Annotated in this window: 100 protein-coding genes and 2 pseudogenes (1 of these 102 cut by a window edge); 60 read left to right on the top strand and 42 right to left on the bottom strand. The window is 60.6% G+C overall.

What is annotated here, in order from left to right; translation table 11 throughout:
* From CAURI_RS03605 to CAURI_RS03565, 9 genes are all read right to left on the bottom strand, one after another.
* Positions 1-7, bottom strand: partial view of a hypothetical protein gene (locus CAURI_RS03605; RefSeq protein WP_010189186.1) — the 5' portion only. 353 nt of this gene lie to the left of the window's left edge; 7 of the gene's 360 nt are visible here — the first part of the coding sequence; its start codon is at positions 5-7; the stop codon falls past the left edge of the window.
* Positions 8-140: 133 nt separating this feature from the next.
* Positions 141-2,693 carry a preprotein translocase subunit SecA gene (gene secA / locus CAURI_RS03600; protein ID WP_010189187.1) on the bottom strand — a complete coding sequence of 851 codons (2,553 nt, stop codon included), beginning with the start codon at positions 2,691-2,693 and terminating at the stop codon, positions 141-143.
* 272 nt (positions 2,694-2,965) lie between these two features.
* Positions 2,966-3,610 (bottom strand): ribosome hibernation-promoting factor, HPF/YfiA family, encoded by a 645-nt coding sequence (gene hpf, locus CAURI_RS03595; RefSeq protein WP_010189188.1) that lies wholly within the window; start codon positions 3,608-3,610, stop codon positions 2,966-2,968.
* 170 nt (positions 3,611-3,780) lie between these two features.
* The gene (locus CAURI_RS03590) at positions 3,781-4,230 is read right to left on the bottom strand and encodes a ComF family protein (protein ID WP_241760818.1); all 450 of its coding nucleotides are present in this window, start codon (positions 4,228-4,230) and stop codon (positions 3,781-3,783) included.
* 252 nt (positions 4,231-4,482) lie between these two features.
* Positions 4,483-6,192, bottom strand: coding sequence for an MtrAB system accessory lipoprotein LpqB (lpqB, locus tag CAURI_RS03585; protein ID WP_010189190.1), 1,710 nt, complete (start codon positions 6,190-6,192; stop codon positions 4,483-4,485).
* On the bottom strand, positions 6,189-7,862 hold the full coding sequence (gene mtrB, locus CAURI_RS03580; protein ID WP_029158934.1) for an MtrAB system histidine kinase MtrB: 1,674 nt from the start codon (positions 7,860-7,862) through the stop codon (positions 6,189-6,191). The genes lpqB and mtrB overlap by 4 nt, the downstream gene beginning before the upstream one ends.
* Positions 7,863-7,931: 69 nt before the next feature.
* Positions 7,932-8,618: an MtrAB system response regulator MtrA gene (gene mtrA / locus CAURI_RS03575; protein WP_010189192.1), complete on the bottom strand. Its 687-nt coding sequence runs from the start codon at positions 8,616-8,618 to the stop codon at positions 7,932-7,934.
* A gap of 1 nt (position 8,619) precedes the next feature.
* The gene (locus tag CAURI_RS03570) at positions 8,620-9,240 is read right to left on the bottom strand and encodes a dTMP kinase (RefSeq protein WP_010189194.1); all 621 of its coding nucleotides are present in this window, start codon (positions 9,238-9,240) and stop codon (positions 8,620-8,622) included.
* A gap of 44 nt (positions 9,241-9,284) precedes the next feature.
* Complete coding sequence (locus CAURI_RS03565) at positions 9,285-9,638, bottom strand: DUF4259 domain-containing protein (RefSeq protein WP_010189196.1); 354 nt, start codon at positions 9,636-9,638, stop codon at positions 9,285-9,287.
* A gap of 369 nt (positions 9,639-10,007) precedes the next feature.
* Here CAURI_RS03565 and CAURI_RS03560 point away from each other — a divergent pair, with 369 nt between their 5' ends.
* Positions 10,008-10,958, top strand: a complete 951-nt coding sequence (locus tag CAURI_RS03560) for a DNA-directed RNA polymerase II (RefSeq protein ID WP_010189198.1) — start codon at positions 10,008-10,010, stop codon at positions 10,956-10,958.
* Positions 10,959-11,035: 77 nt separating this feature from the next.
* Here CAURI_RS03560 and manA read toward each other — a convergent pair whose 3' ends face one another.
* Together manA and CAURI_RS03550 are read right to left on the bottom strand one after the other, a co-directional pair.
* Positions 11,036-12,265 carry a mannose-6-phosphate isomerase, class I gene (gene manA, locus CAURI_RS03555; RefSeq protein WP_010189199.1) on the bottom strand — a complete coding sequence of 410 codons (1,230 nt, stop codon included), beginning with the start codon at positions 12,263-12,265 and terminating at the stop codon, positions 11,036-11,038.
* A gap of 9 nt (positions 12,266-12,274) precedes the next feature.
* Positions 12,275-13,228 (bottom strand): hypothetical protein, encoded by a 954-nt coding sequence (locus CAURI_RS03550; protein ID WP_010189201.1) that lies wholly within the window; start codon positions 13,226-13,228, stop codon positions 12,275-12,277.
* A 29-nt stretch (positions 13,229-13,257) separates the two neighbouring features.
* Here CAURI_RS03550 and cobA point away from each other — a divergent pair, with 29 nt between their 5' ends.
* On the top strand, positions 13,258-13,986 hold the full coding sequence (gene cobA / locus CAURI_RS03545; RefSeq protein ID WP_010189203.1) for a uroporphyrinogen-III C-methyltransferase: 729 nt from the start codon (positions 13,258-13,260) through the stop codon (positions 13,984-13,986).
* Positions 13,987-13,995: 9 nt separating this feature from the next.
* Here the strand turns inward: cobA and CAURI_RS03540 are convergent, their stop codons facing one another.
* The 4 genes from CAURI_RS03540 to CAURI_RS03525 are packed head-to-tail and all read right to left on the bottom strand — an operon-like array spanning position 13,996 to position 17,609.
* A complete protein-coding gene (locus CAURI_RS03540) occupies positions 13,996-14,991 on the bottom strand; it encodes a sulfite exporter TauE/SafE family protein (protein ID WP_010189205.1) in 996 nt (331 codons plus the stop codon).
* Positions 14,984-15,676: a sirohydrochlorin chelatase gene (locus CAURI_RS03535; RefSeq protein ID WP_010189206.1), complete on the bottom strand. Its 693-nt coding sequence runs from the start codon at positions 15,674-15,676 to the stop codon at positions 14,984-14,986. Before CAURI_RS03535 ends, CAURI_RS03540 begins: the two co-directional genes overlap by 8 nt.
* 11 nt (positions 15,677-15,687) lie before the next feature.
* Positions 15,688-15,942, bottom strand: a complete 255-nt coding sequence (locus CAURI_RS03530) for a hypothetical protein (RefSeq protein WP_010189207.1) — start codon at positions 15,940-15,942, stop codon at positions 15,688-15,690.
* On the bottom strand, positions 15,939-17,609 hold the full coding sequence (locus CAURI_RS03525) for a nitrite/sulfite reductase (RefSeq protein ID WP_010189208.1): 1,671 nt from the start codon (positions 17,607-17,609) through the stop codon (positions 15,939-15,941). The genes CAURI_RS03530 and CAURI_RS03525 overlap by 4 nt, the downstream gene beginning before the upstream one ends.
* Positions 17,610-17,838: 229 nt before the next feature.
* Here CAURI_RS03525 and CAURI_RS03520 point away from each other — a divergent pair, with 229 nt between their 5' ends.
* Positions 17,839-19,191: an FAD-dependent oxidoreductase gene (locus tag CAURI_RS03520; protein WP_012714897.1), complete on the top strand. Its 1,353-nt coding sequence runs from the start codon at positions 17,839-17,841 to the stop codon at positions 19,189-19,191.
* A 197-nt stretch (positions 19,192-19,388) separates the two neighbouring features.
* Here CAURI_RS03520 and CAURI_RS03515 read toward each other — a convergent pair whose 3' ends face one another.
* Together CAURI_RS03515 and CAURI_RS03510 are read right to left on the bottom strand one after the other, a co-directional pair.
* Positions 19,389-20,756: a phosphomannomutase/phosphoglucomutase gene (locus CAURI_RS03515; protein ID WP_010189210.1), complete on the bottom strand. Its 1,368-nt coding sequence runs from the start codon at positions 20,754-20,756 to the stop codon at positions 19,389-19,391.
* 67 nt (positions 20,757-20,823) lie between these two features.
* Positions 20,824-21,267 carry a DUF3499 domain-containing protein gene (locus CAURI_RS03510; protein WP_012714896.1) on the bottom strand — a complete coding sequence of 148 codons (444 nt, stop codon included), beginning with the start codon at positions 21,265-21,267 and terminating at the stop codon, positions 20,824-20,826.
* 93 nt (positions 21,268-21,360) lie between these two features.
* Between CAURI_RS03510 and CAURI_RS03505 the strand changes: the two genes are divergently transcribed.
* Positions 21,361-21,831 carry a metallopeptidase family protein gene (locus tag CAURI_RS03505; RefSeq protein ID WP_010189212.1) on the top strand — a complete coding sequence of 157 codons (471 nt, stop codon included), beginning with the start codon at positions 21,361-21,363 and terminating at the stop codon, positions 21,829-21,831.
* Between the two features lie 83 nt (positions 21,832-21,914).
* Here CAURI_RS03505 and CAURI_RS03500 read toward each other — a convergent pair whose 3' ends face one another.
* The 3 genes from CAURI_RS03500 to CAURI_RS03490 all read right to left on the bottom strand — a co-directional run bounded on the left by CAURI_RS03500 (position 21,915) and on the right by CAURI_RS03490 (position 24,724).
* On the bottom strand, positions 21,915-22,163 hold the full coding sequence (locus tag CAURI_RS03500) for a WhiB family transcriptional regulator (RefSeq protein ID WP_005528147.1): 249 nt from the start codon (positions 22,161-22,163) through the stop codon (positions 21,915-21,917).
* A gap of 534 nt (positions 22,164-22,697) precedes the next feature.
* Positions 22,698-23,792, bottom strand: a complete 1,095-nt coding sequence (gene manB / locus CAURI_RS03495; protein WP_010189217.1) for a mannose-1-phosphate guanylyltransferase — start codon at positions 23,790-23,792, stop codon at positions 22,698-22,700.
* A gap of 56 nt (positions 23,793-23,848) precedes the next feature.
* Entirely contained in the window at positions 23,849-24,724 is an 876-nt protein-coding gene (locus CAURI_RS03490) for a glycosyltransferase family 2 protein (RefSeq protein ID WP_049754624.1), read from the bottom strand.
* A gap of 89 nt (positions 24,725-24,813) precedes the next feature.
* Between CAURI_RS03490 and CAURI_RS03485 the strand changes: the two genes are divergently transcribed.
* The 3 genes from CAURI_RS03485 (at position 24,814) to CAURI_RS03475 (ending at position 28,016) form a co-directional block, all read left to right on the top strand.
* Positions 24,814-26,466 (top strand): LCP family protein, encoded by a 1,653-nt coding sequence (locus CAURI_RS03485; RefSeq protein ID WP_029158937.1) that lies wholly within the window; start codon positions 24,814-24,816, stop codon positions 26,464-26,466.
* A gap of 92 nt (positions 26,467-26,558) precedes the next feature.
* Positions 26,559-27,269, top strand: a complete 711-nt coding sequence (locus CAURI_RS03480; RefSeq protein WP_010189222.1) for a TIGR03089 family protein — start codon at positions 26,559-26,561, stop codon at positions 27,267-27,269.
* 24 nt (positions 27,270-27,293) lie between these two features.
* The gene (locus tag CAURI_RS03475; protein ID WP_010189223.1) at positions 27,294-28,016 is read left to right on the top strand and encodes a sulfite exporter TauE/SafE family protein; all 723 of its coding nucleotides are present in this window, start codon (positions 27,294-27,296) and stop codon (positions 28,014-28,016) included.
* A gap of 88 nt (positions 28,017-28,104) precedes the next feature.
* Here CAURI_RS03475 and CAURI_RS03470 read toward each other — a convergent pair whose 3' ends face one another.
* Together CAURI_RS03470 and CAURI_RS03465 are read right to left on the bottom strand one after the other, a co-directional pair.
* Positions 28,105-29,022, bottom strand: a complete 918-nt coding sequence (locus tag CAURI_RS03470) for an endonuclease domain-containing protein (protein ID WP_157860604.1) — start codon at positions 29,020-29,022, stop codon at positions 28,105-28,107.
* Between the two features lie 195 nt (positions 29,023-29,217).
* Positions 29,218-30,099 (bottom strand): LysR family transcriptional regulator, encoded by an 882-nt coding sequence (locus CAURI_RS03465; RefSeq protein WP_162010153.1) that lies wholly within the window; start codon positions 30,097-30,099, stop codon positions 29,218-29,220.
* Between the two features lie 129 nt (positions 30,100-30,228).
* On the opposite strand from CAURI_RS03465, the gene CAURI_RS03460 reads away from it, so the two are divergent.
* The 5 genes from CAURI_RS03460 (at position 30,229) to CAURI_RS03440 (ending at position 36,587) form a co-directional block, all read left to right on the top strand.
* The gene (locus tag CAURI_RS03460; RefSeq protein ID WP_010189226.1) at positions 30,229-31,875 is read left to right on the top strand and encodes a thiamine pyrophosphate-dependent enzyme; all 1,647 of its coding nucleotides are present in this window, start codon (positions 30,229-30,231) and stop codon (positions 31,873-31,875) included.
* A gap of 12 nt (positions 31,876-31,887) precedes the next feature.
* Complete coding sequence (locus CAURI_RS03455) at positions 31,888-33,225, top strand: aromatic amino acid transport family protein (protein WP_010189227.1); 1,338 nt, start codon at positions 31,888-31,890, stop codon at positions 33,223-33,225.
* A 13-nt stretch (positions 33,226-33,238) separates the two neighbouring features.
* Positions 33,239-34,279, top strand: a complete 1,041-nt coding sequence (locus tag CAURI_RS03450; protein WP_010189228.1) for a histidinol-phosphate transaminase — start codon at positions 33,239-33,241, stop codon at positions 34,277-34,279.
* A 148-nt stretch (positions 34,280-34,427) separates the two neighbouring features.
* Entirely contained in the window at positions 34,428-35,804 is a 1,377-nt protein-coding gene (locus tag CAURI_RS03445; RefSeq protein ID WP_010189229.1) for an NAD-dependent succinate-semialdehyde dehydrogenase, read from the top strand.
* 9 nt (positions 35,805-35,813) lie between these two features.
* Positions 35,814-36,587: a nuclear transport factor 2 family protein gene (locus tag CAURI_RS03440; RefSeq protein ID WP_010189230.1), complete on the top strand. Its 774-nt coding sequence runs from the start codon at positions 35,814-35,816 to the stop codon at positions 36,585-36,587.
* Between the two features lie 211 nt (positions 36,588-36,798).
* On the opposite strand, the gene CAURI_RS03435 is transcribed toward CAURI_RS03440, so the two are convergent.
* Positions 36,799-38,028: an aromatic amino acid transport family protein gene (locus CAURI_RS03435; RefSeq protein ID WP_010189231.1), complete on the bottom strand. Its 1,230-nt coding sequence runs from the start codon at positions 38,026-38,028 to the stop codon at positions 36,799-36,801.
* 73 nt (positions 38,029-38,101) lie between these two features.
* On the bottom strand, positions 38,102-39,430 hold the full coding sequence (gene gabT, locus CAURI_RS03430) for a 4-aminobutyrate--2-oxoglutarate transaminase (protein ID WP_010189233.1): 1,329 nt from the start codon (positions 39,428-39,430) through the stop codon (positions 38,102-38,104).
* Positions 39,431-39,547: 117 nt separating this feature from the next.
* On the opposite strand from gabT (CAURI_RS03430), the gene CAURI_RS03425 reads away from it, so the two are divergent.
* Positions 39,548-40,993: a PucR family transcriptional regulator gene (locus CAURI_RS03425; RefSeq protein ID WP_010189235.1), complete on the top strand. Its 1,446-nt coding sequence runs from the start codon at positions 39,548-39,550 to the stop codon at positions 40,991-40,993.
* A gap of 15 nt (positions 40,994-41,008) precedes the next feature.
* On the opposite strand, the gene CAURI_RS03420 is transcribed toward CAURI_RS03425, so the two are convergent.
* Positions 41,009-42,421, bottom strand: coding sequence for a helix-turn-helix domain-containing protein (locus tag CAURI_RS03420; RefSeq protein WP_420805230.1), 1,413 nt, complete (start codon positions 42,419-42,421; stop codon positions 41,009-41,011).
* A gap of 225 nt (positions 42,422-42,646) precedes the next feature.
* Between CAURI_RS03420 and gabT (CAURI_RS03415) the strand changes: the two genes are divergently transcribed.
* The 4 genes from gabT (CAURI_RS03415) to CAURI_RS03400 all read left to right on the top strand — a co-directional run bounded on the left by gabT (CAURI_RS03415) (position 42,647) and on the right by CAURI_RS03400 (position 47,860).
* Entirely contained in the window at positions 42,647-43,972 is a 1,326-nt protein-coding gene (gabT, locus tag CAURI_RS03415) for a 4-aminobutyrate--2-oxoglutarate transaminase (protein WP_010189239.1), read from the top strand.
* Between the two features lie 36 nt (positions 43,973-44,008).
* Positions 44,009-45,457 (top strand): flavin-containing monooxygenase, encoded by a 1,449-nt coding sequence (locus CAURI_RS03410; protein WP_010189240.1) that lies wholly within the window; start codon positions 44,009-44,011, stop codon positions 45,455-45,457.
* Between the two features lie 13 nt (positions 45,458-45,470).
* The gene (locus CAURI_RS03405; protein ID WP_010189241.1) at positions 45,471-46,451 is read left to right on the top strand and encodes an alpha/beta hydrolase; all 981 of its coding nucleotides are present in this window, start codon (positions 45,471-45,473) and stop codon (positions 46,449-46,451) included.
* Positions 46,452-46,549: 98 nt separating this feature from the next.
* Positions 46,550-47,860 (top strand): YkvI family membrane protein, encoded by a 1,311-nt coding sequence (locus tag CAURI_RS03400; protein WP_010189242.1) that lies wholly within the window; start codon positions 46,550-46,552, stop codon positions 47,858-47,860.
* Positions 47,861-47,924: 64 nt separating this feature from the next.
* On the opposite strand, the gene CAURI_RS03395 is transcribed toward CAURI_RS03400, so the two are convergent.
* Positions 47,925-49,391 carry a helix-turn-helix domain-containing protein gene (locus CAURI_RS03395; RefSeq protein ID WP_010189243.1) on the bottom strand — a complete coding sequence of 489 codons (1,467 nt, stop codon included), beginning with the start codon at positions 49,389-49,391 and terminating at the stop codon, positions 47,925-47,927.
* Between the two features lie 191 nt (positions 49,392-49,582).
* Here CAURI_RS03395 and CAURI_RS03390 point away from each other — a divergent pair, with 191 nt between their 5' ends.
* The 5 genes from CAURI_RS03390 to CAURI_RS03370 all read left to right on the top strand — a co-directional run bounded on the left by CAURI_RS03390 (position 49,583) and on the right by CAURI_RS03370 (position 58,299).
* A complete protein-coding gene (locus CAURI_RS03390; protein WP_010189244.1) occupies positions 49,583-51,640 on the top strand; it encodes a hydantoinase/oxoprolinase family protein in 2,058 nt (685 codons plus the stop codon).
* Between the two features lie 37 nt (positions 51,641-51,677).
* Positions 51,678-53,693 (top strand): hydantoinase B/oxoprolinase family protein, encoded by a 2,016-nt coding sequence (locus CAURI_RS03385; protein ID WP_010189245.1) that lies wholly within the window; start codon positions 51,678-51,680, stop codon positions 53,691-53,693.
* Between the two features lie 34 nt (positions 53,694-53,727).
* Positions 53,728-55,446: a helix-turn-helix domain-containing protein gene (locus tag CAURI_RS03380; protein ID WP_010189247.1), complete on the top strand. Its 1,719-nt coding sequence runs from the start codon at positions 53,728-53,730 to the stop codon at positions 55,444-55,446.
* Positions 55,447-55,564: 118 nt separating this feature from the next.
* Positions 55,565-56,683 (top strand): alcohol dehydrogenase catalytic domain-containing protein, encoded by a 1,119-nt coding sequence (locus CAURI_RS03375; protein ID WP_010189248.1) that lies wholly within the window; start codon positions 55,565-55,567, stop codon positions 56,681-56,683.
* A gap of 101 nt (positions 56,684-56,784) precedes the next feature.
* Complete coding sequence (locus CAURI_RS03370) at positions 56,785-58,299, top strand: membrane protein (protein ID WP_010189250.1); 1,515 nt, start codon at positions 56,785-56,787, stop codon at positions 58,297-58,299.
* Here the strand turns inward: CAURI_RS03370 and CAURI_RS03365 are convergent.
* A complete protein-coding gene (locus CAURI_RS03365; protein WP_010189252.1) occupies positions 58,296-59,477 on the bottom strand; it encodes an acyl-CoA dehydrogenase family protein in 1,182 nt (393 codons plus the stop codon). The two genes, CAURI_RS03370 and CAURI_RS03365, sit on opposite strands and share 4 nt — an antisense overlap.
* Positions 59,478-59,564: 87 nt before the next feature.
* Between CAURI_RS03365 and CAURI_RS03360 the strand changes: the two genes are divergently transcribed.
* The 5 genes from CAURI_RS03360 to CAURI_RS03340 all read left to right on the top strand — a co-directional run bounded on the left by CAURI_RS03360 (position 59,565) and on the right by CAURI_RS03340 (position 62,943).
* Positions 59,565-59,975 carry an acyl-CoA thioesterase gene (locus CAURI_RS03360; RefSeq protein WP_010189254.1) on the top strand — a complete coding sequence of 137 codons (411 nt, stop codon included), beginning with the start codon at positions 59,565-59,567 and terminating at the stop codon, positions 59,973-59,975.
* 75 nt (positions 59,976-60,050) lie between these two features.
* Positions 60,051-61,022 carry an NAD(P)H-dependent flavin oxidoreductase gene (locus CAURI_RS03355; RefSeq protein WP_010189255.1) on the top strand — a complete coding sequence of 324 codons (972 nt, stop codon included), beginning with the start codon at positions 60,051-60,053 and terminating at the stop codon, positions 61,020-61,022.
* Positions 61,023-61,025: 3 nt separating this feature from the next.
* On the top strand, positions 61,026-61,838 hold the full coding sequence (locus tag CAURI_RS03350; protein WP_010189256.1) for an enoyl-CoA hydratase-related protein: 813 nt from the start codon (positions 61,026-61,028) through the stop codon (positions 61,836-61,838).
* Positions 61,839-62,060: 222 nt separating this feature from the next.
* Positions 62,061-62,441: an MmcQ/YjbR family DNA-binding protein gene (locus tag CAURI_RS03345; protein ID WP_029158939.1), complete on the top strand. Its 381-nt coding sequence runs from the start codon at positions 62,061-62,063 to the stop codon at positions 62,439-62,441.
* A 55-nt stretch (positions 62,442-62,496) separates the two neighbouring features.
* Positions 62,497-62,943 carry a MarR family winged helix-turn-helix transcriptional regulator gene (locus tag CAURI_RS03340; RefSeq protein ID WP_010189258.1) on the top strand — a complete coding sequence of 149 codons (447 nt, stop codon included), beginning with the start codon at positions 62,497-62,499 and terminating at the stop codon, positions 62,941-62,943.
* 21 nt (positions 62,944-62,964) lie between these two features.
* Here CAURI_RS03340 and CAURI_RS03335 read toward each other — a convergent pair whose 3' ends face one another.
* Together CAURI_RS03335 and CAURI_RS03330 are read right to left on the bottom strand one after the other, a co-directional pair.
* On the bottom strand, positions 62,965-64,200 hold the full coding sequence (locus CAURI_RS03335) for a M20 family metallo-hydrolase (protein ID WP_010189260.1): 1,236 nt from the start codon (positions 64,198-64,200) through the stop codon (positions 62,965-62,967).
* 9 nt (positions 64,201-64,209) lie between these two features.
* Positions 64,210-65,802, bottom strand: a complete 1,593-nt coding sequence (locus CAURI_RS03330) for an amidohydrolase (RefSeq protein ID WP_010189262.1) — start codon at positions 65,800-65,802, stop codon at positions 64,210-64,212.
* Positions 65,803-65,943: 141 nt separating this feature from the next.
* Here CAURI_RS03330 and CAURI_RS03325 point away from each other — a divergent pair, with 141 nt between their 5' ends.
* The 6 genes from CAURI_RS03325 to CAURI_RS03300 all read left to right on the top strand — a co-directional run bounded on the left by CAURI_RS03325 (position 65,944) and on the right by CAURI_RS03300 (position 73,622).
* A complete protein-coding gene (locus tag CAURI_RS03325; protein WP_010189264.1) occupies positions 65,944-67,083 on the top strand; it encodes a helix-turn-helix domain-containing protein in 1,140 nt (379 codons plus the stop codon).
* 138 nt (positions 67,084-67,221) lie between these two features.
* Positions 67,222-68,574 carry an MFS transporter gene (locus CAURI_RS03320; protein WP_010189265.1) on the top strand — a complete coding sequence of 451 codons (1,353 nt, stop codon included), beginning with the start codon at positions 67,222-67,224 and terminating at the stop codon, positions 68,572-68,574.
* The gene (locus tag CAURI_RS13970; RefSeq protein ID WP_338026531.1) at positions 68,519-69,007 is read left to right on the top strand and encodes a cation efflux transmembrane domain-containing protein; all 489 of its coding nucleotides are present in this window, start codon (positions 68,519-68,521) and stop codon (positions 69,005-69,007) included. The genes CAURI_RS03320 and CAURI_RS13970 overlap by 56 nt, the downstream gene beginning before the upstream one ends.
* Before the next feature lie 410 nt (positions 69,008-69,417).
* Complete coding sequence (locus CAURI_RS03310) at positions 69,418-70,800, top strand: hypothetical protein (protein ID WP_010189267.1); 1,383 nt, start codon at positions 69,418-69,420, stop codon at positions 70,798-70,800.
* Between the two features lie 284 nt (positions 70,801-71,084).
* Complete coding sequence (locus tag CAURI_RS03305; protein WP_236660842.1) at positions 71,085-72,143, top strand: alpha/beta hydrolase; 1,059 nt, start codon at positions 71,085-71,087, stop codon at positions 72,141-72,143.
* A 75-nt stretch (positions 72,144-72,218) separates the two neighbouring features.
* On the top strand, positions 72,219-73,622 hold the full coding sequence (locus CAURI_RS03300) for a GntP family permease (RefSeq protein WP_012714890.1): 1,404 nt from the start codon (positions 72,219-72,221) through the stop codon (positions 73,620-73,622).
* Here CAURI_RS03300 and CAURI_RS03295 read toward each other — a convergent pair whose 3' ends face one another.
* From CAURI_RS03295 to mmuM, 3 genes are all read right to left on the bottom strand, one after another.
* Positions 73,623-74,114 (bottom strand): gluconokinase, encoded by a 492-nt coding sequence (locus CAURI_RS03295; RefSeq protein ID WP_012714889.1) that lies wholly within the window; start codon positions 74,112-74,114, stop codon positions 73,623-73,625.
* Between the two features lie 75 nt (positions 74,115-74,189).
* A complete protein-coding gene (locus CAURI_RS03290; RefSeq protein ID WP_010189276.1) occupies positions 74,190-74,576 on the bottom strand; it encodes a hypothetical protein in 387 nt (128 codons plus the stop codon).
* Positions 74,577-74,629: 53 nt separating this feature from the next.
* Entirely contained in the window at positions 74,630-75,508 is an 879-nt protein-coding gene (gene mmuM, locus CAURI_RS03285; protein WP_012714888.1) for a homocysteine S-methyltransferase, read from the bottom strand.
* A gap of 277 nt (positions 75,509-75,785) precedes the next feature.
* On the opposite strand from mmuM, the gene CAURI_RS03280 reads away from it, so the two are divergent.
* The 4 genes from CAURI_RS03280 (at position 75,786) to CAURI_RS03265 (ending at position 79,767) form a co-directional block, all read left to right on the top strand.
* On the top strand, positions 75,786-76,982 hold the full coding sequence (locus tag CAURI_RS03280; protein ID WP_010189282.1) for a quaternary amine ABC transporter ATP-binding protein: 1,197 nt from the start codon (positions 75,786-75,788) through the stop codon (positions 76,980-76,982).
* A 3-nt stretch (positions 76,983-76,985) separates the two neighbouring features.
* Complete coding sequence (locus CAURI_RS03275; RefSeq protein WP_010189283.1) at positions 76,986-77,858, top strand: ABC transporter permease; 873 nt, start codon at positions 76,986-76,988, stop codon at positions 77,856-77,858.
* A gap of 66 nt (positions 77,859-77,924) precedes the next feature.
* The gene (locus CAURI_RS03270) at positions 77,925-78,803 is read left to right on the top strand and encodes a glycine betaine ABC transporter substrate-binding protein (RefSeq protein ID WP_010189284.1); all 879 of its coding nucleotides are present in this window, start codon (positions 77,925-77,927) and stop codon (positions 78,801-78,803) included.
* A 64-nt stretch (positions 78,804-78,867) separates the two neighbouring features.
* Positions 78,868-79,767: a glycine betaine ABC transporter substrate-binding protein gene (locus CAURI_RS03265; protein WP_010189285.1), complete on the top strand. Its 900-nt coding sequence runs from the start codon at positions 78,868-78,870 to the stop codon at positions 79,765-79,767.
* Positions 79,768-80,274: 507 nt separating this feature from the next.
* Here the strand turns inward: CAURI_RS03265 and CAURI_RS03260 are convergent.
* Positions 80,275-81,807, bottom strand: a complete 1,533-nt coding sequence (locus CAURI_RS03260) for a sodium:solute symporter family protein (RefSeq protein WP_010189286.1) — start codon at positions 81,805-81,807, stop codon at positions 80,275-80,277.
* Positions 81,808-82,047: 240 nt separating this feature from the next.
* Here CAURI_RS03260 and CAURI_RS03255 point away from each other — a divergent pair, with 240 nt between their 5' ends.
* Entirely contained in the window at positions 82,048-82,764 is a 717-nt protein-coding gene (locus CAURI_RS03255) for a FadR/GntR family transcriptional regulator (RefSeq protein ID WP_010189287.1), read from the top strand.
* A 9-nt stretch (positions 82,765-82,773) separates the two neighbouring features.
* On the opposite strand, the gene CAURI_RS03250 is transcribed toward CAURI_RS03255, so the two are convergent.
* The 3 genes from CAURI_RS03250 to CAURI_RS03240 are packed head-to-tail and all read right to left on the bottom strand — an operon-like array spanning position 82,774 to position 85,443.
* Positions 82,774-83,484 carry an N-acetylmannosamine-6-phosphate 2-epimerase gene (locus CAURI_RS03250; protein ID WP_012714887.1) on the bottom strand — a complete coding sequence of 237 codons (711 nt, stop codon included), beginning with the start codon at positions 83,482-83,484 and terminating at the stop codon, positions 82,774-82,776.
* A 41-nt stretch (positions 83,485-83,525) separates the two neighbouring features.
* Positions 83,526-84,467, bottom strand: coding sequence for an ROK family protein (locus CAURI_RS03245; protein ID WP_010189289.1), 942 nt, complete (start codon positions 84,465-84,467; stop codon positions 83,526-83,528).
* A gap of 31 nt (positions 84,468-84,498) precedes the next feature.
* The gene (locus tag CAURI_RS03240) at positions 84,499-85,443 is read right to left on the bottom strand and encodes a dihydrodipicolinate synthase family protein (RefSeq protein WP_010189290.1); all 945 of its coding nucleotides are present in this window, start codon (positions 85,441-85,443) and stop codon (positions 84,499-84,501) included.
* 274 nt (positions 85,444-85,717) lie between these two features.
* On the opposite strand from CAURI_RS03240, the gene CAURI_RS03235 reads away from it, so the two are divergent.
* Positions 85,718-87,580 (top strand): GmrSD restriction endonuclease domain-containing protein, encoded by a 1,863-nt coding sequence (locus CAURI_RS03235; RefSeq protein ID WP_010189292.1) that lies wholly within the window; start codon positions 85,718-85,720, stop codon positions 87,578-87,580.
* Positions 87,581-87,700: 120 nt separating this feature from the next.
* The gene (locus CAURI_RS03230; protein ID WP_010189294.1) at positions 87,701-88,207 is read left to right on the top strand and encodes a GNAT family N-acetyltransferase; all 507 of its coding nucleotides are present in this window, start codon (positions 87,701-87,703) and stop codon (positions 88,205-88,207) included.
* On the opposite strand, the gene CAURI_RS03225 is transcribed toward CAURI_RS03230, so the two are convergent.
* Positions 88,204-88,671 carry an ASCH domain-containing protein gene (locus CAURI_RS03225; protein WP_010189295.1) on the bottom strand — a complete coding sequence of 156 codons (468 nt, stop codon included), beginning with the start codon at positions 88,669-88,671 and terminating at the stop codon, positions 88,204-88,206. The two genes, CAURI_RS03230 and CAURI_RS03225, sit on opposite strands and share 4 nt — an antisense overlap.
* Positions 88,672-88,978: 307 nt before the next feature.
* On the opposite strand from CAURI_RS03225, the gene CAURI_RS14225 reads away from it, so the two are divergent.
* The 9 genes from CAURI_RS14225 (at position 88,979) to CAURI_RS03185 (ending at position 97,669) form a co-directional block, all read left to right on the top strand.
* Positions 88,979-89,335 (top strand): ATP-binding protein, encoded by a 357-nt coding sequence (locus CAURI_RS14225; protein ID WP_338026529.1) that lies wholly within the window; start codon positions 88,979-88,981, stop codon positions 89,333-89,335.
* Entirely contained in the window at positions 89,304-90,182 is an 879-nt protein-coding gene (locus CAURI_RS03220; RefSeq protein WP_338026528.1) for an ATP-binding protein, read from the top strand. Before CAURI_RS14225 ends, CAURI_RS03220 begins: the two co-directional genes overlap by 32 nt.
* A 410-nt stretch (positions 90,183-90,592) precedes the next feature.
* Positions 90,593-91,840, top strand: a complete 1,248-nt coding sequence (locus tag CAURI_RS03215; protein ID WP_010189296.1) for an arginine deiminase — start codon at positions 90,593-90,595, stop codon at positions 91,838-91,840.
* A gap of 10 nt (positions 91,841-91,850) precedes the next feature.
* A complete protein-coding gene (locus CAURI_RS03210) occupies positions 91,851-93,167 on the top strand; it encodes an amino acid permease (RefSeq protein WP_010189297.1) in 1,317 nt (438 codons plus the stop codon).
* A gap of 222 nt (positions 93,168-93,389) precedes the next feature.
* Positions 93,390-94,664, top strand: coding sequence for a hypothetical protein (locus tag CAURI_RS03205; protein ID WP_010189298.1), 1,275 nt, complete (start codon positions 93,390-93,392; stop codon positions 94,662-94,664).
* Between the two features lie 36 nt (positions 94,665-94,700).
* Complete coding sequence (locus tag CAURI_RS03200) at positions 94,701-95,273, top strand: hypothetical protein (protein WP_010189299.1); 573 nt, start codon at positions 94,701-94,703, stop codon at positions 95,271-95,273.
* 3 nt (positions 95,274-95,276) lie between these two features.
* Positions 95,277-95,858, top strand: coding sequence for a hypothetical protein (locus CAURI_RS03195; protein ID WP_010189300.1), 582 nt, complete (start codon positions 95,277-95,279; stop codon positions 95,856-95,858).
* 153 nt (positions 95,859-96,011) lie between these two features.
* On the top strand, positions 96,012-97,265 hold the full coding sequence (locus CAURI_RS03190; protein WP_012714885.1) for an ATP-binding protein: 1,254 nt from the start codon (positions 96,012-96,014) through the stop codon (positions 97,263-97,265).
* A gap of 56 nt (positions 97,266-97,321) precedes the next feature.
* On the top strand, positions 97,322-97,669 hold the full coding sequence (locus tag CAURI_RS03185) for a DUF2200 domain-containing protein (protein ID WP_010189303.1): 348 nt from the start codon (positions 97,322-97,324) through the stop codon (positions 97,667-97,669).
* Positions 97,670-97,704: 35 nt separating this feature from the next.
* Here the strand turns inward: CAURI_RS03185 and CAURI_RS03180 are convergent, their stop codons facing one another.
* Together CAURI_RS03180 and CAURI_RS03175 are read right to left on the bottom strand one after the other, a co-directional pair.
* Positions 97,705-97,935, bottom strand: a complete 231-nt coding sequence (locus tag CAURI_RS03180) for a hypothetical protein (protein ID WP_010189305.1) — start codon at positions 97,933-97,935, stop codon at positions 97,705-97,707.
* Between the two features lie 4 nt (positions 97,936-97,939).
* Entirely contained in the window at positions 97,940-98,614 is a 675-nt protein-coding gene (locus CAURI_RS03175; protein ID WP_157753261.1) for a nucleotidyltransferase family protein, read from the bottom strand.
* Positions 98,615-98,888: 274 nt separating this feature from the next.
* On the opposite strand from CAURI_RS03175, the pseudogene CAURI_RS14255 reads away from it, so the two are divergent.
* From CAURI_RS14255 to CAURI_RS03135, 9 genes and pseudogenes are all read left to right on the top strand, one after another.
* A pseudogene (locus tag CAURI_RS14255) lies at positions 98,889-99,602 on the top strand (DUF2891 family protein); the annotation flags it as partial.
* A complete protein-coding gene (locus CAURI_RS03170; RefSeq protein ID WP_338026542.1) occupies positions 99,484-100,005 on the top strand; it encodes a DUF2891 family protein in 522 nt (173 codons plus the stop codon). The pseudogene CAURI_RS14255 and the gene CAURI_RS03170, both read left to right, overlap by 119 nt.
* Positions 100,006-100,450: 445 nt before the next feature.
* Positions 100,451-101,077 carry a sortase family protein gene (locus CAURI_RS03165; RefSeq protein WP_010189309.1) on the top strand — a complete coding sequence of 209 codons (627 nt, stop codon included), beginning with the start codon at positions 100,451-100,453 and terminating at the stop codon, positions 101,075-101,077.
* A 287-nt stretch (positions 101,078-101,364) separates the two neighbouring features.
* Positions 101,365-102,126, top strand: coding sequence for a hypothetical protein (locus CAURI_RS03160; protein WP_010189310.1), 762 nt, complete (start codon positions 101,365-101,367; stop codon positions 102,124-102,126).
* 408 nt (positions 102,127-102,534) lie between these two features.
* Positions 102,535-102,900: a hypothetical protein gene (locus CAURI_RS03155; RefSeq protein ID WP_010189311.1), complete on the top strand. Its 366-nt coding sequence runs from the start codon at positions 102,535-102,537 to the stop codon at positions 102,898-102,900.
* A gap of 223 nt (positions 102,901-103,123) precedes the next feature.
* The gene (locus CAURI_RS03150) at positions 103,124-103,885 is read left to right on the top strand and encodes a 5-oxoprolinase subunit PxpA (RefSeq protein WP_010189313.1); all 762 of its coding nucleotides are present in this window, start codon (positions 103,124-103,126) and stop codon (positions 103,883-103,885) included.
* On the top strand, positions 103,885-105,432 hold the full coding sequence (locus tag CAURI_RS03145; protein ID WP_010189315.1) for a 5-oxoprolinase subunit B/C family protein: 1,548 nt from the start codon (positions 103,885-103,887) through the stop codon (positions 105,430-105,432). Before CAURI_RS03150 ends, CAURI_RS03145 begins: the two co-directional genes overlap by 1 nt.
* A 24-nt stretch (positions 105,433-105,456) precedes the next feature.
* On the top strand, positions 105,457-107,256 hold the full coding sequence (locus CAURI_RS03140; protein WP_010189316.1) for an acetyl/propionyl/methylcrotonyl-CoA carboxylase subunit alpha: 1,800 nt from the start codon (positions 105,457-105,459) through the stop codon (positions 107,254-107,256).
* Positions 107,257-107,278: 22 nt separating this feature from the next.
* Positions 107,279-107,878 carry a GntR family transcriptional regulator gene (locus CAURI_RS03135; RefSeq protein WP_010189317.1) on the top strand — a complete coding sequence of 200 codons (600 nt, stop codon included), beginning with the start codon at positions 107,279-107,281 and terminating at the stop codon, positions 107,876-107,878.
* Positions 107,879-108,131: 253 nt separating this feature from the next.
* Here CAURI_RS03135 and CAURI_RS03130 read toward each other — a convergent pair whose 3' ends face one another.
* Together CAURI_RS03130 and CAURI_RS03125 are read right to left on the bottom strand one after the other, a co-directional pair.
* Entirely contained in the window at positions 108,132-108,911 is a 780-nt protein-coding gene (locus CAURI_RS03130) for a putative hydro-lyase (protein WP_010189318.1), read from the bottom strand.
* Positions 108,902-110,155 (bottom strand): NRAMP family divalent metal transporter, encoded by a 1,254-nt coding sequence (locus tag CAURI_RS03125; RefSeq protein WP_010189319.1) that lies wholly within the window; start codon positions 110,153-110,155, stop codon positions 108,902-108,904. The genes CAURI_RS03130 and CAURI_RS03125 overlap by 10 nt, the downstream gene beginning before the upstream one ends.
* Before the next feature lie 218 nt (positions 110,156-110,373).
* Between CAURI_RS03125 and CAURI_RS03120 the strand changes: the two are divergent.
* Both CAURI_RS03120 and CAURI_RS14185 read left to right on the top strand, forming a co-directional pair.
* Positions 110,374-111,533, top strand: a pseudogene (locus CAURI_RS03120) (acetyl-CoA C-acyltransferase).
* Positions 111,534-113,720 carry a 3-hydroxyacyl-CoA dehydrogenase/enoyl-CoA hydratase family protein gene (locus CAURI_RS14185; RefSeq protein WP_010189322.1) on the top strand — a complete coding sequence of 729 codons (2,187 nt, stop codon included), beginning with the start codon at positions 111,534-111,536 and terminating at the stop codon, positions 113,718-113,720.
* Between the two features lie 301 nt (positions 113,721-114,021).
* Here CAURI_RS14185 and CAURI_RS13550 read toward each other — a convergent pair whose 3' ends face one another.
* Positions 114,022-114,936 carry a DUF559 domain-containing protein gene (locus tag CAURI_RS13550; RefSeq protein ID WP_157753265.1) on the bottom strand — a complete coding sequence of 305 codons (915 nt, stop codon included), beginning with the start codon at positions 114,934-114,936 and terminating at the stop codon, positions 114,022-114,024.
* Positions 114,937-115,343: the final 407 nt, after the last annotated feature.

Here is a 115,343-nt window from a genome sequence, read left to right as displayed (position 1 = left end):
GGCGCATACTAACTCAACCTCCGAAGAACAACAATTAATGTTCTGCCAGTATATACCTAACTACTTCCAATAAAAAGACGCCGTGGGGAACGATTCCCACGGCGTCTTGCGTTGGCTAACGCTGGCGCATCAACGTTGCCTTATGCTTCCGCTTCGCCTGCGGCGCTCGCCTCTTCCTGCGCCTTGAACTGCTTGCGCAGCATAAACAGCTGGCGCACGGTTTCTTCCTTGACCGCGTCGTTCATGGCATTGAACATGTCGCCGCCTTCCTTCTGGTACTCCACCAGAGGATCGCGCTGCGCCATGGCACGCAGACCGATACCTTCCTTGAGGTAATCCATCTCATAGAGGTGCTCGCGCCACTTCTGGTCAATAATCGGCAGGATGATCATGCGCTCGGTATTGCGCATCTGGCTCTCGCCACCGATGGCGCTCACGGCTTCTTCGAGTTGGTCATACTCGGAATTCGCATCAGACAGCAGTGCATCGCGCAGCTGCTCCGCAGAGATCTCGCCGGCGGAGCCGTACTCGGTACCGTCGACAAGCTCCTCGTGCGTCATGGTCGGCCCGTAGAGGGACTCCAGTGCATTCCATAGCTCGTCTAGGTTCCAGTCCTCCACGTAGCCGGTGGCTGTCGCGCCCGCCACGTAAGCAGACACGGTGTCGTTGATCATCTCGCGGATGTTGTCCTTGATGTCGCTGGCCTCGAGGATGTCGTGGCGGGTGGCGTATACCACCTTGCGCTGCTCATTGAGTACCTCATCGTACTTGAGCACGTTCTTACGCATCTCAAAGTTCTGGTTCTCCACCTGTGCCTGCGCACCCTTGATGGAGTTAGAGACCATCTTCGCCTCAATCGGCACATCATCCGGCACGTTGAGGCGGTTCATCATGTTCTCCATGGACTGGCCCACGAAGCGCACCATGAGCTCATCACGCATGGACAGGTAGAAGCGGGTCTCACCCGGGTCACCCTGACGGCCGGAACGGCCGCGCAGCTGGTTATCAATACGGCGCGACTCGTGGCGCTCGGTACCCAATACGTACAGGCCGCCGGCCTCGCGGACCTCGTCACCTAGGCGCTTAGAGCGTTCCCTCTCCTGATCGATCTCGGTGTCCCAGGCCTCCTGGTACTTCTCTTCATCCTCGAAGGGATCGAGGCCGCGCTCGCGCAGCTTCTCATCCAGGATGACCTCGGGGTTACCGCCGAGCACGATATCGGTACCGCGGCCGGCCATGTTGGTGGCTACGGTTACGGCGCCGGGGCGGCCGGCACGGGCGACGATCTGTCCCTCTTCCTCATGGTGCTTCGCATTGAGCACCGAATGCTTGATTCCGCGCTTGCTCAACAGCTGCGAGAGGTACTCGGAGCGCTCCACGGAGGTGGTACCTACCAGCACCGGCTGGCCGTCGGCAACGTGCTCCTCGATGTCATCCACCACCGCAGCGAACTTGGCTTCCTGGGTCTTGTAGATGCGGTCGGAGTGATCGGTACGCTGATTCGGCTTATTAGTCGGAATCGGCACCACGTCTAGCCCGTAGATGGAGTGCAGCTCAGCAGCCTCGGTCTCTGCGGTACCGGTCATGCCGGAAATCTTGTCGTAGAGGCGGAAGTAGTTCTGGAGCGTAACGGTGGCGAGAGTCTGGTTCTCGTTCTTGATCTCCACCTCTTCCTTTGCCTCAATAGCCTGGTGCATACCTTCGTTGTAGCGGCGGCCAGCCAGAACGCGGCCGGTGAAGCTATCCACGATCAGCACTTCGCCGTTGCGGACAATGTAGTCCTTATCGCGGGTGAAGAGCTCCTTCGCCTTCAAAGCATTGTTGAGGTAGGACACCAACTGGGAGTGCTCCGGGGCGTAGAGGTTTTCAATGCCCAGCTGATCCTCGACGAATTCGACGCCCTCCTCCAGCACACCAATGGTGCGCTTCTTGTGGTCCACCTCGTAGTGGATGCCCTCGCGCATCTTCGGTGCCAGCTTGGAGAAAACGCCGTAGAACTGGGAGGAGCCGTCGACCGGTCCGGAAATAATGAGCGGGGTACGGGCCTCGTCGATCAGGATGGAGTCAACCTCATCCACAATGCAGTAATTGTGGCCACGCTGGACCGTGTCATTAAGCGAGCGGACCATGTTGTCGCGCAGGTAGTCAAAGCCCAGCTCATTGTTGGTGCCGTACGTGATGTCGCAAGCATACGCTTCCTTGCGCTCCGCAGGGCGCATTTCGGAGAGGATGACGCCAACGGTGAGGCCCAGCCAGCGGTGGACACGGCCCATCATCTCGGCGTCACGCTTGGCCAAGTAATCGTTGACCGTCACGATGTGTACGCCCTTGCCCTCCAGCGCATTGAGGTAGGCCGGCAGCAGCGAGGTCAGGGTCTTGCCCTCACCGGTGCGCATCTCAGCGACGTTGCCGAAGTGCAGGGCGGCACCGCCCATAACCTGCACCTTGTAGTGCTTCTGGTCAAGCACGCGCCAGGCAGCCTCACGCACGGTGGCGAAGGCTTCGAGAAGGATGTCATTCATCTTTTCGCCATCCGCCAGACGCTTCTTAAACTCGTCAGTCTTAGCCTTGAGCTCGTCGTCCGACAGCGCCGCGAATTTATCTTCTAAGGCAATAACATCATCTGCAATTTTGGCCAGGCGCTTGACGGTGCGCCCCTCACCGGCACGGAGCAGCTTGGAAAGTCCAAACACGTCTAGATAGTCCTTCTTGTCGCGACAAATAAGTTAACTCGTCGCCATTGTACTCACTAGCTTTTCTCTCACGATTCGCCACCCAACCCAAAGCGCAATTCTGCCCCCACCCCGACGTTTGCAGGACGCTCCCCTCGGCCGTCACGAAAAAAGATGATCGAAGATTAACAATGCCTAATAGGGACATAAGAAGGCCCCCTGTCTCGCTGCGCGTGTGCGCTGCGGGGCAGGGAGCCTGTGTGTTAGGCCCTACGGCCTTTAAGGCTCAGGCCTTAAGCATCAGCATCCGTCAGGGAAATAAGACCGTAGTCGAATGCGTGGCGGCGGTAAACCACAGAAGGCTTGTTGTTCTCCTCGTTGATGAAGAGGTAGAAGTCGTGGCCGACCAGCTCCATCTCGCTGAGCGCATCATCAACAGACATCGGGGTTGCTGGGTGCTCCTTGAAGCGGACAACCTGGCCCGGGCGAACATCCTCGACAGTCTCGGCGTAGGGATCGATGTAGCGCTCTTCCTTAGCGGGCTTAGCTGCCTCAGCTTCAGCGACCAGCTCAGCGGCGATCTGACCAGTACCCTTCTGGGCGCGGTGGCCGGACTTCACGTTCTCACGGCGCACCTTAACCTTGCGCAGGGAGCGTTCCATCTTGCCCAGAGCGGTCTCGAGTGCCGCATAGAAAGAATCTTCCTTCGCCTCGGCGCGAGCGATGTGCCCCTTACCGGTAGCGGTGATCTGCAGACGCTCTGCCTCGGACTCGCGGCGCGGGTTCGGCTCGTGCTGCAGCTCCACGTGGAAGAAGGTCAGGGTCGGATCAAGGCGCTCGATCTTGGCTAGTTTTTCAGTGACACGTTCCTGGAAGTGCTCCGGAACCTCCACGTTACGGCCGGTGATGGTGACCTGAGCGTTGGTCTGCTGGGACATGAAATGCCTCCCTATACTCGTGGGGACTGAATGACTGCACATTCTGCGGACTTCTACAAGCCTGTGATAAGGAGCCGGAAGCCCGCTTCCCTGTGACACCCCTCATGTTACCACTGGTCATAACCTACACGATGACTGGCCCCTACACTCATGCATGATGATGGCCCGCCCTACGCATCTGCCAGCACAATTGCGCCCGCGACGTCACCCCCGATAGCCCATACACGCGCGGCGCTAGCACGCAGAGTTGCGCCGGTGGTGATGACGTCGTCGACAAGCATCACGTTCTTCCCCACTAGTTCGCGGGCGGCGGGACGCAACAGCACGGCTGTCCGCATGTTATCGGCGCGCTCCACGGCGCTGAGCTCTGATTGATCCGCACTGCTTTCAGCCGTGCTCAGGGCATTAACCACAGCCCAGCCTGGAAGCCTGGCAGCCGCTGCCTGGCACAGCGCGGCAACAGGATCGCCACCGCGGCGACGAGCCGAGGACACGCGCGTCGGCGCCGGCACGAGCAACCCAGTCTCCGGGATATCACCGCGGGCGCGCAAGTAATCGATGCCGGCAGCGAACACCGCCCCGAGGTGAGCACGCACTGCGTGGTGCCCGTGTTCCTTCATGGCGATGATGACACCACGGCGAGTATCGGAATAGGGACCAAGAGCCCATGCCGGAAACCCCAGGGGCCGCGGCCGTTCCACCCGGCGTGGAACCTGCCGCAAGTGTTCCTGGCAGGAAGCGCACAACACCCCGCCCGCAGCTGTTTCTCCCCCGCACCCAGCGCAGGGGCGTGGCAAGAAAAGCTCCACGAGAGCGGCCGTGGCCTCCCCTATCCCCCGATTCTTCGGCATGCGCCCCACTTTAGCGCGACTCTAGCGCGCTATGATGGGTGAGGATCGCACTCCCTGCAGGCCTTCGACTTCACGCCAATACGAGCGTTCAGATCCGCCTGCGGGAAGCTGCAGTAGAGCATGCGCATCGGTGACGTAGTGCGTCGACGGTGAGGAAGCCACCGCCACCACCGGCGCGGTGATATTTCCGGTAGGTAAGGTGGTAGCAGAGGAACCGTCTTGCTCAATACGCCACACGGGCGAATTCGACGCCGAGGTACCCACGAGCAAAGAACCATCCGTCTGCCACTCCACGGACAAGGCCGAGCCGGTCAGCTCTGGACCAACTTGGTGGATGTTGACGATACGCCGCTCGCCCGAGGTCGCGCGGGCCACCACGCCGGTGTAAATGCTGCCGTCGATGATCATGGCGATACGGGCTCCCGTGAGGGACAGTCGAATGACCGAGATCTCTCCCTCCACGTTCTCCAGTGCAGAGGTGTCCACCTCCGCGGTGCTCAGTTCGCCAGTCGCCGGCGAACGCGTCACACGGACTACATGTTTGCCGTCAACAACGGTCCACGCCACCTGGCCGCCCACCTCAAAGGTGGGGCGGGCTAGGGTTTCGCCCTTGACCGAGCCCTTGAGTCCGTGGCCGAGCTCGCCCATCGCCAGCTGCGATTCCTTCTCAGAACGCTTACGCACCGCGGCCACCATCCCCTCATCCGAGATATCGGCGGACTGGATGTCATGGATCTGGCCGGCCATGCCCTGTACCTCGGTGCTACCTTCGCCCTTGACTTCCAGCAGGGAGCCGTCGTTGACGGCGTAGAGCTTGGGCACGGATTGGGCAGCTACCTCTGGGTTAAACTCGGCGAAATCATCGATGGTCATCTCCTCCATGTTGTCAACCAAGGGGCTGCCATCGATGGTGGCGCGAACTGAATTAGTGATCTCCGCATTGTTGAGAGTCCAGACCAACTGGGAGGCAAATTTAAGGCGCTCCTCCTGGCTCATTGCTGACATCCCACTGAATTCATACACACCATCGTTGATGCCTAAGAAAGTGGCATCCTTCGGGATCAAGGTGGAGGTCGCCGGAGCGATATCGGAAGACGGCCCCTGTAGCAGGAGGGTGACCAACTCTGAAGCGATCGAGTCCTTTCCCGAGTAGAGCCACCGACGGTCCGCCACCAGTAGGCGCTGGGTTGTACCGAAGAAGTACAGCGACTGCGGGCGGTAGCGGTTGCGCAGTTCCGTGCGCTCGATCACCGCACCAGTAGGCAGGTCGGTAATGCGCCATTGCCCATTGAACTGGCGCAGGCGGACAGTCGCCTCAAGACGCGAGTTATCCGGGACATAGGCCCCACCATTCGCCAGACGGCCGATAATGTTGCCGCGCACTGAATACTCGAGGGCACCGTCTTCCATGTTTGAGGTCACAAGGTCGATGGAGTCCACGACGAGCACGGTATCCGTGGGATCCCAGGAATTAGCGATTTCGGAGGCAAGGAAGGTGCGGGCAGCAGCGTAGTTGCCAGTGGGAATCGCCACGGCCGAATAGAAGTCACGGACTAAGAGGTCCGGTTCGCTATCGGTGCGGGGCTCCACGACGGCATCGTCTGCCCGCTCATGAGGTTCAAAGGTGCCGATCACCTGGGGATCAGTGTTATGCGGCAAGGTCGAGCACCCGACGAGGGTAGTAAGCGCGACGCAGCTGAGCACTGCGAGTGAGCGGCGGGCCGGAATCATCGCTGGGCCTCCTCGTCGAAATCGGGGACGATGTCTTGATTGAACGGCGCTTCCGCGCCACGCGCTTCGCGCTCCGAGGGCCACACTATCCCGTTATCCGGCTCTGCCTTTACTGCAGGGGCTCCTAGTTCAGTGCTCACGTCGAGCGCGGACTGTTCCTCCGCTTCGACGGGCTTCGGAGCGCCCGGGACCTCGAGGGCAATGGGCTCAGATTCCACCGCTTCCCCCGGGGTGCGTGGCAGGACTAGACGGAAGCGCGAGCCGATGCCGAAGTAGCCGATGGCATCCAGAGTGCCTCCATGGAGCACGGCATCCTCGCGAGCGATGGCCAAGCCTAAGCCGGTTCCGCCTGAGTGGCGCTTGCGCGAGGAATCCGCGCGCCAGAAGCGGTTGAACACCAGCTCCTCCTGACCTTCCTTGAGTCCCACGCCAGAATCGGTGACGGCGATGCCAACGGCATCCTCAGTCGCGCCGATATCCACGGTGACGGGGTTGCCTTCAGAGTGATCAATGGCGTTCGCGAGCAGGTTACGCAAGATGCGCTCGACGCGGCGCGAATCGCATTCCACAGCCACGGGTTCCTCTGGGGCATGAACGATAACCTCCACCCCCAACTCGGCGGCGAGGTGTTCCACCTGGCTCAGTGCGGAGTCCAAACAGGAGCGAATATCAAGGGAGGCCGTGGACAAATCAGCCACGCCTGCATCGTGGCGAGAGATCTCCAAAAGGTCCGCGAGCAAGTCCTCGAAACGGTCCAGCTCCTTGATGAGCAACTCCGCCGAACGTTTGGTGTAGGGGTTGAACTCTTCTGCGTCTTCCGCGATGACATCCGCCGCCATGCGCACCGTCGTCAGCGGCGTGCGTAACTCGTGAGAGACATCGGAAGTGAACTGCCGCTGGAGGTCGCCATATTCCTCCAGCTGGGTAATCTGCTTTGACAGCTTGTCTGCCATGTCATTGAAAGAGGAAGCAAGGCGGCCCATCTCATCATCCGAGTTGACCACCATGCGTTCGCGCAGGTGGCCGGCGGCAAATCGTTGCGCAATGCGGGATGCGGAACGAATCGGAACGATCACCTGCTGGGTGGCCAGCCAGGCAATGCCGACGAGGAGGACCACAACCACCACTCCGGCGGCCGAGAGCAAACCACGCATAAGCGCCATCGTGGATTCCTCGGATTCCATGGACAATACGAGGTAGACCTGGGTATTCGGGATATCACTCTCGATGGGCGTGCCCACCATCAACGCGTTATAAGTCGCCCCCGACTGCTGGTCCACCGTGGCGTATTGCTGGACAACCTGACCGCGGCCGACGAGCTCGCGCATGCCATCGGGAATGCGGTAGCCCTCCGGCGAGGTCGTGGCCGTGCCGTCTGAGTTTTCAACGACGATGACCGGCTCATACACAGCTTGGGCATCGGGTTGCTGCGCCGACATTTGGCCCAAAGCGGCACGCGCAGAGTTGATGCGCACCTGCGTTGAATTTGCTGTGCCCGTGGCGTCGATCTGCTGCTCCACGGCCACGCGGGCGCGGTCGAGCTCCTGTAGTGCGGTGTCTTCCTTCTGGCTCACCAGCTGTTGTGTCAACACCGACACCAGCGCATAAGCCAGGATGATCATGACCACCGTGGAGGCAACCAGCATCATGCCCAAGACGCGCGTCTGCAGGGACGTGCGCCAGCGCTCGACGACGCCATCCCGGGCTCGCCTTAACCAACCAAAAATAGCGGTAGTCCTTTACTCGGCGACTTTTCCAGTCTTGTATCCCACACCGCGTACCGTGAGCACGATGTGCGGATCCTCTGGATCATGCTCGATCTTTGCGCGCAGGCGCTGAACATGCACGTTGACCAGGCGAGTATCGGAAGCGTGGCGGTAGCCCCAGACGGATTCGAGCAACGCCTCGCGGGTGTGCACCTGTCCGGGCTTTCGAGCCATTTCCAGCAGGAGGTCGAACTCCAGCGGGGTCAGCGAGATCTCCTCGCCGCCCTTGCGGGTGACGGTGTGCTCGGGGACGTCGATAAGCAGGTCCCCTACCTCGATAATTTCGCCTGTACCTCCGTCAATCCGGCGCAGGCGCGCACGGATGCGGGCGATGAGCTCTTTCGGCTTGAAGGGCTTGGTGATGTAGTCATCCGCCCCTGATTCGAGGCCAAGGACCACATCGACGGTATCGGTCTTTGCGGTCAGCATCACGATAGGCACCGAGGACTCGGTACGGATGGCACGGCAGATATCAACGCCGTTCATGCCCGGAAGCATGAGATCCAACAGGATCAGATCCGGGTCGTGCTCGCGGAAGGCCGGGATGGCCTCATTACCATCGTTGACGGCAATAGGCTCCAGCCCTTCTGCCTCGAGCACGATGGTAAGCATTTCGGCAATTGCCGGGTCATCATCCACGACCAAGATTTTCGGTGCCACGTTATTGTTCTCCTACAAGCTCCTTGACAGCTTGGATAATCATATCGGCATCCGCGGTGGCGATCCACTGCCCTGCCCACTGCTGCTCCGCCAAGCGGCGGTAGGCAGCCGCCGTGCGTGACTGCAACGCAGCATCGCGTTCATAGCGGTCGCGGTTGCGCCCCTCATCCTCTGCTGCACGGGCCACGGCACGCTGGCCGGCAAGGGCAACGTCGGTATCCAAAAAGATCTGCAGTTGCGGCACCGGCAGGCCGAAGCGCTCGAATTCGAGCTCATAAATCCAATCGACAATGAGCTCTCCTCCCACCCGCGCGGAGGAGTACGCGGCGTTGGAGGCGACATAGCGGTCCAAAATGAGCAGAGAGTCCGTGGATTCAGCGGCGGCGAGGAGCTGCTCCTTGGCGCCCCGCCGATCCAGCGCAAAGAGCGTGGCCATCCCGTAGACCGAATCGGTGAGGTCACCCATACGCCCGTAGAGCGCCTCCTGCGCGAGCTGAGCATGGATGGAGTCTTCGTAGCGTGGGAAGCTTAAGACTTCGACATCGCAGGCTAGTTCTTCCCGCAAGCGCTGGGTGATGGTGTTTTTACCCGCGCCGTCAATTCCTTCAATACTGATCAGCATGCTTGGTGTATCTGGTGCTCGAGCTGTTTCTAGGAAAGCTGCCTCTACGACAGAGCCTCAATGAAGGGCTCGAGGTCATAGTCCTCTTCCACACCTTCGATCAGCTCGAGGGCATTTTCGTTTAGGTTCTCGCTGCCAGAGCCGGCGAGATCCCGGATGAAAGGATAGTCCTCAACGACCTCCCCGGCGCTGAACGGAGCACCTGCCCAGATGGCGGCGATCGTGGCCGCCGCTAGGGCGTTGCGCTGCTCCTCCTCAGTCTGCGCCTCACCTGAGACCGCGAGCGCGCAGGCATCATCGACTGCAGCAACGATCTCTTCATCCTCTAGATCAGCCAGTTCATCCAAGAAGTCGACGTTGGCCTCGTCAGCGAAGATGTCTTCATCCCATGAGCTCATTGTTTTCTCCTTTATGCTCTGGTGAATTAGGGGTTTGTGTTCTTATATCCACGGTTGCCAGTGCGGATTCGCGGGCGGGGCACGCCGCGCAGCCGCTATCTAATCCAATTTCTACCATTCTTTAGGCGCACGTATGCAAGGCTTGGTCCTGCAGACCCGTTTTATTACAGAGCTACCTATTTACCTTTCCTTCCTCGTTCACATCTCTCTCCTTCTACAGCGCTCCGAATACCGGCTTGCATAAGAAATGCATGGGGATTATTGCCCAGCCCATTTACTATCCTCAGTTTCGTGTTATCGTTGTTACCGTCTTGTGACATTTGAGCAGGCTCTTGCGCAGCAATTTGGGTAGGAAGGAGAGCGCCCCGCATGACGAGCACCCCTCGCCGCATTGTGGCTTTCGTCGTGGCAGGCCTCCTGTGTGCCGTCGCCGTTGGCATCGCAGTGTGGCGCATGAGCGCGCCAGATTCCGTGGTCTCCAAGCCCTCCGCCGCCACCGCTGCGTCGAGCGCTCCGGCCACGTCATCTTCGGCAACGCACTCCTACACCACCACGGCCTCCCCGACCTCGACGCGCTCCAAGCAGTCCCAGACTCAGGTGGCCGCACCCGCGGAGGATCCGTACTTGGCACCGAATGCCGTAGTGGACCGCACGGAACCAGCTGCGCCCACGGCTGTCTACCGCCCTGACAATGTCTCCTCGCTGCAGAACCAACAGCCGCAGGTAACGCCGAACACGCAGTACCCACAAGCGCCGCTCAGCACGGCTCCCACTGCGCCGCCGTCCGAGGGTTCCGTTACGACGGCCCCGGAGTCGCCAGCACCGGGCTCTCCTCAGCCAAGCTCAGAGCCGACGCAGCCGCCGACCACGCCGGAATCACCGACCGTCGTTCCGCAGGAAAGCCCAACGGAGGACCACCACGCCAGCCCGCAGTCCTCCGGGCAACCTCAGCCGCAGCCTGGGGAACCCGCTCCCCCGCGATCTGAAGAACCTTCTGACTCCCCTAAATCCTTCAATCCGCGGCCAGCTGGGTTCACCCACGAGGCTCCCGTACCTGATGAGAAGCAGAAGGATCCCGCAGAACCCCGCGAAGCTGGCAAGAAGCCCTGGGAAGGAACCGCCCCACAAGGCGGCAATGGTGTGAAAGCTCCGGGGCGCGAAACCGACACTCACCGAAGCAACGAGGCTCCCACCCCGGCGGCACCGACGGATGATGCCCCCGTTGCCGAGGAGCCTTCTGCAGCAACCCCCACCGCCATTGCTCCAGCTGAAAGCTCCCCCGAGCCAACTGCCAAACCGGCGTTCACCGAGTCCGCTTAGATTCCCCCACAGCTGCCCAGGCGCAAGCAAAGCCTGGGCAGCTCTGCAGTTTTAATGCTTACCGCCCCGCCGCGGGCTTAGACGCGGGCGATGAATACCTCAGTGCCCTCGGCACCGGCACCGCGGACGGTGGCAGCCGGGTCACTGGCAGGGATCCACGCAGCGTGGCCCGCGCTTAAGTTGAGGCTCTCTCCCTCCGCATTGCTCAACGCAGCTGAGCCAGAGGTACACAGCAGAATCATCGGGCCATCGCTGTCGACCTCGACGCTCTCCTCGCCGGAAAGCTCCACACGGTCCAGCAAGAATTCCTCAATCGGTACCGGATATGACCATGCCTTAGCGCCCTGAACATTTCCGGTTTCGGAGGCATCCACCAGGTCCACGCGCGGGTCTTTAGCCGCCTCGTAGGTGAGGACCTTGACCAGTTCAGGAACATCAACGAACTTCGGGGTCAAGCCGCCGCGCAGCACGTTATCTGAGTTGGCCATGATCTCCACGCCTAAGCCGGAGACATAGGCATGCAGCTGCCCGGCGTCGAGGTAAATCGCCTCACCCGGCTGCAAAATAATGTGGTTGAGTAGAAGCGCTCCCAGAACGCCGATATCACCCGGGTACTGTTCATTGAGCTTGGCCACGGTACCCATCACGGTGGCCATCCACGGCTCACCTGCCTGGGTGTTGCGCAGGCGCTCGCCCGCCGCTACCACCGCGCTGATTAGCTCCTTGCGCTTGGCACCCGGGATCGTAATCCACGTGGTAAACAGCGCGCGGAGGCTGTCGCCTTCAGCGGCGGGATCGGTGTCGAGCATGCCCTCGTAGTGAGCCAGCTCTTCGCATTCCAAGGCCGCAAACAGGCTGCGGGTCTGCGCTAGGGGGCGGAATCCCGCCATGGCGTAGAACTCCGTGAGCGCCACGATGAGCTCCGGTTTGTGGTTGTCATCCTTGTAGTTGCGGTTTGACGCCGTGAGGTCGATTCCCGCCGCGTTCTCGCGGGCGAAGCCTTCCTCGGCCTGCTGCTTCGAAGGGTGTGCCTGCAGCGACAGCGGCTCGGCGGCCGCCAGAATCTTCAGCAAGAAGGGCAGGCCGGCGCCGTACTTGTCAGCCACCCGCTGCCCCAGCTGCCCTTGGGGGTCGGCCGCGATGATCTCATCCAGCTTCTCCTCCCCAATCGTTGAAGGGTCAGCCGGATGCGCACCGAACCACAGCTCTGCTACCGGGCTGTGGGCTTCCGGCTCGCCGAGCAGCGTCGGGATAAGCGTGCGCGAACCCCACGAATAATTGCGGGCAGCGCTGGTGAGCAACTTCATTGAAATCCTCTATTTCACGTCGTAGGCGGTCGCGGCATAACTGCGCGTAATCAGCTGCAGCGCGCGGGCCAATTCCCCACAGGAGGTGTCGGCGCTCGCCGCTGCGAAAGAGTGGGGAAGGTTCGCCTCTTCCTGTCCCCATAAAACAATTCTCAAGGGTACCAAAGGCTCTTCCGCTTCAAACGGGTCATAGAAGATGTCAGTCGGGTCTGTCTGCAGAATCGGCCCTAAGCCTTCCGCATCAACAACGGTCCCTCCCAGCCCGTGGGCTGCCCACAGCGCACCAGCCATGCGGGCAACAAGCGCGCCGAGGTGCACGCGCGTGCGCTCCTCCGACAGCGCATAAGGATCGGGCCCACAGCTGTGGATGACTCGTCCGCCCTCTACGAATTCACGTAATGCGCGCCCAGGGTTCGTCGTGGAATCGCGCCGCGGGGACAGCGCTTCCAGCTCGCGGTCCACGGCATCGGCGATGTCTTCCAGCCGGCGGGAGACCAGCACTGGGTCTTCGCTCAACACCGCGTACACCGCGTGCACAGCTGTAATCACGCGCACCGGGGAGACCCCTTCGGCAGTGGGCAAAGTGTCTATAACGATGGTGTCTTCGGGAGCATCCTCGATCTCATTGAGAAGGACTGTCGTGGCACCCCGGCGCGCAGCAGTATGCAGCGCGCGCTCCGCCCACGGGCTATCCCCCGCCACCACCACAACATCGAGTGCACCAGTAAAGCGCGGCAGTGATTCGCTGACCATGATGGGGACTTCAGCGGGTTCTCCTAGGCCCACAGCAACGTAAGCGGCAGCGCGGGAAACTTGGTCCGCCGCGAGGACGACGACGCTGCGCGGGCGCAGTCCGCCAAGCACGCGAGCAAGCTCCGGCACGGATGCAGCCACCACGCGCGCCTGGGCGCCTTCGTGGGCGATGTCAAAGAAGCCCACGGTTTCGGGGTCATAGGAAGTCATAGGCCCGAGCATAGCTAGGATTAGTCGCCATGAGCATTCATCCGGTAGTCCTTGTCGGCGGCGGCCCTGGCGCGTGGGATCTGATCACCGTGCGTGGCATGCGGGCGCTGCAGGATGCTGAGGTCATCGTGGCAGATCACCTCGGCCCCACCGCCCAGCTGGATAAGCTGTGCGATATTGACGCCAAGGAGCTTATCGACGTCTCCAAGATCCCCTACCGCGCCCAGGTGGCCCAGGAGCGCATCAACGAGATTTTGGTTGACAACGCCCGCCAGGGGCGCCGCGTGGTCCGCCTCAAAGGTGGGGACCCTTATGTGTTTGGGCGTGGTTTCGAAGAACTCACTGCACTCACTGCGGCAGGCATCCCGGTGGAAGTCGTCCCCGGGGTGACTTCGGCGGTCGCGGTGCCCGCACTGGCGGGGACGCCGGTGACGCACCGCGGCGTCGTCCATGCCTTCACGGTGGTCTCCGGACACCTGCCGCCAGGCCATCCCAAGTCTTTGGTGGATTGGACAGCACTGGCGCAATCTGGGGCTACGTTGTCCGTCATCATGGGTGTCAAGAACGCGGCCGCCATCGCCGCCGCACTGATCGACGCCTCCCTCTCCCCCCACACCCCCGTGCGCATCATTCAGGAAGGCTCCCTCGATGGTGAGCGAGCATTCCAGTGCGAGCTTGCTGAGCTAGGGACCACGATGGAAGAGAACTCGGTGGCACCCCCAGCGGTCATCGTCATCGGTGAGGTTGCCGGGCTCTAGCCCCGAGTTCTAGTCAACTCTGACGCGCTCTTCCTCCGATTCCGCGGAGCTGCCTGCATGGGCGCCCTCGCGGCCAGTCGGCTCCGTCGTTTCAACGACACGGCTGCCAGTGCGCTGCTGCGAAGTGCTATCCCCTTCCTCGCCCTGCGCGGATCGAGCCCGGCGTTGGTTCGCCCATACCGTGAGAGCAACTCCGAGGACCAGCGCAGCGACCTGCAGCAGAAGGATCTGCTGCTGCGCTAGCGCCCACCCTAGTGCCTTAGGAATGTTGAGCGTCACGATAGCTGTGCCCACGAAGCCTCCAAGGAGCGTAGGGTTGATGCGCGAGATGAGCCAGGCTGCAATCGGTGCGGTGATCACCCCGCCGATGAGCAACGCCACGACCGCCGCGGCATTAGCCACGATCTCCTCCCAGAGGCCAACGATGAAGCCCGCCGTGGCACCAAAAGTGACGAGGAATTCTGCGGTGTTGACAGTGCCGACAATGCGCCGCGGCTGCTCACGGCCGACCGTCATGAGCGTCGAGGTGGAAATCGGGCCCCAGCCACCGCCGCCCGAAGCATCGACAAAGCCTCCCACCACGCCAAGCCCCGCGAGGAAGGGAGTGGAGTGCTGTCGAGTCTCCTGCGATGTGCTGCTCCGTGGGCGCGAGAAGCGCCAGACGAGGTTGATGCCTAGGACTAAGAGAATCGCGGAGGTCACGGGTTCGGCGGCCTCGAGCGAGAGATTAGACAGAATCGTCGCTCCGATGAAGGCCGACAGGCCTCCCGGCACACCGAGCTTGAGCACCGTGGGCCAATGCACGTTGCCAAAACGCCAGTGGCTAATTCCGGAGACCAAGGTGGTGCCTAGCTCCGATGTGTGCACCACGGCGGAGGCCGTCGCGGGCCCCAATCCCGCCAGTAGCAGGATGGTGGTGGAGGTAACGCCGAAGCCCATGCCAATGCCGCCGTCGACAAGCTGCGCGGCGGCACCCGCGATCGCGATGAGAATGAGGCTACGCACGGGCCACCTCCGAATATCGGTGGGAAACAATGCCGGCGAGCGCCTTACCCAGCGGAGGGAGAACCTGCCGGGGCTCCCTGCCGCCGTGCTCCGCCTCCTCGTCGAGGCGATCTAAAAGCAGGCCGGGGCTCACAAAGAGTGGCACGACGACCTCCTGATTGCCATCTGGCTCAACGGGCTGGCGCTCACCGCGCGTGGCGTAGGCAACCTTCGCCGTGCAACCGGCCAGCTCGCCGACGCGTCGCGCTAGATCAGCGACAGCGGCGTTGGCACGCTCATCGGAGGAGCCGACAGAATAGAGGACAACGGTATCTGTTCCCTCTGGAACTCGCTCTGCCAGCAGACGCGCCATGTCCTCGCCGGTACCGAGTCCACGGGCTTGATGAAGGCGCACTCCGGACGCCGCAGAAGCCTGGGCCAAAGCCTCAGGAACGTCGATGCGCTGGTGGTAGCCCTCAGTAAAAAGCAAAGGCACAACGACCGCCTCACGTATTCCTTGCGCTGCTAGGCAGCGCGCCGCCTCATCGAGTGGCGGGTCATTGAATTCTAAGTGTGCGGCGGTGGCCAGCACACCAGCAAGCTCACCAGCGGCATGGGTCAGCGCCATAACGTTTGCTGCAGCTTCGGGGTGGCGTGAGCCGTGTGACAGGGTTAGTAATGCAGTGGTAGCGGTCGGGGCGGTCATGGTGGGTTTCCTTAATCCTGAGTTTTCGCGGTGGAATGGCCGCGGCGAGCGAGAGAGCGCTGCAGCGCCTCCGCGGAGGAGACCGCCGGCGCGGGCGCTACTGGGGCATCGTCTTGGCCGTGGAAGCGTACGGAAAAGATGCGGAGGCATTCTTCGCACTTCCAGGCAAAATCATCTTCCTCATCTGGAAATAGGTTTGTCCCAGCGCAGTAGGGGCAAAAAGCTGGGTGGTTACGGTTCGGGTTAGGCTGACGGCGGAAATTCACTGCAGGTCCTCCTCGTCCGCGCGCAGGACCCAGTGGCGGAACTGCTCGCCGTCTTCGCGCTGCTCCTTATACCTGTTGACCAAGCGAATGACATAGTCCGGAACCTCATCCGCCACCACCTTGTGTCCGCGCAGCTTGCGACCCCAGTCCGGGGAGAGACCGAGAGCGCCGCCAAGGTGGACCTGGAAACCTTCGACGCGGTTGCCGTCAGCATCAGTGACAATCTGTCCCTTGAGGCCAATATCCGATACCTGCGAGCGCGCGCAGGCATTGGGGCAGCCGTTGAGGGCGATGGACACCGGGACGTCGAGGTCACCGAGGGTATCTTCCAGGATGTCGACGAGCTCGATGGCGCGGGCCTTGGTGGTCACGTGCGCGAGCTTACAAAATTCCAGGCCGGTGCAGGAGATGACGCCGCGACGGAATTCCGAGGGCTGGGAGTACAGGCCCGTCTCATCCAGGGCGCGCGACAGCGCAGGGATGTCCTCTTCTTCCACGTCGAGGAAGAGCAGCTCCTTCATCGGCGTCGTACGGATGCGGCTGATGCCGAACTTCTCGGCCACGTCCGCAATGGCGATGAGCTGCTCGCCGGTGGCATGCCCGACGGTGGGCTTGACGCCCACGTAAAACTTTCCGTCCTGCTGGCGGTGCACGCCGAGATGGTCGCGGTTGCCGGGAGCGACGGGAAGCGGGAGGCCGTCGAGAAGCGGCGCGTCGAGGTATTCCTCTTCCAGTACCTTTCGGAATTTCTCAATGCCCCACTGCGCCACCAGGAACTTCAGGCGCGCACGGTTGCGGTTGCGGCGGAAGCCATAGTCGCGGAAGATGCGTGCGACTCCAGCCCACACCTCTGGGACGCGCTCGAGCGGGATCCACGCGCCGAGGGATTGCGAGAGCATCGGGTTGGTGGACAGACCTCCGCCCACGAAGCAATCGAAACCCGGGCCATATTCGGGATGCTCCGTACCAACGAAGGCGACATCCTGGATCTCGTGGGTCACGTCCTGACGCACATTGCCGGAGATGGCGGACTTGAACTTGCGCGGAAGGTTATGGAATTCATCGCGCAGGAGGTAGTCATTCTTGATCTCCTCGATGGCCGGGGTGGCGTCGATAATTTCGTCAGCAGCCACTCCCGCTACCGGTGAGCCCAGGATGACACGGGGGACGTCGCCGCAGCCCAGTAGAGTATCTAGCCCCACGGAGCGCAGCTTCTCCCAGATGGCGGGGACATCTTCAATCTGAATCCAATGCAGCTGGATGTTCTGGCGGTCCGTAAAGTCCGCGGTAGAACGCGCATAATCGCGCGAAATCTCTCCCACCGCGCGCAGCTTAGCGGGATCCGCGCGGCCTCCGTCGAAGCGCACGCGCATCATGAAGTATTCATCCTGCAGCTCGGCGTTGCTGAGCTTGGAGGTCATCTCACCGCCCAGGTTCTGGTTGCGCTGGGTATACAGGCCCAACCACTTGAAACGTGGGGCAAGGTCCTCTGCGGGAATCGAGCAAAATCCCTGTTTGGAGTAGATATCGATAACGCGCTGGCGCACTGCTAGGGCATCGTCGGCCTGCTTGATCTTCTCGTCGGAGTTCAGCGGCGCGGTGCCATCAATCTTCCACTGGCCTTCTGGCTTCTTTGCGCGGGCTGGTCGCTTCGTCGCGGTGGTCATAATCTGCTGCCTTTCGTCGGTTAGTGAAAACCTACCGGTCTAGCTAAAACAGACAAAGCAGTCTTTTTTATTTCCTCTCAAATATGCAAAGCACGCTGGGTTTATGCCACAATGTTCTCCGAATGTAATTAGGCCCAGTTGCCCTACAGCAGACAAGCCGGTTCAATGAAACCCACGCTTGTTTAGACCTAAGCTTTCGTTAGTTACTACAACATTCCGAAAGGCCATCATGACCCAGCAGCCCCTGAAAGTAGCCGTCATCGGCGCCGGCCCAGCCGGCATCTACGCCTCCGACATCCTGGTGAAGAAAACCGGCGGCAACGTTCAGATCGATCTCATCGAGCAGATGCCTGCCCCCTTCGGGCTCATCCGCTACGGCGTGGCTCCGGACCACCCGCGCATTAAGGGAATCATCAACTCCCTGCACCGTGTGCTCGACACCGAGCAGATTCGCCTCCTGTCCAACATCAACGTGGGCCGCGATGTCACCGTCTCCGAGCTCGAGGAGTACTACGACGCCATCGTCTTCGCCACCGGCGCCGTCGGCGACCTAGGCATGCAGATCCCCGGCTCTGACCTCGAAGGAATTCATGGCGCCGGCGAGTTCGTTGGCTTCTACGACGGCAACCCTCGTTTCGAGCGCTCCTGGGATCTTTCCGCTACCGACGTCGCGGTGATCGGCGTGGGTAACGTGGGCCTGGACGTGGCCCGCATCCTGGCCAAGACCGGCGATGAACTCAAGGAATCTACCGAGATTCCTGACAACGTCTACGAGTCCCTGGCCAAGAACCAGGCCACCACCGTCCGCGTCTTCGGCCGCCGCGGTCCGGCGCAGGCCAAGTTCACCCCGCTGGAGCTCAAGGAGCTCGACCACTCCCCGACCATCAACGTGGTGGTGGACCCAGAGGACATCGACTACGACGAGGCCTCCCTCAAAGCCCGTGAAGAGGCCAAGTCCTGCGACCTGGTGTGCCAGACTCTGGAAGGCTACGCCATCCGCGAGCCCAAGGATGCCCCGCACACCCTGCAGATTCACCTCTTCGAGCAGCCGGTGGAGTTCATCGGTGAAAACGGCAAGGTTACCGCCGTGAAGACCGAGCGCACCGCACTCAACGGCGATGGCTCCGTCTCCGGCACCGGCAAGTTCACCGAGTGGCCGGCCCAGGCCGTCTACCTGGCCGTGGGCTACCGCTCTGATGCCATCGAGGGCGTGCCCTTCAATAAGCAGAAGAACGTCATCAATAACGACGGCGGCCACGTCGTTGACCTCGACGGTGAGGTCGTGCCGGGCCTCTACACCACCGGCTGGATTAAGCGCGGTCCGGTGGGCCTTATCGGCAACACCAAGTCCGATGCCACGGAGACCATCGGCATGCTGCTTGCCGACGCCGAAGCAGGCAACCTCTCCCACTCCCGCGAGGAGGACATCGTCGAGCTCTTCGAGTCCAAGGGCCTGGAGCACCTGACCTGGGAGGGCTGGAAGAAGCTCGACGCCGCCGAGCGCGCACTGGGTGAGGCCGAGGGCCGCGAGCGCAAGAAGTTCGTCGAGTGGGAAGAGATGGTCAACCACTCGCGCGGCTAGTCCGCTGTTTCAAGGCGGGGCCCCATGGCCCAGCCCCTCAGCCCAGCCTCCACGGCCAAGCTGGGTCTTCCCCAACTACAACTGCCCTATCTGACGAAGTTATCGCTCCCGCCGCAATGAACGCGGGGGAAATCGTCAGATAGGGCAGTTTTCACCTCAAGTCTCAAGGCCTTCGTGTGAAGGCACATGCCTTCACGCTAGGCGCGGATGATGGCAAGCACCTCGTCGACGATGGCCTGCACCTCTTCGGCAGTTTTGGCCTCAACGTTGAGGCGCAGCAGCGGCTCGGTGTTAGAGGCGCGAACGTTGAACCACGCATCGGTGCCCTTCAGCTGTACGGTCACGCCATCGAGCTCGTCGACGGACTCAATCTTGTCCGCCAGCTCATCCAACACGCGCTGCGTCGTAGCCTTCTGGTCATCCACAGTGGAGTTGATCTCACCCGAAGCCTCGTAGCGCGAGTACTGCGCCATAAGCTCACTCAGCGGCTTGTCCTGCTCACCCAGAGCAGCCAGCACATGCATGGCCGCGAGCATGCCAGAGTCCGCATTCCAGAACTCCTGGAAGTAGTAGTGCGCGGAGTGCTCGCCGCCAAAGACCGCCTTCTCCTTAGCCATCTGAGCCTTGATGAAGGAATGGCCCACGCGGGTACGAACGGCCTTGCCGCCCTTTTCCGCGATGAGCTCCGGAACAGTCTTCGACGTAATCAGGTTATGAATCACCGTGGAACCCGGGAACTTGTCCAGGTAGCGCTCCGCCACCAGCGCACAAATAGCGGAAGGCGGCACCGGCTGGCCCTTCTCATCCACCACGAAGCAGCGATCCGCATCACCGTCGAAGGCAAGGCCGATATCCGCCTTCTGCTCAACGGTGAACTTCTGCAGGTCCACCAGGTTCTTCGGATCCAGCGGGTTGGCCTCGTGGTTAGGGAAGGTACCGTCCAGCTCAAAGTAGAGATCACGGACGTCGAAAGGCAGGCCTTCGAACACTGCCGGGACGGTGTGCCCACCCATGCCGTTCGCGGCGTCGACAGCCACGACCAGTGGGCGGGAGTTCTCCAGCGGCACCAGGCCGCGCAGGAATGCCGCATAGTCCGGCAGAACCTCGCGCTCGGTCACGGTGCCCGGCTCGCCATCGAAAGCCGGGGTGCCGTCAATCAGCATGTCCTTGATCTGCTCCAGACCGGTCTCCTGTCCCACCGGAACAGCACCCGCGCGGCACAGCTTGATGCCGTTGTACTTGGCCGGGTTGTGAGAGGCGGTGAACATAGCGCCCGCACAATTCAGGTGGCCGGCAGCGAAATACAGCTCATCGGTCGAGGTCAAGCCGAGCTGAATGACGTTGAGACCCTGCGCAGCAGCGCCCTCCGCAAAAGCAGCGGCCAGCGACGGGGAGGATGGACGCATGTCATGGCCCACCGCCACGGTGGTCTCCCCTTCCCCGCGAAGGATGGCGGCGTAGGCCGCACCAGTATCGCGCACGAGGTTTTCGTCGATGTCTTCGCCCACAACACCACGGACGTCATAGGCCTTGATCACTGCATTGAGCTGTTCACGAGTTCGCATAGCCCACAAGCATACCCCCGTCGGACGGACCAGTCAGTGTCCGACGGGCTAGAAAGCGCCCGAGTGGCTACTCTGCGTCCGGAACCACGGTCAGGTGCGCGCGGCGACGCTGGCGGGCATCATGCACTCGGCGAGTCCGGAACACAGGGTGGTTTGAGTTACGCGGATCAGCACCGTCGAAGGTGGCGGAATAGTCAATAGGATCGGCACCGGATCCAGCAGTGGAATCATCCACCAAGCCAGTGGTCACGCGCCCGGCCTCCCGGACGGCTTCGGCGAGCGCTGTGAGGTCGTCATCCTCATCAAGCTCAATGCGGTCAACACGCACCATCTCCCAGCCCTGCGGGGCGGTGATGCGGGCGCTGTGCTTTTCGCACAGGTCCCAGGCGTGGGGATCGGTTTCTTCGGAGAGCGGGCCCACGACGGCGGTTTGCTGCGCGTAGGCGTAGGTCAACGTCGCCACGGCGGGACGGCCGCAGCCGGGGCGGGAGCAATGGCGAGAGCTATTCACGGGCCCAAGTCTAAACCCTAACTTGAGATTTAGATAGTCCAGCGCGGCGCGTCCCGCCGCAAGCCCTGTTCCGGGCCGCTTAAACTAAGCCGCATGAGCACGCCCCGCCCGCATATTCGCCCGGCCCGCCACCGCCATGGCCGCGGTGCACGCGGGCCTCTACTCCCCCACAACACGCCGCGCTACCGCAGCAGCGCTGAGCGCTTCGACATGGCCGTATTGGAAGCCTACGCCCCCATCCACAATGCCTTCGCGGAACAGCTCACGGGGCTCGATCTCGCGGTCGATACCGTGCCCCGAATGCGCCTATCCGTGGATATGACGGTGATGCCGGATGAAGTTATTGCCGATGGCCCGGTTCCACTCGGACGCATTGTCCCCGCAGGTGTCGATTCCGACGGGCAGCCCACACGCGCACGCTTGGTCATCTTCCGCATGCCCGTGGAGGAGCGCGTGCATTCCGCCCAAGAGCGCGAAGAGCTACTGTCCACAGTGCTCACCGCGCTGGTGGCGAACTATCTCAACGTCGATCCAGGGGATATCGATCCGCGCTTCACCTGGTAAAACCACTACTCCCCTTGCCATTAAGCTCTAAGCCCAACAACAAAGGGGAGGTAATGGTTATACGCTCATGGTTTCGCTACGCTTTAACCAATTTCACGCTTGAGGCGGCGACGCTCACGGTCCGAAAGCCCGCCCCAGATTCCGAAGCGCTCATCATGCTCCAGGGCATACTCGAGGCATTCATCACGCACCGCGCAGGCCTGGCAGATGCGCTTAGCTTCGCGGGTAGATCCTCCCTTTTCGGGAAAGAATGCTTCCGGATCCGTTTGGGCGCACAGCGCCTGGTCTTGCCACTCCTGCTCGACGGCACCAAAGAGTTCATCGAGCGACATCTCTGCAGCAGCACCGCCACGGAGAATAGCGCCGTTATTCGTTGTATTGTCCACGCTGCTTCCTTTCTCCGAGGTCGTTTCTCTCTTAATTCGGTGGCACCGACCCTACACCGAAAAGACTTCTCGGTGCCGCGCCCGCCGTGCCGTTGATTACACTGATGTCATTTCACACCGAATCACTAAATATCGTCAACCTGTCGCGGGAGATTTTTCAGCCGCTCCAGCGAAAACGCTGTACAGAGTCCCCAACTTTCACATCAGTCACAGATCTCCTAGCTGGGGGGTGATCGCCGGGGGTACTACATATAGTGCCCGCCACCTACCCTGTGAACAATTCCAAGGTTTCTTCGGCGTGTCGCCACCCAGTCCGGCAAAACACATGGATCTCATTCGCACCACGAAAACCACGAGTTACTGCCACGTGTATCGCTTAGCCTTCGGCGTCGTTACTAGGACACAAGAAAAGGAAAGCGCCGAGAGACACCCCTGCTCCCCCGCGCTTTCCTATCTCGTTACTCCGCTGCGCTGCAGCGCTTAGGCGTCGGAACTAAAACGCACGCCCGCGTCCGGAATGCTCACGCCCGGAAAGACGCGCATGCCACCCTGCAGCTCACAGCGCGCACCAATGATTGCACCCTCGCCAATAACGCAGTTATCGATGTGCGCATTCGCACCGATGTGGGCACCCGAGGCAATGATGGAGTTGTTGATGATGGCACCCGGCTCAATGGTCGCACCATCGAAGACCACCGTGCCATCCAAACGCGAACCCGCCCCAATGACGGAACCGCGGCCCACCGCCGTACCGGACAGAAGGAGCACACCACCGGCAATACCCGCAGACTCATCCACCACGGACTCACCCGTGCGGCCGACCAACAGCGGCGAATGCGCAATACCACGCACCAGATCAGAAGAACCGCGGACGAAATCATCCGGACGGCCCATATCGCGCCAGTAGGAATTATCCACGTGTCCGACCACAAGGCGGCCCGACTCCAGCAGCTGCGGGAAAGTCTCGCGCTCCACGGAAACCACACGGCCAGCCGGAATGGTCTCAATAACATCCTTCTTGAACACGTAGCAGCCAGCGTTAATCTGGTTCGTCGGCGGATCCTCGGTCTTCTCCAAAAAGGCCGTCACCCGGCCTTCAGAATCCGTCGGAACGCAACCAAAGGCGCGGGGATCAGCAACGTTGAGCAGGTGCATCGTCACGTCCGCGTCCTTGGAGTGGTGCGTATCGAGAATGCCGTTGAGATCCATTCCGGACAAAACGTCACCGTTGAACACCATGACCGTATCCTGGCGCAGCTTGTCATAGACATTGCGGATACCGCCACCAGTGCCCAGAGCGGTCTCCTCCACCACGTACTCAATCTCCAGGCCCAGCTCGGAGCCGTCCCCGAAGTACTCCTCGAAGACCTCTGCCTTGTAGGAAGTAGAGAGCACCACGTGCTCGATTCCTGCTTCCTTGATACGCGCAAGCAGGTGCTGCAGGAATGGGTAGTTGGCCGTGGGCAACATCGGCTTCGGCGTGCCAATCGTCAGCGGGCGCAGACGAGTGCCGCGACCTCCCACCAGAATGACGGCATCGGCCGTCGATCCCCACTGGGGCGCTGATTCAGTCATATCGTTCCTTAATCTCTTATCAGATAAGCCACCGTTAGTGTATAAGCGCCCCAGCCCTAGGAGCCGTCGCGGCACGCGCTTAAAACCAGCCCGCGCACCCGCAATCCCAGCCACAAAGCCGCGCGCAGTGGCGCTTGGTACCAGTGCGGGTGCCTATCCGCTTGGAAGCGATAGGCAGAATCATGGTGGGCACGCAGCATCGCGCCGCGATGGGCCTGCGTCGAATGGCCCTTGGCGTGAGTAATCACCGCCGTGGGACAAAAGATATTCCGCCAGCCGGCGCGAGTGAAGCGGTCGCCTAAGTCCACGTCCTCCAAATACATGAAGTAACGCTCATCAAAGCCACCGATCTGCTCAAAAGCCTCCCATCGCACCAGCAGGCAGGAACCGGATAGCCAGCCGGCGGGGCGCTCGCTGTCCATGTCGGCATCATCGCGGTAGGCACGCGACCACGGATTGGAAGGCCAAATAGTTCCGAACAGCGCGTGGCCGATACCCGTGAGCAGCGTCGGTACGGCGCGCGCCGAGGGGTAGTTACTGCCATCCGGCTCCACGATGCGCGGCCCCACCGCCGCGGCATCTGGGTGGCGGCGCGCGCACGCGATCAGCTCATCCAGAGAACCTTCGATAAACGTCACATCCGGGTTAGCAATGAGAAAGAACTCTTCATCGACGCCTTTCGCTCGAGCGAAACGCGCGCCGGCATTCATTCCGGCGCCATAGCCAAGGTTTCCCCCAGTATCGAGGAATTCCACGTCCGCGTGCTCCCGCGCGGCAGCTTCCGGCACCCCATCGGTCGAGCCGTTATCGGCGAGGATGGTGAGGGTAGGCAGGGACGTCGCCAAGCGCAGCGATGACAAGAAATCACTGAGGTAACGGCCAGGAGAAAAGGTCACGGTGACCACGGCCAGGGGTTTCTGTATATTCTTCACGATGAATTTGAGCGTACCCAACGCCAGCGCGCGCACGCGCCCGCGACACTGCTTCACGTTTTTGCAGCGAGCTCACCTAAACTAGTCCCGTGACTTCCCCGAACTCCCCGCGCGCCGCCCGCCATATCCAGGCCGCGCCCTCGCAGTCCGCGCCCACCGCCCAACGAGGATCGACGCCGGTGAAAGCCGTCCTCGCATTCCTGTCGGCCGTCGTCCTCGTGCTCTCTGGCGTGGGCTACTTCACCGTGGGAAAGCTGGGAAATGATATTTCCTCCGCCTCCAACCTGGCACTGGGTAACCAGGGTGGTTTCAAGGACAACAGTCTCGATGGCGCGGTCGATATCTTGCTCGTGGGCAAGGACTCCCGCACCGATGCCAAGGGCAATCCGCTTTCCGAACAGGAGCTGGCAGATCTGCATGCCGGCGTGGACGAAGGAGAGGAAAACACGGACACCATCATGGTGATCCGTATTCCCAACGATGGCTCGCGCGCCACGGCAGTATCCATTCCGCGCGATACCTATGTCCACGACGAAGACTTCGGTAACACGAAGATCAACGCCGTCTTTGCGCAACACAAGCTAGCCAAGATGGAGGAGCTGCAGCAGGACAACGCGGAGGCTGAGGCAGCGGGCGAGAAGGCACCTCACACGGACAAGGAGATCGAGAAGGAAAGCACGGAAGCCGGCCGTTCTGGTCTCATTTCGATGGTGCACCAACTCACTGATGTCAGCGTTGATCACTACGCTGAGGTGGGTTTGCTGGGCTTCGTGCTGCTTACCGACGCCGTCGGGGGCGTCGACGTCTGCCTCAACGACGCCGTCGATGATCCGATGTCGGGCGCCAAGTTCCCGGCCGGGCGCCAGACCTTGCAGGGCTCCGAGGGCCTGTCCTTCGTGCGTCAGCGCTATGATCTCCCGCGCGGTGACCTTGACCGCATCGTGCGCCAGCAGGCTTACATGGCATCGCTGACCTCGAAGGTGCTGGACTCGGGCACGTTGACGTCCCCGGGCAAACTCAACAAGATCGCCGATGCCGTGGAGCGCTCCGTGGTCATCGATGACGGTTGGGACATCATGGGCTTCGTTACCCAGCTGGCTGGGCTGGCCGGCGGCAACGTGACCTTTACGACGATCCCGGTGACCTCCATTACCGGCGTGGGTGATTATGGCGAATCGGTGGTGACCATCGATACCGCGGAGGTACATCGCTTCATGGAGGATCTGGCCAAGTCCCAGGAAAAGGCCGAAGAAGACGAAAAGTCTGAGGATGCCGCCACGGACGAGGGCAACGACAATGGCGAAAAGCCCGTGGCTGAGGACCTCAATCTGCACGTCCTCAACGCCGGCAACGTCGACGGAATGGCCGGCGGAATCGGCGCATGGCTGAAGAACGTGGGCTACGCCGTGGAGCGCACGGCCAATGCGCAGTCGGGCCTGTATACCGAGTCCCAGATTGTGGCTGCGGATGCTAACGATGAGCGCGCCCTGGCCCTAGCCGAGCAGCTCGGCGGACTGCCGGTCACGGCCAACGAGGAGCTCGAGCCGGATACCTTCATCGTGGTGGCCACTGATGATTACGCCGGCCCGAAGGATGATTCCGCACAGGAAGAAGAGGCTGCTGCGGAGCCTGACCAAGGCGGTGAAACCCAGCAGGTAGGTACCCCGGGCGATGACTTCGGTACCGCGGAGGTTTCGCCTGAGATCGACGCCGGCGGCGACGGCCCGCGCTGCGTCAACTAAACGTGCCGCGAGTGAAGCTCGCCGCGCGCCCAAAGGCCTAGTCACCGGCCGTTCGTGGCGGGCTGAGCGCCTGCCACCTACGATGGGCGGACATGGAACTCCTACAGCATCTCCTGTCCGCCGATGCCTCTGCTCCCCGGCTCAGTGTTTATAACGAAACTGACGGCACCCGCATGGACTTCTCGGCGCAAACGCTGGAGAACTGGACCTCCAAGATCGCCAACATGCTGCTGGAGGAGCTCGACCTCGAACCGGACACGGGCTCCCGTATCCTCATTGACCTTCCGGTGTCCTGGCAGGCTGCCGTCATTGCGCTTGGGGCGCTAGCCGCCGGCATCCCCTTCGACGTAACAGACGGTACGGCCGCTACCGAGCCGCACGCCGACGATATCACCGTGGTTTTCACCTCTCCGGAGGCCTACCTCAAGGCTGCGGCGGACGCGGGCGCCGGCTCTGCATCAACACCGCTGGTCGATACGGTGCTAGTCACCCAGGATCCTTTTGGCCGCGGCGTTGTCGAAAGCGGCGGCGAGCTGCCACTGGGCACCATCGATTTCGGCCCCACCGTGCGCTTTTATGGCGATCACTTCTATGGCACCACTACCCCGCTACCGGAGCTTTTCCCCACCGAGTTGGGCGCTGAGCGCGTGCTTTCCCAAGGCTGGACGGACAGCGCCTCCTTCCAGCGGGCCGTCCTTGAACCACTGGCTGCGGGCGGCTCCGCCGTCATTGTGGCGGGCCTGTGCTCGGCCGACCGCTTGGAGGAAATCGCGGCCAACGAGAAGGTCACCGTCCGCTCCTAAATCGCGCCATGAGATAGTAGAGCAATGTTCGGCTGGCTCTATATCTTCATCGGCGTGCTCATCCTCGTGGGTACAATCTGCCAGGGCACCATCGGATTTGGGCTGGGCACCATCGCCACCCCTATCTTGGCGCTGATCAAGCCGGAGCTGGTTCCCACGCTCATCCTCCTGTTGGCATTCGTCATTTCAACCACGACGATGCTCAAGTCACGCTCGGCGGTGTCGTGGGACATCGTGGCTATCTCCTCCATCGCGCGCATCCCCGGCTCGCTCGCGGGTGCGTGGGCGATTGCCTCCCTCTCCCACCGCGGGCTCTCCCTATTCATCGGCTGCGCGGTCATCTTCGCCATGACCTTGTCCAGCCTCGGCTGGTCACCCAAGCACACCACGACCAACATTACTGTCGCGGGCGCTACTTCCGGATTCCTGGGCACGTCGACCTCCATCGGTGGCCCGCCCATGGCGCTGGTGCTTAAAGGCTATGACCCAGCCCGCATACGCGGAACCCTGTCGGGCACCTTCATCATCGGCTCCACCATCTCGCTGGCAATCTTGGGCTTGAACGGGCAAATCACCAGCCTGCAGCTCACCGCCGCCGCGGCCTACCTGCCGGTAGCCATCCTGGGCCTCATTGCCGCCAGCTACCTCAACCGTTTCATCAACGCCACGGTGCTCAACCGCATTGTCATCGTCGTGGCGATCAGCGCGGCATTGGCGCTCATTGTTGAGGGGCTGGTTGCTGCCTAGCGTCCGCGACCTGCTGCCAGGACCACGCTCCACACTGTCCGTTCTGCCAAAGTTCGCGGCTCCGATTCAAGATCTGGCAATAACTTCGTCATCTAGGGCAGTTGGGTGGCCCCGGAAAGTCTGGCGGTTCCGGCGGCACAGGCGGCAGATACCCCAAATGCTCGCTGTACTCCCAGGGCTTTGGTTTGGGCGGCAACACTCCCTCGTGCCAAAATCCGATGAATTTGAAGTAGCGCTTCTCAAAGTCCGGATTCCTGGCATTAGCTATCTGGTCGATTACATAGTCCAGATGATGAGCCACGCAATGACCTGTGTAGCGCAGCGTTAACCACCCAATCAGAGCACCTTCGTTGTTCTTCCAGTGGTCCCGCAACCATGACTCTTGCTGGGAATGGAATTTCATCCCGTTGATTTCTACCGCGATCTTGAGCTCTGGGAGCACGATATCCCAGGTGTAGTGACCGATAACAACGTTGCACTCGACCTTGAGCCCACGCCTTTTCAGCCCCTTCGCCACTTTCACCTCCGCACCAGAATCGGTGAATAGCGCGGCTTGGTCCAGCATGCGTTGGCTTACCACAGGGATAACATTGAGTGCTTCGCGGTGACTATCCAGTCGGGCTCGTCCGGCTTTCGAGGAATAGATGGACTCAAAAACGCGAATCCCCATTTCAGGGCTCACGGACTTCATAGCGACAAGAGGATTAAGAATCCGGATCCCAGACGAGGTAACAAAGCTTTCGACGCTCACCCGCGAGTGCACATAAAAAGTCGATGCCGGCATTCTCTCCACACTGGCGAGCTTCAGTGGAAAAGTAACTGTCTCTCCAAGAAGCACCTGGGCAGCCGTTGTTCCTGTCGCCTTAAGGAATGGCCGGTGCTCCTGTAGCAGCTTCAACAGCTCTAATGGCTCGGGCCTGCCCCAGACATAGAGCCCCTTGGCCAGTCGCGTTACTTCTCCTCGGCGCACGCGAGTTGCAAGCACACCTTTAGACAGATCGCGCACAATGCCATGTCTCATGTCATTTCCCCCCGGGGGATTAAGCCCCAAGGTAACACGGTTCACCGCTGAGTGCTGCGCAGCTGCCATTGCTGCCAAAGTTATCGCTTCTGATTCAAGATCTGGCCAGAACTTTGGCAACTGGGGCAGTTTTATCCACCGCACACCAAGCGCACACCGCCCAGCGCCCAGAAGCAGACCCTAGCGAAGCGAACCCTCAATAAAACTCCGGAACCGCCGCGCAATCTGTGCAATCTCCTGCCCCGCGAAGTGCCCCGGGGACCAGGCCGCGACCAGCGGCACCCCGCCCAGGGTCTTTTCACCATCGACCACGTCGAAGCCCACCAGCCGCGGAGGCTGCAGCTCTGTCATCAGGGCCACGGCTCGGCCCGAGCGGGCCAAGGCACTCAAGGTTGCGGTGTCATCGCACTCGGCATGCGAGCCCAAGGCACAGCCGGCCGTGCCCACGAAGGAATCCACCACCCCGCGGGACACGCTGCGCCGCGAGGGCAGAGCCACCTTTTCTTGCAATAACCGTCTAACCTCCACGCTGGTCGAACCCGCACACTCCAATGCCATTGGGTGCGTCGGCGGCACCCAGGCACGCACCGGAATCGTGCCCAAAGCCAGTGAGGCCACGTCATTGCCTGGCGGGATGGTGGCAATCACCACGTCGGCGGAGCCTTCCAGCGCGTCAAAGACGTCGTAGTGCGTGACCGGGGTCGTTGTGAGCAGAGGGATAGTCTGGCCAGCGGCCTCAATAAAGGGCGCAAGCAGAGTCGAAATCGTCGTCGGCGTAGCAGCCACACGCAGTGCCGGGATACTGCCCGCGCGAAGTGCCTCCACTGCCTGCCCGGCGCGCGCAGATTCGGCGAGGAGGCGGCGGCAGGTCGGAATGAGGGCATGCGCTGCATCGCTCAGTGTTAGTGAGGACCCAGCCCGCATGAAAAGCTCCAGGTCCAGCTCCTCTTCAAAACGCCGCAGCTGCCGGCTTAAAGCCGGCTGCGTTATTCCAAGGCGTTCCGCAGCGGCAGTCACCGTGCCGGCTTCGGCGACCGCGAGGAAATATTTGGCCTTCACCATGTCCATTTCCCTACTTTTACCACCAACCATGCCCTCAGGGCATGCCTTTCCAGCTTTCCCGGCATTAGACAACATGACATCACCAAAGAATAATGAGACCACTACCACAACAACACCAGGGAGGTTTCCATGTCACACGTCGGCGCCGCCATTGCCGAATCCCTCGCCGCGCACAACGTCACCCGCGCTTTCCTCGTGCCCGGCGAAAGCTTCCTTCCCGTCCTCGACGGCCTCTACGATTCCTCCGTTAAGGCCATCGTCACCCGCCACGAAGGCGGTGCCACCTACATGGCCGAAGCCCACGGCAAGGCTACCGGCCAACCGGGCGTCGCCATGGTCACCCGCGGGCCCGGGGCGGCCAACGCCTACGTGGGCATCCACACCGCCTGGCAGGATGCCACCCCGCTCGTCCTCTTCGTGGGCCTCATCCCCACCTCCGACCGCGACCGCGAGTCCTTCCAGGAATTCGACCCCAAGGCCTGGTTCGGCACCCAGGCCAAGCAGGTCTTCGTCCTCGATGATCCCTCGCGCGCCTCCCGCGTCGTGGCCGAAGCTTTCTTCCAAGCCCAGCAGGGCCGCCCCGGCCCCGTCATCGTGGGCCTGCCGGAGGATATTCTCCACCAGGAGTACACGGGCACCATCCACCCGCCCATCCCGGTTGCGGAAGGCGCGCTTTCCGACGATCACCTGGACCTCCTCTCCCTCGAGCTGAGCCGCGCAGAGCGTCCACTCATTTTTGCCGGCGGTCCGCGCTGGACCCCGGAGGCCGCAGAGAAGATCACTCGCTTCGCCGAAGAGCACCGCATCCCGATCATTCAAGACTTCCGCGCCGCTGACCGCGTGCCTTTCGACTCCCCCGCCAACGCCGGCTGGCTCGGATATGGCCGTGATCCGCGCGCAGCGCAGCTACTCGAGGACGCCTCCCTGGTCATCGAGGTAGGAGCTGTGCTGGGTGACGTCCCCACCGACGGCTACACCCTGCGCCAGTCTCCGCAGGCACGCAACATCGCGATCAATCCTGATACCAGCCTCCGCGGCCACTCCGTGGCGCTGCTAGAACACATCGTGGCGAGCCCCGTAGCCTTCGCTAACACCCTGGACCGCTTGAGCATCGAGGGCAAGGACAAGCGTGGCGAGTGGTTTGATAACGCGCACGCGAACCACCTCGACTTCGCCACTCTCCCCGAGCCAGCGGACTACCGTCCCGGAAAAGAAGGCACCGCCCACATGGAGGCCATCCTCGCAGCACTCCACGAACAGCTGCCGCAGGATCCCATCTACACCTTCGGCGCCGGAAACCACTGCATCTGGGCCCAACAATTCCTGCGCTCGCAGGTCTACCCCTCCCAGTTCAGCGTGCGCAACGGCTCGATGGGCTATTCCATCCCGGCCGCAGTAGCCACCAAACTGCAGTTCCCGGAGCGCACCGTTGTCACCATTGCCGGGGACGGCGAATACCTCATGAACGGCCAAGAGCTGGCCACCGCGCTGCAGTACGGCGCGCCCTTCCTCATCATCGTCATGTCCAATGGCGAGTTCGGAACCATCCGCGATCACCAGAAGAAGCACTTCCCTGATCGCGTCTCCGGCACCCAGCTGGTGAACCCAGATTTCGCGGCGGTAGCCCGCGGCTTCGGCGCTCACGGTGAGCTCGTTACCGACGACTCGCAGGCACAAGAGGCAGTAGCCCGGGCCCTGCGCGCCATCGCCGAAGACGGCGTACCAGCTCTCATCAACGTCATCACTGACCAGGACCACTCCCTACCCATCGACTAGAGGAGGCTCACCATGAGCTCTACCAATACTCCCTCAACAACATCCACACCGCCCACCAGTGACCTGAAAGAGGGCGAGCACATCGTGGGCGATGGGGTCGTCGCCAAGCAGCGCCCCGCTGCCTCCACCGCATCGTGGATCATTACGCTCTTCGGCACCGCCGTAGGTGCCGGCATCCTCTTCCTGCCACTCAATGCCGGCGGTTTCGGTTTCTGGCCACTCGTCTTCGCCACGGTTTTCATCCTTCCGCTGGTGTACTTTTCACACCGCACCTATGCACGAATTGTTGCGGGCGCGCCCAAGGAGGACCACGGCAAGGACATCCTCGAGCTGGTTTCGCAGTACCTGGGCAAAGGCCAAGGAATTGGCTTCGCGGTGCTGTACTGGATCACGGTCTTCTCCACCGTCCTGATCTACGGTGTCTCCATCACCAACGCGGTGGATAGTTTCATCGTCAACCAGCTGGGCGGGCCCTCCATCGACCGCTGGCTGCTCGCCACCATCTGCGTCGGTGTTATGACCGGCGGTTTCGCCATCGGCCGCAAACCCATGATTTGGCTGGCCCAAGTACTGGTCTACCCGCTCATCATCGCACTGGCCATCACCTCCATTTACCTCATTCCACGCTGGGACCTGCACAGCTTCATCCATTTTGACGACGGTGCCGATGGCTGGGGCCAGATGCTCAAGGGCATCTTCCTCATCCTGCCGGTGCTGGTCTTCTCCTTCTCCCACATGGCAGCGCTGTCGCAGTTCGCCATCGACATGCAGCCGCAATACGGCGAGAAGACCGAAAAGCGCGTCTCCCGCACGGAGTTCTACACCGCCATCCTGCTCGTAGTCTTCACCATGTTCTTCGTGTGGTCTTGTGTCCTTGCGCTCGGCGCCGACGGCATGAATGAGGCACTAGAGCAAAACATTCCGGTGCTCTCCTACTTCGCCAACGTCACCGGCACTCCGTTCATGGCCTACATGGCGCCCATCGTGGTCATCTGCGCCATCGTTTCTTCCTACTTCGGCCACATGCTCGGCACCGAAGAGGGCACGGAGTACCTGCTGAAGAACGCCGCGCCGAAGCTGGCGGAAAAGGTCTCACACCGCACGCTGCTCAACATCATTTATCTCATCGCCTTCGTGTGCACCACGCTCGTGGCGATCTTCAACCCCTCCATTATTTCCATGATTTCGGTTGTCTCCGGTGTCTTCGTGGCGTTCATCGTTTACCTGGTTCCGGTGTACATGTTCAAGAAGTTGGACGTGTACAAGAACTTCCGCAATGACCCGTGGAACTACTTCGTCTTCGGCATGGGCCTGCTGATTATGGCCGTGACCATCTGGGACATGATTTAGAAAGGACGTGATTATGCTTCGTAGTGATCTCTCGAGCTTCCCCGAGTACAAGGTGGGCAAGGACTTCCCCAATGCGCTCAAGCTCTCATCCAATGAGGTCCCCTTCCCGCCAGCTGAGGACATCATCGCTGCGGTTGCCGACGCCGCCCGCACCACCAACCGCTACCAACAGCCCGGCTGCTTGGAGCTCACCAACGCTCTGTGCAACTACCTGGGTGTGCCGGCGGATAATATCTTCGTCTCCGCGGGTTCCACGCCCATCCTGCAGGCCACCATCTTGGCGTCCTGCCAGACGGGTGATGAGGTCATCGTGCCCTGGCGCAGCTTTGAGGCCTATCCCCTATACGTGCGCATGGCCGGCGCGGAACCAATTCTGGTACCGCTCACGGAGGACTACCACGTCGATCTGGAGGCAGTGCTCGATGCACTGACAGAGAAGACCAAGCTCATCATTCTGTGCAATCCCAATAACCCGACGGGCACCGTCATCACGCGCGGTGAATTCCGCGCCTTCATGGACAGGGTGCCTAAGGACGTCGTCGTGCTGCTGGATGAGGCTTACTGGGAATACAACGACGCCCCCGATACCCCGGATTCCGTCGAGGAATACCAGCGCTACCCCAACCTGCTCGGCGTGCGCACCTTCTCCAAGGCCTGGGGCTTGGCCGGCATGCGCGTGGGCTACGCGGTGGCAGGCGAAGAGATCATCAATGCTCTGCGTCAGCTCTCCCTGCCGCTGACGGTGACCGCCATGGCGGAAACCGCGGCCGTGGAAGTGCTCAAGCGCCACGACGAGCTTGCCGACGCCGTCGAGATCACCAAAGCACAACGCGACCGCGTCTGCGCGGAGCTGGGGGCCGAGAAGTCCTACGGCAACTTTGTGTGGCTGCCGCGCGCAGATGCCGCGGAGGTGGAAACGAAGATGCTCGATGAAGGCGTGGTCATCCGCCGCTACCTCGACGAAGGCGTGCGCGTGTCCATCACCGATGAGGCCGAGACCACCCAGTTCTTGGAGGCCTGGCGGCGCGCGGGCATTGAGCCCTGGCGGGGCTAAGTGGCCTCCTTTCACCCCCTCAGTCCAAGTACCCCATAAGCCAATACTGAGACAAATGACATAAAGTGCAGAACCCTTGCAATAAGTCACAATCCGCCCCATAATGGGGTGCAACCCATACACACTTCAATCATTGGAGGATGAAGCAATGTCCGGATTTCGCGTAGAAAACCCCGCTACCGGTGAGGTTCTTGAGACTTTTGACCACGCCACTGACCAGGAAATCCTGGCCGCCGTTGATGGCGCGCACGAGGCATTCCTCAGTTGGCGCGATACCCCGATCGAGGAGCGCGCCAAGCTAGTCACGCGCGTTGCCGAGCTCTTCGAAGAGCGCAAGGATGAGCTCGCTGAGATCATTGCAACCGAAATGGGCAAGCCGGTCTCCGAGGGCCTCGAGGAGGCTGAGTTCAGCGGCGCTATCTTTGCCTACTACGCCGACAACGGCCCGAAGTTCGCCGCCGACGAGGAAATCCCCGTCGAGATGGACGGCAAGGGCTACATCCAGCGCCGCCCCATCGGCGCTCTGCTGGGCATCATGCCGTGGAACTTCCCCTACTACCAGGTCGCGCGCTTCGCCGCCCCGAACCTGATGCTGGGCAACACCATCGTCTTGAAGCACGCCACCATCTGCCCGCGCTCCGCGCTTGCTATCCAGAAGATCATGGATGACGCCGGCGTGCCCAAGGGGGTCTACACCAACGTCTTCGCTACCCACGAGCAGGCAGAGAAGATCATCGAGCACAAGGAGCTGCGCGGTGTTTCGCTCACCGGTTCCGAGCGCGCTGGCGCTGCGGTGGGCTCTCTGGCTGCGAAGAGCCTCAAGAAGGCAGTACTGGAGCTCGGTGGCTCCGATCCTTACGTCATCCTCGACACCGATGACGTCAAGCAGGCAGCCAAGGATGCGTGGGAGACCCGCATGTACAACACCGGCCAGGCGTGCAACTCCAACAAGCGCCTGATTGTGATGGAGGATATCTACGACGAGTTCGTCGCTGAGCTGGTCGAGCTCGCGAAGGCCATGAAGCCGGGTACCCCGCAGGAGGCTTCCGAAACTGTCTACACCCCGTTGTCTTCGCGCAGCGCGGCAGAAAACCTCAAGGATCAGATCGACCGCATCGTGGCCGCCGGCGCCACCCTGCACGTCGGCGGTGAGCTGGCGGATGAGAAGTCCTCTTACTTCAGCCCTGCAGTGCTGACCGATGTCCCGGTTGGCTCTGATGTTTACTACGAAGAACTCTTCGGCCCCGTGGCGACCGTGTTCAAGGTCAGCAGCGATGACGAGGCTCTCGAGCTGGCCAACGACACCCAGTACGGCCTGGGCGGTTGCGTCTTCTCCAAGGACGTCGAACGCGCCGAGAAGATTGCCCAGCGCCTGGAGGTCGGCATGTCCAACGTCAACACCTACGCGGCGGAGGGCGCCGAGGTCCCGTTCGGTGGTGTGAAGAACTCCGGCTACGGCCGCGAGCTGGGCCCCTACGGCATGGATGAGTTCGTCAACAAGCGCACCTACTTCGTGGCCAACTAAGGAGATCCCATGACGTCACTAGGAAACTTCGTTCTCGAGGTCCACACCGCGCTTTTCGACGGCCACGATACCTCTGTCCTGGACAAGCACTTCGCCGACAACTTCGTGGAGCACTCTCCCCTCATCGCTAATGATGCAGAAGGTCTCAAGAAGTTTGTCGCGGATCTGGGCGAGGGCCTGAAGTACACCAACGCCCGGGTGATTGCCGACGAAGCCAACGGCCTCGTCGCTTTGCATGGCCGCTTCGATGGCATCGAGGATGAGCCCTTCGTCGGTTTCGATATTTACCGCGTCGAGGGCGACAAGATTGTCGAGCACTGGGACAACCTCGTTCCCCTGGCAGAACCGAACGCAAGCGGCCGCACGCAGCTCGATGGCGCCACCGAGATCGGTGATGAGAGCGTCACCGAGCAGAACCGAGAGTTCGTCATCGAGTTCTTCACCCGCTCTCTCATCGGCGGTGACTACTCCGGTTTCATCGACAACACCCGCGATGATCAATTTGCCCAGCATTCCCCTGATATCGCCGATGGTGCCCAAAACTGCGTTGATTTCCTCACCAAGCTGAAGGAGGATGGCGAAGGTCTGGAGTATGAGCGCATCCACCGCACGGTTGCACAAGGACAGTTCGTTCTGACCCATTCCGAAGGCAGCATCGCCGGTGCGCGCCATTCCTATTGCGAGCTGTGGCGCGTCGAGGACGGCAAGCTCGTCGAAATGTGGGATGCCATTTCTGAGGTCCCCTCCGATGACGAGGCACTTCATAACCACGGCATCTTCTAGGCCATAGCCTTCAAAGCCACAGCCTATGTCGCACGCCGACAGGCTGGGCCGCTCCTTGATACGGGGAGCGGCCCAGCCTTCTCGTGTTTTCGGCACAGTCTAGATCCAGGCCCGGGCTACAACTGCCCGTTCTGCCAAAACCCTCGCTCCTGACTCAAGATCTGGCCAGAACTTTGGCAACTAGGCGGGGTGCCGCGTCTAAAAGTCGGCTTTAAGCCCAGCCTGCCGGCACCAACCCGAGGATGGAAATGATCGAGTAGATGAATGCCAAGACGTAGACCACGATGATGGTGCCCTGAATTAACGGGTGTGCGAGTCCGCCCACGTTCCAGCCTGGGTCGCGGTCTCCTTTCTTCCGGGAAGCGTGCAACAGCATCACTGGGATAACGGACATGATGGCGCCCGCGAAACCACCTGCATAGGACAACGCCGCAACGAAGCCGCCGAGACCAGCAATGGAAATCACCAGGGGCGGAACAACCGTCAGGGCCACCGCCACGATGCGCTGTCCCTTCACTCCTTCCCAGTGGAAGATGTCCAAGACGTTGCGCATGGTGGTAAAACCAATCGCCAAGAACGACGTCAGCATGGCCGCCAGCGCAAAGATGTTTGCCAAGTAGTAGGCCACCGGGCCAAGGGCCTCACCCCAGGCAATGGTCACCACCTCGGTGACCTCCATGCCGAGCAGACCAAGGGCGGCAAAAGGAACCAACGCCAAGGTAAAGCCCGTCACCACCATGCCGAGCACAATTGCCCGCGCGGTCTGCTGTGGCTTGGCCGGGTCCATACCTTGCACCAGCTCCGGGACCACGTACTGCGCCAAGAAGGAGAAGACCGCGAGGTTCAGAATCGGAACGATGAAGAAAGGATGAAGAACCAACAGGTTCTCTGCCTTGATACCTGGGCCCAGGATTGTCCATCCACACAGCACCGCGATAATGATCACCATACCGGCAGTAATGGCACCCTCGGCCGCACCCGTGGTGTGCAGGCCGCGGTACATCACCCAGGAACCGAAGCCGAAGAAGATCAGTGTGCCGAGAAGCGGCGGTAACCCGAAGATATTGTTGATCAAGTCACCTGAACCAGCGGCATAGGCAATGAGCGCGCCGATACCGTTGACGATGATGGCCACGAATACCAGCCAGCGGCCCCACTGCCCCAGGTAATGCTCCGCCAATCCGGAAACCTGCAGCGGCGCCTTGGTGCGCATGGCTGTCTCCGCCACGTACAGCATGGAAATGGTCGTGAGGGTACCTGCTATCAGCAGAGCAATAACGAGTGCGAGGAACCCTCCGTTGCGGGCAGCATAAGGAATAGAGAGGACTCCAGCACCGATGTTGGTGCCGAAGATAAGGGCGATGCCCTGCACGAAGGACAGCGCGGGTTTGAACTCCGCCGTGGACTCATCCTTCTGCGGCACAGAAATGTTGTTGGACAAAGATTTCTCCGATAACTAAGGACTAATAAAACAGGAGCTCACCCGGAAAGATCCGGGTGAGCGAAAAAGTCAACTACTTGTACTCGTTGAACTGCTTGACGACGACCTGCAGCGCCTCACGCCACAGGTCTTCCGGGATAGCCAGGGAAGGCAGGAAGCGGATGACGTTGTGGTCGAGGCCGCAGGTCAGCAGCAGGACGCCTTCGGCCTTGGCGGCGTCGGCAATCTTGTGCACCAGCTCGGAGTCCGGCTCGCCCTCAGCGGTGACGAATTCGAGGGCCAGCATGGCGCCGCGGCCGCGGAACTCGGCCACGCGCTCATCGCCCAGAATGGGTTCCAGCTCCTCGCGGGCAACCTTCTCCAGGTTCTGAGCACGCGCACCGAAGTCCTTCTCTTCGAATTCCTTGAAGGTCGCCAGCGCAGCAGCACAGGCCACCGGGTTGCCGGTGTAGGTACCGCCCAGGCCACCCGGCTGCGGGGCATCCATGATTTCTGCACGGCCGGTCACTGCGGACAGCGGCATGCCGGAGGCAATGCCCTTCGCAATGGTCACCATGTCCGGAACGATGCCCTCATGGTCGGAAGCGAACCAGGTGCCGGTACGCATCATGCCTGCCTGAATCTCGTCGACGATGAAGACCACGTCGTTCTCGTTGCACCACTTCTGGATTGCTGCGAGGTAGCCCTCGGCCGGGACGACGAAGCCGCCCTCGCCCTGAATCGGCTCAGCAACAACGCAGGCCAGGTTGGCTGCGCCGACTTCCTGCTCAATCATGGTGATGGTCTTCTTGGCAGCCTCAGCACCACTCAGGCCGTCACGCAGGGGGTAGGACATCGGTGCGCGGTAAATCTCCGGCGCGAAGGGGCCGAAGCCGTTCTTGTAGGGCGACTGCTTGGCGGTCATCGCCATGGTCAGGTTAGTGCGGCCGTGGAAGGCACGGTCCATGACGACAACGCCGCGCTTGCCGGTGTAGTTACGGGCAATCTTCACGGCGTTCTCAACGGCCTCCGCGCCGGAGTTGAACAGCGCGGTCTTCTTCGGGTGATCACCCGGGGTGACCTCGTTGAGTTTTTCTGCCACGGCCACGTAGGACTCGTACGGAGAGATGGTGAAGGAGGTGTGGGTGAAGTGCGCGACGGCTTCCTGCACCGCGGCCACGACGGCCGGGTTGGAAGCGCCAGCGGAGGTCACGGCGATGCCGGAGGCAAGGTCGATGAAGCGGTTGCCGTCAGCATCGGCAAGAATGCCGCCATCCGCATCCACCACGTAGCCCGGAAGCGAGGGCGCCATGCCCGCGGGAAGGGCATTCTTGCGACGCTCATCCAGGGCGGCGCTCTTCGGACCCGGGACCTGCTGGCCCAGGTGGCGGGACTGCTCAATGTGGTACTGAAGTTCCTGCATGGTCTTCCTTTTGTGTTCGGATGAATAGGATGCCCTTTAGTGTGGCCCCTACCACCCTTGCGGCACTATCGACAGGGTGTATAAATTTTGCACCTATAACTGTGTAGCCTGTCCACCATGAGTGAGATTTCCTTCCGCTGGCTCACCAACCAGCACTCGCTGAACCTGCGCCCGCTCGTTGAGGGCAAACCCGCGTTCAGCACCATCCATGCGTCAGAGCTCGCGGACCCCACCGAGTTCACCTCTCCCGGCGCGCTCATGCTCACTCTGGGGCTCGTTTTCCGCGACGACCCGGAAGGCTTCGAGCACTATGCCGCTGCTCTCGCCGCAGCCGGGGTACACGGCATTGGTTTCGGTACCGGACTCGCCTTCGCCGAGGTACCACCCGCGCTGACCCGCGCTTGTTCCCAACACCACCTCACCCTTTTTGAGATCCCGCGCGCCACCCGCTTCGTGTCCATCACTACTGCGGTAGCCCAGGAACAAGCGCGCCTCGAAAACAATGCGCACTTCACCTTCCACCGCCAACAAGAGCGCCTCAATCACGCAGCTGTGTCGGGCATCCAAGCGCTCATCGATGAGGCGAGCAATCAACTCAGCGCCGCTGTAGCGGTAGCTAGTTCTTCCGGAGCGGTGCTCAGCCAGAGAGATGCGGAGCAGCTCAGCGCAGCCAGCGCCGCAGTGGAGGCCGCGGAGCAGACGGGGCGGGGCACGGGGACGTCGACAAGCACAGGTGCCACCATCACCAGCACCTTCGGCTCCGCGGGCCGGCGTTGGGCCGTCGCCGCCAGGCGCTCGGAGAAGTTCGATTCTTATTCGCGCGCGCTCATCCGGCATCTTTCGGGTCTGGCCAGCCTGCTGCTTGATCACCCCGATGGCAATAGCCACGCTATTCTCGGGGCGCTAGCGCTTGATGCCCAGCTCGCCGGCGTTGACTCCCCCGCCCTGCACGCGGCCTTTCACTTGATTGCTAGCCACGATCTCACGGATGTTATCTATGTCACAGCCTCGACCCCCTCGCGCCTCGCGCGCATAGTGAGTGAGATCGGCAAGGCCGAGCCGCACAGCTTCGTCCGCCCGGAACAGGATTCTGCACTTCTCATGCTTCCTCCGGGAACCGCAACCTCACACCTGTTCAAGAAACAGTCGCGCTACCTTCGCGTCTCCGCCCTTCGGGGTGTTGCGTGGCAGGAGCTGAACCCAGCACTGTTGTCTTCTCTTCAAAGCCATGCGCGCAGCCTGCCCCTTGGCACCGTAGCGGCCTTTGATTCTGCTGCGCCTACCTGGCTGGCGGAACCCGGCGTCTCGGAGGCCCTCGGCGCCCGGCGCGCGGCCACGGTCAACCGTTTGGCCGAACACGATGCTCAGCACAATACGGAGTTGCTCGCTACTTTGCGTGCCTTCCTCGTGGGCAACGCCAACCTGGCCACCGCCGCCGCGGAGCTTGGGGTTCACCGGCACACCGTGCGCGCTCGGCTGGATAAAGTGGAGCAACTCTGCGGCGTGGACTTGGCCAACCCTGTAACCCGCGCGGAGCTTCTCTTACTCAGTATTGACTCTTAGCTGACCTTTAAGGCCTCAATCCGGAACGCTGACCCCGAGGATGAGCAGCTCCGCTGCCACGAGAGGATCCTTGAGGTCGACTTCGAGGAGATCCTCCAAGTCCGCGATGCGCTTGCGCACGGTATGCCGATGCGAATGCAGCTCCTCAGCGGTGCGGCTCACATGCCCGCCCGCGCGCAGGTAGACCTCCAGGGTTTCTGCCAATTCGGTGCCGTGCTCCGCGTCGTGGGCGCGCACCTTGCCCCAGGTTTCTTCGGCGCGATTGTGCACCGCGCCCTTGACCCTGGGATCCCTGGTCCAGCTCAGCGTCCGCGATTCTGGCCCCGCCAACATCCCGGGTTGGAGCCCAAAGGCGAAGGATTCCAATTCACGGACAGCTCCAACTCCCAACTCGCCCCACGGCATGGGTTGCCCCACGACGATGCGCTTGCTTCCGCGAATATCGCGCAACAAGTCTTGCAAGTTCTTCATCGAACGGCTTCCCCTAAAGAGCAGGAGGCTGGAGGATTTATCCAGCGTGTACTCGAAAAGCAAGCGCCCGTGGTCCTGCAGGCGGGCATCCAAAGCCTGAATGAAGCGCTGGTGGGCGCGCTCCCCCTCAGATTTCACCAGGACCGGCCGCACCCGGCCCTGCGCGTCACCCACCATGTGGAAGATACGGCGCATGGGATCTTCCGGCTGATCCATGCCCAACTGAATAGCCATGGCCATGGAGTTGAGTTCGTTTTGGGTGCGCCGAAGCTCCTGCGGGCGCTTCACCGTGAGTTCCGCTAGACCTGCAGCCTGCTTGAGCAGCGCGCGCTCGTTCACACCGAAACTCTCACGCGCCACCGCCAGCAGTCCGAAGGAGCGCGCACCGTGGTCGGCCAAACGCTGGGCCAAGACATTCCATCCTCCCACGCGGCGTGCGGCGTAGAAGTTCTGAGCGCGAGTATCGGCAATCACCGGAGCCCAGTCCACTGGGGGCAGGCCGGGGTGACTCGACTGCGCGAAGACCCGTCCGTCCTTATCCACGAGGCAACAGTGCGCACCCAAAAGTCGGCCGGTCTTATCCACGAGGGAGTCGAGGCCGGCGATGGCGGCGTCGTTAAGCGCGCCCTGCTGCGCAATGAAGAGTTCCAGGCCTTCCTCACGCTGGCGCTGTAGCTCGTCGTGGAGACGCGCGAGCACCGAGACGAAGGGAACGCGCCGCGCCACCGTGAAGAGCGAAATATCGCATTCCCGGGCGGCCTCCACCATGGCGGGCGGAACCTCGGCAAAGGCGAGACCAACGCCAAAGCCCACCCCCGTTACCCCGCCCTCGGCCACCCTGTGGATGTACTCCGACAGCTCTTCCGGCTTTCCTTCGAAGGCCATACCAGTAAGCAGGATGACCGCACCAGAGCCCACGAATTCTCGTGGATCGCGCAGTTCACACGGGTGCATCACGGAAAAAGGGCGCCCACAATCGTGCAGAATTTCTATCCCCAGATCGGGTTGATTAGCAAACCATCTCAGGGAAACACTTCCCTCTTCCAGCCCAACCGCTACCCCCGTATCCATTGTGGACAATTTCTCACCATTCTTTCACCCAGTTGTCTATGGCCCTTATGAAGTTTAGCCGCCAGAATGACCCACGTCATAAAAAATTCCGAGCATTAAGGAGCAGACAGCATGCAGGACCTCAAGCACCGCCTCCCCCAGGAGCGGAATGTCTCCACCGCAATCCCTGGCCCCCGCAGCCAGGAGCTGAATGCCGCCCGTGAAGCAGACGTCGCCGCTGGCGTCATCCCGGGCTATCCCTCCTACATCACCGACGGTGACGGTGGCGTGCTTGTCGACGTCGACGGGAACACCATCGTCGACTTCGCATCCGGCATCGCCGTGACCTCCGTCGGCGCCTCCAACGAGCGCGTTGTCAAGGCCGTCGCCGAGGCCGCCAGCCACCTCACCCACACCTGCTTCCTCAACGCTCCGTACCAGGGCTTCGTTGATGTCTGCAAGAAGCTTAACGAGCTGACCCCGGGCACCCACGAGAAGAAGACCTGCCTCTTCTCCACCGGCGCGGAGGCAGTGGAGAACGCCATCAAGATCGCTCGCCGCTACACCGGCAAGAACCGCGTTGTGGTCTTCGACGGCGCCTTCCACGGCCGTACCAACCTCACCATGACCATGACCGCCAAGAACAAGCCCTACAAGCAGGGCTTTGGCACCCTGGCCGCTGATATCTACCGCGCGCCGATGTCCTACCCGCTGCGCGACGGCCTCGACGGCAAGCAGGCAGCAGCGCGCACCCTGCGCTACATCGAGCAGTACGTCGGCACCGAAGAGCTGGCTGCCGTCATCATCGAGCCGGTTCAGGGCGAGGGCGGCTTCGTTGAGCCGGCCAAGGGTTTCCTCCCGGCACTGCAGGAATGGTGCACCGACAACGGTGTTGTCTTCATCGCCGATGAAATTCAGGCCGGCATCTGCCGCACTGGCTCATGGTTCGCCTGCGATGACGAGGGCATCATCCCGGACCTCATCACCACCGCCAAGGGCGTGGGCGGCGGCATACCGCTGTCCGCTGTGACCGGCCGTGCAGAAATCATGGATGCCCCGGACCCGGGCTCCCTGGGTGGCACCTACGCCGGTAACCCGGTGGCATGTGCCGCTTCCCTGGCAGCTTTCGAGGAGATGGAGGAACTGGATCTGGCTTCCCGCGCCCGCGAGATCGAGGCCATCATCCGCGAGGAGCTAGAGCCGCTGCTCGAGCTCACCACCGTTGCCGAGGTCCGCGGCCGCGGCGCCATGATCGCCATCGAGCTGGTTGACGACAACAACCAGCCGAACGCTGACCTCACCGCCAAGGTGGCCAAGACCTGCCGCGAGCAGGGCGTACTCATCCTCACCTGTGGCCTCGACGGCAACGTCATCCGCCTCTTGCCGCCGCTGGTCATCAACGAGTCCACCCTGCGTGACGGCCTCCAGGTCCTGGCTGAAGCCATCCGCGCGAACTAACCCGAACCACCAACGTCTTAAAGGAGATACACCACTATGAAGATCTACGATTGCATCATCCTCGGCACCGGCTACGGCGGACTGGGCATGGGCGCCCAGCTGGTCCGCGACGAGCAGAAGGACTTCCTCATCCTCGAGGCTGCCGACGAGGTCGGCGGCGTCTGGCGCGACAACACCTACCCGGGCGCTGCCTGCGATACCCAGGCTCTGATCTACTGCTACTCCTACTTCCTCAACCTCGGCGTCTCCCGCATGTTCGCCGGTCAGGACGAGATGCAGGGCTACCTCAAGGCTCTTGCCAAGGAATTCAACCTCTACGACCACATCAAGTTCAACCACCGCATCACCAACGCCGAGTGGAAGGAAGACCTCAAGGCATGGGAGATCGAGGCCAACGGCGAGACCTACTACGGTCGCGTCTTCGTCGGCGCATGGGGCCAGCTCTCCAAGCCGAAGGTTCCGAACTTCCCGAACCGCGAGGCATTCCAGGGCGTGCAGTTCCACTCCGCTGAGTGGAACCACGACGTTGACCTGGCAGGCAAGAAGGTCGCCGTCATCGGTAACGCGGCTTCCGCTGTCCAGCTGGTTCCGGAGGTAGCAAAGGTGGCGGAGAAGCTCTCCGTGTTCCAGCGCTCCGCTAACTACATCCTGCCGCGTAACCAGGTCATCTTCACCGATGAGGAGCTCAAGGAGTTCCAGGAGAACCCGGATTCCTACCGCGCCATCCGCCAGGAGATCCACGAGGTCCGCGAGGAGGGCTTCGACCGCACCCGCAAGGGCACCGATTCCGCTGCCGAGGGTGTCGAGCAGGCCATGGAGCACCTGCGATCCCAGGTCAATGACCCGGAGTTGGTGGAGAAGCTCACCCCGACCTTCGCCTTCGGCTGCAAGCGTATTCTGCGCTCCGATGACTTCTACCCCACCTTCAACCGTGACAACGTAGAGCTCATCACCGCTGGCATCGAGAAGTTCACCGAGACCGGCATCCGCACCGATGACGGAGCAGAGCACGACTTTGACGTGGTCATCTACGCCACCGGCTTCCACTCCCAGGAGTTCCAGGGTGATTTGCCGATTGCTGGCCGCGATGGCGTCGACCTGCGCGAGCGCTGGGGTAACTCCCCGGAGGCTTACCTGGGCATGACCGTGGACGGCTTCCCGAACTTCTTCATGCTCTATGGCCCGAACACCAACCTCAACCACCACTCCGTGGTGGCCATGCTCGAGGCACAGGACCGCTACATCTCCCAGGCCGTTGCTTACCTGCGCGAGAACCCGGAGGCAGCCCTCGACGTGAAGAAGAACGTCATCGACGAGTTCAACACCAAGATCCAGAAGGAGCTCGAGGCATCTGCGTTCTCCGCTGACTGCTCCTCCTGGTACAAGAACGAAGAAGGCCGCGTCATCAACAACTGGTCCGGCAACGTCGCTGAGTACTACGAGCTGACCGACAAGCTCGAGCTCAACGACTACGAGCTGGTCTAGGAGGTAGTTCACAATGCACACTCTGCACGACGATTTTTCCGGGCGTCCCGTCGCTGAGGATGCGTGGAAGGCGCTGAAACCTTTCCGCGATGGTGGGGCGAAGTCCTTCCATAACTTCCCCATCCCGCAGGTGCGTGAGAACTACGTAGCCTCGGCCCACGCCAACCCGCTCCACGAGGAGAAGGAACCCGCGACCACGGATTTCCAGGTTGACCAGTTCCAAGTTCGCCTCTACGACCCCCGCCCGGAGGCGGAGCGCGGCCAGGAGACCCCAGCGGTGCTCTACATGCACGGCGGCGGCTGGCTCATGGGCAACCTGGAGACCCACCACTCCTCGGTACGCCGTATCGCGGTGCTGACCGGTCTCCCGGTCGTTGCGGTGGACTATCGCCTTGCCCCGGAGCACACCTACCCGGCGGCTATCGACGATTGCCGCGCTGCCTACCGCTGGTTGTCCAACCCTGAGGCCGAGCACGGGCTGACCGTGACCTCCATCGCGGTAGCGGGTGACTCGGCCGGCGGCCAGCTCGCCGCTACCCTGGCGAACGAGTTCGTGGGCGAAGAAGACGTCGCCAAGCTCAGCTCCCAGATCCTGCTCTACCCCATCACGGATTGCTCCCGCGAGCGAACCGAGAACGGTGCCTCCTACAAGCGCTTGGAGGAGGGCTTCCCGCTGGCATCTGACACCATGCGCTGGTTCATCGATACCTTCGTCACGGAGGAGGCACAGCGCACGGCAACGGATCTCTCCCCGCTGTTGCTAGAAGAGCTACCGGAGGGCCTGCCCCCGTCACTCGTGATCACGGTGGATAACGATCCGCTCGCGGACGAGGGCATCGAGTACGCCGGCAAGCTGGCGAAGGCGGGCGTCGACGTCACGCACAAGCACCTTCTGGGCTACCACCACGGGCTGTTCACCTCCGCCGGTGTCATTGACCGCGGCGAGGAAGAGCTCGCAGTCGTCGCCGAGTTCATCAAGGCGGCAGCGAACTAGAAGCTTCCGCTCCATCACGCACGGGGCAGGCACCTTCAAAGGCAGCCTGCCCCGTTTGCATAAGTAGCTATTTCTGTCCACCTAAAGTTAGGTTCACCATGCTTAAACGCTCATTCGGCATCGCGATGGCCTTCATCGGCGTACTCGCGGGTGCCTCCTTCGCTTCCGGCCGCGAGGCCCTTCAATACTTCGTTGCCTTCGGCAACATGGGCATCGTCGGTGCCATCGTTGCCGCACTGGCGATGACCATCTCCGGTATCACTATTCTCCAACTAGGTTCTTATCACCGCGCCAAGGAGCACACCTCCGTCTTCAACGCGGTGTCCACCCCCATTGTGTCGAAGGTCCTCGACTTCGCCACGCTGACCTGTCTCTTCTGCATCGGCTTCGCCATGTTCGCCGGTGCCGGTGCCAACCTCAACCAGCAGTGGGGCTGGCCGGTGTGGATCGGCGCGGTCCTCATGCTCGTGCTCACGCTGCTGACTGGCCTGCTCGACGTGGACAAGGTAACCATCGCCATCGGCGCTATCACCCCGTTCATCATCGTCCTGCTCACCATCGGCACGGTCTATACCGTGCTCACGTCCAACCCCGATTGGTCGCACCTCAACGATCAGGCACAGACCATTCCCACCACGCTGCCGAACTGGTGGGTCTCCTCTATCAATAACCTGGGTCTTAACGTCATCGTCGTGGTCTCCATGATGATCGTTATTGGCGGTAACTTCCTCGATGCTAAGGAAGTGGGCTACGGCGGCATCCTCGGCGGCCTGTGCTTCCTATTCCTGCTGGCGGTCCTCGTCGGTGGCCTCTACGTCTCCGTGGGCCCGATCACCGAGGCTGAGATGCCAACGCTGGCCATGATTGAGCAGATTCACCCGTGGCTTGGTGTCGCCATGTCCGTTGCTATTTACGGCATGATTTATAACACCTCCATCGGCATGTTCTATGCCTTTGCCAAGCGCCTCACCCGCGGCAAGCCGCAGCACTTCTACAAGGTCTATGTCATCTCCGTGCTCATCGGCTTTGTCCTCTCCTTCATTGGCTTCTCCAACCTCATCGGCTGGGTTTACCCGATTCTGGGATACATGGGCATCGCCATCATGTTCATCATCGGCTTCGCCTGGCTGAAGAACCGCGGGGAGCTGCAGTCCGAAGCGGACCTGCGCCGCCGCGCACGCGAGCTCCTCAAGAAGCGCTTTGAGAATGACAACCACCTCTCCGATGAGGAGATGCGTGAACTCGTGGCCATTGCTCGCAACTCCTCCATCCCGGAGTCTGACTTCATCAAGGAAATCATGACGGAGGTTGATTCCGCGGATCTCCCGGAGGACATGCAGATTGGCGATGGCAAGCTCCACGCGCTCATTACCGGCAAGCCCATCCCACGCAGCAAGAAGAAGGTGTAGTTCTCTCCCCTCCCCCTCTCACTCTCTGCCCTCACACCTTCTCCGTGCCCCCGCATCCAGCCGCCTAGCGCTGCATACGGGGGCGCAGCGCTTTCCACAGCGCCCACAGGACCAGGTCTGCATCGGAGAAGCGGATACGTTCCGCCAGCGCCTCCAACCGGTGCCGGACCGTATTGGCATGTACACCCACGACCTTGGCCGCACGGGCGACAGAAAACCCTTCGGCCTCATAAGCGTGGAAGATTTCTTCCCCATCTTTAATGGAGCCGATGGCGCGGTCGAGCTGCCCCACTGCATCTTCGAGACCGCGCTGCCCCAGGTAGGCCGCTGCCTTCTCAATGGCACTGCACTGAGAAAACTCCATGCTCTGCAGATGCAGGGAATGTTTCCGTTCCACCACCACCGCGGCAAGCAATGCCTGCAGCCACGCCCGCGGGCCTTCCTCGACGGTATCGAAGCCGTCGGAAAGCCCCACTGAGCCGAAGAGCACATCCGCAATCTTGGTCTCAGTACCCGATTGCGTCGTCAGCACGCAGGTACGGCCAGCCACATATCCCAGCACCAGTGGCACGCCCGCATCTTGGGCCACGGCGAAAGCTTTGTCGCGCACATCACTGCGATAGGAATCCTTGATGGAATCGGAAACGATGAGGCGCATTTTCGCGTGTTCCGAAAAGCCCCGCCTGCGCAACGTGGTGGCCACTTCTTCCCTATTCGAATTCTCATCGCACAACGCCACCATCAACGCGCTCGATTCGGCAACGTGGTTGCGCAGGATGTTTCTCTGCGCCATGAGGGAAGCGGTGAGAAGTTCCTCCAGCGCTGCGAAAGCGGGGTCATCGAAGTCTGCATCCTGACTGGTCTGCCGCCCCCGGATCAGCCAGTAGCCATGGTCGAAGGAGGGGCTCTCACCAGCAATGTCAAGCCACCGGGCAAAGACCTTCCAACGCCCCACGTGCATGCTCGTGGTGCTGTGGTTGACCACCACCGACAGGGAACGTGCAATACTCCGCGCAGGCAGTTCGCCGGCGGCGGCAATAACCCGACCATCAACGGTCAACAACAGCAAGGAATCTCCACTAAACCTGGCAAATCGCGCGAGGATCTCGGACTCCGGCGCCGGGTTAACCAACCCGGGGCTTAATTGCCCGATGGTGCTGAGCTTGCGCCAGGATGCCAGGTTGGGTTGGCGCCGCAAAAGCTCATCCACCGCGCGCCGGATATCTTGGCGCGTGATCCCATCGGTGCCGTACAGGAGGGCGCCGGTTCCCTCTACCGAGTCCAGGACTTCCTGCTCATCGAACTCGGAGTCGAGGAAGATGACCCCGGCGGCGTCGACCAGCCGACGCTGGATGGCGCGTGGGCTTCCCTCCGGCTGGGGAAGGACTAGCCAGCCCGCCACGTCCCCATCGCCCTCGGCGCACAGCCCCACAAAATTCTCATCCTCGAGCGTCTTGCTCAAGCGCCGCAGCCGCGGTTCCATCACGACGAGATCGGCGATCCGCAGCACCGGATCATCTTGTGACGCCACTTAATCCTCCGAAAAATAGTGTCCTATCTTACTTTTAATCAGGTAATTCTAGCGCCCTTCAACCTGGCATTTTGGAGTTTCCTCCACCGTTTTCCATCTTGATTCACCGTTTCTCCATTGCTCCCCTCCTCGTGCCATATCAAGATTCCTCTCAACCGAATTCACCATCTTTTGAAAGAGAGGTCCACACCATGACGGAGACCAAGCCTTTTCGCGTATCCGTTGACGTCGGCGGAACGTTCACCGACGTCGCGATTGTTAACACCGAGACCCACGAGTTGTCGGTAGCCAAGGTTCCCTCCACCCCGGATGACCCGATGAAGGCGGTGATGAACGGCCTCAAGTCGGCCGACGTCCAGCTCAACCAGGTCGAGGTGTTCTCCCACGGCACCACAGTGGCCACGAATGCGTTGATCCAGCGCCGCTTCCCGCCGGCAGCGCTCATCACCACGAAGGGCTTCCGCGATGTGTTGGAGATCCGTGACGGCACCAAGGATGAGCTCTGGGATGCCTACCACGACGTTCCGGAGCCCTATATCCGCCGCCGCGACCGCTACGAGGTCGAAGAGCGCATCGACTTCGACGGCGCAGAGGTCACCCCGCTCGATGAGGCAGAGGCACGCCGCATCGCCGGCATCCTGCGCCGCAAGAAGATTGAGACTGTGGCGATTTGCTTCATCAACTCCCATGCCAACGCCTCCCATGAGGAACGCATGGCGGAGATCCTGCGCGAGGAGCTTCCCGACGCCGCTATCTCCACCTCCTCCGAAATCCTCCCGGAGATCTTCGAGCACGACCGCTTCTCCACGACCGTCGCCAATGCGGTCCTAGCCCCGCTCGTCTCCGGCTACGTCAACCGCCTATCCCGCCAGCTGGAGGAAGGCGGCTACGACGGTGACCTGCTGCTCCTCCACTCCGGCGGCGGTTCCATGACCCCGGAGATGGTCTCCCGCTACCCGGTCCGCCTGGCCGCCTCCGGTATCGCCGCCGGCGCCATCGCGGTGCAGGACATCGCTACGCGCTGCGGCTACTCCAACGCCATCGGCCTGGAGATGGGTGGTACCTCCACCGACATCGCCTTGGTCTACGAAGGTGATATTCGTATTACCAAGCAGTGGCAGGTCGAGTACGGCTTCCCCATCTGCTTCCCGTCCATTGAGGTGGGCACCATCGGTGCCGGTGGCGGTTCGGAGGCTTGGATCGATGAGGCAGGATCCCTGCGCAATGGTCCGCAGTCGGCCGGTGCGGATCCGGGGCCGGTCTGTTACGAGCGCGGCGGCACCGAAGCCACGAATACCGATGCCAATGTCACCCTCGGCCGCCTCGGCACTGAGCTCATCGGCGGCGCGCTGAAGTTGAACCCGGATGCCGCGCGTGAGGCCGTCAACAAGACCGTCGCCGATCCTCTGGGTCTCGATACCGAGACCGCCGCGGAAAACATCGTCCAGGTGGCCAACGCCAACATGGCTGACGCCGTTCGCCTGCTGTCCATCCGCCGCGGCTACGACCCGCGTGATTTCGTCCTCGTCGTCGGCGGCGGCGCCGGCGCGCTACACGGTGCCGAGGTGGCCCGCGACCTCTCCATCCCCACCGTCGTCGTCCCGCCGCACCCGGGCGTTACCTCCGCACAGGGCTGCCTGCTCGTGGATATCCGCCACGACATCACCAAGATGTACCAAGCACCCGTGGACGAGGTAGACACCGCAGACCTGCGCAAGGAATTCCAGGCACTCATTTCCGAAGCCCGCGAGCGCCTCCACAAGGAGCACGTGCCTGAGGAGCGCATGAAGTTCAAGCTGACTGCCTCCATGCGCTACCGCGGCCAGTGGCGCTCCCTGACGGTGGAAATCCCCGAGTCCGATAACCCGCTCGATGATGCCGTCGCCATGTTCCACGATGAGCACGAGCGCGAGTACTCCTTCGCCGACCGCGAAGGCGCTGTGGAGTTCTACCAGATTGGCCTCATCGCTATCGGTGAGCTGGAGAACCCGCCTTTCAAGCACTATGACGTCGAAGAGCACGAGGCAGAGCTCCCGGAGACCACCCGCCCTGTGTACTTCTCCGCGCACGGCGGCTGGGCCGATGTCCCGATTTACCACCGCCCGGATCTGAAGGCCGGCGCAAAGCTCAACGGCCCCGCCATCATCGATCAATTCGACGCCACCACCGTCATTCCGCCTGGTGACCGCGCAGAAATTGATGAGTGGTCCAACATCCGCATCCACATCGGCAAGGCGACCAACGCCTAAGACGCTCGCCTAAGACTCTCCTTTGAAAGGAATCGACATGACTACTACTCAGACACCGCCACAGAAGCCGTCGCCGTCTTCTTCCAGCCGCCGTACGCTCGACCCGGTTACCTTCGAGGTGCTCAAGAACGCCTTTGCCACCTCGGTCAACCTCATGTCCGAACAGATTCTTCGCACCTGCTATTCCTTCGTTATTTATTCGCGCGACTTCTCCTCCGCGCTCTGCGACGCCGAAGGCAACACCGTCATGCAGGGTGACCAGGACATCGCCGTCCACGTCGGCACGCTGCACTTCCAGTGCCAGGCCGTGCTCGAGGAATTCGGCGATGACATCCACGAAGGCGATGTTTTCGCCATCAATGACCCCTACCAGGGCGGCACGCACATGAATGACGTGTCCTTCCTGCGCCCCATCTTCTACGAGGGCACCCTGCTGGCCTTCGCGCAGAACAAGGGCCACTGGGCTGATGCCGGCGGCTCCGTCCCAGGCTCCTTCGATGTGTCCGCCACTAACTACTACACCGAGGGCCTGCGCATCACTCCGGTGCGCGTGTGGTCCAAGGGCGTGTTCCTCAAGGACGTGGCCAAGCTCCTAGCGGGCAACACCCGCAGCCCAGAGATCGTCATGGGTGACCTCAAGGCCCAGGCCGAAGCCACCGCGGTCTGTGAGCGTGAGATCCACCGTCTCGTGGACAAGTACTCGGTCGACATCGTGCGGACCGCGCTGCGTGAGGTCCAGGACTACGTGGAAGACATCGTCAGCGCCCGCGTCGCCGACTTGGAGGACGGCGAGTGGTCCACCACCGACTACATCGACCTCGACCCCGCTAAGGAAGAAGGCCTGGTTCCCATCAAGGTGACGATGCGCATCAAGGGCGGGCGCCTCTCTTACTCACTAGATGGTTCCGCACCGGCGGTCGCCAGCTTCCTCAACGCCGGCTATGGCTCCGCGTTCTCTGGAATCGTCGCCGGTACGAAGACCTTCTTCCCCGACGTTCCACTGAACTCCGGTCTTTACCGCGCCATGGACATCGACCTCGGCCCAGAGGGAACCGTGGTCAACGCCGGAATGCCGCACGCGGTGACCGGCTTCTGTTCCGGCCCCTTCGAGAAGATCATGAACGCCGTCTTCGAGCTGTGGTCCCAGCTCATGCAGGAGCGCGCCATGGCTTGCGCCTTCAACCTGGAGTACCTGCTCATCGGCGGCTGGGATACGCGTGATGCGAAGAAACCACAGGATAAAGGTGAGTTCTTCATGTGGTACGACTGGATGGCCGGCGGCTGGGGTGGCCGTGTCGACCGCGATGGTTCTTCTGCTACCGCACCGGTCTTCGGTCCGGGCCTGGCGGTCCAGCCGGTGGAAGGCCAGGAGCGCCTCTCCCCTGTGATCACCAGCCACCACGCGCTGGTCACCGACTCGGCCGGCCCCGGCAAGTTCCGCGGCGGCGTCGGCGTATCCAAGGGCGGCGTGCTCACGGACGCGAACCAGACCGTGATGAGCTACTGCTGTGACCGCTCCCGTTCGGTCACCTGGGGCATTGAGGGTGGTCTGCCGTCTATCCCGCAGGGCGTGTGGCTCAACCGCGGCACCCCGGATGAGAAGTACCTCGGCGCGCTCTTCTCCAACGTGCCAGTCGGCCCGGGCGATACCTTCGAACGCCCCTCTGCCGGTGGTGGCGGATTCGGCGATGCCCTGGAGCGCGACCCGCAGGCCGTGTTGGAGGACGTCATCGACGGTTACGTGTCCGTGGGCCGTGCTGCCAAAGACTACGGCGTTGTCATCCACGCCATCGACCCCGAGATCGATGAGTACGAGCTCGATGAGGAGGAAACCACGAAGCTACGTGAGGAACTTCGCTCCTCCCGCCTGGACAAGCTGGCGGAGGACCCGGAATCCGTGGCAGAGCGTTACAACGCGGGCGAGCTGGACCAGCTCGACCTGGTCCGCCACTACGGCGTCATCCTGGACTGGGCCACCGGTGAGCTCCTGCCCACCACCACTCAGCAGTACCGCGAGCAGATGACCAAGCGTTCCTCTTCCCACTGGAAGTAGGTGGCGCCCCGACCAGCCCCCTAAACTAGGGAGCATGTCTCTCCTCGGCCCCGTACTCTCCCATCTCGCCAGCGGCACCCGTGTCCCCGACGAGCTGCGCGAGCAATTGGCGGCCGAGGAGCTTGGCGCGCTTCGGGCCATCGAAGAGACCATGCGCGCCAACCACACATGGCGGGTGATGTCGACCAAACTGCTCGACGTCTCCCACATGCTCAACTCCGGCCGCGAATCCTCTGATATCTTCCAGGCCATCGTGCGCCACGCGCGCTCCACCATCGGCACCGACGTGGGCTATCTCAGCCTCAACGATGAGGACACCGGCTTTACCAAGGTGCTGGCCACCAGCGGTGTCGTCACGGAGGAATTCCGCACCATCAACATGCCGATGGGCTCCGGAGTCCTCGGCATCGTGGCCGCCACCAACCGCCCAGCGTGGACCTATGACCATTCCGCAGATCCCAACGTTACGCACGTGGATTACGTGGACCGCGCGGTAGAAGCCGAAGGAATCCGCGGAATCCTCGGCGCCCCGATCCGCATCGCCGGGCGCACCATCGGCGCGCTGCTCGTGGGCGACCGCCACCCCCGCCACTACACGCACGAAGAAATCGCGGCCCTCGAGGTGCTTGGCTCTATTACCTCCGTGGCGCTGGAGAATGCGCAAGTCATCGAGAGCCAAGGCGAATCCGTGGCCGAGTTGACCCGCTCCCAGATTGCGCTCAGCCGCCATGTCGAAGAACTGCAGTGGCTCAATGACGTCAACACGCAGCTGCTCCACGTGCTGATGAATAACGCGAGTTTTGAGGAACTCGAACGCGTGTTGGCTGAAAGCCTCGATGCACCGGTGATGCTGTGGACCACGGAAGGTGCCCCGAACACTCCCCCAACCAGTACCTTCCCCGTGGAGTTCAACGGGCGGGCCTTAGGCACGATTGGCGTGGACAAAGAGCTCAGCGATGCCGAACTGCGCGTCATCAGCCATGCCTCCGCTGCCTTTACTGCGATTGCTCTTTTTGCCGAAGCGCTTGTCGACGCCACCGCGCGCAAAGTCGATGACCTCGTCTACGCCGTGGCTCTGGGTAATGCTGGGCGCGAGGAGATCGCTCGTCTGCGCCACCTAACGGGAATCAGCCTGAATTCTTCGGTACAGCTCTATTTCGTCGGCTTACACTCGGCAAAGAGTTTGCCAACTCGCCCGCAACTAGAGCACCTTCTGCCGGGAAATGCCGCTATCACACACCACGACCAGCACGTATGCGTGCTGTACCAGCCGGATCGAGCAATTGATAAGGCACTGGCCCCGCTGCTGTCTGAGTTTTCTGACTTGACGGTTTCTGCCATCGGCTTCGACGGGCTGGATTCGGCACGCAGCGCCCACGATTCCGCTATGGCCTACTTGGAGTCAGCTTTAGCGCTCGGCGTACAAGGCCGCTTAGTCACCGAAGATACCTTGGGCACCGTCGGCCTCATCTTGGGCGCGGACCCGCAGGCGTTGAGCGCGCTGTCCACGCGCACGATCGGCCCGTTGGTGCGTTATGACGCAGAGCATTCCACGGAGCTGACCGATACCGCGCACCACTACTTGCTCTCCGGCCACAGCATCCCGCAAACAGCTCGCGCCATGTTTATCCACCCCAATACGGTGCGCCAGCGACTCGACCGGATCGCTGAGCTCATGGGAGATGAGTGGGCCGTGGGCCAGCGCGGGCTCGATGTCTTCGTAGCGTTGCGCGCCCACGCGCTGAGTAGGTAGAGAATTCCCCACCCATACAACTATTGGGTGTAGGTTTTCCCACACCATTCCCACCCTCCCCGACGTGACGTGGCGTACATTGCGATGCATTAACCCCATCCGATGTCTGGAGGTATCAATGTCTGACACGATTACCATTCGCGGCGCCGTCCTGGAGCGCTCCGGCGATGAGCGTCCCTACGCCGACTCCAAGCCCATTACCGTGAGCGAGCTCGAGCTCACCGCCCCCGGCGAGGGCGAGATTCTGGTCAAGATCACCGCCGCTGGCCTCTGCCACTCCGACCTCTCCGTGGTCAACAACAACCGCCCGCGCCCGCTGCCGATGCTGCTGGGCCACGAGTCCGCCGGCATCGTCGAGGAAATTGGCCCCGGCGTTACCAACGTCAAGGTTGGCGACCACGTAGTCATGACTTTCCTCCCGCGCTGCGGCGAGTGCGCCGGCTGCAAGACCGACGGCAAGATGCCCTGTGAGGTCGGCTCCAAGACCAACAACGAGGGCACCCTCATTCGCGGCACCCGCCACCTCACCCGCAACGGTGAGACGGTCCAGCACCACCTCGGCGTTTCTGGCTTTGCTACCCACGCGGTGGTTTCTGAGCTGTCCGTCGTACCGGTGGGCTCCGATGTCCCGGCGGACATCGCCGCTATCCTCGGCTGCGCCATCCTCACCGGTGGCGGCGCCGTGCTCAACGAGATCGATCCAAAGCCGGAGGACAGCATCGCCGTCGTCGGCCTCGGTGGCGTGGGCATGGCCGCCATCATCACCGCCGCTGCCCTCGGCGTGAAGGAGATCGTGGGCATCGACATGCAGAAGGACAAGTGCGAAAAGGCCCTCGAAATCGGCGCCACCTCCGCCATGACCCCGCAGGAAGCTGAGGAGTCCGGCAAGAAGTTCACCGCCGTCGTGGAGGCCGCCGGCCACCCGAAGGCCCTAGAAACCGCATACAAGGTCACCGCACCGGGCGGCCTGACCGTTACCGTTGGCCTGCCAGCACCGGGCTCCACCATCACCATCGACCCGCTCGTGATGACCGGTGAGGCACGCCGCGTGCACGGCTGCTACCTGGGTTCCTCCGTTCCGTCGAAGGACATTCCGAAGTACGAGCAGCTGTGGCGTGAGGGCAAGCTCAACGCTGAGGCCCTGATCTCCGATCACATCAAGCTCGAGGACATCAACACCGCCATGGACCGCCTGTCAGACGGTGCGGCCCTGCGCCAGATCATCGAATTCGACTAAACGGAGTTCAGCTAAACCTCAACCACTTCACCTTTCCTCACCAAGCCCTGCGTGGTTCGCTCCCGTAGGGCTTGGTCCCTTTTCTTTGAAAGGAGGCCGTCATGGCCGAAACCACTGAAGCCACCGAACCCGAAGAGCAGGGCATCGGTCAAGCTTCGCCCCACTGGAAGATGGGGCCCTTTGATGTCCGTTTGCCATTCGTGCACTACCGAATGGAATGGCCGGACTTCGCGCAAGGTCTGTTCATGTGCGTGGTCGACTTGGGCGCTATCCCACTCATGACCGAGGCCCTCGGCATGCCCTACGAGGCGGCGCTGGCCGTCGTCATGCTCAACGGCCTTCTCTACCTGACCCACCACCTCTTGGGTGACCCGGTAGTCCCGGGCTGGATCACCCCGGCGATTCCGCTGCTGACGGTCTACATCCAAACCTTCCCGGAGGGTGAGGAGCGCATCTGGGCCTTGATCAGCTTCCAGCTGATGCTGGGCATATTCTCACTAACGCTTGGCATAACGGGATGGGCGTCAAAGGTCGTTCGCCTCATCCCATCAGGTCTGCGCGCCGGCATCGTGCTTGGCGCCGGCATTGCAGCGATCATCTCGGTGTTTCAGGAAGACGGACGTTTCCACTCCTTCCCTATCACCATCACCATCGCGGTGGCCGTGGCTTTCTTCCTCATGTACTCGCGCGGCTTCCAGGCACTGCGGCAGAAGGCTGCCGGCTGGCGCTTCCTGGCTTCGCTAGGCATCCTGCCCGCCATCTTCGTCGCGGTCTTCGTCGCGCCTCTGGCCGGTGAGGCTAAGTGGCCGGACGTGGAGTGGGGCTTCTCCAAACCAGATTTCATGACCCTGTGGTCTGAATACACCGTCTTCGGTATCGGCCTTCCGCCAGCGCACATGTTCCTCACCGCCATCCCCACGGTGCTAGCCGCCTACATCGTGGTCTTCGGTGACGTGCTACAGGCCAACGCCGTGCTGAAGGAAGCCGACCACGTCCGCACGGACGAGGCCGTGGTGTACAGCCCGTCGCGTGCACACCTGCTCTTTGGCGGCCGCAACATGCTGATGTCCATCATCGGTCCGGACGTCGCCATGTGTGGCCCGCTGTGGGCGGCAATGCACGTGGTCATCGTCGAGCGCTACAAGCAGGGCAAGCGCGCCATGCGCACCATCTTCGGCGGTGCGGGCTCCTTCCGTTGGGGCACCAACGTGGGCCTTCTGCTGCTGCCGATTACCTCTTTCGTCGAGCCCATCCTGCCGGTGGGTCTGGCGCTGACTCTCATCATCCAGGGCTTCGTGTCGGTGCGCGTGGGCATCATGGAATCCAAGAACCAGAAGGATCTTGGCATCGCAGGTGTCACCGCTGGCGTTCTCGCTACCCAGGGTGCCGCGTGGGGCTTCGCTGCCGGCATCATCATGGTGCTCGTCGTCTACGGCAAGGACATGTTCAAGGACGAGCGCGACGGCACCATCCGCAACTTCGATGAGATCGATCCGAAGGAAGGCTTCGCCGATGCCCAGGCGGACTTCACCGAGCTGGCAGAGCTCAATGATCTGGATGCTGACGGACGCCCAATCGATCCGAACGCCCCGAAGCCGAAGGACACCAAAAGCTAACTAAACGCCTGCTCCCCCGTCAGCACGCGCCCCAGAATCAGCGTGTGGATCTCATCCGTGCCCTCATAAGTGCGCACTGATTCTAGGTTGGCGGCGTGGCGCAACGGTGAGAAGTCCGCGGTGATACCGTTGCCGCCCAGGATGGTGCGTGCCTGGCGGCAAATCTCAATGGCGGTTCGGCAGTTGGCCAGCTTGCCCACCGAAATTTGGTAGGGCTCCAGCGTGCCCGCGTCTTTGGCGCGCCCCAGGTTGAGCGCCAGCAGCTGACCCTTGTTCAGCTCCACCGCCATATCCACCAGCTTTTGCTGGGTGAGCTGGAAGGACGCCAGCGAGCGGTCGAATTGCTTGCGCTCCTTGGCATACTCCAGTGCCACCTCCAAAGAATCGCGCGCAGCACCCAAGGCACCGAAGCTAATGCCGAAGCGCGCCTCGTTGAGACACATGAACGGTCCCTTAAGGCCAGGGTGCTTGGGCAGCAGGGCGTCGCCAGGCACAGCCACACCTTCCAGTTCAATATCGCACTGGATAGAAGCGCGCATCGACAGCTTGCGGGTAATTGGCGTCGCTTTAAACCCCGGCGTGGAGGTCGGCACGATGAACCCGCGCACGCCCGCCTCCACGCCAGCCGTAGCGGCATCCTCCTCAGAAACCTTGGCCCAGATGATAGCCACCCCGGCCACGCTTGCCAGGCCAATCCAGCGCTTCGCACCATCCAGTACCCATTCGCCGGAGCGATAGCGGGCCATCGTCGCCATGCCCGCCGGGTCCGAGCCCGCGGTGGGCTCCGTCAGACCGAAGCAACCAATGATCTCGCCGGCGGCCATCTGGGGAAGCCACTGTTGCTTCTGCTCCTCCGAGCCGTGCTTATAAATCGCCGACATCGCTAGCGATCCCTGCACCGATACCACCGTGCGGATACCGGAGTCCCCCGCTTCCAGCTCCTGCATGGCTAGTCCGTATTCAACTGCGGAGCGCCCGGCGCAGCCATAGCCTTCTAAGTGCATTCCGAACAGACCAGCCTCCGCCAGCACCGGAAAGATAGACTCCGGCAGCACCGCGTCCTCGTACCACTGCCCCACATACGGCCGGATGTGTTCATCCACCAATGCGGCGACGCGGTTGCGAGTGGCTTTTTCTTCTTCGCTCAGCAGAGCATCGATTCCCAGAAGATCTGTCATGGCATTCTCCTCACGATTCGAGCAACGAACCACAATTCGTAGGTATAGTAATGTGCATCACTCTACCCGCTCGCCCCAGGAGGAACAATGCGCGCGCCCGACAACGCTATCCCCATAACCCTCGCTTTGCGATGGTCCGACCAAGACGCGAACGCCCACGTCAATAACGCCACGGTGGTCACCCTCCTTGAGGAGGCGCGCGTTCGTGCAGCCGCCACTCTTACCGGCCCCGTCGCCACCGATTCCTATGCTCACGTGGTGCGTTCCCTCGAAGTCCAGTATGACGCCGAGCTCACCTACGCCGATTCCATCGAGGCTCGCGTGTGGATTTCCCGCATTGGAACCACCTCCTACCAAGTCGCCCACGAACTCATCCAGGACGGCACCTCGTGCGTGTTTGCCACGGCGACGCTGGTGCTTATCGACGTCTCCGCGCGCCGTCCCATTGCCCTGCCCGACGACCTCAGGGACCGCTTGCGAACCCATTTTTCCGAATAGCCATTCACCCGATCTAGCTCAAAACTCATTCAGCACTCCCACCTCGCTTTCCCACCACGAAGGAGCACAACTCTCATGATTTCCACCCGCGTTACCGAGATGCTCGGCATCACTCACCCCATCATCCAAGGCGGCATGCAGTGGGTCGGCCGCGCAGAGCTCGCCGCTGCTGTATCTAATGCCGGAGGCCTCGGTGTTATCACCGCGCTCACCCAGCCCACCCCGGAGGATTTGCGCCACGAGATTCGCCGCACCCGCGAGCTCACCGACAAGCCATTCGGCGTCAACCTCACCATGCTGCCGGCAATCACCCCACCACCCTATGCCGAGTACCGCGACGTCATCATTGAGGAAGGCGTGAAGACCGCAGAAACTGCTGGCAATAACCCTAAAGAGCACATGCCGGCTTTCAAGGATGCTGGCATCACCGTCATCCACAAGTGCACCTCGGTGCGCCACGCGCTCAGCGCGCAGAAGGTCGGCGTGGATATCGTCAGCATCGACGGCTTCGAATGCGCCGGCCACCCTGGCGAGGATGATATCCCGGGCCTCGTCCTCATCCCCGCCGCCGCGGATCAACTCGACATCCCCATCATCGCCTCGGGCGGCTTCGCGGATGGCAGAGGGCTCGCTGCCGCCCTGGCACTGGGCGCCGAAGGCATCAACATGGGCACCCGCTTCGTGGCCTCCACCGAGGCCCCGGTGCATGAGAACGTCAAGCAGGCCATCGTGGAGCGCAGTGAGCTCGATACCCAGCTCATCCTCCGTGAGCTGCGCAATTCCACCCGCGTGGCCAAGAATGCCGTGAGCGATGAGGTGGCCGAGCGCCTCGCCCAAGGTGCAGAGTTCGGGGATATCCGCCACCTCGTCGCCGGTAAGCGCGGCCGTGCGGTCTACGAGACCGGTGACTTGGATGCGGGCGTATGGACCTGCGGTACTTCGCAGGGGCTTATCCACGATGTCGCTCCGTGTTCTGAGATCGTCTCTCGCATTTCCGCCGATGCCGCGCGCATCATTTCCTCTCTCACTGAGCTTGTTAAGGACTAATCCATGACCGACGCCATCCTCATCCACCGCGAAGGCTCCGCCCTCATTGCCCAGATCAACAACTCCGCTCGGCGCAACGCTATTGCCAAGGAACACTGCGAAGCGCTCTCCGCCGCGCTTGCCGACGCTTCCTCTGACCCCGCCATCCGCGCCCTCATCATCACCGGCGATGAAACCGCGTTCTGCGCCGGCGCGGACATCGTTGCGGCAGCGCAGGCAGCTGCCGCCGCGCAGGCTGCGGGCGAAGCGCCCAACCCTGCCGAGTCGACCATGCTGCCCCAGCTCAACGCGCTCGTCACCGAAATCCAGGCCGCAGAGATCCCAGTCATCGCTGCGGTCGAAGGTGCAGCCGCGGGGGCAGGTGCCTCGCTAGCCTTCGCCTGCGACCTCATCGTGGCCGGCGGGGAATCCTATTTCACGCTGCCTTTCGGCAAGATTGGCCTCATCCCCGACGGCGGCGTGAGCCTCACCGCCCTCGCCTCCGTGGGGCGCCACCGCGCCCTTGCATTAGCGCTGCTGCAAGACAAGCTCGGCGTCGCGGAAGCGGAGGCTGCAAGGCTCGTGGCCAAGAGTGCACCCCGAGGCCAGGCCTTGGCCGCCGCCCTGCAGTTAGTACAGCGCCTGCATATCGCGCCGCGCGATGCCCTTGCTAAGGCCAAGGAGGCCATCAACCGCACGGCCCTGGGCCAGCTAGAGCAACAGCTTTCCTGGGAAGAGCCCACGCAGTACGCGCAAATGGATTCTGCTGGGCACAAGGAAGGCGTCATGGCCTTTCTGGAAAAGCGCCCCGCGCGCTTTAATAAGCAGGAATTGTGACTAGCAGAAAACTGCCAGGAAGAGTTCATGGCGGTGCCAGCGTTAGCCTCCATACTCAGTGTTGTGCGTTTGAGAGAGCGCATGCGAGAGAGAGAACCCCTCACCCTCCAGAGGGCGGCCAGTAGCTGATAATTGGAGGGACTTGATAGAGACGCCGCTGGGCCCCTTATTCCGAGGAATCGGGAAAGGGGCCCAGCGGTGTTTTCACCTAGTGTGGACCTCATGAACACCGCAGTCCTAGACCTCCACGCCTGCGCCACCGACCGCGCCATGGAACTCCCCGGCGCCGCGCTGACGCATCCGTTTGGACCAGACTGGGACGTGTTTAAGGTGCGCGGTAAGGTTTTCCTTCTCCTCACCGCAGTCACTGGCAAGCACCAAGCCATTCTCAAAGCCGAACCTCTGGATGCCGAGGCGCTGCGTAGCGAGCACTCCTTCATCACGCCCGGCTACCACATGAATAAGCGGCATTGGGTGTCGGTGCACCCAGATCCCCAGCTGACCTCGGAACTTCTGGCCGAACTCGTGACGGATTCCTACCGCCTCGTAGTAGAAAAACTCCCCCGTTCGCAACGCCCCATCGATCCGTCCACTTTTGGCTAGGATTTCCGCTGTAAACATTTGCGGACACCAGCCCGGAGCTCTTAGGCTTGAGCATGTGACGGATTTTGACCTCATCGATGAGACCATCGCGGAATACCGCCGCTTCGAGCGTGCCCGCGCGCGATTCGATACCGAAGCACGCCGCGAATACGGTATCACCGGTTCACATCTTTCGCTCCTCCGGCTCATTGATAAGAAGAGCCCCATTCCCATCCTGCAACTGCGCAAGGAGCTGGGATGGCAGCCCGCCACCATCGGGCAGGCGGTCAAGCGCCTAGTGCGTGACGAGCTCATTTCCATCGATGACGATCCGGAGGACCTGCGCCGCCGCCTGTGCAGCATCACAGAGGAAGGCCGTCGCTTCCTGCTCCACGTCCCCCTCACTGGCCCGGCGCGCCTGCGCACCTATGAGTTCAGCGAGGAAGAGTTAACCACCATGAAACGTGGGTTCGAGACCGCGCTGAAGGCCTTCGGGTATGTGCCGTGGAGCGATGAGGACTAGCGCGCCGGCCGCGCTAGGTACCTAGTCCTCCCCGCAACCGTTTTCCACGAGGCGCTGCGCCACGTGCGTCAGCACGTCCAGGCCGGCCACGCAGTCCTCCTCGGTGGTGAACTCCTTTTCGTTGTGTGAGATGCCGTCGACGGAGGGGATGAAGAGCATGACCGTCGGCACCACCTCCTTGAGGTTGGTCGAATCGTGGCCGGCCACCGTGTAGATTTCCTGGTGCGGGTATCCCAGCTCCTCCACGACCTCGCGGGCCAGCTCTACACCGGCTTCCGGGTAGGGGTTGAGTGCCCACTCGTGCGTCGGAGATAGCTCGACCGAGGTGCGGGATTCTTCCTCTGCTTCGGCGATGATCTCCTGCAGGCGCGCTTGGGCTTTGTCCAACACCTCCGTGGAGGGCGAGCGCACGTCCACGTTGAAGCGCACCTCGCGGGCGATGGTCACCGGCGAGTTCGGCTCCAGTGTTAGCTGCGAGACCGAGGCCTGCAGCTGCCCTTCATCGAATTCGTGGGTGAGGCGCTCTACTGAGGCAATAATGAGCGAGGCGCCGAAGAGCGCGTCCTTCCTATCGGCCATCAGCGTGGAACCGGTATGGCCTTGTTCCCCGGAGACCACCGCCTGGAATTTCTTCGCGCCCCACGTGGCGGTAACCAGACCAATCGTGTTGCCGGCAGCTTCCAGTTCCTTACCTTGCTCGACGTGGATCTCGGCATAGGCCGCGAGCTTCGGGGCTTCACCACGCGGGGACCAGCCCGCTTCCTCTTGCGCCTGCGCGACGGTGACGCCAGAAAGGTCGGTGGCGGAGTGGGCGCGATCAAGCGCCAGCGTTCCCACGAACACGGAGCTTCCCATCATGGAGGGCGCAAAGCGCGAGCCTTCCTCGTTGAACCAGTTGATGACCGCCAGGTTATAGCGCGCCTTGACCCCCGACTGTGCCACGCGCCCAGCGGCATGGGCTGCGGCCAACACGCCATAGGCACCGTCGAAGCGCCCGGCCAAGGGCTGCGAATCCAGGTGCGAGCCCAGGCCCACGTACTCGGCGCCGGGGACGAGCTCAAAGAGACCGTACTGGTTCCCAATCTCGTCGTAGATGACCCGTGCTCCCAGGGATTCCAGGACCTCGTGGAACCAGGCGCGGTTGAGGTTATCGCCGGCACTGGCTGCCTGGCGCTCTACGCCGCCGCCCGGAGTGGCGCCGTTGGCGGACATGGCCTGGAAATCGGCCAGGAATTGTTCGTTGGTGGTTGCTCGCATTTCTACTCCTTAAAGGCTTCCGTAGCGCAGCTCGCCGCCCACAATGGTGGCGGCCACGTCGATAGTGGAAAGGTCATCTGTGTTCAGAGGGTCTTGGGTTAGCAGCACGAAGTCCGCCAGCTGCCCCGGCATCACCTGCCCCTTGTGCCCAGCCCAGCCCGTCGCCGCGGCCGAACCTGCGGTATAGGCGTAGAGAGCCTCCGCAGGGGTGAGGCGATCCTTAGGCCCATAGTCCCGGCCCGAGGCGGTGCGCCGCTCCACGAAAGCCTGCATGACCTCCAGCGGCACGCCGGGTGCCACGGGCTGATCGGAGCTGCCGGGGAGGATGAGGGAGGCGTCGAGAAGCCGCTTGCCCGGGTAGCTCCACGCGGTGCGCTCCGGGCCGAGAGCATCCGCCATCGCGTCACCGAAGGCCTGGATGAACAGCGGCTGCGGCACCACCACGATGGGCTTACCCCGCAGGCGCTCGATCTGGTCAAGACGCACCACACCGCCGTGCTCGATGCGGTGTGGCATGGCGGGCACGCCATGCTTGTCGATGGCCTCCTCCAGCGTCTCTATCGCAAAATCCACCGCCGCATCGCCGATGGCGTGGATGGCCAGTGACCAGCCGGAATTCGCCGCTTGCAGCGCGCGGGTGCGCATCTGCTCAGGATCCCCCTGAAAATAGCCGTGATGGGAGCAGCAGGCGTAGTTCTCCGTCAGTGCGGCGGTGGTCCCCAGCAGGGAGCCATCGCTGAAGATCTTGACCGGCCCTACCTGCAGCCACTCGTCACCGAAGCCGGTGCGCAGGCCGCCATCGAGGCCCCAGCCGGGGCCGTCGGAGGCGTGTCCGGAAATCTCGTGGAGCACATCCATGGTCACCATCACTTGCATGCGGGTGTGCAGGGTGGCGTTTTGGTAGGCGGCAATCTCGCGCGGGCTGTGCCCGATCCAGCCGCCGGCCACCCCGGCGTCCGTGACAGAAGTCAGACCGCGCTCCAGGTACCGGCGCGTAGCTAACTCCAAGGCACGGGCAATCTCCTCACCGGATTCGGGCAGCGTCACCTCCTGAATGGCGCGCATGGCGTTTTCATCGAGCAGCCCCGTGCAGTGCCCATCGGCATCGCGAACAAACTCCCCACCTTCCACCTCGGGTGGGTTGGCAGGATCGACGCCCGCCGCGCGCAGGGCCGCGGTGTTGACCGTGTAGGCGTGGCCCGAGTTGTGTTTGATCAGCAGCGGAGCCCCGCCGGTCACGCGGTCAAGCTGCTCTATCTCCACCGGCGCATCCAGCCCGGAGGGGCGAAACCCTGCGGCCACTACCCAACCGTCGGGGTTGGGCTCGGCCTCGTGCAATGCAGAGTAGACATCCTCTGGCGTTGTGGCCTGGGAGAGGTCGACTTCCAGCAGCGTTTGGCCGAACCACACGGTGTGGGAATGCACGTCATTAAAACCAGGGCTCAGCGTGCGCCCGCCGGCATCGCACACCTGGTCAGCGGGCAGGTCACGGGCGGCCTGCCCCACTGCCAGGATGCGCCCGTTGGCAAAGGCCACCGCATCCGTGACTGGCCGCGCAGGGTCTTGGGTCAGGATGTGGGCGTTGTCGATGCGCGTGATCATGCGTCCTCCTGTGTTCTCCTGTTTCTCCGACGAACTGCACGCGGTGCGTGCTGTGTCTGCCCCCACAGGTTAAACGTAGAAGTGATACATCTCTCCGCATTGAGGGCAATTCACCAGTGACCACCGTGTAGCGTTGTGCACATGCACGAACAACGCTGGCACGATATCGTTGCGGAGGTCCAGGGCACCATCCCCCGGCTGGTGGAGGATTTCCTCACCGCCTTTAGCCGCTCAGGGCGCTATGGCGACTCACTAGTGAGCGCGGACGAGCTACGCCTTACAGCCTTTGAGGTCCTCGCTCGCATCTCCGATGTGCTGGTCGGCGCGATGGACGAGGAGGAGCTGCGCGCCCACGCGCAGAGCCTGGGTCGGCGGCGCGCACACCAGGGCGTAGAATTAGCAACGCTGATCGACGCCATCCAGCTCGACTTCACGGTCCTCTGGGAGCATTTACGCCGGGCCGCCGGCGCGGACCAGGAAGTGCTCATCGACCACGTGACCCAGCTGCATTCCGTTGTGACGATGTACAACCTGGTGGTACGCGACGCCTACCGCCTAGAAGAAGCGCGCGGGCAGCACGACGTGCACCGCGCCCACGCCCGACATTTGGAAAGGCTCTTTGCGGCCGAATCACTGGGCACGCTCGGCATTGCGGAAATCACCCGCGCGCTCAACCTGGATGCCGATTGCCACTTCGATGTCGTGGTGGCCCATCCCACTGCGGCGGTGGAGTTGCGCGCGCTTCTCCACGAACCCATCTCCTCCGGCAAGGCCTTCGGCCACGGTGTGCGCGGGATGTTTGTGGCCTTTTGGCCCAGTGAACAGTGCCCCATCAGCCATTCCGCAGGACGCAGGACCAAAGAGTTGGCAGATATTTCCGGGGTGCTCTTTCGCAACGTCACCGGACTAGCCGGAGCGCGCGCGGCTGCGCATCAGGCACCACACATCTTCGACGCCACCGGGCCGCTGAACCAACTCACCGAAGCGCCCGATGCACTCTGGGCCGTCGCCGGGGATGCCCTCGCAGACTTCACCGCCAGCGGCATGACGGAGCTCACCCAGACAATCGCCGAGTTACGGCTTCACCACGCGCCGCTCTACCTGACCATCACCACCTACCTGGACTGCGGGTCCATCAAGGATTCCGCGGAAGCGCTGCACTGCCACCGCAATACCGTGCTCAACCGCCTACGACACGTCAACGAGCTCACCGGTCTTGACATCACTCGCCCAAAGGATGCCGCGCGAGCTTTGCTAGCACTCCATCGCACTGCCCGATAGCACTTGTGCACAGACACAACCACAGCACTCAGCCAGTGGGGCAATGCATAGAAAACTCTCCACCCCATTCACCCCAAGGTGACGCGCACCTAATGTTCCATAGAAAGGTAATGCATTTCACATAAGGAGCACCTCGATATGACTACCCATGCAGCGCCGGCCGCCTCGGCCCAATCCGGCGCCGAGGAAATCAAGGTCGACTCAAAGGACGTCTTCCGCATCGCCAGTTCCGCATTCGTCGGCACAGCCCTCGAATGGTATGACTTCTTCCTCTTCGGCACCGCCGCCGCGCTCGTCTTCAACGAACTCTTCTTCTCTGGAATGTCGGGCACCGGCGCCACCCTCGCCTCCTTCGCCACTTTCGGCGTAGGCTTCCTCGCCCGCCCACTCGGCGCGGTTATTTTCGGGCAAATTGGCGATAAGATGGGGCGCCGACCAGCCCTTATCATCTCCATCGTCGTTATCGGAGTAGCCACCGGAGTCATTGGCCTCCTGCCCACCTTTGACAGCATTGGCATCTGGGCACCTATCACTCTGGTCATCCTGCGTCTGCTCCAGGGAGTCGCCGTCGGCGGCGAATGGGGTGGTGCAACAACCATGGCTATCGAACACGCGCCGGCAGAAAAGCGCGGCCGTTACGCAGCCTTCGTGCAAATCGGCTCCCCCGCCGGTACGTTGCTCTCCTCCGGCGCCTTCGCGCTTGTACTCATGCTCGATGATGACGCGGTGAGCTCATGGGGCTGGCGCGTTCCCTTCCTCATCGCCTTCCCCTTCCTGGCAGTAGCACTGTGGACTCGCTCGAAGGCTGAGGAATCCCCGGTGTACAAAGCACTCGAAGAGGAGGCCGAGGCAGACGAAGCCGCGCACCAAGGCTCTCTGAAGGAGCTTTTCACACAACACTCCCCACAACTATGCCTCGCCTCTGCGGCAGCCTTCCTAGGCATCGGCGGGTTCTTCGTCATGAGCACCTACGTCCTCTCCTATGCCACAACCACGCTGGACTTCGAGCGCCAGACCGTCGTGAACGCCACCCTCCTCGGCGCTGTGTGCCAGATCTTTATCAACATCATCTTCGGCCGCCTCGGCGAAAAGATTGGCCCCGGTCGCGTTATCGGATACGGCGCGCTTGCCACCGCCATCATGGCGTGGCCGCTGTGGGCGATGATCGATACCGGCAATGCTGTACTACTCACGCTTGCTGTTTGCATTGGACTGTCCCTAGTTACAATCACCTATTCCGTGTCGGGCGTCCTACTCTCAGAGATCTTCCCGGCTAACGTCCGTTATTCCGGGGTGGCCATCTCTGCCAATATCGCCTCCGCAGTATCGGGACTGCTACCTTTCCTCGCTACCGCGCTGAACGCCTCCAATGACACGCCTAGCTCTACACCGGGAATTATCATCCTGGCCGCCACCGCGCTCATTACAGCCTTCGGTGGCTTCGCCGGCGAAAGGCACCGCCGCGAGGACGACGTCACCATCGTCGACTAATGCACAACCGCTCATAAGAAAAATAAGTTGGACTCGGCGTCGCAAAGCAAGCTATGGCCTAGCCGGACTCATCCTGATTCCTGCCGTGGCATCCTATGCCATGGCCATATGGAAGATCGTCACTGGCACCGTACCTGAGCCGCTCACGCTTTCCGGCACGGCCGTAGCCGCCGTGCTCATCAATCTGCTCTGCGCGGTGTTATTGCTGCAACTGCGTCACGGCAGCGCGCTCACGCGCGGTGCTTGGTTGGCCGCGCGCAACGATGTTGCCGCCAACATTCTCATTCTTGGCGCCGGCCTTCTCATGCTGGCATGGGCAAGCCCGTGGCCGGATATCGTAGTCGGCCTCATCATCGGCACCATTAATCTGCGCGCCGCGGCAGAGGTCTTCGAGCAAGCCCGTTCGGAAGACCCGGAGATCGAAGAAGAATGACGCAGCCCCTTTAAGAAATCCCTTAATTCAGAAGCCTACGGCTGCGCCCACATCCCTGCCCCCTCAGGGCCAAACCACCCGCCGCCCATCCCCGACGCGCCCCTTAAGCACCCCTCGATGGGGTCATTCTTTAGTTTGTGAACGAACGGTCAAAGAGACGTTTTCCCAGAATACGGTCTACTGGGACAAAACCAAGGTTGGCGCAAATTTCTTAGTGAAATGTTCACTTCAGACCCACCCGATCGAAATGTACTTCCATGGGTAAAAATATTAACAATTCTAAGGGTGCGCGATCCTGAAAAGCGTCTTATCGTTGCAACACGTCACGCACTGGGCACAACAGCGCTCCTACAGCGCCACCGCAGTGCGTCACCACATTGCCCCAAAAATTTTCATCCAGGAGAACAACAATGACCAAGCGTCGTCGCACCGCCGGCCTCATCGCCGGCCTCGCGATTGCAGGCACTGCCCTCATCGCGCCGGCTGCCTCCGCAGCTACCCAGACCGAGTCCTACCCGGAGACCCCGGCCGTGAACGCCAAGCTACCCATCGTTCACACGTCCCACGGCTCCGACCACATGAAGGCCAACGTGCTCAACCCGCGCCCGGTCTGCAACCCGTGGGAGGACCACCGCACCGTGGTCTACAAGGTGACCGATAACTTCATGCCAGCAGGCACCATCTCCACCACCAACCAGACCAAGAAGGACATCCCGCTGCAGCAGGACCTGTCCAAGTCCCAGTCCATCACCCTGTCCGTCAACGGTGACCGCACTGAGACCACCTCCATGAACGCAGGCGGCAAGGGTTCCGGCAAGAACTCCGAGGGCTCCTTCGGCCTCTCCCACGAGATTGCTACCAAGCTCGGTGCTTCCGCGTCCTACTCCCTGTCCTGGGAGGCTGGCCAGTCCATCGGCCCGTACGATGTTCCGCCGAACCACACCGGTGAAGCTACCTACGGCTTCCGCGTTCTGAACATGACCGGTACCCAGCAGTACTGCAAGCCGAACGGCACCTGGTCCACCCCGACCTTCTGGTCCGCAATGCAGCCGATGAAGAACGAGGTTCGCGTCAAGCTCTACGACGACATCGCTGATTCCTACGCTCCAAACAAGGACGCTCAGAACACCACCGACGTCAACGACCCGAAGGTTGTTGAGGAAGAGAAGTCCCCGGAGGCTGACGCCGAGGTCATCAAGGACAACGAGGTCGCTCCGGAGGAGAAGGCCGTGTCCGAGGCTGAGGGTAAGAAGGAAGAGGAAGCCGACAAGAAGGTCCAGGAGGACCTTGATAACGGCAAGACCGATGAGGCCAAGCAGAAGCTGGACCTGAAGCCGGTTCTGACCACCTCCGGTGCTAAGCACGCTGGTTTCGCCGGCACCGTTGCTCTCCGCCTGGAGAACGTCGGTACCGAGCGCTACTACGGCGACTTCCCGGCGGTTCAGTACCGCGTTGACGTTAAGACCGCTGAGGGCCCGAAGGGCGTTGACCGCCTCATCACCCCGCGTTCCTCCAACGGTGCGCACATCCGCGACTTGGGCTTCGATGAGAAGACCTCCACCCGCTCCTTCGAGGTCACCCTGGCCAACCCGATTAACGCTGGCGAGAGCGCTCGCGTTGCCAACCTGGACTTCGGCGACGGCAACACCAAGGAAGGCCGCCTGAAGAACTACATCGAGGTGACCCAGATTTCCCGCCTGAAGGGTGATAACTCCACCGACAACGACCAGAACGTTGACTCCCGCGAGATCACCGTGAAGGACACCGGCAAGAAGGCTGAGGGCCTGTTCTAAGGAACACCCCACGCCCGCTTCACAGAGAGTGCAGCCCGCCGGCGCTTAGTCCGGTAACGAGAGAGTGAGAGGACCCCGACCGCCATACGCGGTCGGGGTTTCATTGTGCCCAGCGACTCTTTCACGAGGCTCTCATATCGCAGACGGCATTTCGCGGTACACAATTAGTTGGCTATTGTGAACCAATGCATTTCTCTCGCACCGCACTAGCGGGCCTTCTTTCAGTGGGGCTGATCCTTTCCCCCACTCACGCTCAACCGGCGCACGCACAGGCGCCAGATGCGATGAGCAGCGATATCGCCAACATCGATCAACACTCCAGTGCCCTCGATCCCATAGCCCTGGGCCCACTAGCTCCAGTACTCTTTGCCGATAATATCTTCGCTGCTTGGGGGAGGTTACTTCAGCAAGTGAGAATCCCGACGGTCGCACCAGAAGCTACGCGCCCACCCGCGACCACCGCACCGGCACAACTGCGCGAGCTGCGGCATATCCAAGACAACGTGTGGGAGCTTAAGGCCTATTCACCGGCCATGGACCGCGTTATCACTAACGACATCATTCTTCCTCTGGGAGGATTAGAGAATACTCAGCCTCGCCCGACCTATTACCTGCTGGGCGGCGCCGGCGGAGGCGAGGACGCACTGTGGTGGGACGGTGGCGGAGCTTCCGAGTTCTTCCGCGACAAGCACGTGAATGTCGTATCACCCCGCGGTGCTTATGGCTCGATGATGTCCGACTGGGCGCAGCCCCATGACACCCACGGAAAATACAAGTGGGCCACCTATCTCACCAAGGAACTCCCGCAGCTTATCGACGCCAAGTTTCACGGCAACGGCCGCGACGGCATCGCGGGCGTGAGCAACTCGGGCGGCCCAGCGCTGGAGCTTGCCACTTTTGATCCGCGGTTCAAGGTTGCTGGTTCCTTCTCCGGCTGCCCTTCGACCACAGGTATCCTCGCGCAGTCCTTCGCATGGGTAAGCGCGGCTTTCTACGGTACGGACCCAGCTCGTTCTTTCGGCGCGCCGTGGGATCCGGCGTGGGCGCAGCATTCGCCGGTTCTCAACCTCGATCACCAAAAGGGGCGGAAGACCTTCGTCATCGTCTCCCGCGGTGGCCCAGCAGACTTTGATATCGATATTGAAGACTCACCACTCCCCGCCTTGGGTCTCAACGAACGCTTGGATTACTGGTGCAGTGCCTATTACGCCAAGCGAGCCACCGCCGCTGGCGTTGATCTTGACTACTACGAGCTTCCGGCCGGGCGCCACACGTGGGGGCTGTTCCGCCGCGAGCTGGCCATCAGTTGGGCCACGGTGGGCCCGGCCCTCGGCGTGAACTAGCCCCGTCGATCACGCGCACAACTACAGTGTGTGAGCTCTAGATCACCACGCAGCGCGCACGTAAAATCAGCATTTATGAATGTCACGGATACTTGGGAGCCCACGCTGGGCACCGGACCTCTATTGGGAATTGCGGTGGCGGCCATCGCCGTCATCCTCGTCCTCGTCATCCACTTCAAGGTGCACGCCTTCGTCACCCTTGTCACGGTCTCCGCGCTCACCGCTTTGGCCGCGGGAATCCCGCTGGATGGCGTGGTTCCCACCATGACGAGCGGCTTCGGTTCAACTCTCGGTTCCGTAGCCTTGTTGGTGGGCTTGGGCGCCATGATCGGGCGCTTGGCAGAGACCTCCGGTGGCGCTAAGACGCTTGCCGACGCCCTCGTAAAACTCTTCGGCGAGGCCAAGGCCCCTTTGGCACTCGGCGTGGCTTCCCTCATCATGGGCTTTCCCATCTTCTTCGACGCAGGCCTCATGGTGATGCTGCCGGTCATCTTTGCCGTCGCCAGGCGCCTGGACGGCCCAGTCTTGGCCTATGGCATTCCTGCGGCCGGTGCTTTCTCCGTCATGCATGTCTTCGTGCCACCGCACCCAGGCCCCGTCGCAGCAGGTGAGTTCTTCAGCGCGAACATCGGTCTGATCCTTATCTTCGGCCTCCTCATCGCGTTGCCCACGTGGTATCTCTCCGGCTACCGTTTCGGGCTTCACTTGGGCAAGAAGTACCCCTACCGCCTTGAGGAGGCCATAACCGGTGCGCTGGTCAGCGATGCCGAATTGCCGGATCGCCCGGCCTCCCCGGCTTCAGTAATCAGCATCCTGCTCATCCCCATGGTCCTCATCTTTGGCAATACCGGGTTGACCACCTTGGGCACAGCTGGCGTTGTCGATCCTTCCGCCGCCTGGGTGCGCTTCTTCATCTTTCTGGGGCAAACGCCGATCGCGCTCATCATCACCACGCTTGCGGCGATGGCCGTGCTGGGCCTGCGCCGCGGGGAAGGCAAAAGCGCCATTGAGAAGACCATGGAGTCTTCGCTCGGCCCAATTTGCTCCGTCATCCTCATCACCGGTGCCGGAGGCATGTTCGGCGGGGTGCTGCGTACCAGCGGCATTGGTGATGCCCTCGCGGATTCTATGTCCGGCCTCGGCGTCCCCGTTATCTTGGCCTGCTACCTCATCGCAGTAGCCCTGCGCCTGGCGCAAGGTTCAGCCACCGTTGCGCTCACCACGGCCGCCGCGCTCATGGCGCCCGCCGTCGAAGCTGGTGGCTTCAGCGAAATCCAGCTGGTCCTCATCACGCTGGCCACCGCGGCTGGCTCCGTCTTTGGTAGCCACGTCAATGACTCGGGCTTCTGGCTCGTCGGCCGGCTCATGGGCATGGATGTGTCGACCACACTGCGAACCTGGACCGTCAACCAGGCGCTGATCTCCTCGATTGGCTTCGGCATTGTTCTGATCTTCTACGGTGCCGCCGCGCTCTTTTAGCTAGCTCTCTAGGTACTGCGCCGCCGCAGCGGCAAGCTCCTCCGGAGTAGCGCTGACATCGAGCACTACTCCTGCTTCCTCTGGGCGCAGTTCCTCCAGTGTCTCGAACTGCGAATCAAGCAGGGATACAGGCATAAAGTGCCCGGAGCGCTTACTCATGCGTTCTTTGAGCAGCTCATAAGAGCCGTGAAGGTGCACGAAAACCGTATCTGGCGCTGCGGCGCGAATGAGTTCGCGGTAGGAATGCTTGAGCGCGGAACAGCCGACGATGGCTCCATCTTCTTGGTCCGCGAGGAAGCGCCCGATGGATTCGAGCCAGGGTTTCCGGTCATCGTCGTCAAGCGCCTGCCCCGAAGCCATCTTCTCGATGTTCGCCGCCGGGTGCATGTCATCCCCGTCCCGGAAGGGCAGGCCGGTGTGCTGCGCCAACAACTCCCCGACCGTAGACTTGCCACAACTTGAGACTCCCATGATCACGACATGTTTGCGCATCATTCCTCCTTCACACGCCACCCGATTTTAGGCGCTATGCACTGCGTAACAGAGCACAACTGAACACAGAGCGGCTTAGCCCAGTGGCCCGTAGCCAAAGTCGCCGCGCTGCACCTCGCCGCGGGATTGTGGGTCGAAGGTTGCGCACAGGGCAGCCGCGACGTAGCGCACGCCGCCCGCTGGCGAAGAGGAACCGACGCGCTCGGCGCAGTTCTGAAGTGCAGGCAGGCCAATGCTCTGCCCCGGTTGCGTCATGGAGAAGAAGGAGGCGGCCATCATGGTGTTACCATCGGCGCGCACGTATTCCGAGGAGCCCTTGATGGCTTGCCAGGCAACTGCCCCGACGGGATCGGTGCGGAATTGATCCCGCTCGGTCTGGGTCAGCTCAGCGTTGGCGGCGGGCACGGACAGTGTGGTGATGAACAGCGCTGCGGTTGCGGCGAGGAGTGGAAACTTTTTCATAGGAACACTCTATCCCCCGCACCACAGGATTGTCTCGGCATTGACCAGACGGCTTAGCTGATGGCCCTGCGCAACTGCCGAATCTCCGCAGGGCCCACGCGGCAACAGCCACCCAGCACGCTGACTCCTGCGGCGCGAAGCTGCAACGCCGCCTCGGGCAAGCTCATTGCGTCGGCGGGAGCAGGCTGCCAATCGTGGGCAGTACAATCCCAGACTTCACCACTGTTGGGGCATGCTAGAAGCGGCTTATCGGTTCCTGCACGTAGCGTTGCGACGACCGCGCGCGCCTGCGAAGGGCTCACGCAGTTCACGCCAAGTGCTCCCAGACGGGATGACTGGTTGGCTAGCTCAATAACCTGCGAGAGCTTCGCCTGGTCAGCCGCGATAGCGCCGGTAATGCTCAGTGCGAAAGGCTTGGGCTGTGCCTTAAGGAGCTCGAGCAGTGCAGCGGCCTCATCGACGTTGGGAATGGTCTCCGCAAGGAGGAAGTCGGCGTCCGTATCCGCGAGTACCGCTATCCTGCGGGCATGCCAGCGCTGCAGCTCACCACGGCGCAGATCATAAGCGCCGTCATAGTCCGTCCCCTTCCCCGGGCCGGCACCATAAGGGCCAATAGATGCAGCGACCAGCAGATCACCGTGGGCAGTGTGCTTGTCGACGGCCACTCGTACCGCCTCACGGGCCACTGCGACGCTGCGGCGCAGAAGGGCCTCCGCATCCTCGCCAAGTACATCGAAGGTGACTTGGTAGGAGGCCGTGGTGGCCACCTGAGCGCCGGCGGCGAAGAAGTCAGCATGCGCTGATTCGAGCAGCGTGGGGTTCTCGCGCAGCACCCGCGCTGACCACAGAGGGCCTGAGATGTCATGCCCCTGGGCTTCAAGGTGGGTTCCGAGGCCGCCATCTAAGAGCAGCGGCGCATCAAAGAGTGCCATGGCGCACGAGCCTAGCAGCGCACCGTGCTCACAAGTTCCAGCTCAACAACAGGAAGTTGTTATAGCTTCGTTATTTGCTTGAGATTGGCGGGCTCCCACACCGCGTCAAAACCCTAAGTATCCGCAGCACTCAGGCATGGGAATGCACTCTGCACAACACTCTCCGCGAGCACGCGGTTAACTGCAAAACCTGTCCGCAAGCTGATTTTTTGGTTGAAACAACCTGGATGCCATGACACGGTGGAACAGTTAACGATTCCCGCAGCAAGGAGGGAAAATGGCAGCAATTACTGCCAAGAATCTGTACAAGGTCTTTGGCAAACATGCCAAGAAAGGGGTGGAATCCCTCAAGAATGGGTCTACCCGTGAAGAGCTCCGCGAGCAAGGCCTCACCGCCGCGGTGATTGACGCAAGTTTCGAGGTTGAACCGGGCGAGATCTTCGTCGTTATGGGGTTGTCGGGCTCCGGAAAGTCCACGCTCATCCGCATGATCAACGGTCTGTGGGACGCCACCTCAGGCGAGATATTCATCGGCGACCAAAACTTAGCAGCCATGTCGGAGGACGAGCTGCGCGCTGTTCGCCGTGACCGAATCTCCATGGTCTTCCAGTCCTTCGCACTGCTGCCCCACCGCACCGTGGGTGAAAATGCAGCGTACGGGCTGGAGATTAAAGGCGTGCCCAAGCAAGAGCGTGAGGCCAAGGCAGACGAAGCCTTGGCCATGGTGGGGCTCGAAGGCTGGGGCGATTCCATGCCAGACGAGCTCTCCGGTGGTATGCAGCAGCGCGTGGGCCTTGCCCGTGCGTTGGCAGCAGATACAGACATCCTGCTCATGGATGAGGCTTTCTCCGCACTGGACCCGCTCATCCGCAAGGACATGCAGGACCAGCTCATTGATCTACAGGCCTCTCTCAACAAGACCATCGTCTTTATTACCCATGATCTCAATGAGGCGATGCGCATCGGTGACCACATCGCCATGATGCGGGATGGCCGAGTAGAACAGGTCGGCACCGCCGAGGAGATTCTGCAAAACCCTGTCAACAATTACGTGGCCGACTTCGTCAAGGATGTCGACCGTTCCCGCGTTCTCAATGCGGAGAATATCGTCGAGCGTCCACAAAACACCCTTAATGCGAGCCAGGGCCCGCTCACTGCACAAAAGCTCCTGCGGGAATCTCAAAACTCCTGGCTCGTCGTGCTCAACGCTGACCGCACCCCGGCCGGCGTGGTCTGGGAAGAGGACATCGCCAAGGCGGTGCGTACCGGCGACAGTGAGCTGCCGCTCGATTCCACAACCACGCACATCGTCCACGAGGGTCAGAATATTGCTGAGCTCTTCGGATATGCCGCCGACACCACGACCCCGCTGCTCGTCGTCGACGGCAACGGCAAGTTCACCGGTGTTATTCCGCGCGTGACCCTATTGGCCGCCGCATCGAGTGACATCGCCACCACGGAGGAGGAGAACTAAGCCATGGATCAAAACGCATTACCCCGCATCCCCGTGGGCGATTGGGTCTCGGATGGCATTGACTGGCTTACGGATAACGCCGCAGTGCTTTTCGACGCCTTCTCCGCCATCATGAGCTTCCTCATCGACGGATTCTCAAACACTCTCCTCTCCGTCCCCGGCATGATCATGCTCGTCATCCTGGCGTTGTTGGGTTGGTTCTTCCGCTCACCCAAGTTCGCCGTCGGCTCTGCCCTCGGCTTCCTGCTGGTGATGTGCATGCGGCAATGGGACACCATGCTAGAGACCATGTCGCTCGTGCTCATTGCCACCCTGTCCGCCACCATCCTGGCGGTTCCACTAGGTATCTGGGCGGCGAAGTCCAACACTGCCAGCGCGATCATCCGCCCCATCATGGACTTCATGCAGACCATGCCGGCCTTCGTCTACCTCATTCCAGCGGTGACGTTCTTCTCTATCGGCGTAGTCCCGGGCATTTTCTCCACGATCATCTTCGCGCTGCCCCCGGGTGTGCGCATGACCGAACTGGGCATCCGCCAGGTTGATAGCGAAACCGTAGAGGCCGGTAAGTCTTACGGCGCGACCAACTGGCAGATCCTCAAGGGCATCCAGCTGCCTCTCGCGGTCCCCACCATCATGGCGGGCATTAACCAGGTCATCATGCTTTCGCTGTCGATGGCCGTCATCGCCGGCATGGTCGGTGCCGACGGCCTGGGCAAGGAAGTGGTATCCGCCATTTCCACCCTGGATATTGCCAAGGGCGTGGAAGCCGGCCTCGCTGTAGTCATCTTGGCAGTCTTCCTTGACCGCCTCACCGCGGCTCTGGGTTCGCTCAAGAGCTACCCGGCCTCGATTCTGAACTTGGTGCGCAAGTAAAACCGCGCACGGAGAAATCCTTGACAGACCGAAAACAGTAAACACAAAGAACAAGAAGGACTCACAATGTTGAAAAACAAGATAGTGGCCGCCGTTTCTGTTGCTGCTTTAGCTTGTGGTTTGGCCTCCTGCTCTTCCGCGGGCGAGGATAAGACTCTTACCCTCGGCTACATGCCTGCGTGGACCGATACGGTATCCGGGGCCAACCTCCTCAAAGAACAATTCACCGAAGCAGGTTATGACGTAGAGCTTGAAGAGCTCTCCGACGCCGCCGTGTTCTACACCGCACTCGATAACGGTGACATTGATATCTTCCCGCTGGCATGGAGCGAGCGTACCCACAAGAAGTACATGGACCAGTACGGCGAGAACCTCGAAGACTTGGGAATTGGGTACGACAAGGCTGAAAGCTTCTTCGCTGTTCCCACCTATATGGACGATGTCAATTCCATCTCTGATCTCAAGGGGCAGGCGGATCGCTTCGGCGGGAAAATCGTCGGAATTGAACCGGGTGCAGGCCTGACTGAGCTGTCCTCCAACACCGTCGATGCTTATGGCTTGGAGGATGAGGGCTACACGTTGGCAACCTCCTCCACCCCAGCGATGCTGGCTGAGCTAGAAAATGCCATCGACAATCAAGAAGACATCGTCGTCACCCTCTGGAGCCCTTTCTGGGCCAACAGCCAGTACGACATCAAGCGCCTAGAGGATCCGGAAGGTTCCATGGGAGAGCCAGAGAACATGCACTGGCTCGCACGCGACGGCTTTAGCGAGCAGTTTCCCGACGTCGTCGACTACCTCGGAAATCTCACTTTGGATCAGGAGCAGTACGAGTCCCTCGAAAACCTCATCGTCAACGAGTACGAGGATGGCGACGAAGACAAAGCCGTCCAAGAGTGGCTCGGTACCCATGGCGATGCCTTGCCCAAGCTCAATGACGCTTAAACCTCCGGCGTGAGTGGCACCGCGCCTATCATTACCATTTCGATATCTGAAAGGACCATCAAAAATGTTCTCCCGTAAAATTCTCGCCACCGTCTCTGCCGTCGCGCTCAGCGCTTCCCTCGTAGCTTGTTCCTCTGACTCCTCGGACTCCGCGTCTGACTCGGGCAATGACGGCGACAAGGGCACCATCACCATGGGCTACATCCCGTCCTGGACCGATGGTCTGTCCACCGCTTACCTCCTGCAGAACAAGCTAGAGGAGGCCGGCTACACCGTCGAGCACGAGCAGCTTAACGACGCCGCCGTGGTCTACACCGCGCTCGCATCCGGCGACATCGACATCTACCCGTCTGCGTGGTCCGAATTCACCCACAAGCAGTACATGGACAAGTACTCCGACAAGATTGAGGACTATGGCGCCTACTACGGAAATGCTCGCCTGACCTGGGCAGTGCCGGAGTACATGGATGACGTTAACTCCATTGAGGACCTGAAGGGCCAGGCTGACCGCTTCGGCGGCCAGATCGTTGGCATCGAGCCGGGTGCCGGCCTGACCAAGGCCTCCCAGGAGACCATCGACGGCTACGAACTGGACGGCTACAACCTGTCCACCTCTTCCACCCCGGCTATGCTTTCTGAGCTGAAGTCCGCTACCGACGCTGAGGAGGACATCGTCGTCACCCTGTGGCGTCCGTTCTGGGCTAACGCTAAGTTCCCAGTCAACGACCTCGAGGACCCGAAGGGCACCCTGGGCGATACTGAGGGTCTGCACTGGCTAGCCCGCGACGGCTTCGAGGAGGACAACCCGGAGGTAGCCGAGTGGCTCAAGGGCCTGAAGCTGGATGATGAACAGTACGGCACCCTCGAAGACCTCGTGGTCAACGAGTACGGCGAGGGCAAGGAGCCGGAGGCCGTCCAGGATTGGCTGGACAAGAACCCGGACGTGGTTGAGGACATCAAGTAAACTTCCTCACCTCCCCCCTATACGCAAAGCAGCCCCGCATAACGCTTCTGAAGAGGCATTATGCGGGGGCTTTGCCAATCCCAACCTCCCCCTCACCAGACAGCCACATAGTTAAATAAGCGCAAACTATGCTTTTTCAGAATTAATCCCCACTTTTGCGCAGAACAAACCTATTTTCTGGCAATAGTTGACAGATCACCAGCGGGTTTTAAAAGCCTTTTCCACAACCCTCAACCCCCTCCCCCAATCCGGCCCTGTCCGTGGAGCGTACCGTTGCGAGCTTCGATAACACGATATCTGACTCGCGCTAGCCGACGCTCACGACTTAAATTCTACGACCGACAGCGTTGGTCAAGCCGCGATCTCAAACGTAAGGCTTTTGTCTACTGGATTGAACTTGTCTACAACCATCTCCTCGGAGAATCACACCGGCTTAACCACTAGGGAAAACAAATGGATACCTAACCACTAGGCAGATCCACTACGTGCCCCGATTTGGCGGCAACCTCACCCGTCTTGCTCACTTTGAGCAACAGGTGTTTGCACGGCTTTACGGCGCGTGTACTCAAGGTCTTTACCGTAAATGGTCAGACCCGTGATGTCGTGCTGGTCAGATTTACGGAAGATGAAGGATGCCATGTAGCCGATACCGAGAGTTCCTACGAAGGCGACAATCGAGACCAAGAATGGCCCCTGGTCCAGCTTTCCAGCAAAGTATGCAGCAACTGCTCCACAGATGAGCCCAATCAGAACGCCATGGGAATTTGCGGACTTCGTAAAGATACCCAAGACAAATACCGCCGTGAGCGGAACTCCAAAAAGACCGGTAATTGCCAGGAACAAGTCCCACAGATCCGACTGGTTGGTGATGATGAGATACAGCGCGACAGCCAACCCGAAAGTGCCAGCAGCAATAATGACACAGCGAGAGAGAGTAACCGATGCTTCCTTCGCTGAAAAGCGGTTGTAGATATCTACGACAACACACGCGGAAATCGAGTTAAGCGAGGAGGAAATTGTCGATTGCGCAGCTGCCAAGATGGCAGCAATCAATAGCCCGGCAATGCCTGCAGGCAACTCCGAAAGAATGAAATACGGAACCACTGCAGAAGTATTGACTCCCTCCGGCAGACCGCCTTTCGCTTCGTAGAAGTTATACAAAGCCGTACCCATCCCGTAGAACAGCGGAATCGTTACGAGCGCCAGAATTCCGTTGACAATGAGAGACTTCTTCGTCGCTTGGATCGTAGGAGTCGTTTGGTAGCGCTGAACGACATCTTGCGACGAAGTGTACTGATGCAAGCTGTTCAGAACATTTCCAATGAAGATGAACGGAATCGAGGTGAAGACAGCATTCGTGGTGAAGTTATCCGCTGAATAGAATTTCCCCTCTTCCGCAGCATTCACCACAGCACCGCTAAATCCATCGGGAGTCATAGCCATCGCCGTGAGCACTACTACGGCAGCACCAGCCAGCAGCAAGATGCCCTGAATTACATCAGACCAAATCACGCCTTCCATACCTCCTAGGAAGGTGTACACAACACAAAGAACGCCTACAAACACAGCGACGACCAGCGGATTAATATCTGCTACCGATGTAATCGCCAATGTCGGCAAATAGATGACGATGGCGATTCGCCCAACGTGATAAAGAACGAAGAGGAGCGAACCGAGAGCTCGGAGGACTACAGAGAATCGCTCCTCAAGGTAGTCGTATGCCGTTGTGACATCCAGCTTCCTAAAGAACGGGACGTAGTAGCCAATCAAGATTGGAACAATCGCAAAAATTGCAAGGTTGCCCGCCGAGTAGGCCCAGTCAGTCAGATATGCCTTTTCCGGTGTAGACATAAATGTGATAGCAGACAGCGTCGTGGCATAGATAGAAAATCCTGCCGCCCATCCAGGAATCCTGCCACCCGCTTTGAAGAATTCTTCCTGATCACTTCCGGCCCTACGCGCAAAATAAGCGCCGACGAGTAGCATTCCGAGGAGGTAGAGGAGCAGAACTATCCAGTTCAGTGTTCCGAACGATTGCATTTGGTTTTCCCTTCGGGACTTTCAATACAGAGAGCTAAATCACTCTTCCGTTTGCCTGTGCGTTAAAGCATGCTGAAAGCTAGAATACATCAGACGTCTGATGTGTGAAGGGATTTAAGATAATGCACTTACGTCCTCCACGTCAGATAGGAGGCTTCCTCCCCCCCGGCAGCGTTCATTTTTGGAATCCAGCCGAGGTAGGAGATTTAAGATGGATGGAAAAGAAAGAGGGAAAAGTCAGTGCAAACCAGAACGTGGGGTTTCAGCGAAGCCGAACATCGCCCTGTATCAACCACACAGCAGGCCGTAGAAGGCATCAAAAAATTCATTCGGAATAACGCTCTCAAGCCCGGGGACAGTTTGCCAACCGAATCAGAGCTCTGTGAGGAACTTGGCTCCTCTCGCTCCTCCGTCCGGGAGGCCATCAGAATCCTAACGACGCTAGATATCGTCGATGTCAGGCACGGGACAGGCACATTTGTATCCGGAACATCACTCAACGCCTTAGTTCAGGGCCTCATCTTTCGAGCGACTCTTGACGCTGACGACAACCTCGAAACTCTTCGTAATGTGGTGGAAATCCGGCAGGCAATTGATCTTGCTATCGGGCAAGAAATCATAGCGAAACTAGAATCCTCAAAGCTAGAACAGCTAAGTTCCATTGTTGACAAGATGTCAGCCAAACGAAAACAAGGCCTGAACTTTGCCGAGGAGGATCGGGAGTTCCACCAGGTCTTGCTGTCCGAAATCGATAACCCGATTATCCGTGAGCTCAATGATACCTTTTGGCAAGTGCACATGAACGTCATTCCGCTTCGCAAATTGGAAGAACCACAGGACTTCAGCAGAACGGTACGCGCGCACCAAGACATCGTCGATGCTCTACAGAATAATGACCTGAAGAAGTACCAAGAGTCGGTACTCAGGCATTACGAGCCTCTGCTGACTTCGCTGTGATGGTCATTATCAGCTATTGAAGCTCCGAGTAATCCACGCAGGATCTGTGATGGCAGTGCCAATGATGATTGCATCGGCACCAGCACGTTTTCCTGCAGCAACATCATCACGCGAGGCAAACCTGCCTTCGCCGATCACAAAGGCATCCTTACCGCAGAGCCGTCGCCCCTCTGCCAAGCATTCAAGATCCGGACCTTCAGTCTTATTTCGGGACTCTGTGTAGCCGGCCAATGTCGTTGAAATGATATCCGCCCCCGCTTGGTGCGCACGCTGCATTTCTTCCGGGGTAGAGCAGTCGGCCATAGACAAAACATTCAGCCGGTGGCACTCTTCGACAAGATCGCAAAAACTCGATCCATCAGGCCTCGAGCGATCCGTGGCATCCGCACAAATAACAGCAGCCCCAGCATCAGCTAACTGGCGCACGGACTTTACGGTTGGAGTGATATAAACCCCCTCACTCCCCTCTTTCGTAAGGCCGAAAACTGGCACATCTACTGCGGCTGCAATCGCCTCGACATCCTTGATACCCCCATACCCGCCACACCGGATTGCGCGGCTTCCGCCCTCAACACATGCACGAGCAACATGCGTCAACGTGTGTGTATCTCGCATTGGGTGACCATCTGGCGCTTGCACCGAGACAATCACCGAATTTCGAATCATGTCGCGAACTTCTTCTCGGCGCCCCGCCAGTTCACTACTCTTAAACCTAAACATATACCTGAGCCTTCTTCTGGATCTATCGCAGATAAACGGTGCTAAAAAGCGTTATCTCGAGCAAAAGCCGCTGCCCCCACTAACGGTGCTGTCGCCGGCGATTCAGTTATCCGAACTGCGACGGAGCGGTTCGGCTTCAACGCGAAATCTTCTATGGCCTGACGGAATGGCTCCTCCACGGCGGCCCCAACCTGGCATACACCGCCGCCTAAAACAACGGCATCGAGATCAAGAGCCGAAACAAGACCAGCCACTGCTCGGCCAAGGCCATAAGAATTCCCTCTAATAATCCGGGAAGCAAGTTCGTCTCCCTGGTTCATTCTTTCTACGACCTTCTCGAGGGGCAGTGCTAACTGGTCTCGCTCCTTCCACTGCACCCGTTCGCTCGCTGAGTTCGTAGAGAATTCTTCATAATACGCAGCCAAGCTATTGCCGCTCATAATGTTCTCGGCGCGGTCCGCAAAGCCCCGGAAATCAGCGCACAAGAGTTCCGAGAACTCTCCGGCCGATCCGGTAGGTCCGGTCAGCAGCCTTCCACTATCACTTACCGCACCACCGACACCAGTCCCCAACGAAAGGTACAGGACTCTACCAGACTGAAAATCTCTCGCTGCTCCGAGTGTCAGCTCTCCGTACGCCCAGACTCTTACGTCGTTATGAACAGCGCACGGTAGGTCAACGATCTCTTTCGCGACCGCACGAAGATTAGTGCCAGCCCAATTCTTAATGGTGTCCCCGTTGTAGGTGACGAGTCCTTCAGGCGCCTTAATGATTCCTGGCGAACCAATGCCGATTCGCGTCGGGGTAATGCTCGATTCCTCCAACGCCAGCTGAATGGCTTTTTTGATCTGCTCCTGCGGTGTTACTCCGGCTGACTGGGTAGGAATCTTTCCCAGCGCTACAGCCTGCGTTGGGTCTTCGTCAGTTACAAAGCCCCAACCAATCTTTGTTGCACCGACATCGAGCGCAAGGGTACTAGTCACTCTTCACTCGTTTCGTCGTAGTTCAGCGAATCTAGGGCTCGATCACCTGAGCGGCATCGACGATCTCATGAATCTTTGCCTGCTCCTCATCGTTTAGAGCGACATGTGGACGGGACATAAGCCCCGACGGGAAGACACCCAAGTGGTGAAGCGCTGCCTTGAAACTGCCGAGGCCTTGTGAGCTTCCGCCCATGCGTGTGCCGTCACCTACACCAACGATGGTGAAGAGGTCACAAATCTTAGACTGCAATTCCGCAGCCGTTGCATACTCTCCATCAACCAAGAGCTCATGCAACTTCACGTAAGAAACCGGGTCCACATTGCCCAGACCAGGTACCACACCATCAGCGCCTGCCAGGTAAGCAAAATCGACCGTAGTTTCCGAGCCAGTCAAAACCACAAAGTCTTTCACCCCAGCTTTGTTGCGGGCGCTAATCAGAGCACGCGTGTATCCATCATTGCCGCCAGAATCCTTGACGCCGGCAAGTACGCCTTCCTTGGCGAGAGAAATAAGAGTAGCAATATCCAGCACCGAGTGAACGCTGACCGGAATGTTGTACGCGTAGATGGGAGTCTCTGGCGCGGCTTCATGAAGAAGTCGGAAGTGCTCAGCAATCTCTACGTCGTGAGTGCGAACATAAAAAGGCGCAGTGGCCACTAGCCCCTGAACCCCGAGCGAGACGGCATCTTCAATGTGCTCAATCACTCGCGGAGTCGTCATATCAATCACGCCTGCGATTACTGGAACTCGCCCTTGAGCCTGTTCCACCACGGTTGCGATGACTTCCTTGCGCTGCTCTCGAGTGAGGAAAGCTACCTCTCCTGAAGAACCGAGAACGAACAAGCCATGAACGCCAGCCTTAATAAGCCGTTCAGCCTGGCGCTTGAGGGTATCGGTGTCAACAGAATAGTCCTCATTAAACGGAGTCAGCAGTGGTGGCACCACACCGCGCAAATGCTGCGTGTTTGAAGTCATGTTTGGGAACCTTCCTATTCGCTTTCACATTAGAGTCATAAGACATCATACGTCTCTTGCTGTTGTGACGCAGTTGCCCCTAATGAAAAGAAGCGTAATAAGACGGCCGACTGGACCCCTACTCCGGCAACAACTCTGATGCCTCCCCGACCACACTCACCAGAAGCACATTGCCGGGAGCAGACTTGGATTAGAAACATGCCTCAAGTTCTCTTCCTAACTAGAGATTTTCAGGCATGCTGGACAAGAACTGTTCGCCACAGAGGAGGCTCCGGTGGGTTTCAACACCAACATGCACCAACTATCGGCGCTGATGCGCTCTACCGAGAACGGAGAGATTCAGCTCCCCGATTTCCAGCGAAAGTACAAGTGGGAAGACGAGCGTGTACGCCAGCTCCTCATCACCATCTTCCGTGGGCATCCGCTGGGCATCATCATGTTATTGGAAACTGGCAACTCCTCTGTCAGGTTCAAGCCACGCCCCATCGAAAGCACTGAAGCTACGGCTACTTCCGAGCCCAAATTTTTGCTTCTCGACGGCCAGCAACGACTCACCTCACTCACCCAAGCCCTTAAAGGCGATGGCGTTGTTCATACCAAAGACTCACGCGGTAAACGCCTCGACCGCAGGTACTTCATCAATATCCAGAAGTCTATTGAGGATCCCTTCGAGCTGGATGAGGCTGTGATCTCCGTGCCAGCTGATGGGGTTATTAGGACCAACTTCAACCGCGATATCGTGCTCGATCTCAGCACCATGGAGAAGCAACACGAGGCCGGTTACATCCCCGTTTCGCTGCTCCTTGATCAAATGGGACTTTTCGAATGGTTCGGCAAGCTGGGTGACACCGAACTCATGACAGCGTTCAGCGATGGGATTCTCCGCCAAGTCAACGAATACAAGATTCCCGCAATTGAATTGGACAAGCAGACGGACAAAGCGGCTGTGGCTACCGTCTTCGAAAAAGTAAATGTTGGTGGACTTCCGCTCAATGTTTTTGAGCTTCTCACAGCGGTGTTTGCAGGCGATGCGGAGTATTACGAAAAGTACCAGCATGACTTCCGCCTCAACGACGACTGGGCGGAGACTAAGGAGCTGTGGAAAGAACATGATGTCCTCCACAAGGTGGAGAACACTGACTTCCTCCAAGCGATCACGATGCTGACGACTCTTGATCGAAGCAAGCATTCCTCGGGAGGCCGCAAAGTCGGCCTGTCTGCCAAGAGAGAAGACGTGCTAAAGCTTGAGTTGAACGACTACCTCACCTGGCGCGACGCGCTGCGTCAAGGATTCATCTGGGTAGCAGGCTTCCTCGCGGACCTGCACATCTATCGGTTCAGGGATGTCCCCTACCCGAAGCAATTGGTTCCACTTGCTGCCATCGCTGTTGTTCTTGGCAAAGAAGCAGACAAGCACCACGTGAAAGAAAAGATCACGCAGTGGTTCTGGAGCGGAGTCTTGGGCGAGCTCTATGGCTCTGCCATTGAGACGCGCTTCGTACGTGACCTCGAAGGGGTACCTGCTTGGGCGATGGGTGAAGAAACTACCGCCCCACGCACCGTGCAGGACGCTACCTTTGCTGAATCCCGCCTTCACTCCTTGCGCACCCGCAATGCCGCGGCCTACAAGGGCATTGCCGCACTGATCATGGCACAGGGCTCTACGGACTGGGTTGAAGGAAAGCAATTCGGCGCTTTCCAGTACAGGGACATGGCCGTGGATATTCACCATATTTTCCCTAAGGACTGGTGTAAGAAGAACGGAATTGATGACGAGCGCCGCGAATCTATCGTCAACAAGACGACACTGAGTGCACGCACGAACCGTGTTATCGGCGGCGTGGCACCTTCGGCATACTTGTCCAAGGTTGAGAGCGAATCTGGCTTCGATGCCGACGGCGTGGACGACGTTCTCCGCGGACACCTCATTTCGCCTGAAGTACTGCGCAGTGACAACTTTGATACCTTTTTTGAACGTCGAAGGGAAACGCTCTGCACGCTCATTGAGGGTGCTCTGAAGAAGACGGTTCAGCGCGATGTCAGCGAGGGAAACGCTGCCGAGGATTCCTCATTCTTCGAGGAAGAAGCCCTTGAAGAACCAGGCCAGTTGGTAGAGGAACCCGTATCAGAGGTCTGAAGCAACATCGTTTTCTCACCGACCAGCGCAGCAGTGCAGCCTTCGACCAAGAACGACTGCACCACACGCGTGCAGATTGGATAGACTGGGGGACCGTAAATTTCAATAACAGGACTCCCTATGAATCACGATTTCGCCCTCCACACCCCGCGACTTTCAATGTCGGTACCTACAGATGCCGATATTGACGCCGTTTTTGCTATCCACTCGGATGCCCGTACATACGAGCACCGCCCTGAACTGGCGATGAAAACTAGAGAAGAAGCCGTGGAGCTAACTCGCGCATGGCAAGAGAACTGGCGGGAAAAGAAGCTGGGCTACTACGTGGTATCCACGCTTGATGGCACCACTATTGGCTTCACCGGTGTGCGCCATAGCGAGGAAGCAGGTGAAGAAGTGCTCAACCTTTACTACCGCTTCGCACCCGAATCGCAGGGACAGGGCTTTGCCAAGGAGGCTGCGGCCGCTGCGATTGCCAGTGCGCGCGAGCGATTCCCGCAGCTTCCTGTCGTCGCCATCATCGATCCCAGCAATGAAGCGTCGATTGGCTTAGCATTTAAGCTCGGTCTGCAACATGTCCCCGGCGCAGGAGTGGCGGATGACTACGAGGTGTACCGACTTTCCTAGGTTTCGGCGTCCCACGCCTCCAGCCCCTTAACCAGGTACCGCCCGTCAACAGCAAAGCACTGGCACACCACCTGGGTGTCGTCGTTAATGTCTATCTCTCCGATGTAGTCAACGAATTCGGGTGAGCGCCAGAACTGCTCATGCCCGGCGCGCCATTCGCTGGCATCAGCGTAGCCCTCGCCCTCAGCGAGGGCATGCTCGTCGTTGACGTCGGCGAGCCGGCAGACCTGGACCTCGGTGGTACGGATGACGCACACCACGTTGTCGTGTGAGTCAAGGACTGCTTCGAGGTTGCCCACGTCCTCCTGTGGTTTGTAACCGTGCGGATACTCGGCCAACAAGGAAGTCGTCGTGGTTTTCGTGCCGTTCAGGATGGCGGTGACGAGGGCGTCGCGAAGCGGGCCAGGGAAGGCGAACTCGCCGCGAGGCAGTACCGATAGGGGTTCCAAAGCGTCCTGAGTCATACGTTTACAGTACGTGGCCAGTTATTGTTGCCGAGCAAGCTCGCGCTCGCTTTCTGTTCCGACCGGCCGGATACTCGCTCCCCAAACTCGATTCATCCATGACGATGTCCGGGCGCTTCCCTTGCGCCAAAGATGCTTCTTAAAGGGCTGGTAAACCAGCTTCTTTCCCAATCGCTCCTGGGCCGCGCCGCCACTTCCTATTGATAGCGGCGCGGCCCCTTCTTCAAACTTCACAGCTCTTCATAAACTTCAAAGAATTCATAAACTTCATAAACTTCACAAGACTTCAAAAGGCTCGTGGTCTGAAGTGAGGACCTTGAAGCCGAAGCACGCCAACCCTTTTAGGGCTACGTTCGGCGCCACTCCCCCATTGCTGGTTGGCCGCAGCGATGCCATCCGTGATTTCGGTTTTGCACTCGATGAAGGCCCCGGTGCCCATGAGAGGATCTCACTCATCATCGGACCACGCGGCATCGGGAAAACTGTCCTTCTCAACGCCTTCGAAGACGAAGCGCTCGAGCGCGGTTGGCTCACGCTCAGTGACACTGCAACAACTGGTTTTGTTGAACGCTTGCGTAGTGACATCATCCAACTCCTGTCCCAGGAAAGGAAAACAGCTCAAAGGCCTCAACGTGTCCATCCTCGGCATTGGAGGCGGGCTTAATCGGGATACTCGAGCTATTGCGGAATCAACATACTCGCTGTGCAATGCACTGAAGGATTTACTGGCTTATAAGCGCGAACTCGACCGAAAGGCCCGCCAGGAGCCTGGTGGTGTTCTCGTAACTTTGGATGAAATGCACCACCAACGCAGCCAAGAGCTCATAGAGTTCGGCGCTACGATTCAACATCTGGTTCGCGAAGGCGAAGACATTTCCGTAGTCATGGCGGGCATCCCAACCTCAATCAGGCCGCTGCTTTCCGGGAAGCTAAACAGCCACGGCGATGCCAATCCAGTCACTTTCCTTCGCCGCGCAAACCGCATTGAACTGGGCAGAGTCTCCGATTCGGATGTTCGTGAAGCACTGGAGGAGCCCCTCCACAGCGCCGCAACCTCATGGTCACAGGACGCTCTTAAAACCGCAGTAGAAGCATGTCATGGTTACCCATTCATGATTCAACTCGTTGGGCAATGCTCATTTAGGGAAAAAGAACGCATTTCAGATGACGGCTCCGAAATTTCCATTGACTCTGCCCAGCGAGGTGTCGCAACTGCGCAGCGCAAGCTCAGCCAGCTTGTCCACGAGCCGGCACTATCAGCCCTCTCGAACGTCGACCGAAGCTTCTTGGTTTACATGGCCCAAAATGATGGCCCCACCAAAATGTCGGATATCAAGGCTCGCTTCAATCAAATAGATTCTTATGTGGGCAACTACCGCCGCCGGCTTCTCGACGCCGAAATGATCACCACCACCGGCCACGGCGAAGTCGACTTCGCTTTGCCATACATGCGCGACTACCTCCGTGCACATGCGGCAAGCCTCATTGTTGAGGACTTCGATTCGCAGTAGCGGAAACGCCCCGATCCCCCGTGCGCTGCACGCCACGCCTACCCCCGCACCCCGATCCCTAATATTCGCGCAGAGTTTCCACCCCACCCAAAGTTATGCATCCGGCTCACTGTCGGTCTGCGGTCTCCGCCACCGCTAGGGTCGTCGCAGTGGTGGAGGGGTGGGGCGTCGGCAAGCCCAGCAAGAGTGCGCCCACTCCCCCACCGCAATACATGAATAAAAGTGAATAATATTATGCAGAGTGCCGCAAAACCTCCATCTACGTGGGCTTTCTTTCACCCACGCGAGGCTTGAAAAAATATTCGGCGCCCATAAACTTGTCACGTAGTTCACAGACCAATAGTTCCGGTGAGCCAGTTCACCACGTTGCAGGATGGCGCCATGCACGCGCCAAGAAAGGTTTCAGAAACATGGCAGCTTCCCCGTTAGGAGTCTGGTCCGAGGTCGGCAAACTCCACCAAGTCATGGTGTGCGCACCCGGGCTCGCGCACGAGCGGCTCACCCCCAGTAACTGCGCTGAGCTGCTTTTCGACGACGTCCTCTGGGTCGACGAAGCCAAGAAACACCATGCGGAGTTCGTCGCCGAGCTGCGCAGCTACGATGTCGAGGTTCTGGAAATGCACAAGCTTTTGGAAGAGACCCTGGACACCCCGGGTGGGCGGGATTTCATCCTCGATTACAAGCTCCTCGATAGGAATGTGGGTGCGGGCATTGGCGGCGAGCTGCGCCACTGGTTCAATGAGATGCCCACTGCACGCCTGGCCGAACTCCTCATTGGCGGACTACCCTTCGCCGAGATTCCGAAGGGCCTGGGCCACGGCACCATCGATGCCATGCGTGAGGTCTACGGGCCGTCCGCTTTTGCGCTGCGCCCGCTGCCCAATACGCAGTACGCGCGGGACAATTCGGCGTGGATCTATGGCGGCGTGTCCCTTAACCCCATGCGTATGCCAGCGCGCCACCAGGAAACGCTGCTCACCCGCGCTATTTATAACTATCACCCGCGGTTTGCGCAGGCAGACTTCAAGTTCTGGTACGGCAACACCGATGAGGAACCGGGGCTTGCGGCACTGGAAGGCGGTGACATCATGCCGATTGGCAAGGGCATCGTACTGGTAGGCATGGGTGAGCGCACCACCTGGCAGGGCGTGAGTCAGCTGGCCATGCGCCTATTTGAGGAAGGCGCCGCCACCAAGGTCATCATTGCGGCCATGGCCAAGGAGCGCGCCTCCATGCACCTCGACACCGTGCTTACGTTCCTTGACGCCGACAAGGTCACCGCCTACCCCAAGGTGGTAGACACCATCCGGCCGATAGTCCTGCATCCTTCGACAAGCACGGCGCCTTTCGACGTCGAACTGCCCACCGAGTCCTTCCTCGAGGTCGTCGCCAAGGCGCTGGGCATTGGCGCCTTCGAGGTCATCGAAACAGGCGGCGATACCTACGCTGCCGCCCGTGAGCAGTGGGATGATGCCAACAACGTCGTGGCTATCGAACCCGGCGTGGTGGTGGCCTATGACCGCAACAAACACACCAACGCCAAGTTGCGTGCCGCCGGCGTTGAGGTAGTGGAGATTGGATCGGCAGAGCTGGGGCGCGGCCGAGGAGGCGGACACTGTATGACCTGCCCAATTGTCCGCGAGGCCGTCGATTACTAGAAAGAATTTTATGACTTCGCCCAAAGCCGACACCACTGCACAGACCACCGACTCGGGGGATTCCACACAGTCTGCGAGCACACCACCGAAGTCCGAAGGCACGGCGCTGAGTTGGGTTCTTGCGCTTTTTGGCACCGCGATGGGTGCCGGAATCCTCTTTCTGCCGCTACAGGCAGGAGCCTTTGGCTTCTGGCCGCTCGCCTTCGCCACGGTGATCGTTTTCCCTTTGGTGTATTTCTCCCACCGAACCTATGCCCGCATTGTCGCCGGTGCACCCACCCAGGACTACGGGCTGGACATCTTGGAACTGGTGCGCAAGTACCTCGGACGCAACACAGGTTTGTTCGTGGCATTGATGTACTCCCTGGCCAACATCCCCACGGTGTTCATCTATGCCATCTCCGTAACAAATGCCATCGACAGCTTCATTGTTAACCAGCTCCATGGACCTTCCATCAACCGCTGGGTTCTTTCGGTGCTGTGCGTGGGCACCCTCACCGGCATTTTCGCCATCGGGCGCAAACCCATGCTCTGGTTGGCACAAATTCTGGTTTATCCGCTCATCATTTCGCTTGCAGCAACGTCGATCTACCTCATCCCCCAGTGGGATTTTCATTCCTTCCTGGACGTGGACTACAAAGACGGAAGCTGGCCGAATATCTTGCTCGGCGCCGTTCTTATTCTCCCCGTACTGGCTTTCTCCTTCTCCCACATGGCGGCGCTATCGCAAATGTCAGTGGACATGCAATCCACTTACGGCAAGAACACCGAAAAACGAGTCTCGCGCATTGAGCTCTACACGGCCGCGCTGCTGGTCATCTTCACCATGTTCTTTGTCTGGTCATGCGTCTTGGCGCTGGGGGCTGACGGTATGCGGGAGGCTTCCGAGCAAAACATTCCGGTGTTGTCCTACTTTGCCAATGTCACCGGAGTTCACGCGCTGGCCGTGTTGGCACCGTTAATCGTCATCTTCGCCATCGTGACCTCCTACTTTGGAACAATGCTCGGTGCAGAAGAAAGTACCGCCTACATGGTTCGCCTACTGGCTCCGCGCACAGCAAACCGGCTCAACCGACGTACATTGCTCACCATTGTCTACGTCTTCATTTTCATCACCGGCACTATGGTCTCCGTGTTTAATCCGCCGATTCTCAATCTCATCTACCTGGTGGGCGGTGTGTTTGACGCGATTCTCATCTTCTTGTTGCCGGTGTACATGTTCCACAAGGTCAAGGAATACAAAAAGTTCCGACATGACCCATGGAATTACTTTGTCTTTGCCCTGGGTTCAGTCATTTTGGGCATTACCATCTGGGACCTGTTCTAAGAACAAAAGCCGTCTCCCCGGCGTGTGACTACCCTCTATATTGGGTAATCAAAAGTTTGTGAACGAAAGGTCAAAAGGCTGGAAGAAAGTTACTTTATGCCCCTAACTTTCCCGAGAATGATTATCCGTGACCATTGCCGGACTACCCAGCGCCTCCTAAGATGTACCCAGATTTTATGAATCTTTCCTTACTCTTTAACAAAATATAAGGACGGTACACAGGTGCTTATTAAGGGACTGCGTGCGCTTGCACCGCTGGCGGCAGCCGCGGCCTTCATTACCCCTGCGGCACAGGCGGCCGACATCCCGCCCATGCCACAGGCCTATCCCATTACCAACCTCTACAAAAGCTGCAGTGCGTCCGGCGAAAACATCACCACCCCGGAGTGGCACTTCGCAGAGACTGGCCGCCGCTACTTAAGCGATGGCACCCTGCAGTTCAAGAACACCACCGATCAGGACGTGCCCTATACCGCCTCCATTGAGACCGGCACCAACCACAAGATCGAGGCCAACTCCAAGGCCGCAATGCCTTCTGGCTGGGATACCACCGCTAAGTCCGATATCGGGCTGAAGCTGTCCAACGGCTGGCATGACAAGGAAACCTTCGGCCCCATCACCTTGAAGCCGGGTGAGTCCTTCCGCGTGGAATACGGCGTGGTGGAAAAGGACTTCATCTCCATGTTCGTCGGCTGCAACGATGACCGCTTGGAGAACATACCAGGGGCCAACGTGATCCGCGGCAAGGGCCCGGCTGAGCGCTATGCCTTTGCCTACATCATCAAGGCTGATGGTTCGATTTCGGACTTGGCCATAGAGATTCCTTCCCGCTCCCCGGGCGCGAACTCCAAGCCCGTTGAGGGCAACTACACCTCCGTATCCGGCCCGAGCTTGGAAAAGATTGAGGACCCGAAGAAGGACGAAATCATGCAGCCCACTGAAGAGCTGCAGCGCGATCCCTCCTGGCCCAAGGAAGGTGAAACCTGCAAGAGCGGCGATAAGTCCTGGTATCCGCTGGACATCACCGCTGTGAAGCCGACCTTCCGCAAACCGGGTTACTCCACGGACTTCCTCAACTGGTCCAAGGGTGATTACGAGTACGCGCCGGTGACCGACTTCGTCGTTGGCGCGGAGCACGCGCCGTACACCAACTGGCGCGGCAACCGCGGCGATATCCCGAAGGGCTGGCTGGAGTCTGTCGGTGCGGTCAAGCGCGCCTATATGCCGGTGGGAACTGAACTCGAGCACATCGACTTGGCTCCCGGTGAGCGCGTGCGCGTGGAGTACGGCACCACTATGACTCGCATCGACTACCGCGAGTTGCACTGCGGCAAGGACGGAAAGTACAGCTTGACCTCCAATTACAAGCAGACCACCGCGCCGAGTGGATTTTGGGCGGAGGCCACCATCACGGGCAAGGACGGTTCCACCCGCACCGAGGACGTGACCCCGGACGAGTACCGCGAACTGCCTGTTCCGACCCAAACCATCTACTAAGCACTTCCCCACTTTTCATCCAAGGAGTACACCCACATGTTCAAGACCAAGATTGCTTCCACCACCGCTGCCGTTGCCATCGCCTGCGGCCTGATCACTGCCCCAGCCGCCAACGCTCTCCCGGCACGTGACCTGGGCCCGGCTAACCCAACTACCATCGGCGAGCAGTGCTCTAACCCGGGTGATACCGGCCAGACCGTCAACATCAAGCGCACCTACTTCGATGGCTCCGCCGGTTCCTGGACCATCTCCAACTACAACGACGAGCCGCTGCCGGTAACCCGCTCCATTACGGAGACCAAGACCAAGACCTGGAACGTCTCTGCCGGCGTTGACTTCAAGCTGCTGGATCTGATCAACTTCACCTTCTCCTCCAGCTACACCGACTCCCAGTCCTACGAGGTGGGCGAGCAGGTTGGCCCGTACAACATTGCTCCGGGTAATACCGCTGTGCTGCGCGCCGGCTGGGTCGTCTCCGACTTTGAGGGTCAGAAGACCATCTGCGGTTCCGACCACACCTGGCAGGCCAACGGCGGCACCTTCACCGCTACCCTGCCGAAGGAGCGCCACATTGAGGTCTCCACGCGCGACAACAACGATTGGGGCTAAGGCGTGCTAAAGAAGTCCATCGCGAGCACCTGTGCCGCACTCAGCCTGCTGATGGCTACTCCTGTAGCCCACGCTGCCGACTTCGGCGGGGACTTCGAGTTACCTCAGCGCTGGAATGATGATTTCCAGCCGGGCACGCACTGCTCGACGCCCGGTGAGAACGGCACCTACGTCACTGCCAAGCGCCGCTGGTTCAAGCAGACGGACGCCACCAGCGTGGCCAACCGCAACGCTGAGCCGGTGCCGGTCAGCCACACTGTGACGCAGGCCCGCACCCAGACCATCGAGGTCTCGGGCTCCATCAAGGGCGAGGGCGAGCTGGCCAAGGTGCTCACCCAGACTTACGGTTTCCACTACGTCAGCGAGCAGCACTGGAAGCTCAACCAGAAGGTGGGGCCGTACACGCTGCCGGCCAACTCCCAGGGCAAGCTGGTGTGGGGCTTTACCATGCTCGACACCGACGGCCAGGACGTGCGCTGCAACGCCGACCAGGAATGGGAGGCCGTGGGCAAGCCCTACTCCGCCACCGTTCCGGAAGCGCGCTACTCCGAGCTGCAGCTTGGCGATGCCCCCGTCTGGAACTAACCCAGCTATCTCACCCGCCCAGACTTTACAAAAGAGGGCACCTTCACACCGCTTCGCAGCGGCCGAGGGTGCCCTCTTTTTGGCGTTTCACAGCATGATCAAACGGCAGCGGGAGCATTGCAGAACCGCAACAGTGCAGGTAGATTGACTGTCATGACTGATTCTTTTCTACATAGAAACGCACAAGATTTGGCGGAAGAAGTTCTGTCGGATACACCTGTGCTGACTATTTCCGGCGCGCGCCAAGTAGGAAAGAGTACCCTCGTCCATCAATTACTAGAAGGTAGAGAGCATAGGTTCTTTAACCTTGATGAGAGCGCTTCGCTGGCATCTGCAAAAGCAGACCCAGACGGGTTTGTCAGACAGCTCCCCGACGGGACACTAGCCATTGATGAAATTCAGCGCGCACCAGAGTTGTTTCGCGCGATTAAAGGCGCACTCGAAGAAGATCGACGGCCGGGGCGTTTTATCCTTACCGGATCATCCAACCTCCTCAGTCTCACGGGAGCTGAAGAATCTCTTGCTGGTCGCGCAGAAACCATTCGTCTTCACGGCCTCAGCGTGGGTGAACGCTTGGGCATCCACGATGATTTTGCAGGCCGAATGTGGTCATTAAAGGATGCAGGAGTACAACCCGCATCTACCCCTTCCCGGGCCGACTACTTCCAGCTCTTCTGCACACCAAGTTTTCCAGAGCTTAGGGATTCTACTCGGCGGCGACAACACCGATGGTTCGACGCCTATATTGAGCGAGTCTTGTCAAAAGACGCTGCCGAGCTCTATGGCATTCAATTCCCTGACCGCTTACACAGTCTTCTCGACAAGTTTGCTGAACAAGGCACCGCGGAGCTTGTAGCGGCACACATTGGGCGTGCGCTCGATATTCCCCAACGCTCAGTCCCCACCTATGTAACTGCGCTGAGTGATGTCTTCTTGATTAACCAATTGCCATCATGGGGAACAAATCTTGAGAAGCGGGCTATTTCTAAGCCCAAGGTCTTCCTCTCGGATACTGCACTTGCCACAAGCCTGGCAGGCCTTGAGCCAGAGGCATTGGAGATGAACATTTCCAGCACGCTTACCGGCGGGATCTGCGAAGCCTTCGTTGCCAACGAGCTTCTGAAGCAGAAGGCATGGTCTTCAATTGACTATCGCCTATTCCACTTTCGGACCTCCACCGGCAAAGAAGTTGACCTTGTGCTGGAATCACGATCCCGGGACATTGTTGGCGTGGAGGTCAAGGCCGCAATGTCGATTCAGCCGAAGGACTTTGCAGGCTTGCGCCATCTTCAACAGGTAGCTGGTGATTCTTTCCGCGCAGGAATTGTTTTGTACACGGGCAAGGACGTCCTGCCAATGGGCGAAAACCTCTGGGCAATGCCAATTTCGACGCTCTGGCACGGCTAAGTCCGCGACAACGAACGGCCTCCACGCACCATGAGGCTCACCGATTTACTGCATCCATGTCTCACCGCATCTTTTCCGTGCCCTTCACCGATATCTATCCGCACTACGTTAAGAAGGTAGAGCGCAAAGGCAGGACTGTCAGCGAGCTCCACGAAGTCATCACCTGGCTTACCGGCTACTCGGTTGAAGGACTCGAGCGGGTCCGGGAGCAAAAGATCACCCTCGAGGATTTTTTCGAGCAGGCCCCGCACCTGACCCCATCCCGCTCCCTCATCACCGGCAGCATCTGCGGGCACCGTGTCCAGGACATCGAGGACCCGCTGATGCAGAACATTCGGTACATGGACAAGCTCGTTGATGAACTCGCCAGGGGAAAAGCCATGGAGAAAATCCTTCGTGGCTAATCCTCACTAGTTCGGCGACTTTATGACCTCAGCGCCTAAGCCACAAAGGGGTACGGCGGCGCGGTCTTCTCGCGGAAGAAGTAGCGCGCGTGCGTATGGCGGACGGATTCTAAATTCTTAGCGCCAATCGCCACAATCTCGACATCAGGATCCTTATTTACTTGATCCAGTCTATGACGAGCGCGGGTTCCCTCGATGAGGGATTCGTACTCAGTTACTTCCAGTGCACCTGTCGGTCGATGGTATTTAATCAAATAGGCTGGCATCGATTTATTCTCCCTCCACGTCACGTTGAACTCGGCGTTCTTCGAAGTCATGGATTAATTTATCTAGCATCTTATACATGCTACGTCGCAATTGACGTGCTTCTCTTTGCGTTGTATCAGCAGGTTGGTTGCCTTCGAAAGGCTCAGTAAGAATATCGACGAGCTTTTCCACCCTGTTTACGACTTCGGACAGTTCATGCAAAGCGCGGGTCTCAATCTCAAATTCTGCCGGAATTTTTCCGCCGAATTCGAGGTATCGGATTTCTCTCCCATACAAGTCTCCTGCCATTTCATAAAGGTTTGCCCACTGCGACTGAAGCGCCGTTCGTAACTGAATTTCTGCACGCCCGGCCTCAGACATCACATGTAGGTGCACCGCGCGATAGCCCGAGTGCGGTTCCTCGCGCATGTCCCGGAGCTCTACCTTCCTCGCCCCAGCCTTCATAAGATCTCGAGAAAGAAGCTCCGCCAGTATCGATTGTTCCTTTAGAGTCACGTCGAGATCCAGCCGTACTCCAGAGACGTCTTGGATATTCTCCAAAGGAAAGCTCGGCATTCGACTCAACTTCTCCCTCAACGTGTCTCGTGTTTTTACACGAGAACCCAGGAAGTATGTATCTGAATCTGGCTCCACAATCGAGTCTGAACTCAGCGTCAACCGATTATCAAGTTGTGCCATGGTCTGACCTGCTTTTTGAATTATCGCATCACACAGGGCTGATTGCTGGTCCAAGAACAGACCAAACCGTTCCTCATCAACCGCTTCTCCATTCCGTAACGCACTTCCTATTCGATGTACTTGTCTCTTACTAAACGTCGTCGGCTTGTGTTCCAAGAACCTCAAGGTTCCCCCTTCTTCGATAATGGCAACCCCCAAGACGAAGTGTTGCCTGTAGCTCCAGACACCCTTGCTAGACCGCGTGCGTGCGGACGTGCATTCCCCCACCTCTTGGATGCCTGCTCTAAAGAATACGAGGGCGACCGGACATCAACACCACAATGTCGCTCATGCGTTCGATGGTCAATTTCAAACGCACACCCCAGAAGTCAAGAGAAGACACACCCCACCTTCAGCTTTGCCATACTTAACGCATGACTTCGCTAGAAACTTGTGCCAGCGACTGGGCGGAAACAATTGCGGCCGCACTCGAGCGCGAATTCCCCGCCGCGATGCACCACACAAGCGCTTCCACAGAAGACTGCGACGTGCGCCCCGCAAGCTGCACCCCAGTTTCTACGGTTGTTTCAACTGGCACTCCAGCGTCCACATGCAGTACTCAGGCACGCTACTAAACGAGATTCTCGGTCCCGAGTCTCCCAAAGAACTTTCTGCGCTTCTCGACGATCGCCTCAGCACAGAAGCCCTCACCACGGAATACAACTACCTCCTTGCCCACCCCGGATATGAAATACCCTATGGGCGCGCCTGGCTGCTGCAGCTAGCCGTCATCCGGCCCAGCGAAGCGATGGACAAGCTCGTAGAGCTCACCGCACAGCACTGCCGCGACTGGCTCGACTCACTCAACCAACCGGTGCGACACGGTATGCATTCCAATACAGCCTTCAATCTTTTCCTCATTCTCGAGGCCGCGGAGAAACTCGGGCTGGAATCGCTGGCAAGCTCGGTGCGCGAGGCTGCTGCCCGCCTTTTTTGGCGACGACCACAACTACCCGCTCGAATGGGAGCTGTCTGGGCACGATTTCCTGTCCAACGGGCTATCGGAAGCGCTGCTCATGTCGCGCGTGCTGCCAGACTTCCCACACTGGTTCGACGGCTTTCTTCCCCACCGCGCCAAAGCTTTGGACTTTCTTACACAAATCCCTGAGGTGCTCGACCCAACCGATGGCCGCCTATCCCACCTCTACGGCTTGGCACTGACCAGGGCATGGATGCTGGTTGAGCTCGCCGCGCATTTCGACGCTTCCGTCCTGTCACGCGCTCACACACTCGCGGTCAGTGCGCACCCGCAGCTTGTCGACGGCCACTTCATGTCCACCCACTGGCTCATCACCTACGCACTTCGTTTTCAGCTCGCAGTTGAGGGAAGGCCCGTGAGTGAGCTTCGGTAACAAGTGATTCATAACGCGCACTTAAGGAATGGTTACTGAGCGAGTAGTACTGTAATTTTCTAATTATCGTTCTTCTCAGGAGCTCACCATGGATTCTCGCTACTCGGCGCAGCGCGATAGCTATCGCCTGCCGGAAGAAGGAATCCGTATTGATCTTCGGGCCGAACGGGCACGCCGTAGCCGAACTCTTCAAGGCCGCGCGGATGCTACCTCCGAGCGCCCGCCCTACCGACCGCGACGCCGCCCCAGTCAAGAACGCCTAGCATCTTCTTCATCGGCCGCTACCCCCTCCCGGCGATCCGCTTCCTCATCGGCAGCTGCCCAACAAGCACCAACTCGAACAGTACCGACGAGAAAGCAAGGAACTTCACCCCGGCGCCACGCAGCGCGCCATCGCCGGCCTGTCAGCCGTCGCGGCACGGGGGTCCTCCTGATTCTGGCGTTGGTGTTCATCGGGATTGTCGCCGCGCTCCAATTAAATAAGGAACCGGACGCGCCTGCGCCGGAACCCACCGGCGTAGTCACCGAACCCGCCGCAGCCATCGAGCCCTCCCCCGCAGTCGAAATGTACATCCCTGCGATTGACGTACGGACAGATTTCGAGGAAGGCTCCTGCCGAATCAAAGACAATAAAATCAACCCGGACTCGATGAATAAGGCCTGCACCTACACGGCGGAGGATAAACCTTATTCACTTCCCGGTACAGATGCTCAGGACATCGTGGTCATTGCTGGCCATACCGGCGCGGGCGTGCCGGCAGTCTTCAATAATCTCTATGACAGCCGGGCAGATGAGCACAAAGCTTCCTTAGGCGACAAGCTTTACCTGCGCACGCAGAACTCCGGTGATCAGTGGTTGGTGTACACCGCAACGGATCTGCACGATCCCTCAAAGGACGGTCTCGAGCAGGACGAGAGCATCTGGGGCGCCGATGCCCAGCCTGGTCGCTTGCTCACCATCAGCTGCATCCAGCCAGCCAACCCACTGGCAGCGGCGGTACGCAATGCCGTGGTGGGATGGCAGTTTGAAGGCGTAGCTGAAACGCCTGAAGCTGCCACTAACCAAGGCTAGAGCTTCCTGTCATACCCCCATAGAGGGGGACCCTAAGGCCACTACGCTTCTATCGAACATTTTCCCAGCTCGCCGGTTTACATAGCGCATGTTTCCGCAGGTCACTAGACACCATATCGCCAATCGAACGGGCCCTCGCTTGCCGAACATGCGGTCCGTTTGGCGCGAGAGGTATCCGCCATGTTAGCGAGCAAAACTTCCTAACCCTTGTGACTGATGTGAAAGTTGTGACTATTGTTGTTCGTGTTGGGTCGACTCCCTCTCACTACCCTCACAAGGAGAAACTCATGAAGCGCATCAACCGCACCCTGACCGCAGCCGTGCTGGCTGGCTCCCTCGCACTCGGCGGCACCGCCGTTGCCTCTGCTCAGATTCCGGCCCCGGCCACGCTTGAGGTCGATGGCCTGGTTTACGAGAAGCAGCAGGACGGCAGCTACCTGCACCGCAACAAGCTCGGCGACGAGGCCCTCAACACCTCCATGACCGCAGAGGAAGCGGAGTTCATCTGGGAGCAGCAGCAGGCCCAGCAGGCAGCCGAAGAGGACGTAGAGGTTCTGGACAACCAGCCTCCGGCCGACGGTGCAGAAAACCCGGAAGGCGAAGGCAACGAAGGCTCCACCAACGAGGGCGAAGGTTCCACCGAGGGTGAAGGCTCCACCAATGAGGACTCCTCCTCCAACAAGTCTGACTTCGACAAGAAGCAGCTGGCGTGGCTGGCCCTGCCGGCCGCCCTCGTCATCGGTGGCGTAACCTGGTACCTGGCCAAGGATGGCAAGACCTACGTGAAGTCCCAGGAAGCAGCCCAGAAGGATGCTCCGACCGCCGAGGAGAAGGCTGCTTCTGAGCAGATGCTGCAGGAGAACAAGGACGAGGTCATCGCACAGGGTGGTCAGATTGCTGACAGCACCGCTGCGCAGGCCCCGGCACAGTCCCGTGGCATCTCCGCAGAGACCGGCTCCAACACCGTTGCTCGCGGCCTCGCCGCTCTCGCCTTCGCAGCCATGATCGCTGCTGGCGCTTTTGCCGCTCGTCGCAAGTTCTTCGCTTAAGAATAACTAGCGCCGCGCACCGCGTTTCTCCCCCATTTACAGGCGGAGGAACGCGGTTTATGCGTTTTAACCGCCTCCCGACACACAGATCACCACCCCCCCAGCCGGTGGCACACCTTGGGGCAAGCTGAAAAGTTCAACGAATGAACTAGAACATCGATAGGCCACAAACCCGAGATTAATCAGGGGCATTGCCACAAAATGGCCCCACGCAGGCACCCCCAGCGTCACCCCGCACCCTGAAACATTCATGACAATTCGCGTGGAATAGCTTAAAAATACAAAATAGTTTGACGAATCTCACTTTTTTCTGGTTAATATGTGGGCAGTCGAAATCAGTTAACGGTGACAACATCGTCTGATGCGGCGTTAACCAAACTTTCCCGATCTATACCCAGGAGAAGAAACATGAAGCGCATCTCCCGTAACCTCACCGCGGCAGCCCTGACCGGCGCCCTCGCACTCGCTGGCGTCACCGCCGCTCACGCCGAAGAGGCCGGCAGCTCGGACATCAACAACAGCTCCTCCGCCGGCACCGAGGGCAACAACGGCAGCAGCGAGCAGGGCGGCGACAACGGCAGCAGCGACGGAGACAAGGGCGACAAGAACAAGGATGGCCAGAGCTCCTTCGATGACTTCAAGGGCAAGCTCTCCTCCAAAGACGGCAAGCCGACCGAACTGGGCATCGCCGCCATCGTCTTGGGTGTCCTCGGCGCACTGGCCGCACTCGGCCCAGCCGCAGCACAGGCCCTAGGAATCAACCTCCCGTTCTAATCTGAACCCTTATACATCGAGCTTCTAACGTGAAACTCCTTGTATCGCCGTAGCAACGGCGTCAGACAGCAGCACCCCCATCACCGTCGCGATGGGGGTGCTTTCACTTCCCACAACTACACAGATGAGGGACACACTTCACAAACCGACGTGATGCGGGCTACACTAGGCACCCATAGATTGTTCAACAATTCGGGAACTATAGAAGAGGTGTCCTCCTGTTATGAGCGCGCTGCACATAGACCTCAACGCTGACCTCGGCGAAACCACCGCCGGCAACCCCGTTGCCGATGACGCCGCGATGCTCCAGCTCGTCTCCTCCGCCAACGTCGCCACCGGCTTCCACGCCGGCGACCCGCACTCCATCGCGGGCACCCTCAAGGCGGCCGCAGAAGCGGGAGTCACCGTCGGCGCACACGTTGGATACAACGACCCAGCAGCATTCGGGCGCCGCTTCATCGATTACGCACCTGCCGAGCTTGCCGACGAAGTCACTTACCAAATCGGTGCCCTCCAGGCCTTGGCCCAGGCCAACGGAACCCAGGTGGCCTACGTCAAGCCGCACGGCGCGATGTACAACACCATCGTCCACCACGAGGCCCAGGCCCACGCGGTTATCGACGGCATCAAGGCCTTCGGCGACCTCCCCGTCATGCTACTGCCCGGCGGCATCGCCGTCGATTTCGCCGAAAAGAAGGGACTCACCGTCATCCGCGAGGCCTTCGCTGACCGCAACTACAACCCCGATGGCACGCTCGTCTCACGGCGAGAGGCGAATGCGGTGATGGGTGATGAGGGGGACGTCGTCAAGCGCGTGCTCGAGGTCGCTGAAACCGGATCCATCACCGCCATCGATGGCTCCGTGCTCAACGTGGATGCACAGTCGGTGTGCACGCACGGTGATTCGCCCGGTGCGGTAGAGCTGCTGCGCGGTGTAGTCAAGGAACTGCAGGCGCGCGGAATTGAGATTCGGAGCGCCATCTGATGCAGATTCACCCCGTAGGAACACGCGCGCTGCTCATCGAGCTGGAGGACTTGTCGCAGGTCATGGCGTGGCACGCGGCCCTCGACGCCAATCCGCTCAAGGACCAAGTCGATGCCATTGCTGCAGCCACGACCTTGTTGCTGACCTTTGCCACGCCGAATTCCGCCGCCGCTGCCGCCGAGAAGCTGCAGGATTTCCACCCCACCGCGCAGGCGGGCGAGGATCCGCGCTTTGTGGAGATCGACGTTCTCTATGACGGCGAAGACCTCGACGAAGTCGCCGAGTTGATGGGCATGTCACGCGAAGGCCTCATTGACTGGCACACGTCGACCGAGTGGCTCGCGGCCTTCGGCGGCTTCGCACCCGGCTTTACCTATTGCACCCCAGCGGACCCGGCACAGAACTTCAACATCGAGCGCCGCGCCACCCCGCGCACCGCGGTGCCGGCGGGTGCTGTCGGAATTGCTGGCGGTTTCTCCGCTGTCTACCCGCGCGTCTCCCCTGGCGGCTGGCAGCTGTTGGGCACTACCTCGACCCCGATGTGGGAATCTGATGCCCACCCGCCAGCGCTGGTCCAGCCAGGCGACCGCGTGCGCTACCGCGCGGTGAGCTCGCTGCCAGATGTTGTGTCGACCACGCCTTTCGGCCGCCGCACACCGGCGCGCCTGCCGCGCTTGGAGGTCCTCGATGCGGGCTTGCTCACCCTCTTCCAGGATCAGGGTCGCCCCGGCCGCGGCAACTTGGGTGTCACGCCCTCGGGTGCGGCGGACCTGGCGGCGGCTGCCACGGCCAACGTCGCGGTGGGTAACCCCCGCGGGGCCACCGTGCTGGAGAACATCGGTGGCATCCGCCTGCGCGCGCTGACCGACGCCGTCATGTGCGTCACCGGCGCCCAATCCCGCGTCCTGCTGGACGATATGCCGGTACACCTCGCGCGCCCGGTGCTCGTCACCGCTGGTTCCACGGTGACCGTGGATCCCGCGACGGTGGGCCTGCGCAACTACATCGCCATCCGCGGCGGCATCGTGGCGGATGCGGAGCTGGGCTCGGCCTCCACCGATGTGCTTTCCGGGCTGGGGCCTGCACCGGTGCGACTTGGCGACGTCATCGGTGTCCTCCCCCGCTCCACCGCGATGACCGATGCCCAACTGAGCAACCCGATGCGCGTTCGCGAAGGCGCGCACGGCCAGACCGAGGGCGTGCTGCGTTGCGTGCTCGGTCCGCGCGATGACTGGTTTACTCCCGAGAGCTTGGAGGCGTTCCTGGCCACGGAGTGGACCGTCACCGCGCAGTCCAACCGCGTGGGCGTGCGCCTGGTCGGCCCGGAGGGTTCCGTAGCGTTGAGCCGCGCCCGCCAGGGTGAGCTGCCCTCGGAGGGCATGGTGGCTGGCTCAGTCCAGGTCCCGCCGAGCGGTGAGCCCGTGATTTTCCTCCGCGATCACGCCGTAACCGGCGGCTACCCAGTCATCGCCACCGTCCTCGAAGAAGATATTGATATTGCCGCGCAGCTCCCGCCGGGGGCGACGGTCCGCTTTGAACTCGCTTAAACACTAGTAAAGGAACAACCACCCATGATCTCTGCAGTCCTTATTGCTAACCGCGGCGAGATCGCCGTCCGCATCGCCCGCACCGCGCGTGACTTAGGCATTCGCTCCATCGCCATTTATTCCGAAGCCGATGCCGGCGCCCTGCACACCCAGGTGGCTGATGAAGCCTATGCGCTGCCCGGCAACTCCGCGGCGGATACCTACATGAATATCCCGGCGCTTCTCGATATCGCCGTGCGCGCCGGCGCTGACGCTATCCACCCCGGTTATGGCTTCCTCTCGGAGAACGCCGACTTTGCTCGCACCGTGGCGGAGGCCGGCCTGACGTGGATTGGTCCCTCGCCGGAATCCATCGAGCTGCTCGGTGACAAGATTGCCGCGCGCCGCGTGGCCGAGGAGGTCGGCGCCCCGCTGGCACCGGGTACCTCCGATCCCATCGATGACTGGCAGGAGGCCCGCGCCTTCGCTGAGGAGCACGGCCTGCCCATCGCTATTAAGGCTGCCTACGGCGGCGGCGGACGCGGCCTCAAGGTGGTGGAGAACCTCGAAGACATCGAGGCTGCCTTCAACTCCGCCGGCCGCGAGGCCAAAGAGGCCTTCGGGCGCGCGGAGTGCTACGTGGAGAAGTTCCTGACCCACCCGCGCCACGTTGAGGCACAGATTCTGGCCGATACGCACGGCAACGTCGCCGTGCTGGGCACCCGCGATTGCTCCACACAGCGCCGCTTCCAGAAGCTCATCGAGGAGGCCCCGGCACCTGCGCTTTCCGACGAGCAGCGCACCGGCATCCACGAGGGTGCCCGCGCCATCTGCGCGAAGGTGGGCTACACCGGTGCCGGCACGGTGGAGTACATCGTCTCCGAGGATGGCACGATTTCCTTCCTCGAGGTCAACACCCGCGTGCAGGTGGAGCACCCAGTGACCGAGATGGTCACCGGCGTGGACATCATTGCGGAGCAATTCCGCATCGCCTCCGGCGACCCCTTGTCTTTCCTATCTGACGCTCCCGCGTCAGATACCTCTTCCCCGTCTGAAGCGCACGCTTCAGACGCTTCAGACCCTGAGATGAACGGCCACGCCTTTGAATTCCGCATCAATGCCGAGGACATCCTCAACGGCTTCGCGCCGTGCCCCGGCACCATCGTGCGTTTCGAGCCGCCAACGGGTCCGGGCATCCGCGTGGATTCCGGCGTGCGCTCCGGGTCCATCGTGCCGCCCTACTATGACTCGCTCGTGGCCAAGCTGCTGGTCTGGGGACCGACCCGCGAGATCGCCCTTAAGCGCGCGCAACAGGCCCTTCAGGAATTCGACATCGAAGGTGTTCGCACCGTGCTGCCCTTCCACCGCGATATGGTCTCCTCCCAGGTCCTCGTGGACCACGGCGACGCCGATGCCGCGGCCGGCATTTACACAGACTGGCTTGACCATAACTACCGCCCTTCCGCGGAGGCTACGAGCGCTACCGTCCCCGTCGAGGCCATCTACGCGCAGCGCACCCGCGTGGCGCTGGAAATCGACGGCAAGCTGGTCAGCGTGGGCTTCCCCACCGATATGTTGTCGCAGGGGCCGGTGAGGGGGGCGTCGGCAAGCGTGGCCTCCGGTGCCAGCAGCAGTGGTAACGAAGTGACTTGCCCTTATGAGGCCAACCTCGTGGCGTGGAACGTGGAGGACGGCGAGGCGGTCGAGGAAGGCCAGGCCATCGCCACTATCGAGGCCATGAAGATGGAATCCGCGGTCAAGGCTCCCGCTGCCGGAAAGCTGAGCCGTGCGGCAAAGGAGGGTTCCAGGTTGGAACCGGGCGCGGTAATCGCCACGATTTCCTAAGCGGCGGGCTACTGTAAGTCGCATGCTTGCAGATTCCGTCGCCTCCGCGCTCCGCGCCGCCATCTCCGAGGGCGAGTACATGCCCGGACACCAGCTCAGCGAGGTCCGCGCGGCCGAGCGCTTCGAATGCTCCCGCAACACGCTGCGGGAGTCCTTCGCCATGCTCGCCTCCGAGCGCATCGTGGAGCGCATCCCGCACAGGGGCGTCTTCATCGCCACCCCTGACGGCGATTTCGTGCGCGATCTCTACTTGGCGCGCGCAGCCATCGAGCCGGCCGCGGCGCGCTATGCCACCTTTGAGGACCCGGGCGAGTTGGTGCGTCTGACCGAATCCGCAGTGCTTACCGACGCTCCCCGCCCCCTCATCAACCAGCGCTTCCACAAGCAGCTGGTCGCCGGTTTGGGCTCGCCGACGCTGGACCGCTCCATGTCGCACCTGCTGGCGCGCATGCGCTTGACCTTCTTGTTGACGCTGGAGCGCTACCCGCAGATTCACGATAACCACGTGCAAGCCAACATCGACTTGGCTCACCTCATCGCGCAAGGCGAGCGTGAGGCCGCCGCCGATGCCTGCCGTGCGGACTTGATGCGGGCGATGGAATCGATTCTCCGGGTGCTCTAGTTTCCTTTAATTTCCGAGGCCCTTGGTAAGGCCTCCACTCTGTTAGCCGGTTCCACCCGCGCGAAACAATTCAACCCACATGGTTCGAGTGAGATGGTTCATGTCAAAAGGTTCGTTTACCCCCAAGTGAACCATCTATGCACGCAAAGAAGGTTTGTTTGCCCCCAAACAAACCTTCTGACCAGAACCATCTGAGTAGAACCTTGTATCGGAGCACTGAGAGCTTGGGGGTGGTAGCACCACCGCACAGAGTTTAAGGGATGAGGAAATCGCGGTCCGGGATATCGGTGACGAGCATCTTGCCCGGGGCATGCGTGATCGCCAGGCTGGGCCGCGAATTCATCACGATGGCCTGCGGAGTCACGCCGCACGCCCAGAAGACCGGGATGGTGCCCTCCGGGATGTCGACGGCTTCGCCGAAATCGGGCTGCGACAAGTCCTCGATGCCGATGGCCGCTGGGTCGCCCACGTGAACTGGGGCGCCATGGACGCCCGGGTAGCGGGAGGTGATGCGGACGGCATCGGAAACCTGGTTCGCGAGGATGGGCCGCATGGAGACCACCATCGGCCCGGAGAAGGCGCCCGCCGGCGCACAGGGAATCGTGGTGCGATACATCGGCACGTTGCGGCCCTGATCAATGTGAGCGATGGAAATGCCGTTTTCCACAAGCGCATTCTCAAAGGTAAAGGAACAACCGATGAGGAAGGAGACGATGTCGTCGGAGTAGAACGGGGAAGCGTCGTCAAGCGTCTGCGTGAGCTGGCCGTCCTCGTAAATGTTGTAGGCGGGGATGTCGGTGCGGATATCCCCGCCCGGGATGAGCTCCGAGGCGAACTGCCCTGCCTCCAGCACACCGACGATGGGGCACGGCTTGGGATTGCGCTGTGCGAAGAGAAGGAAGTCGAAGGCGTACTCACGCGGCAGCGCGATGAGGTTCGCCTGCATGAAGCCGCTGGCGTGGCCGGCGGTGGTGGTCATATCGTGTGTGCGAGCAAAGGCGCGCACCTCTGCGGGAGTCTGCATCATGCCCATAGGTCAACAATTCCCGAGATGGATTTAACGCCGATGAAGATTTCCAATACGAGCGCCAGGACACCGGCGATGAGCAGCCACATCGGCTGCTTGACACCGTGGGTGAGGTCGTGGCGCTTGAAGGCCACCCACATCACCATGGCGAAAGCGATGGGCAGGATGATGCCGTTGAAAGCACCCGCGAAGATGAGCAGTTTCTGCGGTGCGGAGTTGAGGATAGCGAAGAGGATCGCGCAGACAACGATGAATCCGACGGTGAGGAAGTTGCGGGTCCGCGGGTTGACCTTCTGGGTGGTCACGAAGGTGATGGAAGTATAGGACGCGCCGATGACGGAGGACAGGCCGGCGGCGAAGAGAACAACACCGAAGGCACGGAGACCGAACTCGCCAGCAGCGTGGCGGAAAGCATCGGCGGCCGTGTTGTCCTCAGAGAGCGCAACACCGGTAGACACAACGCCCAGGACCGCGAGGAAGAGCAGCACGCGCATGATGCCGGTGACGATGATACCGAGCACTGAAGTTCTAGTAATCGCGCCGACGTTCTCCGGGCCGGACAGGCCCGAGTCGATGAGGCGGTGTGCGCCGGCGAAGGTGATGTAGCCGCCCACTGTGCCACCGATAAGGGTGGTGATGACAAAGAAGTCGATGCTCTCCGGCATGACGGTGTTCTTCAGGGCCTCGCCCACCGGCGGCTGGGAGACAATCGCCACGTAGAGCATGAGCAGAATCATGATGGCGCCCAACGCAGCGACGATGCGGTCGAGCGCGACGCCTGCGCGCTTGGACAGGAAGATGAAGATGGCGATGGCGGAAGCAATGAGGCCACCGATGCGGGCATCAATGCCGAGCATGGCGTTCAGGCCCAAGCCGGAGCCGGCGATGTTGCCGATATTGAAGACAACGCCGCCGATGAAGACCAGGATGGCGAGGAACCATCCGAGGCCAGGCAGAACGGTGTTGCCCAGCTCGTTGGCACGCATGCCGGAGATGGCAAGCACGCGCCACACGTTCAGCTGAATGGCGATGTCGACGATGATCGACAGCGCAATGGCGAAGGCGAAGGCCGCGCCCATCTGGACGGTGAAGACGGAAGTTTGGGTCAAAAAGCCGGGACCGATGGCGGAGGTGGCCATGAGGAACATGGCGCCGGCCATGGCACCAATGCCCTTGGGAGGCTGCACCTCTGTCGGCGCGTTGTGGGCGGCTTCCCGGGAAGCGGAGGGGTTGGTGGGTTCCAATCTCATTGTTGGGCACCTTTCGTGACGAAGGTCGCATTAAACGTTGGTGAAAGCATAGGGGTTGTTGAACAATCTGTAAACAGCGCGGGGGTGGCGCACGTTACACCCTTGCCAAAATTGCAGCGGCCCGCACACCCTGACCGCACACCGTTGCACACCTCCAAAAGGTGACCTAGGATACTAAGTTAACTAATCATCATTCGTATTCATCAACGGAGGAATCCATGCCCCAGGACATCTACATCGCCGGGGCCGCACGCCTGCCCATCGGCAAATTTGGCGGCAGCCTCGCGCGCCTCTCCCTCACCGAACTTGGCTCCCTTGCAGCCGAAGTAGCTATTGAGCGTTCGGGGCTTTCAGGCGCAGACCTCGATACCGCCGTGGCCTCCAACGTCATGCCGGTCGTGCCGAAGGACCTCTACCTCTCACGTGCCATTGCCAAGAACGTGGGCATGCCAGACTCCTCCACCGCCATGGGCGTCAACCGCCTGTGCGGCTCCGGTGTCCAGGCCGTCATCAGTGCGGCGCAACTCCTGCAGTCTGGCGACGGCTCTCTAGCGTTAGCCGTCGGGGCGGAATCCATGAGCAACGCCCCTACTCCGTCGAAGGCGCGCGCTTTGGCAAGCGCATGGGTGACGGCAAACTCTACGACTGGCTGACCGGCGCACTCTCCTGCCCCTTCGGCACCGGCCACATGGGCGTGACCGCAGAAAACGTCGCCGCGGATAACACCATCACCCGCGAGCGCCAGGACGAGTTCGCCGCCGAATCCCAGGAGCGCGCCGCGAAGGCTCGCGCGGAAGGCGTACACGCCGAGGAAATCGTCCCGGTCGGCGAGCTGGACTTTGATGAGGGGGTGCGGGAGACGGACGTCGAGAAGCTGGCAAAGCTCAAGCCGGTCTTTGTTAAGGACGGAACCGTCACCGCCGGCAACGCCTCCGGCATCAACGATGGCGCAGCGGCCGCTGTGCTGGCCACCGCGGAGGAAGTGACCAAGCGTGGCTTAGACCCGCTGGCAAAGATTGTGTCCTGGTCCGTCGCGGGCGTGGACCCGACGCGCATGGGCATTGGCCCGGTCGCCGCGGTGCCGAAGGCTTTAGAGAAGGCCGGCCTGAGCCTAGACGATATCGACCTCATCGAATCCAACGAGGCCTTCGCCGCCCAGGCCATCGCCGTGCAGGACCAGCTGGGCTTCGACCCGGCAAAGACGAATATCTACGGCGGGGCCGTCGCTCACGGCCACCCGGTTGGTGCCACGGGCATCATCCTGCTGACCAAGCTGGCTTATGCGCTGCGCCGCGAGAGCAAGCGCTATGGCCTGGTCACCATGTGTATCGGCGGCGGTCAGGGAATCGCCATGATTATTGAGAATGGAGCGAAGTAAATGAGCATCACCAAGGTAGCCGTCATCGGCGCGGGTTCGATGGGTTCTGGCATTGCGGCGCTGTGTGCGTCGGCGGGCATGGACGTCGTGCTGCTGGACCAGAACGCGGAGGGTGCCCAGAAGGGCGTCGAGATCCAGCTCAAGCGCAAGGGTTTCCACCTGCCGGAGTTCGCCGAGCGTGTGCGCGCCAGCGATGACTACGCCCTGCTGGAGGACCGCGAGTGGGTCATCGAGGCCATCTTCGAGGACCTGGGCGCCAAGCATTCGCTCTATCAGGCCATCGAGCCTCATTTGTCCGCGGAGGCTCTGTTGAGTTCCAATACCTCGACCCTGCCTCTGGCTTCGCTCCTTGAGGGCGTGCCGGAGACCCGCCGCGATAAGTTCGCCATCACGCACTTCTTCAACCCGCCGAAAGTCATGCGCCTGGTGGAGCTCATCGCCTCTGGCCCGACGGAGGCTGCTCTGCGTACGACCATCGAGCAAACCCTGGGCAAGATTGCGCTCGAATGCCGCGATACCCCGGGCTTTATTGCCAACCGCGTGGGCTGCTACTGGATGGCCGCCGGCGTGGCCCGCGCCCGCGAGTTCGACGTGAGCTACGAGCTTGCCGACGCTTCCTTCGGCCGCGCCTTCGGCATCCCCCGCACCGGTATCTTCGGGCTGCTCGATTACATCGGCCTCCAGCTTGTCAAGCCGATCTGGAAGTCCCTGGAGACGGCCCTGCCGGCGGGCGATCCGCTTCTTGACGTCCCCCTCGGCGATGACCCCTTCATCGAAGGTCTCGTTTCTCGAGGGCTGACCGGCCGCACCGGCGAAGGCGGCTTCTACCGTGGCCGCAACGAGGCCATCAACGCCTCCTACGAATACGTACCCCGCTCAGCGTTGTCTGATCCCGTCGTGGGACTCAAGGATCCCCGCGAGGTCATGGACACCGACTCCCCCGGCGGCCGCTTCGCCCGCGCGGTCTTCCTCGACACGCTAGCCTACTGCTGCGAGGTCGCGCCCTCCATCGCGGACCACGTGGGCCTCATCGACGAGGGCCTGACCTTGGGCTTCGGCTGGAAGAAGGGCATCTTTGCGCTTGCCGACGCCATCGGTATCGACCATGTCGCCTCCGCTTACGGCGCAGACGTTCCGTCCTTGGTCTCGGCCGCTGCTCAGGCGGGCGGCTTTTATGGCGAGGGCTCGGTGCTCTCCTCTACCGGTTCGCGCCAGGAGCTCGCGCCACGCGAGGGCGTCGTGACCTTGGCTTCTCTTGAAACTGAGACCATCGTGTCTCTGGACGCGGGCGCGGTCCACGCGGTGTCCACGTCTGCTGGGCGCATGGGCATTATCGACCTGCATACGCCGATGAATTCTTTGCCTACCCCTGCCCTTGAAGTTATTCGCGCTGCTCTCGACGCTGTGTCCTCGGCGAATCTCGTCGCGCTGGTTATTGGCAACGACAAGCCGGTCTTCAGCGCGGGTGCTGACCTGGCTTCTATTGCGGCTGCGGGCGAATCGGGTTCTGCTTCGCGCGTCGAATCTTTGATTGCGGATGGCTCGAAGACCCTGCGTGCACTCAAGTTCGCTCCAGTTCCCGTCGTAGCGGCTGTGCGTGGCGTGGCCTTGGGCGGCGGCTTTGAAACTGCGCTGGCCTGCGACCGCATCGTGGCTCACGCCGATACGCGCCTCGGTTTCCCGGAGCGCACCGTGGGCCTCTACCCAGGCTGGACGGGAACCATCTCCTCACTGGAGCGCATTAAGGCGGCCGGTGTCGAGGACTATCACCAGAAGGCCTTCGACTTCATTGCCTCGGCACGCAACTTCTCTTCTGCTTTCGAAGCCCAGAAGGCTGGCTTTCTCTCCTCCGATGACGTCGTACTCATGTCCTTCGACCACGTCCTCGCCCGCGCTTTGTGCGAAGCTGCCGACTTGGCGACCTCCTACACCCCGCCCGCGGACGCTTCTATCGAGATGTACTCCGGCTCCCCCGCCTTGGACCGCGACTGGCCCATCGACGGCACCACCGAAAACGACCACGTCATCGTGGCCAAGCTCGCCGAGCTGTACACCGGCTCCGGCTCGTTAAGCTTCACCGAGTTCTGCGAGCGCGAAGTGGAATTCGACGTGCCGCTGGTCCTCCTGCCGGCCAACGTGGAGCGCGCCAAACACATGGCCGCCACCCGCAAACCCCTCAACAACTAGCCCTGCTTTGTTGCCCGGCTCGCCGCTCTTTCTTCTAGCCGGCTGACACGCTATCTGGCACATCGTCGAGCACGCCGCCCCGCTTCCGACCTTCGGAGCGGGGCTTTGGCTATCTCAGCTGCTCGCAGCACGGAACTCCCTGGCTGTTTCGGGAATGCACATCGATCTATCCACACGAAATGTCCCTTAAACCCTTTCCTGGCAACGAGAGTTGGAAGTCTAGTCCAACTCCAAAGGGCATCTTCTAGACGGCATACCTTTTGACAGATGCCATTTGTGAGCAGACCCAGCCGGCATTCCGTTAAGCCGACTGGCGCCGCTGCAATCCCTCCAGGGCACTCCGAATCTCACTAACTACCCGCCCTTTCTCTTGAAGCAATTCAGCGGGAGTAAACCGCAGGACTACAAAGCCCATGTTCTGAATATGTTTCTCGCGTTGTCGTTCTGCCCGAATAACTGCGTCAGTGGGCTTGCCGAATGTTTCGCCGTCATATTTCACGGCACCATCAATTTCGACGACAAGGTTATCTCCAACAAGAAGATCAGGGCGAAAGCCACCGGGCAATTCACACTGCAGTCGAATTTTGTTACCTAATCCGGCTTCAATAATGAGCGCACGAGCCCATGATTCATACGGAGCTTCTGGCAGAGAACTTGCATACTTAACCGCCTCCCTGGCAGCTGCAATTCCTTTAACTCTGCCAAGCTCAACCGCCATTCTCCTTAGTTCATCGACACTCACGAGCCTTCGCCGCAACGCGCAGTCCATAGCCATAAGACCTTCAGCGAAAGACCATAAACGCGCAATATCAAGACACGTGCGTGCAACGGACGTGCACCTAACGCCCTCATTCGTCAGAATATGCTCAGAGGGAATTGCCATTTTGCGATAGCTAACTTTGTCTCCCCAAACCTGCCTCCTCGGAACCGACTTAGAAAGACGCGCTACCGACACCCGCTCACCAACTGGCGGAAGCGTCCAAAGCCCTAAGAGACGTGCCGCCGATACCCCGACTACCACTGCATTGTGTGCGCTAAGCCCTACCGCCCGAATATCGATAAGCTGCTGGCGGTGTCTCGGAAGCTTTGCGTAGAAATCACGCGAAATTGCGTATTGGGATGTTAGCCGAATGATGGAACCATTTGCTAAACCGCGCCATACTTGGTGCTCATTGGGAAGGGAACGAAGATAGATGAGCTTTTCAGAATCATTCATACATCTACTTTGGGCAAGCTCTTCCTCGGAATACCATAGCGGATTCTTCATCTAGCAGAGATCTGTGGGATTCTAGTCCGGAGTCACGCAACCAACACGGTTAGTCGCACGGCTACCAATGCTTGGCATCCTGTAGACGGGAGCCGGCAGCTCACAAAATATACCTACCACTAGGCATCCCAAAAGGCGCCCAACAAACGGCATCTCCCAAAGGGTATCTTTGCCTCTAAAAACGCCATATAGAAAGCCTAAAAGGCGTTTTTCGACTTGAAAACGCCTTTTGACAGATGCCTTCTAGAAGATACCAACTAAGATTGCGGCACCTGGAAGCAATGAGCAGCCGCCCCACCAGGACTCGGACCTAGAATGACCGCGATAGTCGAAAAAGATGGGCCCGGTGAAATAGG

Origin of the sequence: Corynebacterium aurimucosum ATCC 700975, from assembly GCF_000022905.1 — a bacterium.
GTDB classification, from domain to species: Bacteria; Actinomycetota; Actinomycetes; order Mycobacteriales; family Mycobacteriaceae; genus Corynebacterium; species Corynebacterium aurimucosum_F.
This window is presented reverse-complemented; position numbering and strand designations above follow the sequence as displayed.

Coding starts and splice junctions, on each gene's coding strand:
- hpf (WP_010189188.1), bottom strand. CDS start 3,610: ATGTCCCAGCAGACCAACGCTCAGGTCACCATCACCGGCCGTAACGTG.
- CAURI_RS03590 (WP_241760818.1), bottom strand. CDS start 4,230: ATGAAGGAACACGGGCACCACGCAGTGCGTGCTCACCTCGGGGCGGTG.
- lpqB (WP_010189190.1), bottom strand. CDS start 6,192: ATGATTCCGGCCCGCCGCTCACTCGCAGTGCTCAGCTGCGTCGCGCTT.
- CAURI_RS03570 (WP_010189194.1), bottom strand. CDS start 9,240: ATGCTGATCAGTATTGAAGGAATTGACGGCGCGGGTAAAAACACCATC.
- CAURI_RS03565 (WP_010189196.1), bottom strand. CDS start 9,638: ATGAGCTCATGGGATGAAGACATCTTCGCTGACGAGGCCAACGTCGAC.
- CAURI_RS03560 (WP_010189198.1), top strand. CDS start 10,008: ATGACGAGCACCCCTCGCCGCATTGTGGCTTTCGTCGTGGCAGGCCTC.
- manA (WP_010189199.1), bottom strand. CDS start 12,265: ATGAAGTTGCTCACCAGCGCTGCCCGCAATTATTCGTGGGGTTCGCGC.
- CAURI_RS03550 (WP_010189201.1), bottom strand. CDS start 13,228: ATGACTTCCTATGACCCCGAAACCGTGGGCTTCTTTGACATCGCCCAC.
- cobA (WP_010189203.1), top strand. CDS start 13,258: ATGAGCATTCATCCGGTAGTCCTTGTCGGCGGCGGCCCTGGCGCGTGG.
- CAURI_RS03535 (WP_010189206.1), bottom strand. CDS start 15,676: ATGACCGCCCCGACCGCTACCACTGCATTACTAACCCTGTCACACGGC.
- CAURI_RS03525 (WP_010189208.1), bottom strand. CDS start 17,609: ATGACCACCGCGACGAAGCGACCAGCCCGCGCAAAGAAGCCAGAAGGC.
- CAURI_RS03520 (WP_012714897.1), top strand. CDS start 17,839: ATGACCCAGCAGCCCCTGAAAGTAGCCGTCATCGGCGCCGGCCCAGCC.
- CAURI_RS03515 (WP_010189210.1), bottom strand. CDS start 20,756: ATGCGAACTCGTGAACAGCTCAATGCAGTGATCAAGGCCTATGACGTC.
- CAURI_RS03505 (WP_010189212.1), top strand. CDS start 21,361: ATGAGCACGCCCCGCCCGCATATTCGCCCGGCCCGCCACCGCCATGGC.
- CAURI_RS03500 (WP_005528147.1), bottom strand. CDS start 22,163: ATGTCGCTCGATGAACTCTTTGGTGCCGTCGAGCAGGAGTGGCAAGAC.
- manB (WP_010189217.1), bottom strand. CDS start 23,792: ATGACTGAATCAGCGCCCCAGTGGGGATCGACGGCCGATGCCGTCATT.
- CAURI_RS03480 (WP_010189222.1), top strand. CDS start 26,559: ATGGAACTCCTACAGCATCTCCTGTCCGCCGATGCCTCTGCTCCCCGG.
- CAURI_RS03475 (WP_010189223.1), top strand. CDS start 27,294: ATGTTCGGCTGGCTCTATATCTTCATCGGCGTGCTCATCCTCGTGGGT.
- CAURI_RS03465 (WP_162010153.1), bottom strand. CDS start 30,099: ATGGTGAAGGCCAAATATTTCCTCGCGGTCGCCGAAGCCGGCACGGTG.
- CAURI_RS03460 (WP_010189226.1), top strand. CDS start 30,229: ATGTCACACGTCGGCGCCGCCATTGCCGAATCCCTCGCCGCGCACAAC.
- CAURI_RS03455 (WP_010189227.1), top strand. CDS start 31,888: ATGAGCTCTACCAATACTCCCTCAACAACATCCACACCGCCCACCAGT.
- CAURI_RS03450 (WP_010189228.1), top strand. CDS start 33,239: ATGCTTCGTAGTGATCTCTCGAGCTTCCCCGAGTACAAGGTGGGCAAG.
- CAURI_RS03445 (WP_010189229.1), top strand. CDS start 34,428: ATGTCCGGATTTCGCGTAGAAAACCCCGCTACCGGTGAGGTTCTTGAG.
- CAURI_RS03440 (WP_010189230.1), top strand. CDS start 35,814: ATGACGTCACTAGGAAACTTCGTTCTCGAGGTCCACACCGCGCTTTTC.
- gabT (WP_010189233.1), bottom strand. CDS start 39,430: ATGCAGGAACTTCAGTACCACATTGAGCAGTCCCGCCACCTGGGCCAG.
- CAURI_RS03425 (WP_010189235.1), top strand. CDS start 39,548: ATGAGTGAGATTTCCTTCCGCTGGCTCACCAACCAGCACTCGCTGAAC.
- gabT (WP_010189239.1), top strand. CDS start 42,647: ATGCAGGACCTCAAGCACCGCCTCCCCCAGGAGCGGAATGTCTCCACC.
- CAURI_RS03410 (WP_010189240.1), top strand. CDS start 44,009: ATGAAGATCTACGATTGCATCATCCTCGGCACCGGCTACGGCGGACTG.
- CAURI_RS03405 (WP_010189241.1), top strand. CDS start 45,471: ATGCACACTCTGCACGACGATTTTTCCGGGCGTCCCGTCGCTGAGGAT.
- CAURI_RS03400 (WP_010189242.1), top strand. CDS start 46,550: ATGCTTAAACGCTCATTCGGCATCGCGATGGCCTTCATCGGCGTACTC.
- CAURI_RS03390 (WP_010189244.1), top strand. CDS start 49,583: ATGACGGAGACCAAGCCTTTTCGCGTATCCGTTGACGTCGGCGGAACG.
- CAURI_RS03385 (WP_010189245.1), top strand. CDS start 51,678: ATGACTACTACTCAGACACCGCCACAGAAGCCGTCGCCGTCTTCTTCC.
- CAURI_RS03380 (WP_010189247.1), top strand. CDS start 53,728: ATGTCTCTCCTCGGCCCCGTACTCTCCCATCTCGCCAGCGGCACCCGT.
- CAURI_RS03375 (WP_010189248.1), top strand. CDS start 55,565: ATGTCTGACACGATTACCATTCGCGGCGCCGTCCTGGAGCGCTCCGGC.
- CAURI_RS03370 (WP_010189250.1), top strand. CDS start 56,785: ATGGCCGAAACCACTGAAGCCACCGAACCCGAAGAGCAGGGCATCGGT.
- CAURI_RS03365 (WP_010189252.1), bottom strand. CDS start 59,477: ATGACAGATCTTCTGGGAATCGATGCTCTGCTGAGCGAAGAAGAAAAA.
- CAURI_RS03360 (WP_010189254.1), top strand. CDS start 59,565: ATGCGCGCGCCCGACAACGCTATCCCCATAACCCTCGCTTTGCGATGG.
- CAURI_RS03355 (WP_010189255.1), top strand. CDS start 60,051: ATGATTTCCACCCGCGTTACCGAGATGCTCGGCATCACTCACCCCATC.
- CAURI_RS03350 (WP_010189256.1), top strand. CDS start 61,026: ATGACCGACGCCATCCTCATCCACCGCGAAGGCTCCGCCCTCATTGCC.
- CAURI_RS03345 (WP_029158939.1), top strand. CDS start 62,061: ATGAACACCGCAGTCCTAGACCTCCACGCCTGCGCCACCGACCGCGCC.
- CAURI_RS03335 (WP_010189260.1), bottom strand. CDS start 64,200: ATGCGAGCAACCACCAACGAACAATTCCTGGCCGATTTCCAGGCCATG.
- CAURI_RS03330 (WP_010189262.1), bottom strand. CDS start 65,802: ATGATCACGCGCATCGACAACGCCCACATCCTGACCCAAGACCCTGCG.
- CAURI_RS03325 (WP_010189264.1), top strand. CDS start 65,944: ATGCACGAACAACGCTGGCACGATATCGTTGCGGAGGTCCAGGGCACC.
- CAURI_RS03320 (WP_010189265.1), top strand. CDS start 67,222: ATGACTACCCATGCAGCGCCGGCCGCCTCGGCCCAATCCGGCGCCGAG.
- CAURI_RS03310 (WP_010189267.1), top strand. CDS start 69,418: ATGACCAAGCGTCGTCGCACCGCCGGCCTCATCGCCGGCCTCGCGATT.
- CAURI_RS03305 (WP_236660842.1), top strand. CDS start 71,085: ATGAGCAGCGATATCGCCAACATCGATCAACACTCCAGTGCCCTCGAT.
- CAURI_RS03300 (WP_012714890.1), top strand. CDS start 72,219: ATGAATGTCACGGATACTTGGGAGCCCACGCTGGGCACCGGACCTCTA.
- CAURI_RS03295 (WP_012714889.1), bottom strand. CDS start 74,114: ATGCGCAAACATGTCGTGATCATGGGAGTCTCAAGTTGTGGCAAGTCT.
- CAURI_RS03290 (WP_010189276.1), bottom strand. CDS start 74,576: ATGAAAAAGTTTCCACTCCTCGCCGCAACCGCAGCGCTGTTCATCACC.
- mmuM (WP_012714888.1), bottom strand. CDS start 75,508: ATGGCACTCTTTGATGCGCCGCTGCTCTTAGATGGCGGCCTCGGAACC.
- CAURI_RS03280 (WP_010189282.1), top strand. CDS start 75,786: ATGGCAGCAATTACTGCCAAGAATCTGTACAAGGTCTTTGGCAAACAT.
- CAURI_RS03275 (WP_010189283.1), top strand. CDS start 76,986: ATGGATCAAAACGCATTACCCCGCATCCCCGTGGGCGATTGGGTCTCG.
- CAURI_RS03270 (WP_010189284.1), top strand. CDS start 77,925: ATGTTGAAAAACAAGATAGTGGCCGCCGTTTCTGTTGCTGCTTTAGCT.
- CAURI_RS03265 (WP_010189285.1), top strand. CDS start 78,868: ATGTTCTCCCGTAAAATTCTCGCCACCGTCTCTGCCGTCGCGCTCAGC.
- CAURI_RS03260 (WP_010189286.1), bottom strand. CDS start 81,807: ATGCAATCGTTCGGAACACTGAACTGGATAGTTCTGCTCCTCTACCTC.
- CAURI_RS03250 (WP_012714887.1), bottom strand. CDS start 83,484: ATGTTTAGGTTTAAGAGTAGTGAACTGGCGGGGCGCCGAGAAGAAGTT.
- CAURI_RS03240 (WP_010189290.1), bottom strand. CDS start 85,443: ATGACTTCAAACACGCAGCATTTGCGCGGTGTGGTGCCACCACTGCTG.
- CAURI_RS03230 (WP_010189294.1), top strand. CDS start 87,701: ATGAATCACGATTTCGCCCTCCACACCCCGCGACTTTCAATGTCGGTA.
- CAURI_RS03225 (WP_010189295.1), bottom strand. CDS start 88,671: ATGACTCAGGACGCTTTGGAACCCCTATCGGTACTGCCTCGCGGCGAG.
- CAURI_RS03215 (WP_010189296.1), top strand. CDS start 90,593: ATGGCAGCTTCCCCGTTAGGAGTCTGGTCCGAGGTCGGCAAACTCCAC.
- CAURI_RS03210 (WP_010189297.1), top strand. CDS start 91,851: ATGACTTCGCCCAAAGCCGACACCACTGCACAGACCACCGACTCGGGG.
- CAURI_RS03200 (WP_010189299.1), top strand. CDS start 94,701: ATGTTCAAGACCAAGATTGCTTCCACCACCGCTGCCGTTGCCATCGCC.
- CAURI_RS03190 (WP_012714885.1), top strand. CDS start 96,012: ATGACTGATTCTTTTCTACATAGAAACGCACAAGATTTGGCGGAAGAA.
- CAURI_RS03185 (WP_010189303.1), top strand. CDS start 97,322: ATGTCTCACCGCATCTTTTCCGTGCCCTTCACCGATATCTATCCGCAC.
- CAURI_RS03180 (WP_010189305.1), bottom strand. CDS start 97,935: ATGCCAGCCTATTTGATTAAATACCATCGACCGACAGGTGCACTGGAA.
- CAURI_RS03175 (WP_157753261.1), bottom strand. CDS start 98,614: ATGGCACAACTTGATAATCGGTTGACGCTGAGTTCAGACTCGATTGTG.
- CAURI_RS03160 (WP_010189310.1), top strand. CDS start 101,365: ATGAAGCGCATCAACCGCACCCTGACCGCAGCCGTGCTGGCTGGCTCC.
- CAURI_RS03155 (WP_010189311.1), top strand. CDS start 102,535: ATGAAGCGCATCTCCCGTAACCTCACCGCGGCAGCCCTGACCGGCGCC.
- CAURI_RS03150 (WP_010189313.1), top strand. CDS start 103,124: ATGAGCGCGCTGCACATAGACCTCAACGCTGACCTCGGCGAAACCACC.
- CAURI_RS03145 (WP_010189315.1), top strand. CDS start 103,885: ATGCAGATTCACCCCGTAGGAACACGCGCGCTGCTCATCGAGCTGGAG.
- CAURI_RS03140 (WP_010189316.1), top strand. CDS start 105,457: ATGATCTCTGCAGTCCTTATTGCTAACCGCGGCGAGATCGCCGTCCGC.
- CAURI_RS03135 (WP_010189317.1), top strand. CDS start 107,279: ATGCTTGCAGATTCCGTCGCCTCCGCGCTCCGCGCCGCCATCTCCGAG.
- CAURI_RS03130 (WP_010189318.1), bottom strand. CDS start 108,911: ATGGGCATGATGCAGACTCCCGCAGAGGTGCGCGCCTTTGCTCGCACA.
- CAURI_RS03125 (WP_010189319.1), bottom strand. CDS start 110,155: ATGAGATTGGAACCCACCAACCCCTCCGCTTCCCGGGAAGCCGCCCAC.
- CAURI_RS14185 (WP_010189322.1), top strand. CDS start 111,534: ATGAGCATCACCAAGGTAGCCGTCATCGGCGCGGGTTCGATGGGTTCT.
- CAURI_RS13550 (WP_157753265.1), bottom strand. CDS start 114,936: ATGAATGATTCTGAAAAGCTCATCTATCTTCGTTCCCTTCCCAATGAG.